At 72.9% G+C, this 89,223-nt stretch carries 89 protein-coding genes and 1 pseudogene; 57 read left to right on the top strand and 33 right to left on the bottom strand.

Going from position 1 to position 89,223, the window contains the following annotated elements; translation table 11 throughout:
• Positions 1-157 precede the first annotated feature (157 nt).
• Together ABZ312_RS16870 and ABZ312_RS16875 are read right to left on the bottom strand one after the other, a co-directional pair.
• A complete protein-coding gene (locus ABZ312_RS16870) occupies positions 158-1,057 on the bottom strand; it encodes a 2-hydroxy-3-oxopropionate reductase (protein WP_500321672.1) in 900 nt (299 codons plus the stop codon).
• A gap of 15 nt (positions 1,058-1,072) precedes the next feature.
• On the bottom strand, positions 1,073-1,903 hold the full coding sequence (locus ABZ312_RS16875) for a TIM barrel protein (RefSeq protein ID WP_500321671.1): 831 nt from the start codon (positions 1,901-1,903) through the stop codon (positions 1,073-1,075).
• Positions 1,904-2,021: 118 nt separating this feature from the next.
• Between ABZ312_RS16875 and ABZ312_RS16880 the strand changes: the two genes are divergently transcribed.
• The 6 genes from ABZ312_RS16880 (at position 2,022) to ABZ312_RS16905 (ending at position 5,932) form a co-directional block, all read left to right on the top strand.
• The gene (locus ABZ312_RS16880) at positions 2,022-2,273 is read left to right on the top strand and encodes a YkoF family thiamine-binding protein (RefSeq protein WP_499514719.1); all 252 of its coding nucleotides are present in this window, start codon (positions 2,022-2,024) and stop codon (positions 2,271-2,273) included.
• Positions 2,270-2,650: a helix-turn-helix domain-containing protein gene (locus ABZ312_RS16885; protein ID WP_500321670.1), complete on the top strand. Its 381-nt coding sequence runs from the start codon at positions 2,270-2,272 to the stop codon at positions 2,648-2,650. The genes ABZ312_RS16880 and ABZ312_RS16885 overlap by 4 nt, the downstream gene beginning before the upstream one ends.
• A gap of 88 nt (positions 2,651-2,738) precedes the next feature.
• On the top strand, positions 2,739-3,251 hold the full coding sequence (uraD, locus tag ABZ312_RS16890) for a 2-oxo-4-hydroxy-4-carboxy-5-ureidoimidazoline decarboxylase (protein WP_500321669.1): 513 nt from the start codon (positions 2,739-2,741) through the stop codon (positions 3,249-3,251).
• A complete protein-coding gene (uraH, locus tag ABZ312_RS16895; protein ID WP_500321668.1) occupies positions 3,248-3,640 on the top strand; it encodes a hydroxyisourate hydrolase in 393 nt (130 codons plus the stop codon). The genes uraD and uraH overlap by 4 nt, the downstream gene beginning before the upstream one ends.
• 7 nt (positions 3,641-3,647) lie before the next feature.
• Entirely contained in the window at positions 3,648-4,535 is an 888-nt protein-coding gene (gene pucL / locus ABZ312_RS16900; RefSeq protein ID WP_500321667.1) for a factor-independent urate hydroxylase, read from the top strand.
• Between the two features lie 11 nt (positions 4,536-4,546).
• Positions 4,547-5,932 (top strand): 8-oxoguanine deaminase, encoded by a 1,386-nt coding sequence (locus ABZ312_RS16905; protein ID WP_500438003.1) that lies wholly within the window; start codon positions 4,547-4,549, stop codon positions 5,930-5,932.
• A 134-nt stretch (positions 5,933-6,066) separates the two neighbouring features.
• Here ABZ312_RS16905 and ABZ312_RS16910 read toward each other — a convergent pair whose 3' ends face one another.
• Complete coding sequence (locus tag ABZ312_RS16910; RefSeq protein ID WP_500438004.1) at positions 6,067-7,056, bottom strand: hypothetical protein; 990 nt, start codon at positions 7,054-7,056, stop codon at positions 6,067-6,069.
• 104 nt (positions 7,057-7,160) lie between these two features.
• Positions 7,161-8,252, bottom strand: coding sequence for a PP2C family protein-serine/threonine phosphatase (locus tag ABZ312_RS16915; protein WP_500321664.1), 1,092 nt, complete (start codon positions 8,250-8,252; stop codon positions 7,161-7,163).
• A 187-nt stretch (positions 8,253-8,439) separates the two neighbouring features.
• Between ABZ312_RS16915 and ABZ312_RS16920 the strand changes: the two genes are divergently transcribed.
• Positions 8,440-8,760 carry a nuclear transport factor 2 family protein gene (locus tag ABZ312_RS16920; protein ID WP_500356800.1) on the top strand — a complete coding sequence of 107 codons (321 nt, stop codon included), beginning with the start codon at positions 8,440-8,442 and terminating at the stop codon, positions 8,758-8,760.
• 18 nt (positions 8,761-8,778) lie between these two features.
• Here ABZ312_RS16920 and ABZ312_RS16925 read toward each other — a convergent pair whose 3' ends face one another.
• From ABZ312_RS16925 to ABZ312_RS16940, 4 genes are all read right to left on the bottom strand, one after another.
• Complete coding sequence (locus tag ABZ312_RS16925) at positions 8,779-9,384, bottom strand: class I SAM-dependent methyltransferase (protein ID WP_500356799.1); 606 nt, start codon at positions 9,382-9,384, stop codon at positions 8,779-8,781.
• Positions 9,374-9,646: a hypothetical protein gene (locus ABZ312_RS16930; protein ID WP_500356797.1), complete on the bottom strand. Its 273-nt coding sequence runs from the start codon at positions 9,644-9,646 to the stop codon at positions 9,374-9,376. The genes ABZ312_RS16925 and ABZ312_RS16930 overlap by 11 nt, the downstream gene beginning before the upstream one ends.
• 121 nt (positions 9,647-9,767) lie before the next feature.
• A complete protein-coding gene (gene aceB / locus ABZ312_RS16935; protein WP_500438006.1) occupies positions 9,768-11,390 on the bottom strand; it encodes a malate synthase A in 1,623 nt (540 codons plus the stop codon).
• A 172-nt stretch (positions 11,391-11,562) separates the two neighbouring features.
• The gene (locus tag ABZ312_RS16940; protein ID WP_500321659.1) at positions 11,563-12,207 is read right to left on the bottom strand and encodes a nucleotidyltransferase family protein; all 645 of its coding nucleotides are present in this window, start codon (positions 12,205-12,207) and stop codon (positions 11,563-11,565) included.
• Positions 12,208-12,251: 44 nt separating this feature from the next.
• On the opposite strand from ABZ312_RS16940, the gene ABZ312_RS16945 reads away from it, so the two are divergent.
• Both ABZ312_RS16945 and ABZ312_RS16950 read left to right on the top strand, forming a co-directional pair.
• The gene (locus ABZ312_RS16945; RefSeq protein WP_500438008.1) at positions 12,252-12,905 is read left to right on the top strand and encodes a histidine phosphatase family protein; all 654 of its coding nucleotides are present in this window, start codon (positions 12,252-12,254) and stop codon (positions 12,903-12,905) included.
• 175 nt (positions 12,906-13,080) lie between these two features.
• Positions 13,081-13,389, top strand: a complete 309-nt coding sequence (locus ABZ312_RS16950) for a DUF5955 family protein (RefSeq protein ID WP_500321657.1) — start codon at positions 13,081-13,083, stop codon at positions 13,387-13,389.
• Between the two features lie 22 nt (positions 13,390-13,411).
• Here the strand turns inward: ABZ312_RS16950 and ABZ312_RS16955 are convergent, their stop codons facing one another.
• Positions 13,412-14,293 (bottom strand): LLM class F420-dependent oxidoreductase, encoded by an 882-nt coding sequence (locus ABZ312_RS16955; protein ID WP_500321656.1) that lies wholly within the window; start codon positions 14,291-14,293, stop codon positions 13,412-13,414.
• Between the two features lie 392 nt (positions 14,294-14,685).
• Complete coding sequence (locus tag ABZ312_RS16960) at positions 14,686-15,450, bottom strand: IclR family transcriptional regulator (RefSeq protein WP_500321655.1); 765 nt, start codon at positions 15,448-15,450, stop codon at positions 14,686-14,688.
• Positions 15,451-15,709: 259 nt separating this feature from the next.
• On the opposite strand from ABZ312_RS16960, the gene allB reads away from it, so the two are divergent.
• Entirely contained in the window at positions 15,710-17,071 is a 1,362-nt protein-coding gene (allB, locus tag ABZ312_RS16965) for an allantoinase AllB (protein ID WP_500438010.1), read from the top strand.
• Positions 17,068-18,177 (top strand): allantoicase, encoded by a 1,110-nt coding sequence (gene alc / locus ABZ312_RS16970; protein WP_500356792.1) that lies wholly within the window; start codon positions 17,068-17,070, stop codon positions 18,175-18,177. The genes allB and alc overlap by 4 nt, the downstream gene beginning before the upstream one ends.
• 6 nt (positions 18,178-18,183) lie before the next feature.
• Here alc and ABZ312_RS16975 read toward each other — a convergent pair whose 3' ends face one another.
• The 6 genes from ABZ312_RS16975 to ABZ312_RS17000 form a co-directional block, all read right to left on the bottom strand.
• The gene (locus ABZ312_RS16975) at positions 18,184-18,771 is read right to left on the bottom strand and encodes an Imm21 family immunity protein (protein ID WP_500321652.1); all 588 of its coding nucleotides are present in this window, start codon (positions 18,769-18,771) and stop codon (positions 18,184-18,186) included.
• Between the two features lie 122 nt (positions 18,772-18,893).
• Positions 18,894-20,849, bottom strand: a complete 1,956-nt coding sequence (locus tag ABZ312_RS16980) for an RICIN domain-containing protein (RefSeq protein WP_500321651.1) — start codon at positions 20,847-20,849, stop codon at positions 18,894-18,896.
• Between the two features lie 45 nt (positions 20,850-20,894).
• Positions 20,895-22,253: a GH1 family beta-glucosidase gene (locus ABZ312_RS16985; protein ID WP_500321650.1), complete on the bottom strand. Its 1,359-nt coding sequence runs from the start codon at positions 22,251-22,253 to the stop codon at positions 20,895-20,897.
• Between the two features lie 41 nt (positions 22,254-22,294).
• Complete coding sequence (locus ABZ312_RS16990) at positions 22,295-23,155, bottom strand: carbohydrate ABC transporter permease (protein WP_499514741.1); 861 nt, start codon at positions 23,153-23,155, stop codon at positions 22,295-22,297.
• On the bottom strand, positions 23,148-24,158 hold the full coding sequence (locus tag ABZ312_RS16995; RefSeq protein WP_499516975.1) for a carbohydrate ABC transporter permease: 1,011 nt from the start codon (positions 24,156-24,158) through the stop codon (positions 23,148-23,150). The genes ABZ312_RS16990 and ABZ312_RS16995 overlap by 8 nt, the downstream gene beginning before the upstream one ends.
• 14 nt (positions 24,159-24,172) lie before the next feature.
• Positions 24,173-25,489, bottom strand: coding sequence for an ABC transporter substrate-binding protein (locus tag ABZ312_RS17000; protein WP_500321649.1), 1,317 nt, complete (start codon positions 25,487-25,489; stop codon positions 24,173-24,175).
• A gap of 139 nt (positions 25,490-25,628) precedes the next feature.
• On the opposite strand from ABZ312_RS17000, the gene ABZ312_RS17005 reads away from it, so the two are divergent.
• Together ABZ312_RS17005 and ABZ312_RS17010 are read left to right on the top strand one after the other, a co-directional pair.
• Entirely contained in the window at positions 25,629-26,900 is a 1,272-nt protein-coding gene (locus ABZ312_RS17005; protein ID WP_500438012.1) for an ROK family transcriptional regulator, read from the top strand.
• A 34-nt stretch (positions 26,901-26,934) separates the two neighbouring features.
• A complete protein-coding gene (locus tag ABZ312_RS17010; RefSeq protein ID WP_500438013.1) occupies positions 26,935-27,750 on the top strand; it encodes an AIM24 family protein in 816 nt (271 codons plus the stop codon).
• A gap of 104 nt (positions 27,751-27,854) precedes the next feature.
• Here ABZ312_RS17010 and ABZ312_RS17015 read toward each other — a convergent pair whose 3' ends face one another.
• Positions 27,855-28,457 carry a TetR/AcrR family transcriptional regulator gene (locus tag ABZ312_RS17015; protein WP_500321646.1) on the bottom strand — a complete coding sequence of 201 codons (603 nt, stop codon included), beginning with the start codon at positions 28,455-28,457 and terminating at the stop codon, positions 27,855-27,857.
• 107 nt (positions 28,458-28,564) lie between these two features.
• On the opposite strand from ABZ312_RS17015, the gene ABZ312_RS17020 reads away from it, so the two are divergent.
• The 5 genes and pseudogenes from ABZ312_RS17020 to ABZ312_RS17040 all read left to right on the top strand — a co-directional run bounded on the left by ABZ312_RS17020 (position 28,565) and on the right by ABZ312_RS17040 (position 33,249).
• Positions 28,565-29,050 carry a peroxiredoxin gene (locus tag ABZ312_RS17020; protein ID WP_500321645.1) on the top strand — a complete coding sequence of 162 codons (486 nt, stop codon included), beginning with the start codon at positions 28,565-28,567 and terminating at the stop codon, positions 29,048-29,050.
• A gap of 246 nt (positions 29,051-29,296) precedes the next feature.
• Positions 29,297-30,325 (top strand): L-threonine 3-dehydrogenase, encoded by a 1,029-nt coding sequence (gene tdh, locus ABZ312_RS17025; protein WP_500321644.1) that lies wholly within the window; start codon positions 29,297-29,299, stop codon positions 30,323-30,325.
• Positions 30,326-30,387: 62 nt separating this feature from the next.
• Positions 30,388-31,581 carry a glycine C-acetyltransferase gene (locus ABZ312_RS17030; protein WP_500321643.1) on the top strand — a complete coding sequence of 398 codons (1,194 nt, stop codon included), beginning with the start codon at positions 30,388-30,390 and terminating at the stop codon, positions 31,579-31,581.
• 4 nt (positions 31,582-31,585) lie between these two features.
• Positions 31,586-32,524 (top strand): LysR family transcriptional regulator, encoded by a 939-nt coding sequence (locus ABZ312_RS17035; RefSeq protein ID WP_500321642.1) that lies wholly within the window; start codon positions 31,586-31,588, stop codon positions 32,522-32,524.
• A gap of 432 nt (positions 32,525-32,956) precedes the next feature.
• Positions 32,957-33,249: pseudogene (locus tag ABZ312_RS17040) on the top strand (ribonuclease domain-containing protein).
• A 77-nt stretch (positions 33,250-33,326) separates the two neighbouring features.
• Here ABZ312_RS17040 and ABZ312_RS17045 read toward each other — a convergent pair.
• Positions 33,327-34,148, bottom strand: a complete 822-nt coding sequence (locus ABZ312_RS17045; protein ID WP_500321640.1) for an HAD family hydrolase — start codon at positions 34,146-34,148, stop codon at positions 33,327-33,329.
• Between the two features lie 452 nt (positions 34,149-34,600).
• Here ABZ312_RS17045 and ABZ312_RS17050 point away from each other — a divergent pair, with 452 nt between their 5' ends.
• The 14 genes from ABZ312_RS17050 (at position 34,601) to ABZ312_RS17115 (ending at position 49,498) form a co-directional block, all read left to right on the top strand.
• A complete protein-coding gene (locus ABZ312_RS17050) occupies positions 34,601-35,893 on the top strand; it encodes an ABC transporter substrate-binding protein (protein WP_500321639.1) in 1,293 nt (430 codons plus the stop codon).
• A gap of 2 nt (positions 35,894-35,895) precedes the next feature.
• Positions 35,896-36,792 carry a carbohydrate ABC transporter permease gene (locus ABZ312_RS17055; RefSeq protein WP_500321989.1) on the top strand — a complete coding sequence of 299 codons (897 nt, stop codon included), beginning with the start codon at positions 35,896-35,898 and terminating at the stop codon, positions 36,790-36,792.
• Positions 36,792-37,715, top strand: coding sequence for a carbohydrate ABC transporter permease (locus ABZ312_RS17060; RefSeq protein WP_500438015.1), 924 nt, complete (start codon positions 36,792-36,794; stop codon positions 37,713-37,715). Before ABZ312_RS17055 ends, ABZ312_RS17060 begins: the two co-directional genes overlap by 1 nt.
• Entirely contained in the window at positions 37,712-39,823 is a 2,112-nt protein-coding gene (locus ABZ312_RS17065) for an alpha-galactosidase (protein ID WP_500438017.1), read from the top strand. The genes ABZ312_RS17060 and ABZ312_RS17065 overlap by 4 nt, the downstream gene beginning before the upstream one ends.
• Positions 39,824-39,851: 28 nt before the next feature.
• Positions 39,852-40,634: an SDR family NAD(P)-dependent oxidoreductase gene (locus ABZ312_RS17070; RefSeq protein ID WP_500438019.1), complete on the top strand. Its 783-nt coding sequence runs from the start codon at positions 39,852-39,854 to the stop codon at positions 40,632-40,634.
• Positions 40,635-40,703: 69 nt separating this feature from the next.
• Complete coding sequence (locus ABZ312_RS17075; RefSeq protein ID WP_500321636.1) at positions 40,704-41,465, top strand: FadR/GntR family transcriptional regulator; 762 nt, start codon at positions 40,704-40,706, stop codon at positions 41,463-41,465.
• Positions 41,462-42,607, top strand: coding sequence for a galactonate dehydratase (dgoD, locus tag ABZ312_RS17080; protein WP_500321635.1), 1,146 nt, complete (start codon positions 41,462-41,464; stop codon positions 42,605-42,607). The genes ABZ312_RS17075 and dgoD overlap by 4 nt, the downstream gene beginning before the upstream one ends.
• Positions 42,601-43,398, top strand: a complete 798-nt coding sequence (locus ABZ312_RS17085) for a hypothetical protein (RefSeq protein WP_500357032.1) — start codon at positions 42,601-42,603, stop codon at positions 43,396-43,398. Before dgoD ends, ABZ312_RS17085 begins: the two co-directional genes overlap by 7 nt.
• A gap of 26 nt (positions 43,399-43,424) precedes the next feature.
• Complete coding sequence (locus tag ABZ312_RS17090; protein ID WP_500321633.1) at positions 43,425-44,060, top strand: bifunctional 4-hydroxy-2-oxoglutarate aldolase/2-dehydro-3-deoxy-phosphogluconate aldolase; 636 nt, start codon at positions 43,425-43,427, stop codon at positions 44,058-44,060.
• Positions 44,057-44,947, top strand: a complete 891-nt coding sequence (locus tag ABZ312_RS17095; protein WP_500321632.1) for an SMP-30/gluconolactonase/LRE family protein — start codon at positions 44,057-44,059, stop codon at positions 44,945-44,947. The genes ABZ312_RS17090 and ABZ312_RS17095 overlap by 4 nt, the downstream gene beginning before the upstream one ends.
• A 9-nt stretch (positions 44,948-44,956) precedes the next feature.
• Complete coding sequence (locus ABZ312_RS17100) at positions 44,957-45,934, top strand: sugar kinase (protein ID WP_500357028.1); 978 nt, start codon at positions 44,957-44,959, stop codon at positions 45,932-45,934.
• A gap of 81 nt (positions 45,935-46,015) precedes the next feature.
• Positions 46,016-47,227 (top strand): cytochrome P450 family protein, encoded by a 1,212-nt coding sequence (locus ABZ312_RS17105; RefSeq protein ID WP_499514761.1) that lies wholly within the window; start codon positions 46,016-46,018, stop codon positions 47,225-47,227.
• 57 nt (positions 47,228-47,284) lie between these two features.
• On the top strand, positions 47,285-48,520 hold the full coding sequence (gene aroA / locus ABZ312_RS17110; RefSeq protein ID WP_500438021.1) for a 3-phosphoshikimate 1-carboxyvinyltransferase: 1,236 nt from the start codon (positions 47,285-47,287) through the stop codon (positions 48,518-48,520).
• A 240-nt stretch (positions 48,521-48,760) separates the two neighbouring features.
• The gene (locus ABZ312_RS17115) at positions 48,761-49,498 is read left to right on the top strand and encodes an SAM-dependent methyltransferase (RefSeq protein WP_500438023.1); all 738 of its coding nucleotides are present in this window, start codon (positions 48,761-48,763) and stop codon (positions 49,496-49,498) included.
• A 10-nt stretch (positions 49,499-49,508) separates the two neighbouring features.
• On the opposite strand, the gene ABZ312_RS17120 is transcribed toward ABZ312_RS17115, so the two are convergent.
• From ABZ312_RS17120 to ABZ312_RS17150, 7 genes are all read right to left on the bottom strand, one after another.
• The gene (locus ABZ312_RS17120; protein ID WP_500321627.1) at positions 49,509-50,177 is read right to left on the bottom strand and encodes a hypothetical protein; all 669 of its coding nucleotides are present in this window, start codon (positions 50,175-50,177) and stop codon (positions 49,509-49,511) included.
• A 117-nt stretch (positions 50,178-50,294) separates the two neighbouring features.
• A complete protein-coding gene (locus ABZ312_RS17125) occupies positions 50,295-51,332 on the bottom strand; it encodes a Gfo/Idh/MocA family protein (protein ID WP_500321626.1) in 1,038 nt (345 codons plus the stop codon).
• 105 nt (positions 51,333-51,437) lie between these two features.
• Positions 51,438-52,457 carry a Gfo/Idh/MocA family protein gene (locus tag ABZ312_RS17130; RefSeq protein WP_500438025.1) on the bottom strand — a complete coding sequence of 340 codons (1,020 nt, stop codon included), beginning with the start codon at positions 52,455-52,457 and terminating at the stop codon, positions 51,438-51,440.
• A 31-nt stretch (positions 52,458-52,488) separates the two neighbouring features.
• On the bottom strand, positions 52,489-53,400 hold the full coding sequence (locus ABZ312_RS17135) for a sugar phosphate isomerase/epimerase family protein (protein ID WP_500321624.1): 912 nt from the start codon (positions 53,398-53,400) through the stop codon (positions 52,489-52,491).
• 192 nt (positions 53,401-53,592) lie between these two features.
• Positions 53,593-54,474 (bottom strand): ATP-binding cassette domain-containing protein, encoded by an 882-nt coding sequence (locus ABZ312_RS17140; protein ID WP_500321623.1) that lies wholly within the window; start codon positions 54,472-54,474, stop codon positions 53,593-53,595.
• A 5-nt stretch (positions 54,475-54,479) separates the two neighbouring features.
• On the bottom strand, positions 54,480-55,562 hold the full coding sequence (locus ABZ312_RS17145) for an ABC transporter permease (RefSeq protein WP_500321622.1): 1,083 nt from the start codon (positions 55,560-55,562) through the stop codon (positions 54,480-54,482).
• On the bottom strand, positions 55,559-56,572 hold the full coding sequence (locus ABZ312_RS17150) for a sugar ABC transporter substrate-binding protein (RefSeq protein ID WP_499514770.1): 1,014 nt from the start codon (positions 56,570-56,572) through the stop codon (positions 55,559-55,561). Before ABZ312_RS17150 ends, ABZ312_RS17145 begins: the two co-directional genes overlap by 4 nt.
• Positions 56,573-56,846: 274 nt before the next feature.
• On the opposite strand from ABZ312_RS17150, the gene iolC reads away from it, so the two are divergent.
• The 13 genes from iolC (at position 56,847) to ABZ312_RS17215 (ending at position 70,153) form a co-directional block, all read left to right on the top strand.
• The gene (gene iolC, locus ABZ312_RS17155) at positions 56,847-57,794 is read left to right on the top strand and encodes a 5-dehydro-2-deoxygluconokinase (protein WP_500357024.1); all 948 of its coding nucleotides are present in this window, start codon (positions 56,847-56,849) and stop codon (positions 57,792-57,794) included.
• A gap of 32 nt (positions 57,795-57,826) precedes the next feature.
• Positions 57,827-58,705 carry a Cgl0159 family (beta/alpha)8-fold protein gene (locus tag ABZ312_RS17160; RefSeq protein WP_499514772.1) on the top strand — a complete coding sequence of 293 codons (879 nt, stop codon included), beginning with the start codon at positions 57,827-57,829 and terminating at the stop codon, positions 58,703-58,705.
• Between the two features lie 38 nt (positions 58,706-58,743).
• A complete protein-coding gene (gene iolB, locus ABZ312_RS17165; protein WP_500321619.1) occupies positions 58,744-59,649 on the top strand; it encodes a 5-deoxy-glucuronate isomerase in 906 nt (301 codons plus the stop codon).
• Positions 59,649-61,520 carry a 3D-(3,5/4)-trihydroxycyclohexane-1,2-dione acylhydrolase (decyclizing) gene (gene iolD / locus ABZ312_RS17170; RefSeq protein ID WP_500438026.1) on the top strand — a complete coding sequence of 624 codons (1,872 nt, stop codon included), beginning with the start codon at positions 59,649-59,651 and terminating at the stop codon, positions 61,518-61,520. The genes iolB and iolD overlap by 1 nt, the downstream gene beginning before the upstream one ends.
• Before the next feature lie 101 nt (positions 61,521-61,621).
• On the top strand, positions 61,622-62,422 hold the full coding sequence (locus ABZ312_RS17175; RefSeq protein ID WP_500438028.1) for a GntR family transcriptional regulator: 801 nt from the start codon (positions 61,622-61,624) through the stop codon (positions 62,420-62,422).
• 134 nt (positions 62,423-62,556) lie between these two features.
• Entirely contained in the window at positions 62,557-63,519 is a 963-nt protein-coding gene (locus ABZ312_RS17180) for a sugar ABC transporter substrate-binding protein (protein WP_500321616.1), read from the top strand.
• The gene (locus ABZ312_RS17185; protein ID WP_500321615.1) at positions 63,516-64,538 is read left to right on the top strand and encodes an ABC transporter permease; all 1,023 of its coding nucleotides are present in this window, start codon (positions 63,516-63,518) and stop codon (positions 64,536-64,538) included. Before ABZ312_RS17180 ends, ABZ312_RS17185 begins: the two co-directional genes overlap by 4 nt.
• The gene (locus ABZ312_RS17190) at positions 64,535-65,314 is read left to right on the top strand and encodes an ATP-binding cassette domain-containing protein (RefSeq protein WP_500321614.1); all 780 of its coding nucleotides are present in this window, start codon (positions 64,535-64,537) and stop codon (positions 65,312-65,314) included. The genes ABZ312_RS17185 and ABZ312_RS17190 overlap by 4 nt, the downstream gene beginning before the upstream one ends.
• Before the next feature lie 199 nt (positions 65,315-65,513).
• Entirely contained in the window at positions 65,514-66,632 is a 1,119-nt protein-coding gene (locus tag ABZ312_RS17195; RefSeq protein WP_499514778.1) for an ROK family glucokinase, read from the top strand.
• A 5-nt stretch (positions 66,633-66,637) separates the two neighbouring features.
• Positions 66,638-67,159: a hypothetical protein gene (locus ABZ312_RS17200; RefSeq protein WP_500321613.1), complete on the top strand. Its 522-nt coding sequence runs from the start codon at positions 66,638-66,640 to the stop codon at positions 67,157-67,159.
• A gap of 84 nt (positions 67,160-67,243) precedes the next feature.
• Positions 67,244-68,524 carry a bifunctional 3-oxoadipate enol-lactonase/4-carboxymuconolactone decarboxylase PcaDC gene (gene pcaDC / locus ABZ312_RS17205; protein WP_500438030.1) on the top strand — a complete coding sequence of 427 codons (1,281 nt, stop codon included), beginning with the start codon at positions 67,244-67,246 and terminating at the stop codon, positions 68,522-68,524.
• Positions 68,525-68,654: 130 nt separating this feature from the next.
• Complete coding sequence (locus ABZ312_RS17210) at positions 68,655-69,302, top strand: MBL fold metallo-hydrolase (RefSeq protein WP_500321611.1); 648 nt, start codon at positions 68,655-68,657, stop codon at positions 69,300-69,302.
• 71 nt (positions 69,303-69,373) lie between these two features.
• Positions 69,374-70,153, top strand: coding sequence for an exodeoxyribonuclease III (locus ABZ312_RS17215; RefSeq protein WP_500357017.1), 780 nt, complete (start codon positions 69,374-69,376; stop codon positions 70,151-70,153).
• Here the strand turns inward: ABZ312_RS17215 and ABZ312_RS17220 are convergent.
• Entirely contained in the window at positions 70,078-70,935 is an 858-nt protein-coding gene (locus ABZ312_RS17220) for an SMI1/KNR4 family protein (RefSeq protein ID WP_500321609.1), read from the bottom strand. The genes ABZ312_RS17215 and ABZ312_RS17220 overlap by 76 nt on opposite strands.
• Before the next feature lie 109 nt (positions 70,936-71,044).
• Here ABZ312_RS17220 and ABZ312_RS17225 point away from each other — a divergent pair, with 109 nt between their 5' ends.
• Positions 71,045-71,383: a cupin domain-containing protein gene (locus ABZ312_RS17225; RefSeq protein WP_499514784.1), complete on the top strand. Its 339-nt coding sequence runs from the start codon at positions 71,045-71,047 to the stop codon at positions 71,381-71,383.
• A gap of 5 nt (positions 71,384-71,388) precedes the next feature.
• A complete protein-coding gene (locus tag ABZ312_RS17230; protein ID WP_500438032.1) occupies positions 71,389-71,829 on the top strand; it encodes a DUF6278 family protein in 441 nt (146 codons plus the stop codon).
• Between the two features lie 16 nt (positions 71,830-71,845).
• On the opposite strand, the gene ABZ312_RS17235 is transcribed toward ABZ312_RS17230, so the two are convergent.
• A complete protein-coding gene (locus tag ABZ312_RS17235; RefSeq protein ID WP_500321607.1) occupies positions 71,846-72,706 on the bottom strand; it encodes a helix-turn-helix domain-containing protein in 861 nt (286 codons plus the stop codon).
• Positions 72,707-72,851: 145 nt separating this feature from the next.
• Between ABZ312_RS17235 and ABZ312_RS17240 the strand changes: the two genes are divergently transcribed.
• Positions 72,852-73,373, top strand: coding sequence for an ATP-binding protein (locus ABZ312_RS17240; RefSeq protein WP_500357012.1), 522 nt, complete (start codon positions 72,852-72,854; stop codon positions 73,371-73,373).
• A 29-nt stretch (positions 73,374-73,402) separates the two neighbouring features.
• On the top strand, positions 73,403-73,687 hold the full coding sequence (locus ABZ312_RS17245) for a TfoX/Sxy family DNA transformation protein (protein WP_326571765.1): 285 nt from the start codon (positions 73,403-73,405) through the stop codon (positions 73,685-73,687).
• A gap of 72 nt (positions 73,688-73,759) precedes the next feature.
• Here the strand turns inward: ABZ312_RS17245 and ABZ312_RS17250 are convergent, their stop codons facing one another.
• Together ABZ312_RS17250 and ABZ312_RS17255 are read right to left on the bottom strand one after the other, a co-directional pair.
• On the bottom strand, positions 73,760-74,506 hold the full coding sequence (locus tag ABZ312_RS17250; protein ID WP_500321605.1) for a GntR family transcriptional regulator: 747 nt from the start codon (positions 74,504-74,506) through the stop codon (positions 73,760-73,762).
• A gap of 74 nt (positions 74,507-74,580) precedes the next feature.
• Complete coding sequence (locus tag ABZ312_RS17255) at positions 74,581-76,209, bottom strand: CocE/NonD family hydrolase (protein WP_500357010.1); 1,629 nt, start codon at positions 76,207-76,209, stop codon at positions 74,581-74,583.
• Between the two features lie 209 nt (positions 76,210-76,418).
• On the opposite strand from ABZ312_RS17255, the gene ABZ312_RS17260 reads away from it, so the two are divergent.
• Positions 76,419-77,333 carry an SGNH/GDSL hydrolase family protein gene (locus tag ABZ312_RS17260; RefSeq protein ID WP_500321603.1) on the top strand — a complete coding sequence of 305 codons (915 nt, stop codon included), beginning with the start codon at positions 76,419-76,421 and terminating at the stop codon, positions 77,331-77,333.
• A 52-nt stretch (positions 77,334-77,385) separates the two neighbouring features.
• Here ABZ312_RS17260 and ABZ312_RS17265 read toward each other — a convergent pair whose 3' ends face one another.
• Positions 77,386-78,141, bottom strand: a complete 756-nt coding sequence (locus ABZ312_RS17265) for a hypothetical protein (RefSeq protein ID WP_500321602.1) — start codon at positions 78,139-78,141, stop codon at positions 77,386-77,388.
• Positions 78,142-78,229: 88 nt separating this feature from the next.
• Here ABZ312_RS17265 and ggt point away from each other — a divergent pair, with 88 nt between their 5' ends.
• Complete coding sequence (ggt, locus tag ABZ312_RS17270) at positions 78,230-80,044, top strand: gamma-glutamyltransferase (protein WP_500321601.1); 1,815 nt, start codon at positions 78,230-78,232, stop codon at positions 80,042-80,044.
• On the opposite strand, the gene ABZ312_RS17275 is transcribed toward ggt, so the two are convergent.
• Positions 80,026-80,775 (bottom strand): metallophosphoesterase, encoded by a 750-nt coding sequence (locus ABZ312_RS17275; RefSeq protein WP_500438034.1) that lies wholly within the window; start codon positions 80,773-80,775, stop codon positions 80,026-80,028. The two genes, ggt and ABZ312_RS17275, sit on opposite strands and share 19 nt — an antisense overlap.
• Positions 80,776-80,866: 91 nt before the next feature.
• Between ABZ312_RS17275 and ABZ312_RS17280 the strand changes: the two genes are divergently transcribed.
• The 4 genes from ABZ312_RS17280 to ABZ312_RS17295 all read left to right on the top strand — a co-directional run bounded on the left by ABZ312_RS17280 (position 80,867) and on the right by ABZ312_RS17295 (position 85,406).
• Complete coding sequence (locus tag ABZ312_RS17280; protein WP_500438036.1) at positions 80,867-81,460, top strand: CGNR zinc finger domain-containing protein; 594 nt, start codon at positions 80,867-80,869, stop codon at positions 81,458-81,460.
• Positions 81,461-81,653: 193 nt separating this feature from the next.
• Positions 81,654-83,114: a hypothetical protein gene (locus ABZ312_RS17285; protein ID WP_500438038.1), complete on the top strand. Its 1,461-nt coding sequence runs from the start codon at positions 81,654-81,656 to the stop codon at positions 83,112-83,114.
• Positions 83,115-83,244: 130 nt separating this feature from the next.
• Positions 83,245-84,090 (top strand): nitrilase-related carbon-nitrogen hydrolase, encoded by an 846-nt coding sequence (locus ABZ312_RS17290; protein ID WP_500438040.1) that lies wholly within the window; start codon positions 83,245-83,247, stop codon positions 84,088-84,090.
• Between the two features lie 8 nt (positions 84,091-84,098).
• A complete protein-coding gene (locus tag ABZ312_RS17295) occupies positions 84,099-85,406 on the top strand; it encodes an aspartate aminotransferase family protein (protein ID WP_500357006.1) in 1,308 nt (435 codons plus the stop codon).
• Positions 85,407-85,455: 49 nt separating this feature from the next.
• Here ABZ312_RS17295 and ABZ312_RS17300 read toward each other — a convergent pair whose 3' ends face one another.
• Together ABZ312_RS17300 and ABZ312_RS17305 are read right to left on the bottom strand one after the other, a co-directional pair.
• Positions 85,456-86,295, bottom strand: coding sequence for an endonuclease/exonuclease/phosphatase family protein (locus ABZ312_RS17300; protein WP_500321595.1), 840 nt, complete (start codon positions 86,293-86,295; stop codon positions 85,456-85,458).
• Positions 86,292-86,978: a hypothetical protein gene (locus ABZ312_RS17305; RefSeq protein WP_500438042.1), complete on the bottom strand. Its 687-nt coding sequence runs from the start codon at positions 86,976-86,978 to the stop codon at positions 86,292-86,294. Before ABZ312_RS17305 ends, ABZ312_RS17300 begins: the two co-directional genes overlap by 4 nt.
• 294 nt (positions 86,979-87,272) lie before the next feature.
• Between ABZ312_RS17305 and hydA the strand changes: the two genes are divergently transcribed.
• Both hydA and ABZ312_RS17315 read left to right on the top strand, forming a co-directional pair.
• Complete coding sequence (gene hydA / locus ABZ312_RS17310; RefSeq protein WP_500438044.1) at positions 87,273-88,679, top strand: dihydropyrimidinase; 1,407 nt, start codon at positions 87,273-87,275, stop codon at positions 88,677-88,679.
• Between the two features lie 17 nt (positions 88,680-88,696).
• Positions 88,697-89,223 (top strand): LLM class flavin-dependent oxidoreductase (locus ABZ312_RS17315; protein ID WP_500438045.1); only part of this gene is annotated, 527 nt, incomplete at its 3' end.

Consider the following 89,223-nt stretch of genomic DNA (forward strand, 5'->3'; position numbering starts at 1 on the left):
CCGGCCGCGGAACGGGTCCCCGGGCGGGGACCGGTCCGCGCCGCCTCGACCTACCCCTCAGAAGTTCTCGGCGGCGCGGACGTTCGTGGTTCCGGGCGGCGGCGCCCCATCGGGCGCGACAGGACAGGTCAGGGCGCCGCCGCCCGGAAGTCGGGGGTCAGCCGGTGACCGGGAGACCGGAAAGGCGCTCCACGCCGCGCAGCAGGGCGGAGTGGTCCAGGCCGCCGTCGCCCTGGGCCCGCAGTGAGGCGACGAGGTTCGCCACGACCGAGCCGACGGGCAGTGCGGCGCCGACGTTCCGGGCGGCGTCGGTGACGATGCCCATGTCCTTGTGGTGCAGGTCGATGCGGAAGCCCGGGGCGTACGCGCGGTCGAGGAAGTTGCGCTTCTTGCGGGTCAGCACCGTGGATCCGGCCAGGCCGCCGCCCAGCACCTCCAGGGCCGCGGTGAGGTCGACGCCGGACTTCTCCAGGAAGACCACGGCCTCCGCGCACGCCTGGATATTGACTGCGACGATCAGCTGGTTGGCCGCCTTCACGGTCTGGCCGGCGCCGTGCGGACCGCACAGGACGACGGTCTTGCCGAGGGCGTCGAAAAGGGGCCGCGCCTCGTCGAAGTCGGCCCGCGCCCCGCCGACCATGATCGACAGCACCGCCTCGACGGCTCCCGCCTCGCCTCCGGAGACGGGGGCGTCCAGGACCCGGATGTGCCTTTCGGCCGCGGCCTTCGCCAGGTCGACGGAGGTCTGCGGGGTGATCGACGACATGTCGATCAGGAGCGCGCCCGGCCGGGCGTTCGCCAGGATGCCATCCTCGCCGTAGGCGACGGCCTCCACCTGGGGGGAGGCGGGGACCATGGTGACGACCACGTCGGCGTCCTTCACGGCTTCCGCGACCGAGGCGGCGGGCGTGCCGCCGGCCGCGGCCAGGCGGTCGAGCTTGTCCTGCTCCAGGGTGTGGCCGGTGACGGAGTACCCGGCCTTGATGAGGTTCTCCGACATCGGGGAGCCCATGATGCCGAGGCCGATCCACGCGACCGCGGGAAGTGTGGTGGTCATGATGTCCTCTCCGGATTACTTGTCGGCGTCGGCGAGCCAGTCGAAGGAGGCGGCGCTGCCCTGCGCGCCCGGCTTGTACTCCAGCCCCACCCAGCCGTCGTAGCCCCGGTCGCGCAGCCGGTCCAGGAGGGCGGACAGCGGCAGGGAACCCGTGCCGGGCGCGCCGCGGCCGGGGTCGTCGGCGATCTGGACGTGGCCGGTGCGGTCCGCGTAGGCGTCGATGACGGCGGGCAGGTCCTCGCCGTTCATCGACAGGTGGTACAGGTCCAGCAGGAACCTTGCGTTGCCCAGGCCGGTCTCGGCGTTGACCTTGTCGACCACCTCGACCGCGGCGGCCGCGCTCACCAGCGGATAGCGCGGCGACTCGGGCTTGTTGAGGGCCTCGACCAGCAACACCGCGCCGACCCGGTCGGCCGCGTGCGCGGCCCGCACCAGGTTCTCCAGGGCGAGTTCGTCCTGCGCATCGGGACTCACGCCGTCCACCCGGTTGCCGTACAGCGCGTTGAGCGCCGTGCAGCCCACCGAGCGGGCGAAGTCGGCGGCGACGTCGATGTTGGCGCGGAAGCGCGCGGACTCCTCGCCCGGTACGGACAGGGCGCCGCGGTCGGGGCCGGGCAGTTCGCCCGCGTAGAAGTTCAGCCCCACCAACTGGGTGCCGGCCCCCTCCAGCGCGCCGCGCAGCGCGTCGAGTTCGGCCTGCGGAGGGGTCGGCATCCGGGTCCACGGCCACCACAGCTCGACCGCGGAGAAGCCGGCCGCGGCGGCCGCCGCGGGGCGCTCCAGGAGCGGGAGTTCGGTGAAGAGGATCGAGAGGTTCACATCGAAGCGCGTGGAGTCGAAGCCCATCACATGCGCCCTTCCGTATTGCGGAAAGTAGTTTCTACTTAACGGAAGACTCCACGAGCCGACGGGCGGCTGTCAAGGGGGATGTCCCGGAAAGCCCCTGACCAGCTAGGTTGTGGACGTGCGCCTGAAACTCGAATTCACCACCGAGCCGTTCGACCTGGACGAGCCCCCGCGGCACGCCGTGGTGGGGCGTGAGGTCCTGGAGGCGGCCGGGCTGGACGCCGTCGACGTCGGGCCCTTCGGCAACTCGGCCGAGGGCGGCACCGAGCAGGTGGTCGCCGTGGTCGGCGATCTGCTGCGGCGCACCCTGGAGGCCGGCGCGACCCGGGTGTCGCTGCAGGTCAACGTCGTGGGGGAGGCGGACCGGTGACCGGGCCGGTCGAGCATCCGCTCAGCGCGGCGATCAAGCCGCTCGCCGACGCCATGGGCGCCGAACTGGTGCCCCCGGGCGAGGCGCGCGGTGACGACGTCGTGCTCAGCTGGGAGGGCGCGCAGGTGGTCGCCGTACGGCTGCCGCACCTCGCGGACTCGCTCGACCACATCCTGGCCGACCTCGAGCGCCGGCACGGCAAGGCGCTGTCCGAGCTCGGGCGCAAGGAGAAGCAGACGGTCGTCCGCATTCTGGAGGAGCGTGGCGCCTTCTCGGTGCGGCACGGGGTGGAGACGGTCGCGTCGGCGCTCGGCGTGAGCCGCTTCACCGTCTACAACTACCTCAACAGGGAGAACGCGGCGAAGGAAGGCCGCTAGCCGTCCCGAGGCGTCCGTCCGGGCGTCATCGGCGCCATTTTTCAACAAACTGTTGACGTCACGTGGTGAGGGCTCCTAGCGTGCCGTTGTGACTTCCAGCCCATCCCCGGGCCTGGCCCGGCTCAACGCCGCCGGCGGACCGGAGGCGGTCGCGCTGCTGCACGAGGTCTGCGCGAGCCGCTCCTGGGGTGCCGCCGTCATGGCGGCCCGCCCGTACGACACCCTCGACGCGCTGCTCGCCGCCTCCGACACCGCGACGGCCGGCCTCACCGCCGGCGACCTGGCCGAGGCGATGGCGGGACACCCGCCGATCGGCCGCCCCCGGCCCGGCGACCCGGTCTCCGCCCGCGAACAGGGCGGGGTGCGGGACTCCGAACGCGAGGAACTGCTCGCACTGAACCTCGCCTACCAGGAGCGGCACGGCCACGTCTTCCTCATCTGCGCCACCGGCAGGACCGGGGAGCAGATGCTGGCCGCGCTCAAGGAGCGCACCGGCAACGACACCGGCACCGAACGCGAGATCGTCCGCACCGAACTGGGGAAGATCAACCGCATCAGGCTCACCCGGCTCGTCGAGACCGCCGCAGAGGACCCGTCATGACCTCCGTCTCCACGCACGTCCTGGACACCAGCGCCGGCCGCCCCGCACGGGGCGTCGCCGTCGCCCTGTCGGTGCGCACCGGGAGCGGGGCCCCCTGGGTGCCGCACGGGGCCTCGGCGACCGACGCCGACGGCCGCTGCAAGGACCTGCCCGACCCGCCGGAGGGCACGAGCCACGTACGGCTGGAGTTCGCCACCGAGCCCTACCTCTCCCGTGAGAGCACCGCCCACCGCAGTCGAGCCGAGGACCAGCAGGACGCCCCCCGCACCAGGGACAGCGGAGCCTTCTTCCCGGAGGTGGCGATCGTCTTCGCCGTCGAGCCGGGCGAGCACTACCACGTACCGCTGCTGCTCAACCCGTTCGGCTACTCCGTATACCGAGGGAGCTAGCACCGACATGTCGCCCACCCGACTCGGCCAGAACCAGTACGGCAAGGCGGAGACCCGCGTCGTCCGCGTCACCCGCGACGGCGGGACCCACCACGTCAGGGACCTCAACGTCTCGGTCGCCCTCTCCGGCGCCATGGACGACGTCCACTACTCCGGCAGCAACGCCGCCGTACTGCCCACCGACACCACCAAGAACACCGTCTTCGCCTTCGCCAAGCAGTACGGCATCGACTCCCCCGAGCAGTTCGGCATCCATCTCGCCCGGCACTTCGTCACGAGCCAGGGGTCCATCGAGCGGGCCAGGATCCGCATCGAGGAGTACGCCTGGGAGCGGATCACGCAGGAGCACTCCTTCGTCCGCGGCGGCCGGGAGACCCGCACCACCGAGGTCACCTTCGACGGCGGGCGGTGGCAGGTCGTCTCCGGACTGAAGGACCTCGTGGTCATGAACACCACCGACTCCGAGTTCTGGGGCTTCGTCAAGGACCGCTACACCACGCTGCCGGAGACCCGTGACCGCGTCCTCGCCACCGAGGTCAGCGCCCGCTGGCGGTTCGGCTGGACCCGCGACGAGGACCCCGCCCCGCCCTGGGAGGAGTCCTGGGCCGAGGTCCGCCGCCACCTCCTCGACGCCTTCGCAGGCACCTACTCGCTCTCCCTGCAGCAGACGCTGTACGCGATGGGCGACCGGGTCGTCGAGCACCGCCCCGAGATCGACGAGGTGCGGCTCTCGCTCCCCAACAAGCACCACTTCCTCGTCGACCTCGAGCCGTTCGGCCTGAAGAACGACACCCCCGACAGCGCGGTGTACTTCGCGGCCGACCGCCCCTACGGCCTCATCGAGGGCACGGTCCTGCGCGCCGGCACCGAGCCCCGCATCCCGGTGACGGACTGAGAGGCCCCGCCATGACCGCCGCAGCAGAGCGCATCGTCATCGAGAACTGCGCCGTCGCCACCGTCGACGCGCACGGCACGGAACACCCGGCCGGCCACGTCGTCGTCGCCGGCAACCGCATCGAGTCCGTCGGCGCGGGCCCCGCCCCCGCCGCACTCGACGGCGTCGTACGGAGGGTGGACGGCACCGGTCACCTGCTCACCCCCGGCCTGGTCAACACCCACCACCACTTCTACCAGTGGCTCACCCGGGGCCTGGCCACCGACCACAACCTCTTCGACTGGCTCGTCGCCCTCTACCCCGTCTGGGCCCGCATCGACGAGCGGATGACCCACGCGGCCGCCCAGGGCTCCCTGGCGATGATGGCCCGCGGCGGGGTCACCACCGCCATGGACCACCACTACGTCTTCCCGCGCGGCACCGGCGACCTGTCCGGCTCCATCATCCGGGCCGCCTCGGACATGGGCGTGCGCTTCACCCTCGCCCGCGGCTCGATGGACCGCGGCGAGTCCGACGGCGGCCTGCCCCCGGACTTCGCCGTCGAGAGCCTCGACGAGGCGCTCGTCGCCACCGAGGAGACGATCGACCGGCACCACGACGCCTCCCCCGACGCCATGACGCAGATCGCCGTCGCGCCGTGCTCGCCGTTCTCGGTCTCCACCGAACTGCTGCGCCAGGGCGCCGGACTCGCCCGGCGCAAGGGCGTGCGGCTGCACACCCACGGCAGCGAGACGGTGGAGGAGGAGCAGTTCTGCAAGGAGCTGTTCGGCATGGGGCCGACGGACTACTTCGAGTCCACCGGCTGGCTCGGCGAGGACGTGTGGATGGCGCACTGCGTCCACATGGGCGACTCGGACATCGCCGCCTTCGCCCGCACGCGGACCGGTGTCGCCCACTGCCCCTCCTCCAACGCACGCCTGGCCGCCGGCATCGCCCGCGTCCCCGACATGCTCGCCGCCGGCGTCCCGGTCGGCCTCGGCGTGGACGGCACCGCGTCCAACGAATCGGGCGAGCTGCACACCGAGCTGCGCAACGCGCTGCTCATCAACCGCCTCGGCGCCCACCGCGAGGCCGCACTGACCGCCCGTCAGGCACTGCGGCTGGGCACGTACGGCGGCGCCCAGGTACTCGGCCGGGCCGCGGAGATCGGTTCCCTGGAGCCGGGCAAGCTCGCCGACCTCGTCCTGTGGCGGATGGACACCCTCGCCCACTCCTCGATCGCCGACCCGGTCACCGCGCTGGTCCTCGGAGCGGCGGCCCCCGTCACCCTCTCCCTGGTGAACGGCCGGCCGGTGGTGGAGGACGGCCGGCTCGTCACCGCCGACGAGGAGGCCATCGCGCGCGCCACCCGTGACGAGGCCCGGCGGCTCGCGCGGATCGCGGGCCTGGCGGGATGACCGCCGCGGTCCTGCGCTGACCCCGGCCGGGGGAGGGACGGCCCCCCGGCCGGTGCCGGGCCCCGCCCTGCCCGGGCGGGGCCCGGCGTTCGGCGTTGCCCCGGCCGCCTGCGCCCGGGCCGCTTGTGCCCGGTCTAGCGGGCCGTGGGGCCGCGGCCCTGGGAGCGGCCCTGGGCCTCGCGCCGGACGGCGCCGCCGCGGGCGACGGTGTAGAGGTCCGTCGGCACCGGCCAGCCCTTCTGCCCGGCGTGGTCGCCGTTGAGCCTGCGGGCCCACTTGCTGTAGTCGGTCTCCAGACCGTTCCCGGTGATGCGGATGCCGGGCGGCACCATCCGGGCGGCGCCCGAGGCCGGCTCGGCCACGGTGTGCCGCAGGGTGACGAACAGGGCCTGGTTGGCGGGGTGGTCGGGTCCGGCGTCCAGGTGCAGGGCGACGACCTCCCGGCGCACCGGCAGCCAGAGCCGCAGCGCGGCCCGGGCCGACCGGGGAAGCGTGAACTCCTGCCGGGTCGCGGCGGTCCGGCCGGGCAGGTTCACGGTGAGCCGGATGCGGGACTCCTGCCCGGACAGGTCGGTGACGTCGGCGGCCACCAGGCCCTCGCGGGGCACCGCCGTCGCCCACAACACCTCCAGCGCCGCCAGCAGCCGCAGCCGGTACGGCTCGCGGCGCGGCTCCACGGGGGTGCTCAGCGCCCGGCGCAGCACGATGTGCCCGGTGAAGTCCAGGGGCTCCTTGGTGTGCTTGGACCACGGGCGCATCCCGCGGGCCTGCCACCCGAACGGGGGGCGCCCGGCCGCCCGGTTGAGGTCGGCGATGCCGTCCATGATGTCGCGCTGGCTCGCCGGGGTGAGCTCCCTGCCGACCTGCCCGGCCCGGGTGCGGTACAGGCCTGCCGCGATGCGGCCGAGCACGGTCTCCGGCCGGCCGGGGTGGCCGAGGACTGCGTCGTCGAACAGGTCGTCGAGGCTGCGCAGCGCCTGCGACGGTACGTCGGCGGCCGCCCGTTCCAGCACGGCGGTGGCCTTTCTCAGCCGTTCCTCCCGGGAACGGGACGTGGCGATGTGCGGGTCGGCCAGGGCACGTTCCAGGACGGCGCGGAGCTGGCGGAGGGCGGGCGCGTTCACGGCAGCAGGGTAGGGGCCGACGCTGACAGACGGGTGGAGAAAAGTAATGCGAGGGTCGAGAACACCGCGCGCCGCGGGCGCCCCAGGCCATGGAGCCGGGCGGTTCAGTCCCGGCAGACCGCCAGGAGCGCCATGTCGTCGCTGCGGGGGCCGCCGGTGTGCGCGTGGACGTCGTCCAGGAGGGCGTCGAGCAGTTCGGCGGGGCCGGTGAACGGCACCCCGGCCAGCCGGGTGACGGGGTCGTAGAAGGTGCCGTCGGCGTCGCGCGCCTCGGTCACGCCGTCGGTGTGCATCAGCAGGGCCGAGCCGGGCGGGAAGGGGACCGTGTCGGCCTCGTCGGTCACGTCGCCGAGGCCCATGCCCAGGGGCAGGGCGTGACCGGCGGGTTCGGCGTAGCGCACGGTGCCGTCGTGCAGGACCAGCGGGGGCGGGTGGCCGCGGTTGACCAGGCGCAGTGCGGTGCCGCCGGGCGGGAACTCGGCGAGGACGGCGGTGGCGAACCACTCCAGGCGGTCCATGCCCTCGCGGCGTTCGGCCTCGCGCCACAGCGCCCGGTCCATCCGTGTCGCCACCCCGGCGAGGGTGGGTTCCTCGTCGGCGGCCATGCGGAACGCGCCGAGCACCACGGTGGCCGCCTCCACGGCCGCCATGCCCTTGCCGCGCACGTCGCCCATGATGCAGCGCAGCCCGTAGGGCGTTTCCTGGACGGCGTAGAGGTCGCCGCCGATCTCCGCCTCGGCCTCCGCGGTCTCGTAGCGGGCGGCGATGCGGTACGGCCCGACGCGCCGCGGTGGTTCGGGCAGCACGGCCCGTTGCACGGCGGCGGCGACGCTGCGTGCGGAGCGCAGCCGGACGTCCCGGATGTGGAGCAGGCGGTTGATGAACACGGCGACGACGGCGACCGCGCTGATCGACAGCAGTTCGCTGATGCCGCCGGGGCCGCTGATGTAGCCGAAGTGGCTGAGGATGCCCGCGTCGGCGGCGACGGCGCCGAGCCCGACCAGCACGGTGCCGGTCAGGGACATCAGGGGGGCCGCGAGCATGGGGGCCACGGAGTAGAAGGCGGTGGCGCTGAACTGGGCGGGGGTCAGGTAGTCGACCAGGAAGCCGCCGACGAGCAGCACGACGGGGAGCAGCCGGACGTACCGCAGTACGTCGCGTCCTTCGTCGGTGAGGTCCTCGCCCCCACTCGCCACGCGTGTGCTCCTGCCGTCGCTCTCGGGTCGCCGGACTGGGTCCAAGGGTCCCCGTGGTCCCGTCGCCGGGCCAGCCATGGCGGTCCCCGCGGGTGAACGGCGGGGTGGCCGCCGGGCTCCGGGTAGCGCGCCGCGGCCGCTCGGGCGAGGCTGGGGGCACGACCCGTGAGCACAGGGAGCAGCAGCGATGATCCGCACCGACGCCCTCAACGAGCCGGCCGTCCGCGCCTTCGTCTCGGCGGTGAACGCCGGGGACCGCGAGGCCTTCGAGGCCGCGCTCGCCGAGAACGCGACGATGTCCGACGACGGCTCCGACCGCAATCTGAAGGAGTGGGCGGACCGCGAGATCTTCGAGTCCCACGGTCACATGGACGTGCAGTCCCAGGACTCGGCGGGGCTCACCCTGATCGCCGACTACCGCAACGACGCGTGGGGCGAGATGCGTACCAAGTGGCGCTTCACCGTGGACGACGGCAAGGTCAGCCGTTTCGACACCGGCCAGGCCTGAGCGGGCCGGCCGGACGGTTCAGCCGCCCGTCCCTTCGCGGTACGCCAGCAGGTAGCGCCAGAACAGCAGGCGTCGGATGCGGCTGCCCGGCAGCAGTTGTGCCGCTTCGGTGCGGATCTGCGGCAGGGGTGTGCCCGGTGGGTGTACGGGTGCCCGGACCGGTTGCGGGTGGTGGCCGCGGATCCGGTCGGCGGTGGCGACGGCGAGCCGGGCGGCGGCGTTGACGGGGACGGCGGCCAGGCTGACCGCCCAGTCGGCGGGGGTGCGCTCGGGGTAGCAGCCCAGGACGAGCAGGGTCCCGCCGGGGGCGAGCGCGGCGCGCAGCGCGGTGACCGTGTCGAACGGTACGTGGTGCAGGCTGGCCAGGCTGGTGATGAGGTCGTAGTGGGCCGTGGGGAGGTCCACGCGGGTGATGTCGGCGACGCGGAAGGTGACCCCGGGCGCGGTCCCGGCCGCGGCCACGGCTTCCGGGGAGGCGTCGATCGCGTCGACCCGCAGTCCGCGGGCGGCCAGGCGGCGGGCGAAGCGGCCGGTGCCGCATCCGACGTCCAGGGCGGTGAGGGCGCCGGGCGGGACCTTGCGCAGGAGCAGCCGGTGGTAGTGGTCGTTGTGGTCAAAGGGCATGTGGCGTGCCCCTCCAGGCCATGCGGTCGGGGAAGAGTTCGGCCGTGCCCTTGGCGACGGCGCGCAGCGGGACGCCGGCCTCGGCCGCGTACCGCGTCTTCATGTCGAGGCGGCCGGAGTCGGCCGTCGCTGCGGCCGGTTCGCTGCCCTCGGCGGCCCCGAGGCTGAGCATGGGGTACGGGCCGGGGATGGGCCCGTCCGCCTCGAAGTCCACCGGGATGTGCAGGCTGGGCCGCACGGCGCGCGGTCGTGGTGCTGGCATGCCGACGATCATGCCAGCGCCCCCTGGACCGGTGCGTGTGTTTTCCCGGGACGGCCGGCACGTGCGGCGGGGGTGACGCGCGGGGCCCCGACGGGTGCGGCCGGGGTCCCGCGCGGGAGGGTCAGTCGAGCAGTTCGTACGCGGGCAGGGTGAGGAAGTCGACGTAGGTCTCGTCGAGCGCCGTCTTCAGCAGCAGGTCGTGGGCCTGCTGCCAGCGGCCCGCGGCGAAGGCCTGTTCGCCGATGTCCTCGCGGATGGCGGCGAGTTCCCGGCCGGCCAGGGAGCGTACGAGGTCGGCGGTGGCCTTCTCGCCGTTGTCGGCGAAGACGACGCCCGCGTTGACCCACTGCCAGATCTGGGAGCGGGAGATCTCGGCGGTGGCGGCGTCCTCCATGAGGTTGAAGATGGCGACGGCGCCCATGCCCCGCAGCCATGCCTCGATGTAGCGGGTGCCGACCTGGACGGCGTTGCGCAGTCCCTCGTAGGTGGGCTTCGCCTCCAGGGAGTCGACGGCCAGCAGGTCGGCGGCGGTGACGTGGACGTCCTCGCGCAGCCGGTCCTTCTGGTTCGGCCGGTCGCCGAGGACGGCGTCGAAACAGGCGCGGGCGATCGGCACCAGGTCGGGGTGGGCGACCCAGGAGCCGTCGAAGCCGTCGTGGGCCTCGCGGTCCTTGTCGGCCTTGACCTTCTCGAAGGCGACCGCGTTGACCTCGGCGTCGCGCCGGGAGGGGATGAAGGCGGCCATGCCGCCGATGGCGTGGGCGCCGCGCTTGTGGCAGGTGCGGACCAGTAGTTCGGTGTAGGCGCGCATGAAGGGCGCGGTCATCGTCACGGCGTTGCGGTCGGGCAGGACGAAGCGCTCGCCGGCGTCGCGGAAGTTCTTGACGATGGAGAACAGGTAGTCCCAGCGGCCCGCGTTGAGGCCGGAGGCGTGGTCGCGCAGCTCGTGGAGGATCTCGTCCATCTCGAAGGCCGCGGTGATCGTCTCGATGAGGACGGTGGCGCGGATGGTGCCCTGTGCGATGCCCAGGTGGTCCTGGGCGAAGACGAACACGTCGTTCCACAGGCGGGCTTCGAGGTGGGACTCGGTCTTGGGGAGGTAGAAGTAGGGGCCCTTGCCCTTGGCGAGCAGGCGCCGTGCGTTGTGGAAGAAGTACAGGCCGAAGTCGACGAGGGCGCCGGGGACGGGCTCGCCGTCGACGGTCAGGTGGCGCTCGTCGAGGTGCCAGCCGCGGGGGCGGGTGACGACGGTGGCGAGTTCCGTATCGTCCCGCAGGGCGTAGGTCTTGCCCTCGGGGGAGGTGAAGTCGATGCGGCGTTCGTAGGCGTCGATGAGGTTGACCTGGCCCCCGATGACGTTCTCCCAGGTGGGGGCGGAGGCGTCCTCGAAGTCGGCGAGCCAGATCCGCGCGCCGGAGTTGAGGGCGTTGATGGTCATCTTGCGGTCGGTGGGGCCGGTGATCTCCACCCGGCGGTCGTCGAGCGCGGCGGGGGCGTCGGCGACGCGCCAGTCGCCCTCGCGGATGTGGGCGGTCTCCGGGAGGAAGTCCAGGGTGCCGTTGCGGGCGATCTCGGCGCGGCGGTCCTTGCGCTTGGCGAGGAGTTCGGCGCGGCGGGGCGCGAACCGGTGGTGCAGTTCGGCGAGGAAGGCGAGCGCCGCGTCGGTGAGCACCTCCTCCGCGCGCTCGGCGGGGGGTGCGGTGTCGGCGACGACGGCGTGCGGTGCGGTCCCTGGTGCGGACATGAACCTGACTCTCCTCTTGCCGATGAGGGGTGCCGTGCGGCCGGGGGAGCCGGGCGGCCACCGCGCTCCGGCCCTGGCACGGGGTGCCGGACGGGGCGGTTTTCGGCTGCGAGGCGCGCCGACCGTACGGGCGCTTCTGCTGGGTGGAGCATAGTTTTTGCATGGTGGAAGTTCAACGTTTTGTGGCACCCGGTGCAGGGGGCTCCGGCGGGTGCGCCAGCAGCCACAGGTCGTCGGGGGTGTCGATGTCGGCGGGGACCGCGACGTCCCCGCACTCGACGCGTGCGATCGCCTCCTCGTGCCGCCTCAGGTAGGAGCGTGCCCCCTGGTCCCCGGCCGCACTCGCGGCGATCGCCGCCCAGTGGGCCGCGCCCAGCAGGATCGGGTGGCCCCGCCTGCCGCCGTACGTGGCGCAGGCGAGGGTGCGCGGCGAGGCGTAGGCGGCCACCACCCGGGCCACCGCCGCGGCGCCGATCCCGGGCTGGTCCACCAGTGCCACGACCACGGCCGGCGCGCCGGTGCCCGCCAGTGCCTCCAGGCCGGCGCGCAGCGAGGAGCCCATGCCCTGCTCCCAGTGCGGGTTCACGGTGACGGCGTAGTCGTCCAGGGCGGCCTGTCGGCGCACCTGCGCGGCGGCCGCGCCCAGCACGATGTGCACCGGGTCGCAGCCGCCGGCGCGCAGGGCCCGCGCCGCGTGCTCGACCAGCGGCCGGCCGTCGTACTCCAGCAGTGCTTTCGGGCAGCCGCCCAGCCGCCTGCCCCCGCCGGCCGCCAGCAGCAGCCCGGCGATGGCGCCCGTGCCCGCGTCGCGTTCCATGCCCCCTGGATACCGTGGACGGGGAGCGGGGGAAAGGACCGGCCATGACGCGCTGGATCATCGCCGTACGTCACGGCGAGAGCGAGGCGAACGCGGCCTTCGCCCGCGGCAGGTCCCTGGACGGGGTCAGGGACGCCGACGTGGCGCTGACCGCGCTCGGGCGGGAGCAGTCGGCCCGGCTCGGCCGCGACCTGCTGGCCCTGCCGGGCGCCGAGGCGCCCGGCCGCGTGCGCTGCTCACCCTTCGAGCGGGCCCGGCAGACCCTGCGCGCCGTCGAGGAGGCCGGTACGGCCGCGGGCCGCGAACGCCCGCCCGTCACCTACGACGAACGCCTCCGGGACCGCGGCATGGGCCTGCTGGAACTGCTCACCCCGCAGGGGGTCCGCGAGCGCTTCCCCGAGGAGGCGCGGCGGCGCGAGCGCGAGGGCGAGGCGGCCTACCGCCCGCCGGGCGGGGAGTCGCCGCGGGATGTCGAGGCCCGCGTCGGGGACTTCCTTGCGGACGCCGTCGCCCGTCCGGGGCCGCCCCTGCTGCTCGTCACGCACGACACGGTGGTGCTGGCGCTGCGCCGGCTGCTCGGGCCCCCGCCGCCGGGTGACGCGCGCGTGGTCAACGCCTCGATGGCCCGGTGGCGGCGTGACGGCGCGGGGCACTGGGAACTCGTTGACTGGAACCGAACCGCGGCCCCCGGACGTTAATGTCGGCAAGTCGTCACGTGAGGCAGGAAGTTACGGCGGATTTCGCTCTCCGTATAGCGGGGGAAGCGCTCCGTCGCGTTTACTGTCCTCCCCGATACGGCGGACCGGATGGGGCCGGCCGTCCATGGGAATCACCGGGGGCCTACCTGTGGGGGACGTATCTGTGGTGAAGGACATGGCCGCCCGCGCGGCGGTCGACGACGAGGGGACCCTCGATCCGAGGGTGACCGCCCTGCGGGCCGCGGTCGCCCGGTGTCGCCGTGAACTCGCCGGGTACCGCGCCAACTTACCGGACCGGCACATCGCCGAGGACGAGCTCTCCGCGCTGGCCGCCGCCGCGACCGCCGGCGTCCCGGACGTCCTGCGGCTGCGTCGCGGCCTGCTCGTGATCGCCGGGGCGCTCGGCTCCGTCAGCGCCCTGGCCGGTGCCCTCACCGAGGTCCGGCGGGCGATCGAGCTGTTCGGCACCCCGCGTCCCGAGTGACGCGGGGTGCCCGCGGGGCCGGTCAGCCGAGCTCGGCCAGCCGGGGGACGGCCGGCGCGCAGTGGCTGTCGATCCAGCCGGCCGGTTCGGCGTCCGGCGGGACCACGATGACCGTGTCGATGCCGAGTTCGGCGTAACCGGCCATCTCGGCGACGAAGGCGTCGGTGTCGCCGGCGCGGAGGGAGTCGCCGACGAAGAGCATGGTCTTGCGGATCCGCGCGTAGTCGCGTCCGGCCTCGTCGCAGTGCGCGCGCAGCACGTCCAGCTTGTGCGCGACGTCGGCGGTCGAGGAGGCGAAGAGGTTGCAGGCGTCCGCGTACCGGGCGACCAGGCGGAGCGTCTTCCGCTCGCCGCCGCCCCCGATCATGATCTCGGGGCGGGGGGTGCTCACCGGGGGCGGCGTGCAGCGGGTCTCGGCCAGTGAGTAGTGCGTGCCCTTGAAGGGGCCGTCGTCGTCCTGGTCCCACATCTGCAGGCAGATCCGCAGCGTCTCCTCCAGCCGCTCGAAGCGCTCCGCGAGCGGCGGGAAGGGCACGCCCAGGCCCAGGTGCTCACGCTCGTACCAGGCCGCGCCGAGGCCCAGGGTCGCCCGGCCGCCCGACAGTACGTCGAGGGTGGTCGCGATCTTCGCCAGCAGGCCGGGATGGCGGTAGGTGATCCCCGTGACGAGGACGCCCAGCCGTACGGAGGAGGTGCGGGCGGCGAGGAAGCCCAGCGTCGTGTAGGCCTCCAGCATCGCCGCCTCGGCGCCCCCGTTGTTCTCCATCTGGAAGTAGTGGTCCATCACCGACAGCCAGCCCGCGCCGGCCGACTCGGCGGCCTCGCCGGCCGCCGCGAGCGCGGGCGCGAGCCCGGCGGGTCCCTGGGGATGGTCGAATTTCGTGAGGTGCAGGCCCAGTTGCATGGTTCTCCCCGTCCGGGGTCGTGGTCGCTACGGTAGGACCGTAGGCCTTGGAGTGCGCTCGAGGTCAAGCCGCCGTGGGACCGCCGTGAGGTGCCCCGAGCCGCCCTGGGCGGGCCCTCGCACCGGTTCCGCGCCGGCCGGGCCGGCGCATCCGCGTCGGCTCGACGTCGCGCGCGAGGGCCTGGGCGAGCGGCATCCGCAGCGCGAGCGCGATGGGTGCGACCCCGATGGCCGCGACGCCGGCCCCGCCGCTCGGCGGCACCGTGTCCGGCGGCGCGGCCTCACGCGGTGCCGGCGGCGCCCCGGCGCGAGCACCAGGAGGGCGGCCAACGCGGGCACCGTCACCGCCCGCACGGCACCGGACCCGAGGGGTGGAATCGTGACGCCCCGCCTTAGGCGGCGCCGTTGCTGGCGAGCGCGGACGACAGTTGCCGTGCCACACCGTGCAGCACCGGCACGATCTTCTCCGTGGCCGCCTCGGTCAACCGTCCGGCGGGTCCGGAGATGGAGATGGCGGCGGCCGTGGGGGAGTCGGGGACGGTGACCGCCAGGCAGCGGACCCCGACCTCCTGCTCGTTGTCGTCCACGGCGTAGCCCTGGCCGCGGATGTGCTCCAGTTCCGCGAGGAAGGCGTCCGGGTCGACGATGGTCCGCTCGGTGGCCGCCGGCATCCCGGTGCGGGCCAGCAGGGCACGTACCTCCTCCGGCGGGACGTGCGCCAGCAGGGCCTTGCCGACGCCGGTGGAGTGCGGCAGGACGCGCCGTCCGACCTCGGTGAACATCCGCATCGAGTGCCGCGAGGGGACCTGGGCGACGTAGACGACCTCGTCCCCGTCCAGGAGCGCCATGTTGGCGGTCTCGCCGGTCGCCTCGACCAGTTCCGCCAGGTAGGGGCGGGCCCAGGTGCCCAGGAGGCGGGCCGAGCTCTCGCCGAGGCGGATCAGCCGGGGTCCCAGCGCGTAGCGGCGGTTGGGCTGCTGGCGCACGTAGCCGCAGTCGACCAGGGTGCGCATCAGACGGTGGATCGTGGGCAGGGGCAGCCCGCTGCTCGCGGACAGTTCGCTGAGGCCCACCTCCCCGCCCGCGTCGGCCATCCGCTCCAGCAGGTCGAAGGCGCGTTCGAGGGACTGCACGCCCCCGGCGCGGTCTGACGCCACGTTTCCTCCCCAGGCGGACGGTGTAGTAGTGCAGCCTACCGACCCTGACCAGGCATGCCGATCGCCGTTCGGGGCGGTCGTGGGCGCGGCGGTGGCCGGTGGGCGTGGAAAACGCATTCCATTGGGTGGAATTCTCCAACTGTACTGCCGGAGCCTCCCGTGGTGCCCGGGCAGGGGTTGACGCGGGCTCGCGCGCGAGCGGAGGATGCATTTCAACAGAACGTTGAATTTCTGTGGGACGCCGGTGGAAGGGGAACGCGTGTCCGAGGCCGCTGACGGGATCGAACTGGTGCTGCGTTCACCACGGGTGGTCACACCGCAGGGCGAGCGCCCCGCCGACGTGGCCGTCGCCGGCGGCCGGATCGCCGCCGTCCTGCCGTACGGGACCGAGCCCCCTCCCGGCGCCCGCCTGGTCGACCTCGGCGCGGACGCCCTGCTCCCCGGCCTGGTCGACACCCACGTGCACGTCAACGACCCCGGCCGCACCGAGTGGGAGGGCTTCGAGACCGCCACCCGGGCCGCCGCCGCCGGCGGCGTCACGACGCTGGTCGACATGCCGCTCAACAGCGTCCCCCCGACCACCACCACCGCCCACCTGGAGGTCAAGCGCGCGACCGCCCGCGGCCGGATCCACACCGACGTCGGCTTCTGGGGCGGCGCCGTCCCCGGCAACACCAAGGACCTGCGCCCGCTCCACGACGCCGGGGTCTTCGGCTTCAAGTGCTTTCTGCTGCCCTCCGGCGTCGAGGAGTTCCCGCAGCTCGCCCCGGCCGAACTGGAGGAGGCGATGCGCGAGATCGCCCGCTTCGACGGGCTGCTGATCGTCCACGCCGAGGACCCCCGGCTCATCGACGGCGCCCCGCAGCCCTCCGGGCCCGCGTACGCCGGCTTCCTCGCCTCCCGCCCCCGCGCCGCCGAGAACGCCGCCGTCGAGTCGCTGATCGCCCTCGCCCGCCGCCTGGACTGCCGGGTGCACGTCCTGCACCTGTCCTCCGCCGAGGCCCTGCCCCTGATCGCCGCCGCCCGCCGCGACGGCGTACGCCTGACGGCCGAGACCTGCCCGCACTACCTGACGCTCACCGCCGAGGAGGTCCCGGACGGCGCGACCCAGTTCAAGTGCTGCCCGCCGATCCGCGAGGCGGGCAACCGGGAGGCCCTGTGGCAGGGCCTGCTCGACGGCACCCTCGACTGCGTCGTCTCCGACCACTCGCCCTCCACCGTCGACCTCAAGCACCTCGACACCGGCGACTTCGGCGCCGCCTGGGGCGGGATCTCCTCCCTCCAGCTCGGCCTGCCCGCGATCTGGACCGAGGCCCGCCGGCGTGGCGCCACGCTCGCCGACGTGGTCCGCTGGATGGCGCGGGGCCCGGCGCGCCTGGCCGGACTCACCACCAAGGGCGCCGTCGCGCCCGGCCACGACGCCGACTTCGCCGTCCTGGCGCCCGACGAGAGCTTCACCGTGGACCCGTCGGCGCTGCACCACCGCAACCGGGTCACCGCCTACGCGGGCCGCACCCTCCAGGGGGTCGTACGGAGCACCTGGCTGCGCGGCGAGCGGATCGCCGACCACGGCACCCCGGCCCACCCCTCCGGCCGCCTCATCGCAAGGGAGAACGCGTGACCGCCACACCCCGGTACACCGGCGCCGCCCAGCCGTACCCCGGAGGGGACCCCTACGCCGACTACCGCGGCGCCGACCTGCCCTTCACGGGCCTCGTCGACCTCGCCGACCGGCGCCTGGGCGCCGGGGTGATCGCCGCCAACGACGAGTTCTTCGCCGAGCGGGAGAACCTGCTCGTCCCCGGACGCCCCGAGTTCCGCGCCGAGCACTTCGGCCACAAGGGCCAGGTCATGGACGGCTGGGAGACCCGCCGCCGCCGCGGCACCGACGCCGCCGACCCGCACCCCGCCGACGCCGACCACGACTGGGCACTGATCCGCCTGGCCGCCCCCGGGGTCGTGCGCGGCCTGGTCGTGGACACCGCCCACTTCCGCGGCAACCACCCCCAGCAGATCGCCGTCGAGGCCACCTGCGCGCCCCTGGCCGCCGCGCCCGCGGACCTCCTCGCCGACGGCGTGCGGTGGACGGAACTCGTGCCCCGCACGGCCGTCGGCGGCCACGCCGCCAACGGCTTCGAGGTGGCCGTGGAGCGCCGCTTCACCCACCTGCGGCTCAAGCAGTTCCCCGACGGCGGCATCGCCCGGCTCCGCGTCCACGGCGAGGTCGTCCCCGACCCGGCGTGGCTGACCGCGCTCGGCACCTTCGACCTGGTCGCGCTGGAGAACGGCGGCACCGCCGAGGACGTCTCCGACCGCTTCTACTCCTCCCCGCTCAACCCGATCCTGCCGGGCACGTCCCGCCGCATGGGCGACGGCTGGGAGACCCGCCGCCGCCGCGACAAGGGCCACGACTGGGCGCGCTACCGCCTCGCCGGGCAGGGCGTCGTCCGCGCCGCCGAGATCGACACCGGCTACTACAAGGGCAACGCCCCCGGCTGGGCCGCCCTGCTCGGCCGCGACGGCGAGGACGGCGAGTGGTTCGAGATCCTGCCCCGCACCCCCCTGCAGCCCGACACCGTCCACCGCTTCCTGGTCGACGTCCCGCCCGCCACCCACGTACGCCTGGAGACCTACCCCGACGGCGGCATCGCCCGGCTGCGCCTGTGGGGCTCGCTGACCGACGCGGGCGCCGACCGCCTCACCCGGCGGTGGGACACCCTGGCCTGACGGGCTTCACGAGGCGGCGGGCACGAGCCGCACCAGACCGAGCGAGGTGCGGTCGCCGGCCCTCGTCTGGAAGGCGCGTACCGCCCAGTGCCCGGGAGGCAGCGGGACGGGGGCCTGTTCGGGCCTGCCTCCGCCGGGGTATTCCACGCCCAGCAGGCCCCCCGCCTCGGCGGAGTCCATGAGCACCGCGGGCCCGTCGGTCCGCCACGTCCCGGACGCCTCCCACTCGACGGCGGGATCGGCGAGAACCGCCTCGGCCGCCGCGACCAGTTCGGCCTCGGAGTCGGCGCCGCCCCAGCGCAGGAAGGCCCGGTGCGCCGGGAGGTAGCACGTCCTGGCGGGCATGTCCCCGAGGACCAGCCCCTGTCCGCCGTCACGGCCGACGGGGATCACCCCCGCGAGGTCGTCCACGGCGCAGGCCCGGTCGTAGTCGTCGGGGACGTCCCCGTCACCGACGACCATCCCCTGCTCCGTGCAGCCGCCCCAGGCGGACAGGGCGGAGACGGGAACGACGATCAGCGGGCCGCCCATCGACTCCACCCACGCGGGGGCAGGCCGGGGCGCCGCGGAGACGTCGGGCGTGAAGGCGTCCATGGCGTGAGTATGGCGCGCGGCGCCGACAGTGCGCCCCCTCCGGGGCCCCGGTGCCCCGGAGGGGGCGCTGGTGCCGCGCGGCACCGGCGTCTGCCTCGTACGCCGGCGCCGCGCGGGGTCGGTCAGCCCGCCGGTGTCAGCCGGAAGGACTGCGCGGCGGTGCCGTTGCAGGTGTACTGCTGCAGCAGGGCGCCGTCGGCCGTCGAGGCCGCCGTGACGTCCAGGCACTTGCCGCTGTGCCGGGCCGTGAGGACGTACGACCCGTCCGCCTGGAGCACCGGCTTCCACTGCTGGTTGGCGCCCGAGGACCACTGCCAGGTCTGCACCGGCACGGAGTCAGCCGTCGCCGACGCCCCGCCGGTGACGTCCCAGACCTGCTCGGTGGCGGTCGCGTTGCGGTTCGCCACCCGGTAGTAGCCGCCGTCGGTCGGGCGGAACTGCCACTGCTGGTTGGCCTGCCCGGCGACGCAGCTCCACTGCTGCACCGCGGTGCCGTTGGCGGTGCCCCGGTCCTTGGCGTCCACGCACTTGCCGGAGCCGGCGCCGGCCACCTGGTACCAGGCGGAGGTGCTGATGCCGTCCCCGTCGCCGCCCCCGCCGCCGGTCGGCGCACCGGACCAGGTGAACGTGGTCGTGGCGCGGGCGGGCAGGCTGTACGAGAAGTGCTGCCCGGCCTCGCGGACCGTGACCTGCTGGGCGGACGACGAGGAGTTGTGGGTGACCAGCACCCGCTGCCCGTCGGTGTTGACGAAGGCCGTGTTCCACACCGGGTCGGTGGCGTTGCTGCCGATCCGCACCGCGCCCGCGCGGGCGAACTTCGTCAGCTGGCCCATCGTGTAGTACTCGACGGTGTAGTCGACCTGCCCGCTGCGCGCGTCGCCGTTGTGCACCGTGATCAGGCCGGTGCAGGTGCCGCAGCCGCCCGCGTGCGGGCCCATCGCCTGGTCCAGTGCCAGCGACCACTTCACGTAGGAGCGGGCCCAGTTGCGGGTGAAGCCGGTGATGTCGCGCAGGTCCTCCAGCTGCTGGTCGGTGACCCAGGTGCCGCCGGAGTGCTCGGTCTCGTACTGTGCCACGCCCGGGTACTGGCTCTGGACGGTGCTGCCCAGCGCGTAGTTCGGCGGGGTGGGCGCGTAGCCGTGCCAGGCGACACCGCCGAAGAGCGGGTCGCCGCGCAGGGCGGCGTCGGCGAGCTGGCCGGCGCCGGTGGTGTTCCAGTCGCCGTGGTTCCAGTCGTGGATCAGCGCCTTGGTGGTGATCCCGGCCGAACGGAACGCCGGGAAGAGGTGGTTCTTGGTGAAGTCCAGCAGCGTGGCCGCCGTCCACTCCATCGTGGGGTAGCCGCTGTTCGCGCCGCAGCACTGCGGCTCGTTCTGCACCGAGACGTAGTCGACGTGGACGCCGCGCTGCTCGTACGCCTGCAGGTACTTCACGAAGTACTGCGCGTAGGTGTCGTAGAACTCCGGCTTCAGCTTGCCCATCTGGGTCAGCTTGCCGTTGTCCTTCATCCACGCCGGCGCCGACCACGGCACCGCCATGATCTTCAGTGCCGGGTTGAGCTGCCGCGCCTGCTGGGTCAGCGGCAGGACGTCGGCCAGGTCCCGGGAGATGGAGAAGTCCGACAGGTCGCAGCAGGTGTCGTCGTACGTGTAGTGGCTGCGCGCGATGTCGGACGCGCCCATCGGGTTGCGCAGGAAGCCCAGGCCGATGCCCTCCGTGGGGGAGAACAGCTTGCGCATGGTGGCGTCACGGGTGGCCGCCGGCAGGGCGCCGGAGGAGTTCATCAGCCAGGCGGCGCTGTCGGTGAAGGACGCCCCGCCGCCCTCGAAGGGCTGGTAGCGGGCGGCGGGGTCCACCGTGATGACCGTGCCGCCGCTGCCGCTGCCCGCCTCGAAGGCGGCCGGGGTCTGCGCCTGCAGGCCCTTGACGACGGTCCTGCCGTCGGAGGTGATGGTCATGGTGACCTGGACGGCCGTGGCGGCGGCCGCTCCCGGTCCGGCGAGCACCAACCCGGCTAACGCCGCGGCGACCGCCGCGAGCACGGCGACCAGGCGTCTGACGTGGGAGGAGTGTGGCATCGCGGATCTCCTGTGTGGGGGGTGGAGACGGGATGGCGAGGGAGGTCAGGCCGCGCTGCGGGCGCGGCGCCGGTGGGCGGCGATGATGTCGGCGTAGCGGCGGCCGCTGCCCTTCACGGTCCGGCGCTGGGTCTCGTAGTCGACGTGGACGAGGCCGAAGCGCTTGGCGTAGCCGTACGCCCACTCGAAGTTGTCCAGCAGCGACCAGGCGAAGTAGCCGGCGAGCGGGGCGCCGCCGCGCACGGCACGGGCGCAGGCCGCCAGGTGCTCCTCCAGGTAGGCGGTGCGCTCGGGGTCGTGGACCTGGCCGTCGGGGCCGACGTGGTCCTCGTACGCCGAGCCGTTCTCGGTGACGTAGATCTTGCGGGCGCCGTACTCCTCGGTCAGCCGCAGCAGCAGCCGCTCCAGACCGCCGGCGTGCACCTCCCAGTCCATCGCGGTGCGGCGGACGTCCGGGACGCGTACGGCACGGGTGTGGGGGACCGGCCCCGACGGGTCGTCGGCAACGATGTCACGGAAGTAGTAGTTGAGGCCCAGCCAGTCCAGCGGCGCGGCGATGGTCTCCATGTCGCCCGTCTGCACGGGCAGTTCCACCCCGTACAGCTCCAGCATGTCCTGCGGGTAGCCGCGGCCGTGGATCGGGTCCAGCCACCAGCGGTTGGTGTGGCCGTCGGAGCGCAGCGCCGCGGCGACGTCCTCGGGGCGGTCGGAGGCCGGCTCGCAGGGGCTGAGGTTGTTGACGATGCCGATCTGCGCGTGCGGGACCGCGGCCCGCAGCGCCTGCACCGCCAGGCCGTGGCCCAGGTGCAGGTGGTACGAGGCGCGGACGGCGGCCGTCAGGTCGGTGAGGCCGGGGGCCATCACGCCCTGCAGGTGGCCGATCCAGGCCGAGCACAGCGGCTCGTTGAGCGTCGCCCAGTGGGTGACCCGGTCCCCGAGCCGCTCGGCCACCACGGCCGCGTAGTCGGCGAAGCGCAGCGCGGTCTCGCGCTCCGGCCAGCCGCCGCGGTCCTGCTGTGCCTGCGGCAGGTCCCAGTGGTACAGGGTGGGGAAGGGGGTGATGCCCGCCTCCAGCAGGCCGTCGACCAGCCGGTCGTAGAAGGCCAGGCCGGCGGGGTTGACCGGCCCGCCGCCCTGCGGCATCACACGCGGCCAGGCGAGGGAGAAGCGGTACGCGTCCAGACCGAGCCGGCCCATCAGGCCGATGTCCTCCGGCACGCGGTGGTAGTGGTCGCAGGCGACGTCACCGGTGTCGCCGTTCGCGACCTTCCCCGGCGTTCGGGAGAAGGTGTCCCAGATGGATGGTGCACGGCCGTCCTCGGCCACGGCTCCTTCGATCTGGTAAGCGGCCGTCGCGGCGCCCCACACGAATCCGTCGGGGAGGGCGCTGAGGTCGAGGGTCACGGACTGCCTTTCGTTCGGGGGACGCTGAGGGGCGGTGGGGCTCACTTGACGGCGCCGGCGGTCAGCCCGGCGACGAGGTAGCGCTGCAGGAGCAGGAACCCGGCGACCACGGGCACGCTCACCACGAGCGAGGCGGCCATGACCTGGTTCCAGTACACGTCGGTCTGCGTGGCGTAGCCCTGCAGGCCGACGGCGAGCGTGCGGGTGGTGTCGTTGGTCATGACGGAGGCGAAGAGGACCTCGCCCCAGGCCGTCATGAAGGCGTACACGCAGACCGCGACGATGCCGGGCACGGCGGCCGGGACGACCACCCGGAACAGCGCGCCCAGCGGCCCGCAGCCGTCGACCATGGCGGCCTCGTCCAGGTCCCGGGGGATCGAGTCGAAGTAGCCCGCCAGCATCCAGATGGAGAAGGGGAGCGAGAAGGTGAGGTAGGTCAGGATCAGGCCGCCGCGGCTGCCGTACAGGGCGATGCCCGTCGCGTTCCCGAGGTTGACGAAGATCAGGAAGAGCGGCAGCAGGAAGAGGATGCCGGGGAACATCTGGGTGGACAGGATCGTCACCGAGAAGAAGCGGCGCCCCTTGAAGTCGTAGCGGCTCACCGCGTACGCCGCGAAGATCGCCACCGCGACCGAGCACAGCGTCGCCCCGCCCGCCACGAGCAGCGAGTTCACGAAGTACCGGGCGAGCGGCACGGTGTGCCAGATGTCGGCGTACGGGCGCAGGGTGAAGCCGCTGGGGAACCAGCGGAACGGGCCCTGCACGTCCTGCAGCGGCTTCAGCGACGAGACGACCATGACGAACACCGGCGCCAGCGCGAAGGCCGTCAGCACGGTCAGCACGATCCGGCGGGTCCACACGAAGGAGCGCGGCGCGGCCATGGGGCTGCGGACGTCAGGCATCCTTCCTCCTCAGGGAGGTCGCGAGCAGGTAGAGCACCGTCACGACGAGCAGGAACAGCAGCAGGAGCACGGACATCGCCGAGCCGGAGCCGAAGTTCCAGGTCACGAAGGACGACTGGTAGATGTGGATCGAGATCAGGTCCGCGGCGTCCGGCGCCGCCCGCCCGAACAGCACGTAGGGCGTGTTGAAGTCGTTGAACGTCCACAGGAACAGCACCAGCACCAGCACCTGGTTGACCGGGCGCAGCGACGGCAGGGTGATCCTGCGGATCTGCTGCCAGATCCCGGCGCCGTCCATCGCCGCCGCCTCGTACAGCTCGCGCGGGATGTTCTGCAGACCGGCCATCAGGCACAGGAAGGCAAACGGCCACTGCCGCCACACCGACACCGTCACCAGCGCGTAGAAGCTGTTGTCGCCGATCAGCCAGAAGGGCCGGCCGTCGGTGAGGTGCAGCTGGTCGTGGATGACGTGGTTGATCATGCCGGTGTCCCGCTGGAACATGAACGACCAGGTGATCACCGCCGCGTAGACCGGCAGCGCGTACGGCACCAGGAAGACCGCGCGCAGCAGTCCCCGGCCGCGGAAGGCGTCCTGCATGAGGATCGCGGCGGCGGTGCCGAACAGCCAGGACAGTCCGACCGCCAGCACCGTGAACTCGCAGGTGACGAGGAACGACTTGAGCAGGTCCTCGCCGACCGGGGCGTTGAAGTCCACCGCCACGCGGTAGTTGTCCAGGCCCTTCCAGGGGGCGGCGGACCAGTCGCTGATGAAGAACTGCGTGAGCTCCTTGAAGCTCATCACGACGCCGACGACCATCGGCACCAGGTGGATCAGCAGTTCCAGCGCGAGGGCCGGCAGCAGCAGGACGTACGGGAGCGACGCGCGCCGCAGCCGCGCCGGAAGGCGCAGCCGCGACAGCGGGGCCCTCCCCCCGGCGGCCCGCCGGCCGCCGGGGGAAGGCGTCTTGGAGCTGTGCCGGACGGGCGGCACGGTGGCGGTCATCGGTTCCTTCACGCTCACGACGCCGGCATCTGCTGCTGGGCCTTTTCGAGGGCGGCCTTGACGCTCTCGGTGGTGACCGGCTTGCCGGCGGCGGCGTCGGCGAAAAGGTCCTTCATCGCGGTGCCGACGGCGGTCTCGAACTGGCTCTCGTTGGCGACCTGCGGCAGCGGCGCCGCGCTGTTGGCGAGCGCGTCCGCGAGGACCTTCAGGTCCGGGGTGGCGAAGGCCGGGTCGGACTGGGCGGCCTTGACCGGCGGGAGCGAGCCGTAGGTGCCGTTGAGGAGCTTCTGCTCGTCGTCGCTGGTCATGAACTTCACGAACTTCAGCGCGCCGTCGACGTTGTCGGTCTTCTTGAAGACGGCCAGGTTGATGCCCGCGACCATCGAGTTCACGGCGGTGTCGCCGGAGGCGCCCGCGGCCTGGAACGGCACCTGGGCGACGCCGTAGTCCTCGGGCTTCATGCCGTGGGACTTCAGCGAGGAGCCGGCGGCCTGCCACAGCAGCATGGCGGCCTTGCCGGTGGCGAAGTCGGCGACGGACTGGTTGGCGGCGTACTCGGCGTTGCCGGGGGCCGCGATCTTGTCCTTGGCGATGAAGTCGATGTACTGCTTGACGGCCGCGACCGCCTCGGGGGTGGTGAACGTCGGCTTGCCCGAGGCGTCGAAGAAGTCGGCGCCGTGCTGCTTGCCGAAGACGAAGGCGTGGTGGACGTTCTCGGAGAGGTTGCCGCCCTCGACGGCGAGGCCGTACTTGCCGCCCTTGGTGAGCTTCTTGCCGTCGGCGACGAGCTCGTCCCAGGTGGCGGGCGGGTTGGCTATGCCCGCGTCGGCGAACATCTTCTTGTTGTAGTACAGGCCGTACGCCAGCGAGTACAGCGGGACCGCGGCCGGGTCCTTGCCCTCGGCGCCCGTCGCGCCCAGGGCCGAGGAGACGAAGCGGTCCTTGCCGCCGATGGCGTCGAAGGCCTTGGCGTCGAAGGGGCGCAGCGCGCCGGTGGCCTGCAGCGAGGCGGACCAGGTGTTGCCGATGTTGAGCACGTCGGGGCCCTGGCCGGAGGTGGCCGCGGCGAGGATCCGGTTCAGCAGGTCGGACCACGGGATGACCTCGAGCTTGACCTTGATCCCGGTCTGCTTCTCGAACTTCTTGAGCTCGGGCGTCAGGGTCGCCTTGTCCGCCTCGAGGCTGGCGCCCTGGTTGCTGGCCCAGTAGGTGAGCTCCTTGGGGCTGCCGTTGCCGCTGCCGTCGGTCGAGGAGCCGCCGCCGCACGCGGTGGCGGAGGCGATGAGCGCGGCCGCGAGCGTCACGGCGGCCGTGGTACGGGTGATGTGCATGACCGGGGATCCCTCTCCAGGGTGGGTGCCTTCGGGAAGTGAAGAACGTCACGCCTTAATTCAAGGCGTGATTTAACGTCTGAGAAAACCTGGCGTCAAGACTTGGCGCAGCGATAGATTCAGCCGGGGAGGGAGCACCATGGCAGACCGAGGCAAGCGGACCGTACGCGACCTGCGGCGGGGCAACCGTTCGGCGCTCTTGCGTCACCTGTACTTCGAAGGACCCCTCAGCCGTCAGGAGTTGGCCAGGGACACCGGACTGAGCACAGGTTCCATCAGCAACGTCGTGGCCGAGCTCATCGCCGACGGCGTCGTCGAGGAGGCCGGCTCCGTCGAGTCCGACGGCGGACGCCCCCGCGTGATGCTCAAGGTCGCCCCCCGCCACGGCTTCCTCATCGGCGTCGACGTCGGCGAGACCCGGGTCCGCGTCACCCTCTTCGACCTCGCCCTCACCGAACTCTCCTCCACCGACCGCCCGCTGGCCGACAGCGGTCACGACGTCGCCCTGGTCGTCCAGCTCATCCTCGACGGCCTGTCCGTCGTCCTGGAGGACAGCCGCGTCGATCCCGCCCTCGTGCTCGGCGTGGGCATCGGCGTGCCCGGCATCGTCGAGCAGGGCACCGGCGGCGCGGGCGCGGTCGTGCACGGCCAGACCATCGACTGGGACGCCGTCCCCCTCGGCGCGCTGCTCGCCGAGGGCACCGCCCTGCCGCTCCACATCGACAACGGCGCCAAGACCCTCGGCCAGGCCGAGATGTGGTTCGGCGCCGGGCGTGGCGCCCGCAACGCCGTGATCGCGCTGCTCGGCTCCGGGGTCGGCGCCTGCGTGGTCGCCGACGGCAAGCCGTACCGCGGCGCCAGCAGCAGCGCGGGGGAGTGGGGCCACACCACCCTCCAGGTCGGCGGGCGGCGCTGCCGATGCGGCGCCCGCGGCTGCCTGGAGGCCTACGTCGGCGCCGAGGCGCTCATCGAACGCTGGGACGCGCCCACCGGGGTGAGCGAGGAGGCCGCGATCGCCGCCCTCCTCGACGCCGCCGAGGCCGGCGACGCGGCGGCCGTCGCGCTGCTCGACGAGACCGCCGAGTACCTCGGTGCGGGCATCGCCGACCTCGTCAACCTCTTCAACCCCGAGCGCATCGTGCTGTCCGGCTGGACCGGCCTGATGATCGGCCCACGGCTGCTCGACGCGGTCCGCGAGGCCACCGCCGCCTACGCGCTGCACCACCCCTGCGCGCAGACCTCCATCGAGCTGGGCCGGCTCGGGACGGACGCGGTGACGGTCGGCGCCGCCACCCTGCCGCTCGCCCGCTTCCTCGACGCCGGCGGCCGCCCGCCCGCCCCCGCCGCACGCCCGGAGGAGCAAGCGGAACCGAATCGTCCGGGTCGTTCGTTGTCGGGTACATCCGTCTGAACGAGGACGTCCCGAGACCACCCGGAGCACCGCAGTGACCCTGAAGCAGCAGATCGTCGGCAACGCCATGCAGATGGCCGTGTGCACCCTCCAGCCCGGCCAGACCGTCTACTGCGAGGCGGGGAAGTTCCTGTTCAAGACCGCGAACGTGAGCATGGACACCCGACTGGCCGGTCCCGGCGCCCAGCGCGACGCCCAGGGCGGCGCGGCGGGCGGCGGCATGGGCGGCATGCTCCGCCAGGCGATGGGCACGGCGATGCAGGTCGGCCAGCGGATGCTGGCGGGCGAGAGCATCGCCTTCCAGTACTTCACCGCGAGCGGCGGCGAGGGCACCGTCGGCTTCGCGGGCGTCCTGCCCGGGGAGATGCGCGCCCTGGAACTGGACGGGTCGCGCGCCTGGTACGCGGAGAAGGACGCCTTCGTGGCCGCCGAATCGACCGTCGACTTCGGCATCGCCTTCCAGGGCGGCCGCACCGGCACCAGCGGCGGCGAGGGCTTCGTCCTGGAGAAGTTCACCGGCCGCGGCACGGTGATCATCGCGGGCGCGGGCAACTTCATCGACCTCAACCCCGCCGACTTCGGCGGCCGCATCGAGGTCGACACCGGCTGCATCGTCGCCTTCGAGGACGGGGTCCGCTACGGCGTGCAGCGCATCGGCGGGCTCAACCGGCAGGGGATCATGAACGCCGTCTTCGGCGGCGAGGGGCTGTCGCTGGCGACCCTGGAGGGCAACGGGCGCGTCATCCTGCAGTCCATGACCATCGAGGGCCTGGCCAACGCGCTCAAGAAGGCCCAGGGCGGCGACAAGCAGGGCCCCACCGGCGGCCTCTTCTCCACCCACGCCGGCTGACGCCGTCCCGCGGGCTCACGTGCGAGGCGTGCGCGCGGCAGCGGCGGGACGCAGGCCGGGGCGCGGGCCGAGCGTCGGGTGCCTGAGGGCGTGGCAGGCCCCCCTCACGCCACCCCGGCGGCCTCCAGCACGCGCCGCACCGCCCGGTCCAGCGAGGCCCGCACCGCATCCGCGTCACCGAGCGCGGCGGTCATCACGGCGCCGTCGCGCAGCATCATCAGCGTCGCCGCGTCCTCGGCGGGCTCGGGGGCGCCCGCCTCCGCGAGCAGCCGGGCGACCAGCTCCCGCAGCCAGTCCCGGTGGGCCACGATCGCGCGCGAGACGGGGTCGGCCGGGTCCGGGTACTCCGCGGCCGCGTTGAGGAAGGGGCAGCCGCGGAAGCCCGGTGAGCAGAGCTGGTCGCCGAGCGCTCCGGCGACCCCCGCCAGGGCCTCCCGTGCGGCCAGGCCCTCCAGCGCGGCCTCGGTGAAGGTACGGATCTGCTCGTCGGTGGCCTGGATGTAGCTCAGGACGAGCTGCTCCTTTCCCAGGAAGTGCCGGTAGAGCGTCGCCCTGGTGGTGGACGCCTCCGTGACGATCCGGTCCATGCCCACCGCGTGGATCCCCTCGGCGTAGAACAGCCGGGCCGCGGTGGCCAGGATGCGGTCACGCGGCGGCGCGTCAGCGGCGGCGTACGTGACCAGGGGAACGGCGGGAGGGGCACTCATGTCCTTGACGGTAGCGGACGGCACCGCGTAGCGTCCCCGCAAGAAAGAACGTTCTGTATCGTCACTCCTCGACGACCTGAGCCCGCCCCCTGTGAGAGGACCCCGCCATGCCCGTGCCCGAGACCGGCGCCCCCGCCCCCGACTTCACCCTCCCGGGAGTCCTGCTCACCGGATCGGGCGACGCCGAGCGCGGCGAGTACTCCCTGTCCGCGCACCGCGGCGCCCCCGTCGTGCTCGCCTTCTACCCTGGGGACGACTCGGCGGTGTGCACCAAGCAGCTCTGCTCCTACACCTCCGACCTGGACCGCTTCCGCGACCTCGGGGCGACGGTGTGGGGCGTCAACTTCAGCGACCTCGACAGCCACGAGCACTTCGCCCGCAAGCGCGACCTGCGCTTCCCGCTGCTCGCCGACACCGAGCGCACGGTGGCGAAGGCCTACGGCATCACCATGCCCGGCCTCGGCCTGAAGCGCTCGGTCTTCATCGTGGACGCGGAGGGCATCGTGCGCTGGAAGCACGTCGCCCGCATCGGGCTGACCTTCCAGGACACCGACACCATCACCGCGCAGCTGGCCGCGCTCGCCCCGCGCTGAGCCGCGGCGACGCCGGGCCGGAGCGGCCCGCGCCACCCTTCCGGCCGAGCGTGAAGCTGCGCTGTTGCCGAGCTTAAGAAAAGATCGATGGACTGAACGCTCGAAGCCGGGCAGATTGCTGTGTGCCCGGCGCATCGCGCGAGCCGGCGCCGACGGGCGCCACCGCTCCGCCCGGGCTCCCTCGTGCCCGGTCCGCGTCCCCCCGCGCGGGCCGGGCCACATCGTCTGCCGGCAGGAGTCGCAAGAGTGAAGGCACTGGTGAAGGAGAAGGCCGAGCCCGGCCTGTGGCTGCGGGACGTCCCGGAGCCGGAGATCGGTCCCGGGGACGTCCTCATCAAGGTGCTGCGGACCGGCATCTGCGGCACCGACCTGCACATCCGTGCCTGGGACGGCTGGGCCCAGCAGGCCGTGGGCACCCCCCTGGTGCTCGGCCACGAGTTCGTCGGCGAGGTCGCCGCCGTGGGCTCGGACGTCGACGAGATCAAGCCCGGTGACCGCGTCAGCGGCGAGGGCCACCTCGTCTGCGGCAAGTGCCGCAACTGCCTGGCCGGCCGCCGCCACCTGTGCCGCAACACGATCGGCCTCGGAGTCGGCCGTGACGGCGCCTTCGCCGAGTACGTCGCGCTGCCAGCCTCCAACGTGTGGGTGCACCGGGTGCCCGTCGACCTCGACATCGCCGCGATCTTCGACCCCTTCGGCAACGCCGTCCACACCGCGCTGTCCTTCCCCCTGGTCGGCGAGGACGTGCTGATCACCGGTGCCGGCCCGATCGGCATCATGGCCGCCGCCGTCGCCAAGCACGCCGGCGCGCGCAACGTGGTCATCACCGACGTCAGCGAGTACCGCCTGGAGCTCGCCCGCAAGGTCGGCGTCAGCCTCGCCCTCAACGTCGCCGAGACCACCATCGCCGACGGCCAGCGCGAGCTCGGCCTGCGCGAGGGCTTCGACGTCGGCCTGGAGATGTCCGGCCGCCCCGAGGCCATGCGCGACATGATCGCCAACATGACGAACGGCGGCCGCATCGCGATGCTCGGCCTGCCCGCGGAGGACTTCTCCGTGGACTTCGCCAAGATCGTCACGTCGATGCTCACCATCAAGGGCATCTACGGCCGCGAGATGTTCGAGACCTGGTACGCCATGTCCGTGCTGCTGGAGGGCGGTCTCGACATCGCCCCCGTGGTCACCGGCCGCTACTCCTACCGCGACTTCGACGCCGCCTTCGACGACGCCGCGAGCGGCCGCTGCGGCAAGGTCGTCCTCGACTGGACCGCCTGACCCCTCCCGGCCCCCGAGGCACGGCCCACCGCACCACCCGCAGCTTCCCAGGGAGAACCCCGATGTTCGACTCCGTCCGCGACGACCTGCGCGGCACCCTCGACGAGATCCGCGAGGCCGGGCTCTTCAAGCCCGAGCGCGTGATCGGCACCCCGCAGAGCGCCTCCGTCTCCGTCACCGCCGGCGGCGTCCCCGGCGACGTCCTCAACTTCTGCGCCAACAACTATCTCGGCCTCGCCGACCACCCCGAGGTCACCGCCGCCGCCAAGGAGGCCCTGGACCGCTGGGGCTACGGCATGGCGTCCGTCCGCTTCATCTGCGGCACCCAGGAGGTCCACAAGGAGCTCGAGGCCCGGCTGTCCGCCTTCCTCGGCACCGAGGACACGGTCCTCTACAGCTCCTGCTTCGACGCCAACGGCGGCGTCTTCGAGACCCTCCTCGACGAGAACGACGCCGTCATCTCCGACGCGCTCAACCACGCCAGCATCATCGACGGCATCCGGCTGTCCAAGGCCCGCCGCCTGCGCTACGCCAACCGCGACATGGCCGAGCTGGAGGCCCGCCTCAAGGAGGCGTCCGACGCCCGCCGCCGCCTCATCGTCACCGACGGCGTCTTCTCGATGGACGGCTACATCGCGCCGCTGGACGAGATCTGCGACCTCGCCGACCGCTACGACGCGATGGTCATGGTCGACGACTCCCACGCCGTCGGCTTCACCGGCCCCGGCGGCCGCGGCACCCACGCCCTGCACGGGGTGATGGACCGGGTCGACATCATCACCGGCACCCTCGGCAAGGCCCTCGGCGGCGCCTCCGGCGGCTACGTCGCGGCCCGCGCGGAGATCGTCGCGCTGCTGCGCCAGCGCTCGCGCCCGTACCTGTTCTCCAACTCCCTCGCGCCGGTCATCGCCGCGGCCTCCCTCAAGGTCCTGGACCTGATCGAGGACTCCGAGGACCTGCGCACCCGCCTCGCGGAGAACACCGCCCTCTTCCGCTCCCGGATGACCGAGGCCGGCTTCGAGATCCTGCCCGGCGAGCACCCCATCGCCCCGGTCATGATCGGCGACGCCTCGGAGGCGGGCCGCATGGCGGAGCTGCTGCTGGAGCGCGGCGTCTACGTCATCGGCTTCTCGTACCCCGTCGTGCCGCACGGCAAGGCCCGCATCCGGGTCCAGCTGTCGGCCGCCCACTCCACCGCGGACGTCGACAAGGCGGTGGACGCATTCATCGCCGCGCGCGCGGCCCTGGCAGGATGAATGGGTGATTGACGCACGACGGCTGCGGACCCTGCGGGCCGTGGCGGACCACCGTACGGTGACCGCCGCGGCCGCCGCGCTGTACCTGACCCCCTCCGCGGTCTCCCAGCAGCTCGCCGCCCTGGAGAACGAGACCGGCCACCGGCTGCTGGAACGCGGCGGCCGCGGCGTCCAGCTCACCCCCGTCGGCGAGATCCTGCTCGCCCACGCCAACACGGTCCTCGCCCAGCTCGAACGCGCCGAGGCCGAGCTGGCCGCCTACACCTCCGGCGCCGCCGGCCAGGTGACCGTGGCCTCCTTCGCGACCGGCATCGCGCTCGTGCTCGCCCCGGCCATCGCCGCGCTCGGCGGCACCGCCCCGGGCATCCACATCCGCGTCCGGGACGCCGAGGGCGACGAGTCGCTGCCCATGGTGCTCGACGGCCGCGCCGACATCGCCGTCGCCGTCGAGTACCGCGGCGCCCCCCGAGCCGACGACCAGCGGCTCTCCCGCGTCCCCCTGTACGCCGAGCCCTTCGACGCGGTCCTCCCGGCCGGCCACCCCCTCGCCGACGCCGGGACCGGCACCGTGCGCGTCGCGGGACTCGCCGACGAGACCTGGATCGGCCCCTACCCGGGCAACCCCTGCCACGACGTGGTCGTCCTCGCCTGCGAGTACGCCGGTTTCCAGCCCCGCCTGGAGCACTCCTCCGACGACTTCCGCGCCGTGGTCGCCCTCGCCGCCGCGGGCGCGGGCGTGGCCCTCGTCCCGCGCAGCGCCCTGCGCGACATGGACCTGTCCGGCGTCGCCGTCCGCGCCGTCGACGACGTCGTCGCCACCCGCCGCGTCTTCGCCGCCGTCCGCCGCGGCGCCGAGGACCACCCCCTGCTCCGCCCGGTCCTCGACGCCCTGCGCGACGCGGCCGAGGGCGCGGGCGACGCCGACGGCGCCGCGGGGTCCTGATTCACCGTATTCCCTGGGGAGCCGGTCCCCGAATTCGGCCCTTTGCGGGAAAGTGCTCCGCCATCGCGTGTTCGGCCTCCTCCGTCAACTCCGGGGCCCGCCCCGTGGGGGAGTTGGGGCGCGGCCGCGGCGCAGGTCAGCGCCTCACCCGACCCTCTCGCGGAGTCACCCCCGAGGCCGATCGCAAGGGGACGGCGGAGGAAATTCCCCTCCGGCCGAGAAGTTCGAGCGACGGATGCGCCGGTGCCCATTCGTCCGCAGGCTGCCACCGGCTTTCCGGATTCGGCCTCGGACATTGCCCGCGGCTCCCACGTCCACGGTCGCGTCGGGGCGCGGCGCCGTCCGGTGGGGTGACCGGAAGGTGTGAACTCCCGGGGAACATCCCGTGATTGTCGTTTACATGACAGGCTCTACGCGCGTCATCCTGGAGCCATGAGAATCCCCCCACGGATCCTTCGCCTCGGCGCCCTGGGCGCCCTCGCCTCCTCGTCGGCGGCCCGGCCGTCGCGACCGCCGTACCGGCGCCCGCCGGCGCCGCGGCCGCGGCTGACCGCGAGGGTGTGCTGCCCGCCCACGCGAACGGCTACTACCACGAGTACACGGTCAAGACGCCCGGCTCCTCGACCCGGGGCGCCCGGCGGATCGTCACCGGCCAGGGAGCCGACGAGGACTACTACACCGGCGACCACTACGTGACCTTCGACCTGATCGACCACGGCTGCTGACGCGACCCGTCCACCGTCCTCGGGGCGGCGCCCGGTCGGTCCCACCGGGCGCCGCCCTTCGGTGCGTCAGCGTCCCGTCAGCGTTCCCGTGCGCGCGTCCCGTAGAGCCGCTCCAGGACGCGGGCCACGCCGTCGTCCTCGTTGGAGGCCGTGCGGTGGGCGACCGAGGCGAGCACGGCCGGGTGCGCGTTGGCGACGGCGCAGCACGTGCCCGCCCAGCTCAGGACCGGCAGGTCGTTGGGCATGTCGCCGAAGGCGATGACCTCCTCGGCGGCGATGCCGCGGGAGGCGCACAGGGCCGCGAGGGCGGCCGCCTTGGTGACGCCCCGGGTGCTGACCTCCAGCAGCCCGTGGCCGCCGGAGTGGGTGAACTGGGCCCGGCCGCCCGCCGCGTGCTCGGCCACGGCGAGCAGGGCGTCCGCGTCGAGCGCGGGTGACCAGACGAGCAGCTTCACGACCGGGCCCGGGCTCGCCCACAGTTGCGCGAGCGAGGGCACGGGGACCTCGGCGCCGGAGTCCTCGGGCAGGTGGTGCCCGTACCCCGGGGCCCAGTGCAGCCGGTGGCCCGTCTCGAGGGCGAAGCCGACGCCGGGCGCCGCGTCCCGCAGGGCGGCGGCCACCCGACGTGCGACGGGGACGGGGAGCGGGGTGGACCTCGTGACCGTGCGGCTGCCGATGTCGTACACGATCGCGCCGTTGGCGCACACCGCGGTCCCGGTGAGGCCGGTGGCGGCGGCGAGCGCGTCGAGGTAGCGGGGCGGCCGGGCGGTCACGAGGACGACCTCCGCGCCCGCGCCGGCCGTGGCGCGCAGGGCGTCCAGCGTGCGGGCGGAAAGCGTGCCGTCGTTCCGCAGGAGCGTGCCGTCGAGATCGGTGGCGACCAGGCGGGGGTGGGGCATCGCCGCATCCTACGGAAGCCGGTGCCGCGACGCCGTCCAGGTCACCGGAAGATCGCGTTTTTAAGTTAATTAGCAATTAATATTGACAGGCTTCGGGGGCCCGGCCACAGTTTCCGCCGTGGCACCGGCGCCCGGCACGTCGCCCTCCGTGGGGTGGGCGGCCGCGTCCGTCAGGCCGCGCTCCGAGCCCTGTGCGCGACCCGTCCGCTGCGTCTGGCAGCGCATCGCTCCACCCCGTTCCATCCCGCTCCACCTGCGTCAACCGATGCCATCCGGCGCCAACAGGGGTGCCCCCGGGCCTTGTTCGGCCGAGGGCACATCCCTCTCGAAAATAAATTACTAATTAATCTTGACGGGACGCTGACCCCTGCGACAGGCTGTGCCTGCCGCACCCAGAGCCGGGCCGTCAGGGGGCCTCAGCTCCGTTCCGTGGGCACTAAGGGAGTTCACAGATGACCGCCTTCAACGCCAGCCGCCGCCGGTTCCTCGCCGTGTCCGGCGCCGTCGGCGCCGGCGCGCTGCTCAGCAGCTGCGTCACCCAGAGCCCGTCCGCCTCCGGAGGAAAGTCCGGCGGCCCGGTGACCCTGCAGTCCAACCTCTCCTCCCCGCAGGCGAAGACCTCGATGCAGCAGCTCGTGGCCGCCTTCAACAAGCGCGGCGGCGCCGAGGCGGAGCTCAACACCGTCGCGTCGGAGACCTTCCGCACGCAGCTGCCGACGTACCTCACCTCGGCCACCCCGCCGGACATCTACACCTGGTACCCGGGCTCCGTCGCCGAGTCGTACGCCAAGAAGGACCTGCTCCTCGACCTGGACGACATCTGGGGCAAGCCCGAGCTGTCCGGCTACACCGACGCCCTGAAGAAGCTGTGCACCTCGGCCTCCAGCGGCAAGAAGGTCTTCGTGCCCACCAGCTACTACTGGTGGGGCATGTTCTACCGGAAGTCCAACTTCGCCAAGTGGGGCGTCCAGGAGCCGAAGAACTGGGACGAGTTCCTCGACCTGTGCGACAAACTCAAGAGCAAGGGCGTCGCCCCGATCGGCCTCGGCGCCGGCGGCGACACCCCGTGGGTCGCCTCGGCCTGGTTCGACTACCTCAACATCCGCGTCAACGGTGCCACGTACCACCGCGAACTGCTTGCGGGCCAGCACCGCTTCGACGACCCCGAGGTCCGCAAGGTCTTCGACACGTGGGACCAGGCCCGGCCGTTCTTCGACCCCAACGGCACGGCGATACCGTTCCAGGACGCCACCACCGCCCTCCTCCAGGGCCGTACCGGCATGATGCTCATCGGCACCTTCTTCGCCGACGCCGCGCCGAAGGACGCCCTGGGCGACATCGACTTCTTCCAGTTCCCCATCATCGACCCCAAGGTGCCGGTCGCCGAGGAGGCGCCCACCGACGGCTACTTCGCCAGCGCCCGCAGCAAGCACACCGACGGTGTCAAGGAGCTGCTGAGCTACCTGGCGACCGCCGAGGCGCAGGAGCTCTACCTCAAGAACTCCTCCGGCACCGCGCTGCCCACCCACCCGGACGCCAAGGACGCCGGCACCCCGCTGGTGGTCAAGGGCCGCAAGCTCATCGAGAGCGCCGCCGACGTGACGCAGTTCTTCAACCGGGACTCCAGCGACGCGCTCCAGCCGACCGCCGACACGGCGCTGGTGCACTACCTGGCCAAGCCCAAGGAGATCGGCTCCATCCTCACCACGTGGCAGCGCAGCGCACAGAAGATCTGGAGCCAGTGACGATGGCGCTGATCGGCTCCACACGACGGTCCAGGGCCACTCGGGTGCCCCCGGTGGTCCTGGCCTTCGTCCTCATCCCGCTGCTCGCCGAGGCCTTCTGGGTCTTCTGGCCGGCCCTCCAGGGCTTCTACCTCTCCCTGACGTCGTGGGACGGTCTGGGAGCCCCGAAGTTCGTGGGCCTCGGCAACTTCAGCGAGATGCTGCACGACGAGGTCTTCCGCACCGCCGCGATCAACACGGTGCTGTGGCTTCTGCTCTTCGGCGGGCTGTCGGCCGCCCTGGGCCTCGGTGCCGCGCTGCTGCTCCAGCAGGAGCGGCGCGGCATCGGGTTCTACCGGGCGGCGCTCTTCCTGCCAGTGGTCTTCTCGCTGGTCGCCACCGCCCTGGTGTGGCAGGCCATGTACCAGCCGGACGGCCTGATCAACAACGTGCTGGACGGCGTCGGCCTCGGCAGCTTGAAGCACGCCTGGCTGGCCGACCAGGACACCGCCTTCTACGCGGTCATCGTGCCCGCGCTGTGGCGCCAGGTCGGCTACGTGATGGTGCTGTACCTGGCCGGCCTCAAGGGCATCGACCCCGCCCTCTACGAGGCCGGCAAGGTCGACGGCGCCACCCGCTGGCAGCAGTTCCGGCACATCACGCTGCCGCAGCTGCGCAGCGTCAACGCGGTCGTCCTGTCGGTGATCGTCATCGACTCGCTGCGCTCGTTCGACGTGGTGTGGGCGCTCACCCGCGGCGGCCCGTACCACTCCTCCGAACTGCTGAGCACCTACATGTACTCCACCGCGTTCCAGTCCCTGCGCCTGGGATACGGCTCCGCGCTCGCCGTCGTCATCTTCGTGCTGGCGTTCGGCGTCATCGTGGGATACCTCGTGCGCGCCTTCCGGGAGGCCGACTGATGACCGCCACCCAAGCCTCCGCGCGCGTCGAGGACCCGGCCGGCCGCGACGGCGGGACCGCCAAGGTCTCGGCCGCGGCGCCCCGCAGGCCCGCGCTGCGCGGCCGCGCCCTGCGCACCACCGGCTTCCACCTCACCGCGGGTCTGCTGTCCGCGCTGTGGCTGCTGCCGATCGCCCTCGTCCTGGTCACCAGCACCCGGACCTTCGACGACATCGCCGCGCACGGCGTCGGAAGCTGGCCGCACTCCTTCACCTTCGACAGCTTCCGTCAGGCGTGGGTGGACGGCGGCCAGCAGCGCGCGCTCATCAACAGCATGCTGGTCACCATCCCCACCGTGGCGCTCTCGCTCGGCCTCGCCTCCATGGCGGCCTTCGCGCTCAGCCGCTACGACCTGCCCTTCCGGCGCGTCCTGCTGCTGCTCATGCTCGGCGGCAATCTGCTGCCCCCGCAGATCCTGCTGATCCCCGTGTCCAAGCTGAGCGAAGTGCTCGGCATCTACGACCAGCTGTACGCCCTGATCGGGGTGCAGGTCGGCTTCGGTGTCGGCTTCTACGTCTTCGTGCTGCACGGCTTCATGCGGTCGATCCCCGGCGAGATCCAGCAGGCCGCCGTCATCGACGGCGCGGGCCCCTGGCAGATCTACTGGCGGATCATCCTGCCGCTGGCCCGGCCGGCGCTGGCCGCACTGACCGCCCTGTCGTTCACCTGGATCTTCAACGACCTGCTGTGGGCCATCACGGTGCTGCGCACCGACAGCCAGATGCCCATCACCGCGTCCCTCATCGGCCTGCAGGGCCAGTACGTCTCCATGTGGAACGTCATCGCGGCCGGTTCGGTGATCGCCGCCGCCCCGACGGTGGCCGTCTTCCTCCGCTTCCAGCGCCACTTCGTGGCGGGACTCAACCTCGGAGCCGTCAAGTGACCACGCACGACCGGTGGCTGCTGCGCACCGACGCCACCACCTACGCCGTCACCCTGGGCGGCGACCGCCGCTGGGCCGAACTCGCCGCCTGGGGGCCGCATGGCGCCGAGGACGGCCCGTCGCCCATGGAGTGGTCGCGCCGCACCCACTTCATCACCCCCGCCGACGCCGCCCCGGCCGAGTACATCCCGTACGGGCTGCGGCCGTTCACCGGCGCCGACCTGGTCGCCTCCCGCCCCGGCGGCGACCGCGGGAGCTGGTGGCGGTTCGACGGCGCCACCCAGGACGGCGACCGGGCCCTGCGCCTGGACTTCGCCGACGACCTCCTCGGGCTGCGCACCACGCTGTGCTACGAGACGGTGCCCGGCACCGACGTCGTCCTGCGCTGGACGGAGCTGACCTGCACCGGCGAGGACGAGGTGCGGCTGGAGCGCTTCGACTCCGCCGCCGTCAACGTGCCCGTCCAGGGCGGCGCACGGCTGACCTACCTGGCCGGCCAGTGGTCCCAGGAGTTCCAGCTCAAGGAGGTGGCACTGGAACGCGGGCGCTTCGAGATGGAGAGCACCCAGGGCTCCGCCGGGCACGCGTACCACCCGTGGCTCGCCGTCCAGGACGCCGCCGCCCCCGCCGAGGGCGCCACCCCCACCTACGGCATCGCCCTGGAGTGGTCCGGCAACTGGCGGATCACCGCCGACGCCGAGCCCGGCGGCGCGGTGCGCGTCCGGGCCGGCCGGGTGCCCCACGAGGGCGCGGTCCGCCTCGCCCCCGGCGCCACCCTCGTCACGCCGCGGCTGGCCTGCGCGTTCAGCCCGGACGGGCTCGACGGCCTGGCCCGCGTCTGGCACCGCTACGAGCGGCACCTGACCGGCGAGCGCATCGAGCGGCCCCGCAAGGTCCTCTACAACTCGTGGGAGGCCACCGGCTTCGACGTCGACGCCGGGAACCAGCTGGAGCTCGCCAAGGTCGCCGCCGAACTCGGCGCCGAACTCTTCGTCGTCGACGACGGCTGGTTCACCGGGCGGCCGGACGACACCGGCGGCCTCGGCGACTGGGACCCGGACCCGGCCGAATTCCCCGGCGGGTTCGACCGGTTCGTCGAGGACGTGCGCGCCCTCGGCCTGGACTTCGGCCTGTGGGTCGAACCCGAGGGCATCAGCCCCCGCTCGAAGCTCTACGCCGAGCACCCCGATTGGGTGTACCGGATCGACGGCCGGCCCGCGACGCTCGTGCGCAACCAGCTGCTGCTCGACCTCGGCCGCGAGGACGTCCAGGAATTCGTCATCGGCACCCTGGACCGGTTGCTCGGCTCCCACGCCATCAGCTATCTCAAGTGGGACATGAACCGTCCGCCCACCGAGCGCGGCCGCCCCGGCCACCTGGCGGGCGCCGACCCCGAGCGCCAGGACCTCGACGCCGCGCACGTCGCCGGCTACCTCCGCGTTCTGGACCACCTGCGCGCCGTGCACCCGCACGTCACCGTCGAGGGCTGCGCGGGCGGCGGCGGCCGCGTCGAGCACGCCACCATCGCCCGCACCGACGTGGTGTGGCCCAGCGACAACACCGCGCCCATGGACCGGCTGCGCATCCAGTACGGCTACCTCCACGCGCACGCCCCGCACACCATGAGCTCCTGGGTCACCGACGCCCCCGGCGTCTTCGACCCTCGGCCCCGCTCGCTGGCCTTCCGCTTCGTCAACTCCATGGCGGGCGTGCTCGGGATCGGTGCCGACATCCGCCACTGGACGCCGGAACAGCGGGCCGAGGCCGCGCGGTGGATCGCCCGCTACAAGGAGGTCCGCGACGTCGTCCACCACGGCGAGGTCCACCTGCTGGGCGGCCCCGCCGACCAGACGTGCGGGATCCAGTACGAGGAACCGGGCGGCGACCGCATGGTGGTGACGGCCTGGAACACCGGCCCCCTCGACGGGGCGCCGCTGGTGCCCGGCCGCGCCGCCCGGCTCCGCCTGCGCGGTCTGCGAGCGGACGCCGTCTACACCGACACCGCCACCGGCACCCGCTACAGCGGCGCCCATCTGACCCACTCCGGGCTGCCGTTCGCGTGGACGGCGGAGTACGACGCGGAACTCGTCGTCCTGGCCCGGCAGTGACGGCACGGCGAGAATCAGCACAGCAGCGATGAAACAGGAGACGACCAGCACCATGAACCCAGCGGCCCGCTTCACCAACCGCGTCGCCGTCGTCACCGGCGCCGCCTCGGGCATCGGCGCCGCCACCGCGGCGCGCCTGGCCGCCGAGGGAGCGGCCGTCGTGCTCGTCGACATCGCCGCCGACCGGGGCGAGGAGACCGCCGCGCGGCTGCGCAAGGACGGCGCGCGCGCCGTCTTCGTCGCCGCCGACGTCGCGAGCGAGGACGACTGGCGGCGGGTCACGGACGCCGCCCACGGCTTCGGGCCCGTGGGTGTCCTGGTCAGCAACGCGTACACGGTGCAGGTCGCCCCCGCGCACGAGACGAGCCTCGCCTCCTGGGAACGGCAGTTGTCGGTCAACCTCACCGGCGCCTTCCTGGGCTTCAAGGCGGCGCTGCCCGACCTGCGCGAGCAGAGCGGCGCCGTGGTGCTCACCTCCTCCGTCCACGCCCACCGGGGCATCCCCGGTCACCCGGCCTACGCGGCCAGCAAGGGCGCGCTGCTGTCGCTGTGCGGCCAGCTCGCCGTCGAGTACGGACCGGAGGTCCGCGTCAACGCGGTGATCCCCGGGCCGATCCTGACCGCCGCCTGGGACCGGGTGCCGCAGGCCGAACGCGAACAGAGCGTCGCCGAGACCGCGGCCGGCCGCTTCGGCACCCCCGAGGAGGTCGCCGCCGCCGTCGCCTTCCTCACCGCCGAAGAAGCCTCGTACATCACCGGATCGAGCCTGCTCGTCGACGGTGGCTGGAGCGTCGTCAAAGCCTCCGCCTGACGGGTACGCCCCGACGGAGACGGCCGAGACGACGGTCCAGCCCCACCGACCAGCAAGAAAGGCATACACATGACGCCATACGCGCGCCGCGGAGTGCACGGCCAGACCGTGGAGACCCTCGCCCGCCGAGTGCTCAGCGGCGAGATCCCCGAGGGAGCGACGCTCGACATGGCGGCCCTGCAGAGCGAGTTGGACGTCAGTCTGACGGCCCTGCGCGAATCGCTGAAGGTCCTCGCGGCCAAGGGCATGGTCGATGCCCGGCAGAAGCGCGGCACCTTCGTACGGCCCCGCTCGGACTGGAACCTGCTCGACGCCGATGTGCTGCGCTGGCAGTTCTCCGAGGGCAGCGACACCGGCGCCGACCTGGCGCTGCTGCGCAACCTCGGCGAGGTCCGCGGCATCATCGAACCCGCCGCCGTACGGCTGGCCGCGGCCCGCCGCACCGACGCGGATCTGGAGCTGCTGGAGACGGCACTGACGGCCATGGGCGAGGAGGGCGGCGCGAACCACGCCGTCGAGGCCGACCTCGCCTTCCACCGGGCGCTGCTCGCGGCCACCCACAACGAACTGCTGGAACGCATGGAGATGGTCATCGAGTCGGGCCTGGCCCAGCGCGACCAGCTCGTGCACAGCGCCCCGCACAGCGAGGACCCGGTGCCCAGTCACCGTGCCGTCCTCGACGCCGTGCGCGACCGGGACCCGGACGCCGCGGAACACGCCATGCGCGCCCTGCTCGACCAGGCGACGCGCGACCTCGACAAGGTCAGCGGCCCGCAGGCGCCCGAGGGCGCGGACGGCTCCACCGAACAGAAGGACGGCCAGGCACAGTGAAGATCGCGCGCGTCGAGACCTTCCTCGTCCCGCCCCGCTGGCTGTTCTGCCGCATCGAGACCGACGACGGCGTCGTCGGCTGGGGCGAGCCGGTGGTGGAGGGCCGGGCCGAGGTGGTGCGGGCCGCCGTGGAGGTGCTCGCCGAACACCTCGTGGGCCAGGACCCCCTGCGGATCCAGGACCACTGGCAGGTGCTCACCAAGGGCGGCTTCTACCGGGGCGGGCCCGTGCTCTCCAGCGCCGTGGCCGGCATCGACCAGGCCCTGTGGGACATCGCCGGCCAGGCCCTCGGGGTACCGGTGCACACCCTGCTCGGCGGCCCCGTCCGCGACTCGGTCCGGGTGTACGCCTGGGTCGGCGGCGACGAGCCGGACCGGCTCAAGGAGGAGGTCACCGCTCAGGTGGAGGCGGGGTTCACGGCCGTCAAGATGAACGCCGCCGGGCGCACCCCGCCGCTCGGCAGCCCCGCCGAGACGGCCGCCGTCGTGGAGCGCGTCGCCGCCGCCCGGGAGGCCCTCGGCCCGCACCGGGACGTCGCGGTGGACTTCCACGGACGGTTCAGCGCCGCCAACGCGCGGCGCGTGCTGCACGAGATAGCCCCGCTGCACCCGCTGTTCGTCGAGGAACCCGTCCTGCCCGAGCAGGCGCACCTGCTCCCGGGCCTGGTCGCGGCCTCGTCCGTGCCGCTCGCCACCGGTGAACGGCTCTACGGGCGGGCCGACTTCCTCCCGGTGCTGACGGCCGGCATCGCCGTGGCCCAGCCGGACCTGTCGCACGCCGGCGGGATATCGGAGGTCACCCGGATCGCCTCGCTCGCCGAGACGTTCGGCGCGCACCTGGCACCGCACTGCCCGCTCGGACCGATCGCGCTGGCCGCGAGCCTGCAGGTCGCCTTCGCCACCCCGAACTTCCTGATCCAGGAGCAGAGCCGGGGCATCCACTACAACAAGGACGCCGACCTGTTGTCCTACCTGGTCGACACCGAGCCCTTCCGGTTCGTCGACGGTCAGGCGCGCCGCACCGACCTGCCGGGACTCGGCGTCGCCGTGGACGAGGACGCGGTCCGCGCCGCGGACCGTTCCGGCCACGCCTGGCGCAACCCGGTGTGGCGGCACGCCGACGGCTCCTTCGCCGAATGGTGACCGGGAACCGGATCCCGGTCTCCGTGGTCACCGACCTGGACCACGGCGGCCGGTGGACCTCGCTGACCGCCGGCGGCCGTGAATGGCTCTGGCACCGCGACGAGCCCCGCCGCCTCCAGGTCCGGCCCGGCGACCCCTTCGCCGACGCCGGCGGCCTGGAGGAGTGCGTACCCACCGTGCGCGGGCTGCCCGACCACGGGGACGCCTGGTCACGGCCCTGGCGCCGGGAGGCGGAGGCGGAGGTCGTGGACTGCCCCGACTTCCGGCTGACCCGGCGCCTGAGTACGGAGGCGGGAGCCGCCGTCGTCGACTACACGCTCACCGCCGAGCCCGGCTACCGCTTCGTGTGGGCCGCCCACGCCCTGCTGGAACTCTCCCCGGGCGCGTGGCTCGGCATCGACACGGCAGCGGAGACCCGGCTCTACCCGGACGAGGGCGCGGGGTGGATCACCGGTCGATGGCCGCACGTCGAGGGCATCCCCCTCGACCGGCTCGGCCCGGACGACGGGACCGCCGTCGGGGCCGTCGTCCTCACCCCGCGGGTGACCGTGCACGACGGCACCGACGCGCTGCACCTGGCGGTCGAGGCCGGCGGCCGGCCCGTCGCGGTCGCGCTGTGGCGCAACCTCGGCGGCTTCCCGCAGGACGCGCCGTACCGCTCGATCGGCGTCGAGCCGATGCTCGGCCGCGTCTTCGACCGCACCGGGGCGGACGACGACGACACGGTCGTCGTCCCGCCCTCCGGCGAGGTCGCCTGGCGGCTCACCGTCACCGCGACCCGCCGCCCCTGAACACCCATCACCAGAAGGGATGTCGGATGGACCTGCTCGCCGCGCTGCGTGCCCACCGGCTGCTCGCCATCGTCCGCGGCAGCGACCCGGACGCCGCGCTGACCACCGTGCTCACCCTCGCCGAGGAGGGGATCACCCTCATCGAGGTGTCCCTCAGCGGACGTGACGCGCTCGACGTCATCGCCCGGGCGCGCGCAGCGCTCGGCCCGGATGCGACCCTCGGGGCCGGAACCGTGCTCAGCGCCGAGGACGCACGGGACGCCCACAAGGCCGGCGCCGCCTTCCTCGTCACCCCTGCGGTCAGCGAGGGCATCGCCACCGGCCGGGAGCTCGGACTCCCGGTCCTCGCCGGGGTGATGACCCCCACCGACATCCTCCAGGCACTGCGGCTCGGCGCCGACGCCCTCAAGCTCTTCCCGGCCGGCAGCGCCGGCGGCCCCGGGTACCTGAAGGACCTGCGCGGCCCCTTCCCCGACCTGCCCTTCGTGCCCGTCGGGGGAGTGGACGCGCAGGCCGCCGCGGTGTACCTGCGGGGCGGCGCCCTCGCCGTCGGCGTCGGATCGCCCCTGATCGGCGACGCCGCCGAGGGCGGCAGCGTCACCGCGCTGCGCGAACGGGCCCGCACCTTCCTGGACGTCGTCCGCGCGGAGGACCGCCCGTGACCGCCACCGCGTCCCCGGCGGTCCTCGGGACCGACCGCCTCGAACTCGGCGAGGGCATCCGCTGGACGGACGGCCGCGCCGTGCTCACCGACATCCTCAGCGGCCGGCTGCTGGCCGCTTCCGACGGCCCCGCCGCCCCGCACACGTTGATCGCCCAACTGCCGTACCCGCTGGGTGCGGTGGCACCGGTCCAGGGCCGCCCCGGCCACTGGGTCGCGGCCGCGGGCACCGGCATCTGCCGCATCGACCCCGCGGGCCGGGCCGAGTGGATCGCCCGCCCCGAAGACGACGCCCCGGTGCCGATGCGGATGAACGACGGCGTCGCCGACCCGCACGGCCGCTTCTGGGCGGGCAGCATGGCCTACGACACCACCGAGGACGCCGGCTCGCTCTACCGCCTGGACCGCGACGGACGTGTCACCCGTGTGCTGCGGGACATCACGATCCCCAACGGGCCGGCCTTCACCGCCGACGGCACCGTCATGTACCTCGCCGACAGCGCCCGGGGCGTCATCCGTCGCTATCCGGTCGACCCCGCCAGCGGCGACCCCGGCACGCCGGACACCTTCGTCACCCTCGCCGACGGCAGCCCCGACGGCATGACCACCGACAGCGAGGGCGGGCTGTGGACCGCCGTCTGGGGCACCGGACAGGTCCACCGCTACCTCCCGGACGGCAACCTCGACCGGATCGTCGACCTGCCCGCCGGACAGCCCGCCGGACTCTGCCTCGGCGGCCCCGACGGCCGGACCCTCCTCGTCACCAGCGCGCACATCGGCCTGGCCGCCCCGGGACCGCTCGACGGCGCCGTGTTCGCCGTCCGGGTGGACGTCCCCGGCACACCGGCCGCGCCGTACCGCCCGGCGGACCGCGCCGACACCCCCTAGGAAGCCCCCATGAGCACCCCCCGGCCGCTGCGACCCGGACCCGTGGTCTGCGTCGGCGAGACCATGGCCGCCCTCGCCCCCGACCCCCTCGGGCCGCTCGACGACGCGGACCTGCTGCGCGTCGACATCGCGGGCGCCGAGTCCAACGTCGCGCTGTACCTCGCCGACCACGGAATCCCCGCCCGATGGGTCTCCGCGCTCGGCGACGACCCCTTCGGCCGGCGGGTCCGCGCGCGGATCGCCGCGGGCGGCGTCGACGTCACCGGGGTGCGCACCGACCCCGCACGGCCCACCGGGCTCCTGCTCAAGGACCCGGGAGCGCACGGCACCCGCGTCCACTACCACCGCGCGGGGTCCGCCGCCTCGGCGCTCACCCCCGACGTGCTCGACGACCCGGCCCTGGACGGAGCCGCGCTCGTCCACCTCAGCGGCATCACGCCCGCCCTCTCGCCCGGCTGCCACGCCCTCGTCGAACGGGCGCTGAGCCCCGACCGCCCGTGGCCCGTCAGCTTCGACGTCAACCACCGTCCCGCGCTGTGGACCGACCGCTCCGCCGCGGACGTCCTGCGGCCGCTCGCCGACCGGGCCGACATCGTCCTCGTGGGTCTCGACGAGGCCCAGGCCCTGTGGGGCGGGGGGATCACCGACGCGCGCTCGGTCCGCGAGCTGCTGCCCGGGCCCGGTGTCCTCGTCGTCAAGGACGGGTCCCGTGCGGCCACGGCCTTCACCGGGACAGACGCGCACCGCGTGCCCGCCCTCACCGTCCGGGTGGCCGAGCCGGTCGGCGCCGGGGACGCCTTCGCCGCGGGCTTCCTCAGCGGTTTGCTGCGGGACCTGCCCGTGGAGCGGGCCCTTCGGCTCGGCCATCTGACCGCGGCCTCGGCCCTGCGTGTCCCGGCTGACCACGGGCCGCTGCCGGACCCCGCCGTCCTGGCCGCGCTGCTGGAGGCGGACGAGGAGACCTGGCGCACCGCCACGATCGGCTGAACCCTTCGGATGAGACCGTCCGGGGTGTCTCGTCCCGCAGGGTGACGTGTCGCGGCGGGCCCCCGGGTTACCGTGCGGCACATGGACACGGTCGATCTCACGGTCTACGGCGAGGAGTTCACCGCCGATCCCTATCCCGTCTACGCCAGGCTCCGCGAGAAGGGGCCCGTGCACCGCGTGCGCACCGCCGACGTCGGGGAGCTGTGGCTGATCGTCGGCCACGACCAGGCCCGGGCCGCGCTCGCCGACACCCGGTTCGCCAAGGACTCCCGCGCACTCGGGTGGACCTCCTACGACGAGGAACTCCTCGGCCGCCACATGCTCGTCTCCGACCCGCCGGAGCACACCCGGCTGCGCAAACTGGTGGCCCGGGAGTTCACCGGGCGCCGGGTCGAGGAGCTGGCGCCGCGCGTGGAGGAGATCACGGCAGCCCTGCTCGACGCGATGCTGGCCCGTCCGGACGGCACCGCCGACCTCGTCGAGGCGCTCGCCTACCCGCTGCCCATCACGGTCATCTGCGAGCTGCTCGGGGTGCCCGACCTGGACCGTGCGGCCTTCCGCGCCTGGTCGAACGAGGTCGTCGCACCGACCGGGCCGGAGGCCGAGCGCAGGGCCTTCGAGGAACTCGCCGCCTACCTGCACGAGCTGATCGAGGACAAGCGCTGCGCGCCCGGCGACGACCTGATGAGCGCGCTCATCCGCACCACCTCCGAGGACGGCGACCGGCTCTCGCGCTCCGAACTCGGCGGCATGGCCTTCCTGCTGCTGATCGCGGGACACGAGACGACGGTCAACCTGGTCTCCAACGGCGTCCGCGCGCTGCTCACCCATCCGGACCAACTGGCCCTCCTGCGGGCCGACATGAGCCTCATCGACGGCGCGGTGGAGGAGATGCTCCGCTACGACGGCCCGGTCGAGACCGCCACCTTCCGCTTCACGACCGAACCGGTCGACGTCGCCGGCACCGTCATCCCGGCCCGCGAACCCGTTCTCGTCGCCCTGGCCTCCGCCGACCGCGATCCGGACCGCTTCACCGAGGCCGACCGCTTCGACATCCGCCGGGACACCCGGGGCCACGTCGCGTTCGGGCACGGCCTGCACTACTGCCTCGGCGCCCCGCTCGCCCGCCTCGAAGGACGCATCGCCGTCCGCGCCCTCCTGGAGCGCTGCCCCGACCTCGCGCTCGACGCCGATCCGGAGAAGCTGGACTGGCTGCCCGGCATGCTCATGCGCGGTGTGCGCCGGCTCCCCGTGCGCTTCACGCCCACGGTCCCCGGCTCGCCCGGCGCCTAGAATGCCGGTGCCCCTCACCAGGGCGTCCCCGCACGTCAGGCAGCACAGGAGAACACCGTGACCGTCGTCGCCGTCCCCGGTTCGAAGTCCGTCACCGCCCGGGCGCTGTTCCTGGCGGCGGCGGCCGAGGGGACGACCACACTGCGGCGGCCGCTGCTCTCCGACGACACCGACGGCTTCGCGGAGGGGCTGCTCCGGCTCGGCTACCGTGTGGACCGCGGCCCGGACGTATGGCGCGTCGAAGGACGCCCGACCGGACCCGCGGTCCCCGAGGCCGACGTTTACTGCCGCGACGCCGCCACCGCGGCCCGGTTCCTGCCGGCGCTCGCCGCGGCCGGGCGTGGCACCTACCGTTTCGACGCCTCCGCCCAGATGCGCCGCCGTCCCGTCGCCCCGCTCACCACCGCCCTGCGGACGCTCGGTGTCGACCTGCGCCACGAGGAGGCGGAGGGCCACCTGCCGCTGACCGTCGCCGCCGGCGGCATCGAGGGCGGCGCGCTTGACCTCGACGCGAGCCTGTCCTCGCAGTTCCTCACCGCGCTGCTCCTCGCCGGCCCGCTCATGCGCGAGGGTCTGCGCGTCAACATCACCGGGCTGGTCTCCGTCCCCTACGTCGAGATCACCATCGCCATGATGCGATCCTTCGGCGTCGAGGTCGGCCGAGAGGGCAGCGTGCTCGTCGTCCCACCCGGCGGCTACCGTGCCGTGGACTACGCCGTCGAGCCCGACGCCTCCACCGCGAGCTACTTCTTCGCCGCGGCCGCCCTGACCGGCCGTGAGGTCACCGTTCCCGGCCTGGGCACAGGAGCGCTCCAGGGCGACCTGGGCTTCGTCGACGTCCTGCGCCGCATGGGGGCCCGCGTCGAGACCGACGCCGGCGCCACCACCGTCTCCGGCACCGGCACCCTGCGCGGGATCACCACGACCATGCGGGACATCTCCGACACGATGCCGACGCTCGCCGCGATCGCGCCGTTCGCCGACGGCCCGGTCCGCATCGAGCACGTCTACAACACCCGGGTGAAGGAGTGCGACCGCCTGGAGGTCTGCGCGGCCAACCTGCGCCGTCAGGGCATCCGGGTGGAGACCGGCCGCGACTGGATCGAGATCCACCCCGGCACCCCCGCCCCGGTCGAGATCGCCTGCCACGGCGACCACCGCATCGCGATGAGCTTCGCCGTCGCCGCGCTCCGCACGGAAGGGGTGACCTTCGACGAACCCGGCTGCGTGAAGAAGACCTTCCCCGAGTTCCACGAGGTGTTCGGCGCGCTGCGCGAGGAGTGGGGCCTGTAGCCGCGGACCGCGCCGGCCCGCCGCCGTGAGGATCTTCCCGTCCGTCTTCCCGTCCGTCTTCGTGTCCCTCTTCCTGTCCATCTCGGTCGTCCTCTCCCCGTGACGGCCCTGACGGCCGCGATGGCCGTGCTCCCGTGACGGCCCTTCGAACCGGGAAACCGCCACCGCCGCGGATCGCGTTGCACGGCCACGCGGAATTAACCGGATGCGGTGAAGGGCCCGCCCTGCGAAGCTGCGCCGATGGACCGACGCCGCATCTCGCGCATCGCGCACACCCACCACCCCATCGCCGCACCGCTGGACGACGCGACCGTGCGCAGTCTGCTCGGCAGGGCGCTGCGCCGCGGCGACGAACGCGTCCTCGACCTCGGCTGCGGGGAGGGCGCCTGGCTGCTGCGGGCCCTCGACGGCCGCCCGGGTGTCACCGCGGAGGGCGTCGACCTGGACACCGGGGCACTGCGGAAGGCGGTCCGCGAGGCGGCCGCGCTCGGCGTCGGCGACCGGCTGACCCTCCACGAACAGGACGCGGGCGACTTCACCTCGCCGCACCCCTTCGACGTCGTGCTCAGCGTCGGCGCCGCACACGCCTTCGGCGGCCTCCTGCCGACCCTCGACGCGGCCCGCGCCCACCTCGCCCCGGGGGGCACCGTGATCGTCGGCGACGTCTTCTGGCAGCGCGAACCCACCCCGGAACTCGTCGAGACGCTGGGGGAGTACGAGGACCTGGCGAGCACCGTGGACCGGATCGTCGCGGACGGCTGGACCCCGGTCCTCGCCCACGTCAGCACCGTCCGCGAGTGGGACGACTACGAGTGGTCCTGGACCGGTTCCCTCGCCGAGTGGGCCCTGGACCACCCCGCCGATCCCGACAGCGGCGCCGCCCTCGAAGCCGCCGCCGTCCACCGCGCCGAGTGGCTGCACGGCTACCGGGGCACGCTCGGCTTCGTCACGCTGCTGCTGCGCCGCACGACCTCCTGAGCGGCACCGCTCAGAAGGCCTGCGCTTCGGCCGGCCGGGCACGGAAGCTGGCCACCACGATGTGGAGGCTGACGACCAGTGCCCACAGGGGGAAGACCAGTTCGGCCAACCGCACGTTCGGCACGACGAACAGCAGCGTGACGCCGACGAGGTACCCCAGCAGCACCAGCCAGCGCGGGAACGTCCCCAGCCGCAGCGCGACGGTGGAGGCCGACAGCACGAACACCGCGGCCATCCGCATCGAGTACGTCGTCAGCAGGCTGTAGGTGAGGTGCTGCCCGAAGTACGACAACTCGGCCCGCGGGGGGCCGGGCGAGGCCACCTCCGTGGTGGCCAGCAGGCTGCCGGCCGCTGCGGCGGCGCCGAAGAGCGTCGCGACGAACACCAGGCCGCTGCCGAGGAACACCGTCGAGAGGAACTTGTCCTCGCCCGGGCCGACGTGCGCGCGCACCGCGCCCATGAACCAGAGGAAGAAGATGCCGGCGAAGGGGATGAGGGCCAGCGCCGTCTTGACCCCGCTGCGCGAGGAGAGGGTGAGGGGCGAGCTGGTCAGCGCGCCCTCACCGCTGGGGATGGAGGCCCGGACCAGGACGATGGCGGCGCCGATCAGCACCGCGAACGCGATCCCCACCAGCCCCGCCGCTCGAGGCGTGCGCAGCACCTGGACCTTCATCGCCATGAAAGGTTCTTCCCTCGTGGACAGCCGGGACCGACTCATCCCAGGAAGCACCGGCGTACGTGATCACGCCACCCGGGGCGGACCGCGGGGGTGACGTGCCCGGGGCGCCCCGTGCGGTCACCCCGCGCGCTTGCGGGCGCGCTCCGCGACCTCGGTCATCTCGGCGATCGTGACCGGCCGCCGCTCCCTGCGCGAGACCTCGCACGCCTCCGCCACGAGCAGCGCATCGAGCGCCTCGCGCCCCTCGCAGGGGTTCTCCGACCGGCCCGCCACCACCTGCACGAAGGCGTCGATCTCCGCCCGGTACGCGTCCCCGAAGCGGTCCACGAACCCCGTCCACGGATCCGGCACGCCCGGCGCCGCGCCCGGTTCCACCGACGTGACCGGCGTACGGGGGCCGACGCCGACCGCGATCTGGTCCAGTGAACCGGCGAGTTCCATGCGGATGTCGTAGCCGGCGCCGTTGTAGCGGGTGGAGGTGGCGGTCGCGAGGGTGCCGTCGTCGAGGGTGAGGAGCGCCGCCGCGGTGTCCACGTCGCCCGCCTCACGGAAGAAGCCGGCCCCGCCGTTGGCGCCCATGGCGTACACCTCGACGACCTCACGGCCGGTCACCCACCGCACCGCGTCGAAGTCGTGGATCAGGCAGTCCCGGTAGAGCCCGCCGGACAGCGGCACGAACTCCGGCGGCGGGGGCGCCATGTCGGAGGTCAGGGCCCGTACGGTGTGCAGCCTTCCGAGGCGGCCGGCCCGGACCGCCTCGCGGGCGGCGCGGTAGCCGGGGTCGAAGCGGCGCTGGAATCCCATCTGGAGGACGGAGCCGGCCTCCTCGACCTCACGCAGGGCGGTGACCGTGGACTCCAGGTCGAGGGCGACCGGCTTCTCGCAGTACGCGGGGAGCCCGGCCCGCACGGCGCGGGAGATCAGCCCGGCGTGGGCGGAGGTCGCCGAGGCGATGACGACCGCGTCCGCGCCGCCCGCGAACGCCGCGTCGACCGAGGCCGCCGCCCGCGCACCGGCACCGAGCCGCGCGGCGGCCTCGGCGGCCCGCGCGGCGTCGGCGTCCGCGAGGACCAGTTCGGAGACCTCGGGGTGGGCGTGGAGGGTGGCCGCGTGGAAGGAACCGAGGCGCCCGACACCGAAGAGGACGACGCGCATGTACGGGGTGCCTTTCTCACGGGTGCGGTGGAGGCGCGGGCAGGGCGGCCAGGGAGTAACCGCCCCACCCGCGCCGGATCCGGGGTGACCGGGGACGTGCGTCCCTCAGCGGTAGAACGCCGGTCGGTCGACCAGCTCGACCTCGACGCGTCCGCCCGTGCTCTGCGAGCGGACACCGGCCTCGCAGATCGCCGCCGCGGCGTAGCCGTCCCACACGCTCGGGCCGGTGACCTCACCGCGCCGGGTGGCGTCTACCCACGCCTGGACCTCGCGGTCGTAGGCGTCGGCGAAGCGCTCCACGAAGTCCTCGGCGATCGTGCCGCCCCAGCGGCCCGCGGTGTTGACGAGCAGGTCGTGCGCGTCGCCGATCCGGGCGCTGCCGCGCTCGCAGACCGCCTCGGCCTGCACCTGGTATCCGAAGCCGCAGTTGAGGAAGACCTCGACGTCGACGACGGCCCCGCCGTCGGTCTCGAAGACCACGAACTGCGGGTCGTCCAGGTCCTCGGGCGCGTTCGAGGACGGGCGCGGGCGCAGCACCGTCACGGCGGTGATCTCCTGGCCGAGCAACCAGCGGGTCACGTCCATCTCGTGCACGAGCGAGTCGTTGACGAGGTTGGCGTTGGTGAAGCCGGGAGGGATGCTCGCGTTGCGGTGCCGGTTGTGCAGCATCAGCGTCCGGCCCAGCTCACGGCTGTCCAGCAGGGCCTTGAGCTTCGTGTACTCCGCGTCGTAGCGCCGCATGAAGCCGACCTGCACCCGCCGGTGCCCCAGCCTCTGCTCGGCATCCATCACGCGCAGCGCCGACGCGGCGTCGGGAGTGAGCGGCTTCTCGCACAGCACCGGCAGGTCGTGCTCGAAGGCGGCGAGCAGCGCCGCCTCGTGGGCGGGGCCGGGGGAGGCGATGAGGACGGCGTCCACGTCGGCCGCGGCCATCGCCGCGGCGGGGTCGGTGTAGGCCGTGCAGCCCTCGATGCCGTCGGCGACCGCCTTCACCCGCTCGGCGTCGACGTCGACGACGGCGGTCACCCGGGCGCCGCTCACGACGTCGTTGATGCGGCGTACGTGGTCGGCACCCATCTTGCCGGTGCCGATGACGGCGACCCCGAGCGGTCCGTGCTGCGTCATGATGCGTGTCTTCCCTTTCGTGGGCGGTGCGTCAGGCACCGCAGGAGCGCAGGAACTTCCGGGTGCGCTGCGCGATGGGCAGCGGCCGCTCCGGCTCGCAGGGGTACATGTCCTGCTCGACGATGGCGAAGAGGTCCACGCCCAGGCCCTGCGCGGCGGCCAGCACGGGCTCCAGGGCGGGCACCCCGGCCGGCGGCTCGCACATGACCCCGCGCTGCACGGCCGGGCCGAAGGGGATCCCGTTCTTGACGACGTCGGCGAGGATCTCCGGGTCGACCTGCTTCAGGTGCAGGTAGCCGATCCGCTCGCCGTAGGTCTCGATGAGCTTGACGCTGTCGCCGCCGCAGTAGGCGTAGTGGCCGGTGTCCAGGCAGAGGCTGACCAGACCGGGGTCGGTGGCGTCGAGGAAGCGCTCGACGTGCTCCTCGGTGTCGATGTGCGTGTCGGCGTGCGGGTGGACCACGATGTCCAGGCCGTACGTGTCGCGGACCTGGCGGCCCAGGCGCTCCATGCCGGTCGCGAGGTGTCCCCACTGCTCGGCGGTGAGCTCGCGCGGCTCGATGACCTCGGCGGTCTTGTCGTCGCGCCAGAAGGACGGGATGACCACCAGGTGACCGGCGTCCATGGCCTGGGCGAGGGCGGCGACCTGGCCGACGTGCTCCCACGTGGCGTCCCACACCGAGGGCCCGCGGTGCAGGGAGGTGAAGACGGTGCCCGCGGAGACCTTCAGGCCCCGGCGCGCGGTCTCCTCGGTGAGCCGGGCGGGGTCGGTCGGCAGGTAGCCGTACGGGCCGAGCTCGATCCACTCGTAGCCCGACTCGGAGACCTCGTCCAGGAAGCGCTGCCAGGGCACCTGCTGCGGGTCGTCGGGGAACCAGACGCCCCACGAGTCGGGCGCGGAGCCGATCCGGATCCGGTCCAGAACGGGGGAGGGGGCAGTCATGAGGAGGGCTCCTCTCACCGGTCGCCGCGGACCGGTCGTGGTTCGGTAGGGCGGCCCGTCAGGGCGGTGGTACGGATGCCCGCGAAGCTCCGTGGTCCCGCTGGAAGCTTCGCCGTCCGGCCGGGCAGCCGTCAAGAGTTAGTCCTGACATACGGACGTCATGTCAGAGTGGAACCGGGGTCGGGCGGGCCCTCACGGGGAGGGACGGCCTTCGCCCAGGTCCTCCGGTTCGGGCAGTTCCTCCACGTCGACACCGCGGACCTGGGCGAGTTCGTGCTTGAGCGCGGCCAGCTCGGCGCCGCCGGCCATGTGGTGGGTCAGCTCCTCCAGGGAGACCTCGTCGCGGCCCGCGCTCAGCTCCAGGGTGCCCAGCCGCAGCACCGAGAAGTGGTCGCCCACCATGAAGGCGTGGTGCGGATTGTGGGTGATGAAGATGACGCCCAGACCCCGGTCGCGTGCGGCCGCGATGTACTTCAGGACGACACCCGACTGCTTGACGCCCAGCGCCGCGGTCGGCTCGTCCAGGATCAGCACCCGCGCGCCGAAGTGGACCGCGCGGGCGATGGCCACGGACTGCCGCTGGCCGCCGGAGAGGGTGCCGATGGGCTGTTCCAGGTCGTCCAGGACGATGCCCATCGCCCGCAGTTCCTCGTCCGCGGTCCGTTTCATCCGGGCGATGTCCAGGCGCCGTACGGGCCGGGGGCCGCGGGTCAGTTCGGAGCCGAGGAAGAAGTTCCGCCAGACCGGCATCAGTGGGACGGTCGCCAGGTCCTGGTAGACGGCGGCGATGCCGCGGTCCAGGGCCTCGCGCGGGGTGTTCAGCCGTACGGGTGCGCCGTCGATGCGGAACTCGCCCTCGGTGTGCTGGTGCAGCCCGGAGACGATCTTGATCAGGGTGGACTTGCCCGCGCCGTTGTCGCCGAGGACGCAGGTGACCTGCCCCGGCCGGACGGCCAGGTCGACCCCGTGCAGGGCGCGGACGTTGCCGTAGCTCTTGCCCACCCGGTCCAGTTCGACGACGGGCCCGGGGACGGCGGCGGTGCCGTCGGGGTCGGTGGTGGTGGCGGTGGTCATCGGGCTCACCTCCGGGTCGCCGTGCGGCGGACCCACAGATTGACGAGGGTCGCGATCAGGAGCATCACGCCGAGGAAGAACTTGAACCAGTCGGGGTTCCAGTTGGCGTACACGATGCCCTGGGAGACCATCCCGAAGATGAAGGCGCCGATCACCGAGCCGATCGCCGAACCGTAGCCGCCGGTGAGCAGGCAGCCGCCGATGACCGCCGCGATGATGTACAGGAACTCGTTGCCGACGCCTTCGCCCGACTGCACCGCGTTGAACGAGAACAGCAGGTGCATGCCGGTGAACCAGGCCCCGAAGCCCACGGCCATGAACAGCGCGATCTTGGTGAAGGCCACCGGTACGCCGACCGCCCGCGCGCTGTCCTTGTTGCCGCCGACCGCGAAGGTCCAGTTGCCGAACCTGGTGCGCAGCAGCACCCAGGTGGCCAGCGCCGCGAAGCCGAGCCACCACAGCACCGTCACCTTGAGCTGGACCCCGCCGATGCCGATCTCCGAGGCGAACAGCGCGCGCGCCTGGCCGAAGCCGTCCATGTCGCTGATGGAGTCGGTGGCGACGTTGCCGGTGAAGATCTTGGTGACCGCCAGGTTGAGGCCCTGCAGCATCAGGAAGGTGGCCAGGGTGATGAGGAAGCTGGGCAGCCCGGTCTTCACCAGCATGTAGCCGTTGAGCGCCCCGATGCCCAGGGACACCACCAGGGCGACGGCCACCCCGGTCCACACGTTCATGCTCAGCTGGAAGCTGAACATGCTCGCGGTCAGCGCCGACGCGGTGACCGCGACGCCGGCCGAGAGGTCGAACTCGCCGCCGATCATCAGCAGGGCCACGGGCAGCGCCATGATGCCCATGACCGACGCCTGGTAGAGCACGGTGGCCAGCGAGCCCGCCTCGCGGAAGGACGGCGCCACCGCGAAGAAGAAGAGGTAGACCGCGACGGCGGCGATCAGCGCGCCGATCTCCGGGCGGGCCAGCGTCCTGCGCAGCAGCGAGCGTTCGGCGGTGCGGCCGTCCGTCTTGGAGGCGGGTGCCGCGGGTGGTGAGGGGGACGCCGCTGGGGCGGCTGCCTGGGACACAGGGATCACCGGGTGCCCTTCGCGGCGAACGAGGCCACGGACTCGACGTTGTCCTTGTCGACGAAGGCCGGGCCGGTCAGCACCGGGGCGACGCCTCCACCGCTGACGTTGCCGTTGGTCTTGTACAGCCACAGGGAGTCGACGGAGAGATAGCCCTGCAGGTACGGCTGCTGGTCGACGGCGAACTGCACGCCACCGTCCTGGACGGCCTTGACCAGGTCCTTGTTGAGGTCGAACGTGCCGACCTTGGCCTTGCTCCCGGCGTCCGCGACCGACTGGACGGCCGTGAGGGCGAAGGGCGCGCCCAGGGTGACGACGTAGTCGATGCCGGAGTCCTGCTTGAGCTTCGCCGTGATCGTGGACTTCACCGACGGCATGTCCGTGCCGTTGACGTAGAGGTTCTCGGTCTTCCCCTTGAAGGTCTTCTTCACGCCGGCGCAGCGGGCCTCCAGGGCGACGTGGCCCTGTTCGTGGATCACGCAGATGTTGTGCTGCGCTCCGAGGTCGTTGAGCTTGTTGCCCAGCGCCTCACCGGCGACGCTCTCGTCCTGCCCGAAGTACTCCAGCAGTCCCTGGTCCTTCCAGTCGTCCAGACCCGCGTTGAAGCCGACCACCGGGATGCCCGCGGCCTCGGCCTTGGCGACGACGTCCTTCATGGCGTCGGGCTTGGCCAGGGTGACGGCTATCCCGTCGACCTTCTGGTCGATCGCGTTCTGGATCAGGTTGGCCTGGGTCGCCGCGTTGGGGTCGTTGGAGTAGATGAGCTCCACGTTGTCCTTGGCGGCGGCGGCCTGGGCGCCCTTGCGGATCAGGTCCCAGAAGGTGTCACCGGGGGCGGCGTGGGTGACCATCGCGATCTTCATCCGCGGGGTGCCGGCCTTGCCCGCGGCGGGGGCGTCCGCCGACTCCTCGGCCTTCTTCCCGCCTGAGCTGCTGGAACAGCCCGCTGCGAGGAGGACCGCCGCGGCGGAGAGGGCCGCGACGGCGGAGATCCGACGGTTTCTGCGAGAGCGTTCCATGTTCCTGCACCTCACTGCGGTGGGAGGGAGAAGGGGACGGACGTGTTCACATGGCCGGGTGCTGCACGGGAGCAAACCCCTCCCCGGGGCGCCTGTCAAGACTTTGTCAAGACATCAATTCATCTCGACGTAACGACAAGATAACGACCCGGACTTCCGGCGGGCGGTACGTTCGTATGTAAGGACATAGTGTTGACATCGCGCGACCGGGCGGGCTAGACCTGACAGGGCCGCAGAGCGACCCCCCGGTGACGCACGACGAGGAGTCACGCCCATGACCGAGCCGTACGACCTGATCACGATGGGCCGGATCGGGGTGGACCTCTACCCCCTGCAGACCGGTGTGCCGCTGCCCCAGGTCGAGACGTTCGGCAAGTTCCTCGGCGGCTCCGCCACCAACGTCGCGGTCGCCGCGGCCCGCCTCGGCCGCAGCACCGCCGTCATCACCCGCACCGGCGACGACCCCTTCGGCGCCTACTGCCACCAGGCCCTCAAGGAGTTCGGGGTCGACGACCGCTACGTCACCCCCGTCGCCGCGTACCCGACGCCGGTCACCTTCTGCGAGATCTTCCCGCCGGACGACTTCCCGCTCTACTTCTACCGGCTCCCCAAGGCCCCCGACCTCGAGATCCACGCCGCCGAACTGGACCTCGACGCCGTCCGGACCGCCCGCATCTTCTGGATGACCGGGACCGGCCTGTGCGCGGAGCCCAGCCGCACCGCCACCCTCGCCGCCCTCGAAGCCAGGGCGCGGCGCGGCACCACCGTCTTCGACCTCGACTGGCGCCCCATGTTCTGGAAGGACCCGGACGAGGCCCGTCCCTACTACGCACGGGCGCTGGCCTCGGCCACCGTCGCCGTCGGCAACCTCGACGAGTGCGAGGTCGCCACGGGGGTGCGCGAACCACGCGCCGCGGCCGAGGCGCTGCTCGCCGCCGGTGTCGAACTGGCCGTCGTCAAGCAGGGCCCGAAGGGCGTCCTGGCCGTCCACCGCGACGGCAGCACCGCAGAGGTCCCGCCGGTGCCCGTCGAAGTCGTCAACGGGCTCGGCGCGGGCGACGCCTTCGGCGGCTCCCTCTGCCACGGGCTGCTCGCCGGCTGGGACCTGGAGCGGATCATGCGCCACGCCAACGCCGCCGGCGCGATCGTGGCGTCGCGCCTGGCCTGCTCCTCCGCGATGCCCACCGCGTCGGAGGTCCAGGACCTCCTCGACCGCGGCTGACGGTCCGTCCTCTGCCCGAAAGTGAGCTCCTCTTGAGCATCAGCATCTCCGACCTGGTGAAGGTGCGGACCCACCATCCCGAGGCGATCGCCGAAGCCGCCGCCCGCCGCGTCCGCCGCCCGCTCGTCGGCGACAGCGGCCGGTTGATGATCGTGGCCGCGGACCACCCCGCGCGGGGCGCGTTCGCCGTGGGCGACCGGGAGTTCGCCATGGCCAACCGCGTCGACCTGCTGGAGCGGCTGTGCACCGCGCTCTCCCGCCCCGGCGTGGACGGGGTCCTCGGCACCGCGGACATCCTGGAGGACCTGCTGCTGCTCGGCGCGCTCGAGGGCAAGGTCGTCATGGGGTCGATGAACCGCGGGGGCCTCGCCGGTGCCTCCTTCGAGCTCGACGACCGCTTCACCGGCCACCGCGCCCAGGACATAGCCCGGCTCGGCTTCGACGCGGGCAAGCTGCTCCTGCGCATCAGCTACGAGGACAGCGGCTCGCTGAGCACCATGGTCGCCACCGCCCGCGCCATCGACGACATGGCCGAGCACCGGCTCCCGGTCTTCGTCGAGCCCTTCATATCCCGCCGCGTCGACGGCAGGGTGCGCAATGACCTGAGCGCGGAGGCCGTCACCAAGTCCATCGCCATCGCCTCCGGGCTCGCCGGGACCTCCGCCTACACCTGGCTCAAGGTGCCCGTCACCGATGACGTCGACGACATGGCCACCGTCATGGAGACCTCCACCCTCCCCGCCGTCCTGCTCGGGGGAGAGGTGGGCAGGGAACAGGACGCGGTCTACGAGAAGTGGCGCAAGGCGCTGCGCCTGCCCACCGTCCAGGGCCTGGTCGTCGGCCGCACGCTGCTCTACCCGGCGGAGGGCGGTGTGGAGACCGCCGTCGACACCGCCGTCGGCCTGCTGTGACGTCCCGGTCGAACCGCGAGAAGTGCGAGGCTCACGCCATGACCAGCACCGAGAACCACCTGGCCGCAGGGAAGGCCGCCGCCGGCCCGTACGCCGTCGACGTCGACCCCCGACGGGCCGGCTGGGACCACTCCTCGCTGCGGATCCTGGAACTCGCGCCCGGCGGGCGGCACGAGTTCGCCACGGGTGACAGCGAGTGGATCGTGCTGCCGCTCTCCGGAGGCTGCGAGGTCTCCACCGGAGAAGGGACGTCCCGGCTCACCGGGCGCGAGAGCGTCTTCGCCGGCGTCAGCGACTTCGCGTACGTGCCGCGCGACGAGACGGTCACCGTCACCACCGCCTCCGGCGGCCGCTTCGCCCTGACCGGTGCCCGCTGCGACCGCCGGCTGCCCGCCCGCTACGGACCGGCCTCCGCCGTCCCCGTCGAGCTGCGGGGCAGCGGCAGCTGCAGCCGCCAGGTCAACAACTTCGGCGCCGCCGGGGTCTTCGAGTGCGACCGGCTGATCGCGGTCGAGGTGCTCACCCCGGCGGGCAACTGGTCGTCCTTCCCGCCGCACAAGCACGACGAGGACCGCGAGGGCGAATCGCGCCTGGAGGAGATCTACTACTTCGAGATCGCCCCGGCGCACGGGAAGGAGGGCATCGGCTACCAACGGGTGTCACCCTCCGGCAACGGCCGCAACACCGACGTCCTCGCCGAGGTCCGGCACGGCGACGTCGTCCTCATCCCCGACGGCTGGCACGGCCCCTCGATGGCCGTCCCCGGCCACGACATGTACTACCTCAACGTCATGGCGGGCCCGGGGGAGGAGCGCGCCTGGCTGATCTGCGACCACCCCGACCACGCCTGGGTCAGGGCCACCTGGCCGGACCAGCCCGTCGACCCGCGCCTTCCGCTGTACACCGCCCCCGCCGTCACCGACGAAGCCCCCGAGAGGTCCTGATGAGCAGCCAGTCCGTACGACGCCTCACGGTCGCCCAGGCGCTGGTGCGGTTCCTGTCCGCGCAGTACACCGAGCGCGACGGGGTCCGCCGCCGGCTCGTCGCCGGCACGTGGGGCATCTTCGGCCACGGCAACGTCGCCGGCATCGGCCAGGCCCTGGTGGAGTACCGCCAGGAGATGCCCTACCACCAGGGCCGCAACGAGCAGGCCATGGTGCACGCCGCCGTCGGCTACGCCCGTCAGCTCAACCGGCTGTCCGCGCAGGCCGTCACCACCTCCATCGGCCCCGGGGCCACCAACCTCGTCACCGGCGCCGCGCTCGCCACCGTCAACCGGCTGCCGGTGCTCCTGCTCCCCGGCGACTCCTTCGCCAACCGCCTCCCCGACCCGGTGCTGCAGCAGCTGGAGCACACCCAGTACGGCGACGTCTCCGTCAACGACGCGCTGCGCCCGGTCTCCCGCTGGTTCGACCGGGTCACCCGGCCCGAGGCCCTGATCCCGTCCGCGCTCCAGGCGATGCGGGTGCTCGCCGACCCGGCCGAGACCGGCGCCGTCACGCTCGCACTCCCGCAGGACGTCCAGGCCGAGGCGTACGACTGGCCGGAGGAGTTCTTCGCCGAGCGCGTCTGGCACGTACGCCGCCCGGTCCCCGAGGCCGCCGAACTCGCCGCGGCCGCCGAGGCGGTGCGCGCCGCGCGGCGCCCGCTGATCATCGCGGGTGGCGGTGTCCACCACAGCGAGGCCGAGCCCGCCCTGCAGGCGCTGGCCGACGCCACCGGAATCCCGGTGGCGTCCACCCAGGCCGGCAAGGGCTCGCTGCGCCACGACCACCCGGCCGACCTCGGCGGCGTCGGGCACACCGGCACCGCCGTGGCCGACGACATCGCGCGCACCGCCGACCTGGTCATCGGCGTGGGCACCCGCTACACCGACTTCACCACCGCCTCCTCCACCCTCTTCGCCGCCTCCGGGGTGCGGTTCCTCAACCTCAACGTCACCGGCTTCGACGCCCACAAGCTCGGTGCCCGCACCCTGGTCGGCGACGCCCGCGCGAGCCTCGAAGCCCTTGCCGGGGCCGTGGCGGGACACCGCGTCGACCCGGCGTACGAGGCCGAGTACCGAGCGGGCAAGGAGAGCTGGGAGCGCGTGGTCGACGGCGCGTACGCCGCGGACGACACGGACCGCCCCACCCAGACCCAGGTGCTCGGCGCGCTCGACTCGGTGGTCGGCGACGACGACGTGGTCATCAACGCCGCCGGCTCCCTCCCCGGTGACCTGCACAAGCTGTGGCGCGCCCGCTCACCGCGGCAGTACCACCTGGAGTACGGATACTCCTGCATGGGCTACGAGATCCCCGCCTCGATCGGCGTGCGGATGGCTGCGCCCGACCGGCCGGTGTGGGCGCTCGTGGGGGACGGCACCTACCTGATGATGCCGACGGAGATCGTGACCGCCGTCCAGGAGGGCGTGAACGTCAACCTCCTCCTCATCCAGAACCACGGCTACGCCTCCATCGGCGGACTGTCCTCCGAGGTCGGCGGCGAGCGCTTCGGCACCGCCTACCGCTACCGGGTCGCCGACGGCTCCTTCACCGGCGACCCGCTCCCGGTGGACCTCGCCGCCAACGCCGCCAGCCTCGGGATGGACGTGCTGCGCGCGCGGACGGTGCGCGAGCTGCGCGAGGCGCTGGCCGCCGCCCGTGCCTCCGACCGCCCGACCTGCGTGTACGTCGAGACCGACCCCACTCCGACGGCCCCCGCCGCCCAGGCCTGGTGGGACGTGCCGGTCGCCGAGACCGCCTCGCGGGAGGCGGCCGTCGAGGCCCGCAAGTCCTACGAACGGCACCTGGGCGACCGCCGCCGCCACCTGTGAGGCGGCTCCAGGAACCCGGCACCACCGGCCGCGCCACCGACCGCACCGGCCCGCCCGCGGGCTCTTCGAGAAGGGGTGGACCCAAATGTTCGGACAATGTGATGTCAGAGTTTCCTGAGTTCGAGACCGGCGGATACGCTCCCCCTGTGTCCAAAGCAGAGTCCGCGCCGCTCGAGTTCGAGGTGGACCGCTCCAGCCCGGTGCCGCTGTACTACCAGCTCGCCCAGCAGCTGGAGGGCGCCATCGAGCACGGCAGGCTCGCCCCGGGCAGCCTCCTGGGCAACGAGATCGAACTCGCGGGACGGCTCGGCCTCTCCCGGCCGACCGTCCGGCAGGCCATCCAGTCCCTCGTGGACAAGGGACTGCTGGTGCGCCGTCGCGGCGTGGGCACCCAAGTCGTGCACAGCCAGGTCAAGCGGCCCCTGGAGCTGAGCAGCCTCTTCGACGACCTCCAGGCGGCCGGGCAGAGCCCTGCGACCCAGGTGCTGCGCAACGAGACCGAGCCGGCCTCCGCCCTGGTCGCCGCCGCGCTCGGCCTCGCCGAGGGCAGCGACGTCGTCGTCCTGCAACGGCTGCGCTTCACCCACGGTGAGCCAATGGCCCACATGTGCAACTACCTGCCGCCGGGACTGCTGTCCCTGGACAACGCCAGGCTGGAGTCCACCGGCCTGTACCGCATGATGCGCGCCGCCGGGATCACCCTGCACAGCGCCCGTCAGTCGGTCGGCGCCCGGTGCGCCACCGAGGCGGAGGGCGAGCTGCTCGCCGAGGACCCCGGGGCCGCGCTGCTCACCATGAGCCGGACGACGTACGACGACACGGGAAGGGCCGTCGAATACGGCACGCACATCTACCGCGCCTCCCGCTACGCCTTCGAGTTCCAGCTCCTCGTACGGGCCTGAACGACCGCGGAACCCCCCCTTCCGCAAGCATCGCACCCTGTGACGGATACTTGGTCGGTTCCAAGACCTGCAGGGAAAGGCACGACGTGGAGAGCGCGAACAGGGGAAAGCGTGCGCTCGGTGCGCTACTGACAGTGGTCATCGGTGTGGCGCTGGCGGGTTGCAGCAGCACCGGGGGCCTGCGCGCGGAGCAGCGGGCCAAGGAGGCCCAGGCCAACGGATCGGCCGTCGACACACCGAAGTGGACGGTCGCCATGGTCACCCACGCCGGTGCCGGGGACAGCTTCTGGGACATCGTCCAGAAGGGCGCCCGGCAGGCCGCGGCCAAGGACAACATCAAATTCCTGTACTCCAACAGCGACCAGGGCAAGGACCAGGCGCAGCTGGTGCAGACCGCCATCGACCAGAAGGTCGACGGCCTCGTCGTCACGCTCGCCAAGCCCGAGGCCATGAAGGACGTCGTCCTGAAGGCGGAGAAGGCCGGCATCCCGGTCGTCACCATCAACTCCGGGTCCGCCCAGTCCAAGGAGTACGGCGCCCTGGCGCACATCGGCCAGGACGAGACCGTCGCCGGCGAGGCCGTCGGCGACGAGCTCACGGCGCGCGGCAGGAAGCACGTCCTGTGCGTGCTCCACGAGCAGGGCAACGTCGGCCACGAGCAGCGCTGCGCGGGCGTGAAGAACACCTTCGCGGGCACGACGGAGAACCTCTACGTCAACGGCACCAACATGCCGGACGTCCAGTCCGCCCTCCAGGCCAAGCTGGCGGCCGACCGTTCCATCGACGCCGTCGTGACCCTGGGCGCGCCCTACGCCGCCACCGCCGCCAAGGCGAAGGACCAGGCGGGCAGCCAGGCCGAGGTCGACACCTTCGACCTCAACGGCCAGGTCGCGGGCGCGCTGGAGGACGGCACCATCGGCTTCGCCGTCGACCAGCAGCCGTACCTGCAGGGCTACGAGGCCGTCGACCTGCTGTGGCTCTACCGGTACAACGCCGACGTGCTCGGCGGTGGCAGGCCCGTGCTCACCGGCCCGCAGATCGTCACCAAGGACGACGCGGCCGCGCTGAAGGACTACGCGAAGCGGGGCACCCGATGACCGCGGACAGCCTCGCGCCCCCGAGACGGCTCGGGCACCGCCTGCTCAGCCGCCCCGAGCTCGGGGCGGTCGTCGGCGCCGTGGCCGTCTTCGTCTTCTTCTCCGTGGCGGCCGACTCCTTCCTGCGGCCGGCGAGCCTGGGGACCGTCCTCTACGCGGCGTCCACCATCGGGATCATGGCGGTGCCAGTGGCGCTGCTGATGATCGGCGGCGAGTTCGACCTGTCGGCGGGCGTGCTGGTCACGTCCTCCGCCCTGGTGTCGTCGATGTTCAGCTACCAGATGACGGCGAACGTCTGGGTGGGCGTCGGCGTCTCGCTGCTCGTCACCCTCGCCATCGGCTTCTTCAACGGCATCATGCTGGCCCGCACGAAGCTGCCGAGCTTCATCATCACGCTGGGCACCTTCCTGATGCTCACCGGCCTCAACCTGGGCTTCACCAAGCTCATCGACGGCACGGTCAGCACCAAGTCCATCTCCGACATGGAGGGCTTCGCGTCGGCGCGGGCGCTGTTCGCCTCGCACCTGAGGATCGGCGACGTCGACCTCCAGGTGACCATCCTGTGGTGGATCGCGCTGGTCGCCGTCGCCACGTGGGTCCTGCTGCGCACCCGCGCCGGCAACTGGATCTTCGCCTCCGGCGGCGGCCCCGACGCGGCCCGCGCGGTCGGCGTCCCCGTCACCCGTACGAAGACGGGCCTGTACATGGCCGTCGCCTTCTGCGCGTGGATCTCCGGGCAGCACCTGCTGTTCTCCTTCGACGTCGTGCAGTCGGGAGAGGGCATCGGCAACGAGTTCCTGTACATCATCGCCGCCGTGATCGGCGGCTGTCTGATGACCGGCGGCTACGGCTCCGCCGTCGGCTCGGCGGTCGGCGCGTTCATCTTCGGCATGACCAGCAAGGGCATCGTCTACGCCGAGTGGAACCCAGACTGGTTCAAGTTCTTCCTGGGCGCCATGCTGCTGCTGGCGACGCTGCTCAACGCCTGGGTGCGCAAGCGGGCGGAGGCGGCGAAGTGACGGTCCTGGTGAAGCTGACCGACGTCAGCAAGGCGTACGGGCACGTGCGCGCCCTGGAGGGCGTCTCCCTGGAGGTGCACGCGGGGGAGATCACCTGCGTCCTCGGTGACAACGGTGCGGGCAAGTCCACCCTGATCAAGATCATCGCCGGGCTGCACCAGCACGACGGGGGCACTTACGAGGTCGAGGGCGTGCCCGTACGCCACGCCTCCCCCCGCGAGGCCCTCGACCGAGGCATCGCCACGGTCTACCAGGACCTGGCCGTCGTCCCGCTGATGCCGGTGTGGCGGAACTTCTTCCTCGGCTCCGAGCCGAGGAAGGGCCGCGGCCCCTTCAAGCGCCTGGACGTCGCCATGATGCGGGAGACCACGCGCACGGCACTGCGCGACATGGGGATCGACCTGCGCGACGTGGACCAGCCCATCGGCACCCTGTCGGGCGGGCAGCGGCAGAGCGTCGCCATCGCCCGGGCCGTGCACTTCGGGGCCAAGGTGCTCATCCTCGACGAGCCCACGGCGGCACTCGGCGTCCGGCAGTCCGGCGTCGTCCTGAAGTACGTCGCCGCGGCCCGGGACGCCGGGCTGGGTGTGGTCCTCATCACGCACAACCCCCACCACGCCCACCTCGTCGGCGACCGCTTCGTCCTGCTGCGCCGCGGCACGATGACCGGCTCCTACACCAGGGACGGGATCACGGTGGACGAGCTCACGCGGGAGATGGCCGGCGGCTCGGACCTCGAGGCGCTCGCGCACGAACTGCGCCGCCCGGCGCCGTGAGGGCGGGTGGGCGGCCCCCGGTCGTCCACCCGGGCACCCGCTCCGCCGGCGCCCGGGGCAGCGGGCCACGCCCCCGCCGGCCCCGGCACTTAGAATCACTCGGAGAAACGCCCCCGACCCCGGAGAGACGAGCCTTGCGAGCGACGACCGAGCAGCAGTTCGGGACCGAGTCCGGGATCGGATCCACGGGGGTGAACCGATGAGCATGTACCGAGGTGCCGCCCGCTCCTCCAGCAGTTCCACACTCCTGAGCACGGTGGGCCGCCGCGAGCGCCGCTCGCACCTCACCGCGCCCCGGGTCCCCACCGTCGGCATCGACATCGGCGGCACCAAGGTGATGGCCGGCGTCGTCGACGCGGACGGCACCATCCTGGAGAAGCTGCGCACCGAGACCCCGGACAAGAGCAAGAGCCCGAAGGTGGTCGAGGACACCATCACCGAGCTCGTCCTCGACCTGTCCGAGCGGCACGACGTGCACGCCGTGGGCATCGGCGCGGCCGGGTGGGTCGACGCGGACCGCTCCCGGGTGCTCTTCGCCCCCCACCTGTCCTGGCGCGACGAGCCGCTGAAGGCCCGCCTCACCGAGCGCCTGCGGGTCCCCGTCATGGTGGACAACGACGCGAACACCGCCGCATGGGCGGAGTGGCGCTTCGGCGCCGGCCGCGGTGAGAACGACCTCGTCATGATCACGCTAGGCACCGGGATCGGCGGCGCCATCCTGGAGGACGGCCAGGTCAAGCGGGGCCGCTACGGCGTCGCGGGCGAGTTCGGCCACATGCAGGTCGTGCCCGGCGGCCACCGCTGCGCCTGCGGCAACCGCGGCTGCTGGGAGCAGTACAGCTCGGGCAACGCCCTGGTGCGCGAGGCCCGCGAACTCGCGGCGGCGGAGTCCCCTGTCGCGTACGGGATCATCGACCGGGTCGACGGCCAGGTCCGGGAGATCACCGGACCGCTCATCACGGAGCTCGCCCGTGAGGGTGATCCGATGTGCGTCGAGCTCTTCCAGGACATCGGCCAGTGGCTGGGCGTCGGCATCGCCAACCTCGCCGCCGCCCTGGATCCTTCCTGCTTCGTCATCGGCGGCGGCGTCAGCGCGGCCGACGACCTGCTGATCGCCCCGGCCCGCGACGCCTTCCGGCGCCATCTGACCGGCCGCGGCTACCGGCCGGAGGCGCGTATCGTCAAGGCCCAGCTCGGCCCAGAGGCCGGGATGGTCGGCGCCGCGGACCTGGCGCGGCTGGTCGCGCGCCGCTTCCGGCGGGCCAACCGGCGGCGGGTCGAGCGGTACGAGCGCTACGCGAAGGTCGTCGGCAAGTGAGTGCCATGCCCGCGAGGAAGCCGCCGCGCTGGGTGCAGTGGACGGTCGTCCCGCTGCTGATCCTGGTGCCGATCGGCTACGTGATCATCTCCGCCGAGCAGAGCCGGGACAGCGGCGAGGAGAAGCAGCAGCAGGCCGCCGCCACCACGCTCACCTACCTGTGGCCCACCAAGGTGCAGCGGCGCATCTACGAGGTGCCGATCCCGTCCGGGTCGACGCCGGTGGCGTACCTGGAGACCAACAACTGGGCCTCCAGCTCTTTCTACGTGCAGTTCCGCACCAACCAGGGCGGCCTGGACACCTTCCTCGCCCAGGTCGGCACGAGCCGCTCCGCCCTGAGGGACGGCGACGTGACCGTGAGCCCGAAGCAGGCCCGCACGGTGCGCTGGACCTTCGGCACGGACCGCCGGTGGGCCGGTCTCAAGCTCAAGCAGCACGGCGACAAGCCGGACCACAACATCACGGTCGACCTCTCCAACACGGACCACCCCGTGGTCTATGTCGTGTCCACGATAAACTTCCGCTGACCGGCGCCCAGGCGCCGCAAGGGTCCCGCGCCGTCACGGGGCCCGGGCGTCCGTGCCCGCGAACGCCTCGATAGCGTGGAGCGAGTGACCGACGAGCAGACCCCCAAGACCCTCCAGCACCGCATCGACGGCCCGCAGGACGCCCCGGTCCTGGTCCTCGGCCCCTCACTGGGCACGACGTGGCACATGTGGGACCGGCAGATACCCGAGCTGACCCGGCAGTGGAGGGTTCTGCGGTACGACCTCCCGGGGCACGGCGGTGCCCCCGCCGACCCCTCTGCCTCCACCGCCGACCTCGCCGACCGCCTGCTGGGCACCCTGGACGAGGCCGGCGTCGAGCGCTTCGGCTACGCGGGCTGCGCTTTCGGCGGCGCCATCGGCACCCAGCTCGCGCTGCGCGCCCCGCAGCGCGTGGCCTCGCTCGCGCTGGTCTCCTCGGCCGCCCGTTTCGGAACCCCTGACGCATGGCGGCAGCTCGGCGTCGTCGTCCGTGCGAACGGCCTGGAGCAGATCGCCCTGAGCACCCCCGAGCGCTGGTTCGCCCCCGCCTTCCGTGCCGCCCAGGCCGCCATCGTGGACTGGTCCGTGCAGATGGCCCGCGCCGTCGACCCCGAGTGCTACATCGCCGCCTGCGAGGCGCTGGCCGCCCATGACGTGCGCGCCGAGCTGGGCCTGATCACCGTGCCGACGCTGGTCCTGGGCGGCGCCGAGGACCAGGTGACGCCGCCCGCCGACGCCCGGGCCCTGGTCGCCGGGATACCGGACGCGCGGCTCGCGGTCGTCCCCGGGGCCTCGCACCTGGTGCCGGTCGAGCAGCCCGCCGCCGTGGGCGAACTCCTCGTACGCCACTTCGAGGCCACCTGGACCGAGCAGCCCGCCGCCGTGACCCTCCCCGCGCAGCCCGCACATGCGGCCCCCGAGCCCGCTGCGGCGGCCCCCGTACGGCCCGCGCCGCAGCACCGGGGCGGTACCGCGGGCGAACGCCCGGACGCGTACGCGCAGGGCGACCGCACCCGGCGCGAGCTCCTGGGCGACGCCCACGTCGACCGGGCGGCGGGGGAGGCCGAGGAGTCCGCCGGGGACTTCGAGGAGTTCGTCACCCGCTACGCCTGGGGGGAGGTCTGGAACCGGCCCGGGCTCGACCGGCGCACCCGCAGCGTCGTCACCCTGACCGCGCTCGTCGCCGGCGGCCACCACACGGAACTGGCCGGGCACACCCGGGCCGCGCTGCGCGGCGGCCTCACCCCGGCCGAGATCGAGGAGGTGCTGCTGCACACCGCCGTCTACTGCGGGGTGCCCGCCGCCACCTCCGCCTTCGCGGTGGCGCGGCGTGTCATCCGGGAGGAGACTCGGCCACGGGAGTGAGCCCGCGCGCACGGCGGCAGCCCGGTCGCCCCGTCAGCCCCTTGCCATCCCCACCTGGATGCGGCGTGTGCGGTGCGCACGGCCCCGGCCATGATGGCCATGCAAAAGATCACCGCTCCGGAGGAGAGCCATGAAGCTGACGAAGAGGGGCCATGCCTGCGTCCGCCTGGAGAAGGACGGGCGCACGCTCGTCATCGACCCCGGAGCCTTCACCGAACCGGAGGCGGCGACGGGGGCGGAGGCGGTGCTCATCACGCACGAGCACGCGGACCACTTCAGCGAACAGCAATTGCGCGCCGCCCTGGAGGCCGACCCCGCCGCCGAGATCTGGACGTTGAAGAGCGTCGCCGACCAGGTGTCGGCCGCCTTCCCGGGCCGGGTCCACACCGTCGGCGAGGGCGACACCTTCAGTGCGGCCGGCTTCGACATCGAGGTGCACGGTCAGATGCACGCCGTGATCCACCCCGACATCCCGCGCATCACCAATGTGGGCTTCCTCGTCGACGGCTCCGTCTTCCACCCCGGCGACGCGCTCACCGTGCCCGGCCGGTCCGTCGAGACGCTGCTGCTGCCGGTGCACGCCCCCTGGAGCAAGGTCTCCGAGGTCATCGACTACCTCCGCGAGGTCAAGCCGGCCCGCGCCATCGACGTGCACGACGGGCTGCTCAGCGACATCGCGCGTACCGTCTACGACCGGCTGCTCGGCCCCGACGGGCCCGGTGTCGGCGGCGCGGAGCACGGCAGGCTGGCCCCCGGCGACAGCGCCGACCTGGGCTGACGACCTGCCGCGGACGGCCCCGGGGAACGCCGCGGGGCCGGTTGTCGGAGGCGGGCGGTACATTCGGGTCCATGCGCATCGCCACCTGGAACGTCAACTCGATCACCGCCCGCCTGCCGCGGCTGCTGCCCTGGCTGGAGAAGAACAGCCCGGACGTGCTGTGCATCCAGGAGACCAAGTGCGCCGAGGCGCAGTTCCCGTTCGACGAGCTGCGCGCCCTCGGCTACGAGACCGCCGTCAACGCCACCGGCCGGTGGAACGGCGTCGCCCTGCTGTCCAAGGTGGGTCTCGAGGACGTCGTCGTCGGCCTGCCCGGCGGCCCGCTGTACGAGGAGGTCGACGAGCCCCGCGCGGTCTCGGCGACCTGCGGCCCGGTCCGGGTCTGGTCGGTGTACGTGCCCAATGGCCGTGAGGTCGGCCACGAGCACTACGCCTACAAGCTGCGCTGGTTCGAGGCGCTGCGCGCGGCGGTCGCGCAGGACGCTGCCGGCGGGCGCCCCTTCGCCGTCCTCGGCGACTACAACGTGGCGCCCACCGACGAGGATGTGTGGGACCCCTCGGTCTTCGAGGGGCTGACCCACGTCACCCCCGCGGAGCGGGAGGCGCTGGCGCACCTGCGCGAGGCCGGGCTCAACGACGTGGTGCCCCGCCCGCTGAAGTACGACCGTCCCTACACCTACTGGGACTACCGCCAGCTGGCCTTCCCCAAGAACCGCGGCATGCGGATCGACCTGGTCTACGCGAACCAGGCCTTCGGCAAGGCGGTCTCCGACGCCTACGTCGACCGTGAGGAGCGCAAGGGCAAGGGCGCCTCCGACCACGCCCCCGTCGTGGTCGACCTCGACGTCTGACCGCTCCGGGGCAGGCCCACCGCGAAGCGCCCGCCGGCCCTGCGCTGGAACTCGACGTAGCCGCGCAGGCCGGGCGGGCAGGGCAGGTGCAAGGTGGCCGGATGCGCCACGTCGCGCAGGTCCACCACCAGGGCGTCGTCCGGCAGCCCGGTCAGCGCGCCCGCCAGCTCCGGGTCGGCGTCGGGCCGGGCCTGCCCCACGGGCGTGCCCCGCAGGTCGGGCCGGTAGGAGAAGACGTGCGAGGTCTCGGCGAGCCGCTCCAGCACGGCGGTGTGGTCCGGAGCCGTGCCGTCCGCCCGTTCGGGATCCGGATCCGGCTCGGGCACCGTGCGCTCCAGGGCCGTGAGCCCGGCCCGGGCCAGCAGGGTGACCCAGTCGACCAGTGACGGCGCGACGTACGCCCAGGTGTCGAGGAAGACGCCGGTCGCGGCGAACACCCGGCCCCAGGCGCCGGTGCCCTCGTCCACGTCGACGAAGAGCGTGTCCCCGCCCGACTCGTGCAGCAGGTGCGCGGAGCCGGGCGGCCCCACCGCCCAGCCACCGGGGTGCAGCCCGCGCTCCGGGGCCAGCCGGTACTCCTCCAGCCCCCCGATGCGGATCGACCGCACCCTGCCGACCAGGTGCCGCACCTCGTCGGGCAGCGGCACGCCCCACGCCGCGATCTCGGCGTCGTCCGCGCCGGGTGCCAGCCGCACCGTCCCCGGTGCCCGCGCCGCCAGTTCCTCCAGCAGCCGCCAGGCGCGGTCCGCCGCCCGTGCCGCGGCTTCCCGTTCATCCCGCATTGCATGGCCCTTCTCGCGCGGGGCAGCCTTACGTTACGTATTGTGCGGCAACGGAACGTATACAACGTGTCGTTACCGTTGGCATACGCCCGCGCGTACGCTCCCGGCCATGAAGAGCTTCTCCGTCGACATCGCCGCCGCCGTGCTCGAACCCGACCCCCTGGACCCGGAGCAGATCGTCTCCGGCTCCCCGGAGGTCACCGGAACGGTGCTGTGGCAGTCGCCCGACGGCACCCGTTCGAGGGGGATCTGGCAGATCACCCCGGGCGTGGTGACCGACACCGAGGCGGACGAGATGTTCGTGGTCGTCAGCGGGCGGGCCACCGTCGAGGTGGAGGGCGGACCGACCCTGGAGCTCGGCCCGGGTGACGTCTGCGTCCTCCGCGAAGGAGACCGCACGACATGGACCGTCCACGAGACACTCCGCAAGGCCTACGCCATAGGCTGATGCCCATGGACATCTCCTTCCTGGACAGATGGCGCAAACGGTACGGCGAGGTCCGCGGCGCGGCCGTACCGGAGTCCCTCGCCGAGGACCCGGAAGGAGTCGCGGAACTGCTCTCCGAGTGCCAACTGCTGCGCGCCAGGGCCGAGGCCGAGGGCGTGGAACTGGACGACACGGCCGCCTCTTTGGAGCGCCTGGACCAACTGGTGCCGCGCTGGCGCGACGATCCGGACGAGCTGTCCTGGCTCGGCAACGACGCCGGGCTCTACCTCGGCACGGTCGTCGTGCGCACCGTGCCGGGCGCGAGCTGGCAGATCTGGCCCAACGGCCGGCCCGTCATCCTGCTGGCCTCCGGCCGTGAACTCGACGTCGTCGAGGCCGGCCACGAGTGGGCGGAGAGCGGCACCCCGGAGCTGTCCCAGGTCCACGCCGAGGCGTCCGAGGCCTGAGCGCCGCCCGGCGCTCCTAGATGACGCGCTCGGCCTCGCCGAGCATGGCCTCGAACCAGCGGTCGAAGCCATAGAGCACCGAGCCGGGCGGCGTGGCGGAGAGCCGGTAGACCAGCGAGCCCCGCGGGTCCGCCGGCGGTCCGATGACGGAGACGAAGGCGGCACCGTCGAGGCGCACCAACCGCCACACCGGCGCGGTGCGGTAGCGGTAGACCTCCAGCTGAATCGTTCCTTCATCGGCGAGGGCGGCGAGCATGTCCTCCGCGAAGCGCAGGCTCGACGCGAAGAAGCGCGGTGTCTCGCCGACCTCCTCCGCGATCCGGGCGACCGCGGGGCTCTCCGGGTGCAGCAACAGCAGCCGCATGCGGGGAGGAGACCCGGTCCGGCCGTCGCGGGTCAGGGGCCCCCGCAGCAGCGAGTCGCCGAGCGCCACCAGGCCCAGGGCGCGCACGCCCACCACGTCCACCGCGTCGGCGCTCGCGGCCGCCTCGCGGATCTCCGCGGCCGCCTCGGGCTTGGTCAGCGCGACCGCCGCGACCTGCGGATGGTCCATCAGGTCGCGGACGCCGTACGAGCGCAGGCGGCGCGGCGCGAGCCCCATGAGCATCCGTGCGTGGTCCGGCATGCGCAGGCCCTGCGCGATGCGCTCGAACACGTCGAACCGCACCACCGAGCGGCGCCCCCGCACGATCTCGTTGACCCGGCCCTGCAGCAGCCCCGTTGCGGCGGCGATGCGCGACTGGCTCGCGCCGCCGTACTGCTGCGCGAACCGCAGGATCGCCCCGGCGTCGCGGGCCCGCAGGGCCTCCCGTATCTCCTCGCGCTCCCAGGCCCACGCGGGGATCTCGACGGCAGCGCCGGCAACCGGTCCCGACATCCACGACTCCCGTCCGTACCGGCGCCGGTTCCTTCCACCGGCGTTACCAGCGGGTATGTCGTGGTGAGAATAGCGCGGGGGTATCGCGTGCACGTGTGCTTCACGGAATGCTCGGCGCCACCTACGACACCTGTGAGGTGGTCACATGGGGGACAACTTGGCCGCACAGCCCCCGTTCCGGCGCGTCGCCCCCGGCGCCGACCGCGGTGCCGGAGACGAGTCCCCTCCGGATACCCTCCATACCCACGGTCCGGCGGCCGAACCCGTCCCGGCCCCACCCGCCACCGTCCTGCTGGGCGAGGTCTTCCTGCCCGCCGACGACCTGGCGCCCGCCCAGGCGCGCCGCATCCTGGCGGCGACCCTGGACGCGTGGGACCTCGGGTACCTGATGGACCCCGCGAGCATCGTCCTCGCCGAGCTCGTCTCCAACGCCGTGCGGCACGCCGGGGGCCGGCGTGTGGGCGTCACGCTGTCGCGGCGGCTGACGCTGGTGCACATGTCGGTCCGCGACGGCTCCCGCACTCCGCCCTGCCTGGTGCTGACCGGGCGGGTCCCCGACACGACGGGGAGCGCCCGCGGTCTTCAGGTGGTTTCCGCCCTCACCTACCGCTGGGGGACAGACCTCCTGCCGGGCGGCAAGCGTGTCTGGGCCGAGATCGCCGTCTGACGGGGCGTCGGGAGGTGCATGATGGGGTCATGGACTCCCTGCAGCAGATGCCCAACATCGGCGCGGTCCTGGCCGAGCGCCTTCGCAGCGCCGGTGTGCCGGACGCCGACGAGCTGCGCCGCCTCGGATCCGGAGGGGCCTTCGCGATGATCCGCGAAGGGCTTCCCGAGGACGCCTGCACCCACACCCTGCTCGCCCTCGAGGGCGCGATCCGCGGTACCCGCTGGACCGCCATCCCCAAGGCCGACCGCGACGCGCTGGTCGGCCGGGTGCTCGGCGAGGGCCACGCGGGCGCCGCAGCCGGAGGCCGTTAGCGATCGCACGCCACCACCGGGCCGAGGGGCGCGGCCTCGCCGGGTCCGGCCACGCGCCCGCCCGGCAGCCGGTCAGGACGAGAAGTCGATGCTGTACGCCACACGCCAGCGGTCGGCGCGGATCACCGTGTCCGAGGTCTCCACGGCGCGGTCGTCGGCGTCGAAGTACGTCCGCTGGACCGCCGTCACGCACTGGCCGTGCGCACAGCCGAGGGTCTGCGCCTCCCAGCCGGTGGCGGGCCGTGATTCCAGGACCTCGCGGGCCCGCACCACGCGGACCCCGATCGCGGCCAGCCGTCCCCGCACACCACGGCGGGCGTAGGGGCCGCGTTCGGGGTGCGCGACGTCCGTGCCGTCGGTGATGGCCAGCGGTTCCCAACTGGTCGCGAGCTGCACGGGCCGGCGGTTCGCCAGGTACTCGTAACGGGTCATCACCACCGGGTCGCCGGTGGCGATGCAGAGCCGCTCGGCGATGGCCGGCGGGGCGGTCGTGGTGACCGTCGAGGACTCCCAGTCCACCATTGCGGCGTCACCGGCGACCCGTGTGGCGAAGGGTGAGTCGACGGCGCCGGTGCCGCGGTCGAGCGTCCCCCGGGCCGAACGGTCGATCACGAACACCCCGCGGCCGAACTGCCCTTCGACGTAGCCCGCCGCCTTCAGCACGCGCACTGCCCGGTCGACGGTCTGGTCGCTCGCCCGGTAGGCCTCCTTCAGCCGGGAACGGGAGGGGATGCGGGACTCGGGCTTGAGGAGTCCCTCGTCGATCCGCCGCATGAGGTCGTCGGCGATCCACTGGTACACCGGCGCCGGCTCGGCCATCCCCGCTGTCCTCTCTCCCGCTCCTGGCACGACGTTAGGTACGCAGGCCACAGCTGCGTACCGAGGTACGCACGCTACGGGAGTGACGGTCGGCGAAGCGGCAGGGAGAGCCGGGACGGGTCCGCCGCCGGGGAGGAGAAGGCCAGCCCGGAGAAGGCCGGGTTGTGCTCGATGTAGAGGGGGTCGACGGTGTCCACGACCACGGTCAGGCGGTGGCCGGCCGGGACGTCGTAGGCGGTGGAGTACAGCTCCAGGTCCACCGCGAAGGGGCTTCCCGGGGTGCGGTCGGTGAAGGTGTAGGGGGCGTGCGTGATCAGCTTGCCGATGCCGAGGGAGTTCACGTCGTACAGGTAGGCCACGAAGGTGCCCCGGGAGGCCGAGGGCGTCACCGTGGTGTGCAGCACGGGGGTGCCGCGGACCTGCTGCACGGTCTCGTCGCGGGGACTCTGCCAGACCGCGGCGAAGGTGCGCGGCAACAGCGGTACGGAGACGACGGGCGGCGCCTGCGCGAGCTGGTCGGCGAGCGAGGAGAGGAAGATGATGCCGCCGTCCGCGCCCGAGTCGACGTTCGCGGCGATGCGGCGGGTGCCGTCCAGCGGCAGCTCGCGGGTGGCCGAGGGTACGGCCGACCAGCTGCCGTACCCCTCGTAGCCGCCACCGCTGCGGGAGGCCAGGCGGACCGGCTGCTCCTTGTCGATGCCGTTGTCCACGCCCTTGAGGTGGTGGTCCAGCCAGCGCCGCGTGTCGGACCAGACGTCGTTGGGCAGCCCGAACAGCCCCGTGATCTCCGGTGTCGCGTGGTCGCCCGGGCGGAACTCCAGGCGCTTGGGGACGGTCAGCCGGTCGTAGAACGAGGCGAGCTGGTTGGGCGAGAAGATCGTGTCGCCCCAGGCGTTGGCGAGCATCACGGCGGTGCCGTTGGCGTTGATCCGGTCGAGGTAGGTGCCGGGGGAGCGCAGCCGGCTCCAGGCGATCAGCTCGTCCTCCTGGTCGTAGTCGGAGGCCAGGAAGTCGGTGAGCACCCGCTGGAACTCGGCGCTGGGCCGGCCCGTGAGGTATCCGGCGGCGCCGAGCAGCAGGGAGGACTGCAGGTGCTGGGTGCGGCCGCCGTAGATGGACTCGGTCAGGTCCGCCCAGCCGCTGAGCGCCGCCACCGCCTTGACGCGGGGGTCGTGCGCGGCGCCCATGAGGGTCAGTCCGGCACCGTAGGAGACGCCGGCCATGCCGATCCGGCCGGGGTCCGCGGGGGTGTTGGCGAGCGTCCAGTCGATGACCCTCGAGATGTCCGCGACGTCGAGCGGCCCGGCGACGTCGATCGTCCCGCCGGAGAGGTAGAAGCCACGAGCGGTGTAACTCACCACGACGTAGCCGGAGTCGGCGAGCTTCTGCGCCTGGGCCAGGTACTGCAGGTCGTTCAGGCCCCAGCTGCTGGGGAGGACGACGGCGGGATAGCGCGCACTTGCGTCGCGACCGCCGTTGCCCGAAGGGGTGAAGACGTTCCCCTTGAGGGTGATCCCGCCGGCTCCCGGGATGTCGACGAAGCGGACGGAAGGGGCGGCGGTGCCCGCCACGCGGGCCGTGCCGGCCGCGGTGCCCGGGCCTGCGAGCGGGGTCGCGTGCGCGGCGGGGGCCGCGATGCCCAGTGCCGCGGTGGCGAGCAGGACGGCGGAAAACGTTCCCGCGGTGGTACGAAGCGCTCTCATGGCGGCTCCAGATGTCCCCGTGACAAAGTGACTGGAGAGTAACCAGAGCCGCTTACCGTTGGTAATACCTCTGCATGTTACGCGCCAGTAACGATTGCCCTGAGCTGAGGGAACGTCAGTCCATCGAGCGAACTTGCGACGCATCCATTGACTTCGGCCACGCGGGACGCCGAATCTGAACCCGTCAGCGTCGACAGGGGGAGGGCCCGATGGGTGTCGGACGTGCATCGATCCTGGGAGCGGCCGCGGCGGCGGCCGCGCTCGTGCTCGCCGCGGTGAGCACGGTTCCGGCCACCGCGCACTCGCGCGACGGCCACCATCAAGGCAACGGTCACGGCAACGGCCACCGGGACGCGTACGTCGCGCTCGGGGACTCGTACACGTCGGGACCGCTCATCCCCGACCAGGTGGACGCCAATTGCGCCCGGTCGAACCGGAACTACCCCTCGTTGGTGGCGGGGCGGCTGAGAGGCACCAGCCTGACCGACGTGAGCTGCGGCGGGGCCACCACCGCCGAGATGTGGAAGGCGCAGGGCAGCAACCCGCCGCAGCTGGACGCCCTGAGCCGGCGGACCTCCCTGGTCACCCTGCAGATCGGCGGCAACGACGTCGGCTTCGGGAGCATCATCCGCACCTGCGCCGGCGCCGCGGTCTCCGACCCGACCGGCAATCCCTGCGAGAAGTACTACACGGCGGGTGGAACCGACCGGTTGCGGGCCGCCGTGGAGCAGACGGCACCGAAGATCGACGCCGTGCTGGACGCCATCCACCACCGCGCGCCGCGGGCCCGCGTCGTGGTCGTCGGCTACCCGGCGCTGCTCCCCGACAGCGGGGTCGGCTGCCGCCCGGCCGTGCCCTTCGCCGACAAGGACTTCGCCTACCTCCGGGACACCGAGAAGCGGCTCAACGCCATGCTGGCCCGTCGTGCCAAGGCCGCCCACGCGACCTACGTCGACACCTACACCCCGACCGTCGGCCACGACATGTGCACGGCCCCCGGCGTCCGCTGGATCGAGCCGCTCACGCCCGCCGCTCCGGCCGCGCCCGCCCATCCCAACGCGCTGGGCGAGAAGGCCATGGCCGCTGCCGTCCTGGACCGGATCTGCGTGCGCGGCCGCATATGACGGGGCCGCGGGGGCCCGTGCCCCCGCGGCCGTCCCGCCCGGTCCCGGGCCGTCACTCCGCGGCGACGGCCACCGGCGGGCTGGCGGGGGTCTTGGCCTCGCGGGTGACGTCGGCGACGACCTCCACCACGTCGGGTCCGTAGGCGTCGGAGTTGACGACCTTCAGCAGCAGGCAGAAGGTGCCGTCCACCCCGTACTTGCGGGACAGTCGCTGGTAGTGGCGGGCGAGGTAGCGCACGGCGGCCTGGTTGGTCACCCCGCGCTGGCCGGAGGCGAGGAAGACCGGGCGGTTGTTCCCGGTGTTCTCGTTGGCAGCCAGCCGGGCCAGGAAGACGTACTCCACCTTGCCCTTCTCCATACGGTAGGTCTCGCCGCCCACGGTCAGCGCGCCCTGGTCCTCGACGGGCCCGGTGAAGTCGTTGACCTGGAAACCGGGCAGCATGGAGCGCAGGTGCGCCGCCATGCGGTGGTTGGATATCGGACCGCCGACGCAGAACTCGGTGCGCGCGCCGAAGCCCTGCCAGGCGGTGTCGTGGGGCAGGATCTCGGCGTGCGCTCCGCACTCCTTGATCAGCGCGGACAGTTCGATCAGCGCGAAGACGTCATGGCGCGCCACGCTCCATCCCCGTGTCGAGCCCGGATCGCGGTTGATCACCAGCAGGCACTCCGAGCCGGTGGGCAGCCCGAAGAAGCGCTGTTTGCGCCGCAGCTTGCGCCGCCACAGGTACGTGCGGACGAACCAGCCCAGCGCGGCGCTGATACCGCTCGCGGCGAGTCCCAGGACGAAGTTGCGCACGTCGTCGCTCATGGGCCGGGATCGTAGTTGAGGCGTTCCTGACGAGGAAGGCAGGGTGGGGTTAGGCTGCCCGGACGGTCGCCCCAGTGGAGGTCCACGTATGCGTCGTCACGCTGTACGGAGTCTGTCGCTGCTCGCCGTAACCGCCACCGCCGCGCTGTCGGTGGCCGCGGCCCCGCCGGGGGCGGACGCCCGGGCCCGGGACGCCACACCCGCCAAGGTCCCGCTCGCCGTCGGCTACGGGGGCGCGGTCTCCAGCGTCGACGCCGACGCCTCCGCCGCCGGCATCGAGGTGCTGCGGCGCGGAGGGAACGCCGTGGACGCCGCGGTCGCCACCGCGGCCGCCCTGGGCGTCACCGAGCCGTACTCCTCGGGCATCGGCGGCGGCGGTTACTTCGTGTACTACGACGCGAGGCAGCGCAAGGTCCACACCATCGACGGCCGCGAGACGGCCCCCAAGAGCGCCACCGACAAGCTCTTCGTCGAGAACGGCCAGCCGCTGCCGTTCAACGACGCCGTCACCAGCGGTCTGAGCGTCGGCGTCCCCGGTACTCCCGCGACCTGGGACACCGCCCTGAGATCCTGGGGCAGCCGCAGCCTGGGTGACGTGCTGCGACCCGCCGAGCGCCTCGCGCACGACGGGTTCACGGTGGACGCCACCTTCCGCAGCCAGACGGAAGCCAACCAGGCGCGCTTCAAGGACTTCCCGGCCACCGCCGCGCTCTTCCTGCCCGGCGGGCAGCTGCCCGCGGTGGGTTCCACGCTCAAGAACCCCGACCTCGCCCGCACCTACGACGAGCTGGGCCGCAAAGGCGTCTCCGCCGTCTACAGCGGCGGCATAGGCGCCGACATCGTGAACACCGTGCGCAAGCCGCCCGTGGACCCGGCCGCGACGCGGGTCGTCCGCCCCGGCGACCTCACGACGGCGGACCTGAAGGCCTACAAGGCCAAGCCGCAGGACCCGACCCGGGTCTCCTACCGCGGCCTGGACGTCTACGGCATGGCGCCCTCCTCCTCCGGCGGCACCACCGTCGGTGAGGCGCTGAACATCCTGGAGCGGACCGGCAGACTCTCCCGGCTCTCCGACGCCCAGTACCTGCACCGCTTCCTCGAGGCGAGCAGGATCTCCTTCGCCGACCGCGGACGCTGGGTCGGCGACCCGGCCTTCGAGAAGGTCCCGACCGCGGGGCTGCTGTCGCAGTCGTTCGCGGACTCCCGGGCCTGCCTGATCAAGGACGACGCGGTGCTGACCAGCCCGGTCGCCCCGGGCGACCCGTACCACCCGGCGCGCTGCGGCAGTGGCGGCAAGGCCGCCCCGACGACGTACGAGGGCGAGAACACCACGCACCTCACGGTCGCCGACAAGTGGGGCAACGTCGTCGCGTACACGCTGACCATCGAGCAGACCGGTGGCAGCGCCATCACCGTCCCCGGGCGCGGTTTCCTGCTCAACAACGAGCTGACCGACTTCTCGTTCGTCCCTGCGAGCGCCTCGGTGCACGACCCCAACCTGCCGGGCCCCGGGAAGCGGCCGCGCTCCTCGATGTCGCCGACGATCGTGCTGAAGGACGGCCGCGTCGACTTCGCGCTCGGCTCGCCCGGCGGCGCCACGATCATCACCACCGTGCTGCAGGTGCTGACCGAGCACGTCGACCGCGGGCTGCCGCTGGTGGACGCGATCGCCGCGCCGCGCGCGAGCCAGCGCAACGCCGCGACCACGCAGGTCGAGCCGGCCTTCCTCGCGAGCGACGTGGCGGCGGAGCTGAAGGACATCGGGCACAGCTTCGCCGACGCGGGTGAGATCGGTGCGACGACGGGCGTCCAGCGACTGCCGGACGGCCGCTGGCTCGCCGCCGCCGAGACGGTGCGCCGCGGCGGCGGCTCGGCGATGGTGGTTCAGAGCACCACGCGGTAGTGGGTCGTCAGGCGCCGCTCGTCGTCCAGCACGTGGAAGGCGACGCCGGGCGGCGCCGAACGGTCGGCGACCGAGCCGTCCTGTGCGCCCTCCCACGGCATGCGCAGCGTCCACGTCACCCCGGGCGCGGCGATCAGGGGCCGCCCGGCGAAGGTGGTGGCGGCGGGCGTGTGCGCGTGCCCGGTCAGGACGGCGATCACCTCGGGGTGCGCGGCCAGCAGTTCCTCCAGGGGCCCGGGCCCGCCCAGCCGGTAGCCGTCGGGCAGCGGATGGTGGAGCGCGACGGGCGGGTGGTGGAAGGCCACCAGCGCGGGCGTGCCGGGGGCCAGCCCGTCCAGCGTCGAGGACAGCCACCGCAGGGTCTCCTCGTCCAGGAGGCCGTCGTCCTCCTCCGGGATCGTCGAGTCGCACATCAGCACCGCGGTCCCGGCGAGGAGGTGCGCGCGGTTCACCGGTTCCGCCGCCTCGGCCTCGCCCAGCAGCGCCTTGCGGTAGGCGGCCCGCCGGTCGTGGTTGCCCGGGCAGGGGAGCACCGGGAAGGGCGCTTCCAGGATCCGGGCCGCCTCCTCGTACTCGGCGGGGGCGCCGTGGTCGGCGATGTCCCCGGTGACCAGCAGCGCGTCCGGCGGCCGGGGAAGCCCGCGCAGGTACGCCATGACGCGGGTGGCGCGCTCCGTCGAGCGTTCGGTGCCGTCGAGATGCAGGTCGCTGATGTGAGCCAGCAGCAGCATGGGCCGCTCCCCTCTAGGCTTAATGCTTAATTCGAGTCCTAACATTAGAACGGTAGGGTGCGGCGGGCGGACGATCAAGAGGAGGGGCGCCGTGGAGCGCTACCTGGCCCTGGAACTGGTGAGCACCATCCGGCACGACGGCGACGGAGGGGTCGCCGACGACCTCGGCGACCCTTCCGCGCTGACGGCGTGGGTCCGCGAACACCTTCGCGGGTCCGGCGGCTTCACCGCCGACGATGCCGCCCTCGCCGACGTCCTCGCACTCCGCCGTGCCGTCCGGGCCCTGTTCGCCCGCGCCGTGGCGCCCGGGCCGTCCAGCTCCGCCGACGCCCGGCGTCTGATGCCCGCGGAGGAGGCCCTCGCCCACCTCAACGCCGCCGCGGCTCGGGTCCCCGTCGTCCCCCGGCTCGTGTGGGAGGCGGAGCAGGCTCCCGTGGCCCGTCTCGTGCCCGGGGCGGAGCGCGACGACCCCGCCGCCCGGATCGTCGCCGAACTGGCCCGCGCGGCCGTCGACTTCCTGGCCGGACCCGAGCGGGAACGGCTGCGTGCCTGCACCGCGCCCCGGTGCGTCCGGTACTTCGTCAAGTCCCACGGCCGTCAGGAGTGGTGCAAGCCGTCCTGCGGCAACCGGGCCCGTGTCGCCCGGCATTACCGTCGTCACCACCCGGAGGCGGCCGGGTCCTGAGGGCCGGGGGACGCCTCCGGCGGCGGCCCCGGCCGGGGGCGCGCCGCCGTGCCTCCGCGCGGGGCCCGGGCGCCCGTGCAGCCTCTGCCCCTTCCGTGAAAACTCTCCGTAGCACCGCCGTAACACAGCGGGTGTCGAATGCCGTGCGGACCACACGCTTCCGCCGCCAGGCGGCGGACAGGGAGGAGCGACAGTGGAGCGCGGGGCGCACAGCCAGGCCATCGAGCAGGTAGGCGAGTTCGCCGGGTACCTCCGGGGGCTCGTCGGCGCGGCGGGCGACACGCCCGGCTGGTACGCGGTCTTCGCCGAACGTGATCCCGACGGCGTACGGGCCTGGCTCGACGGCACCGACGTCCCGCCGTGGGACGTCGTCCTCGCCCTCCTCCAGGACGTCGCCACCGCCCGTGGCACCCATCCGGCGCAGGAGGCGGCCCAGCGCGCCCGCAGGCTGCATTCTGCCGCCGTCGCCGCCCACGACGCCGTACCGGGCGGGGAGGCGGCGCTGAGTTCACGGCTGGACGTCTTACTCCGGGAACGCCAGTACGCGGTGCTGCACGAGCGTGACGTCGCCGCCGCGCTGCGCGGCGCCCCCACCCCCGCGGAGGCGGAGCGTCTGGGCAACGAGCTTGCCTGGGCCCGCGACGACCGCGAACGGGCCGTCGCGCGCTGCGCGGAGGTGCAGGCGCGCCTCGACGCGGTCCGCTCCCGCCCCGCCGTGCCCGACGGGTGGTTCCGCCCGGAGGCGGACCGGATCCCCCGGGTGCCGACGCCCCGCGCCCCGGCCACGCCCCCGTACCCGCCCGACGCCGGCCAGGCCGCCGCACCCGCACCCGCACCCGCGCCCGGCGACGGCACCCCCGCGCAGGCCCGGACGGACCACCGGCCCTCCGGGCGTGCGCGCAAGGAACGCCCGCGCGGCGGAGCACGGTACGGCGGGGCCCGCTTCGCCGGGGCGCCCGAGGCCGAGGTGGTCGTGCCGCCGGTCGTGCCGCCCGTGGCGGCACCGGAGGACGGCGCCGCCCCTGGCCCCCGCGGGGCGCGCTTCGCCGGCGCGGCGGGCCAGGACACCCCCCACGCCCGCGAGGCCGCGCACGGGCACACCGACGTCCGGGAGGCGCACGTCCGCAGGGAGGCCGCGCGGGCGACCGCGGCACGCATGGCGGAGCTGCGCCGCACCGGCCGCACCGGCGAGGCGTACTTGCTGATGAGCGAGGCCGTCGCAGGCCCGCCCGAGGACGCTCCTGAGCTCGCGGCCGCGCTGGAGCGCTCGGGACTGGCCGCCGACGTGGCCACCCTGCTGTGGGAGCTGGCCGCGCAGCCCCCGCACCGTCTCGCGGCCGCCGCGATTGCCCTGGACTCGGCCGGCCGCGGTGACGACTGCAGGACCCTGCTGCACCAGGCGGCCGCCCGGCCCGCCGCCGAGATCGCCGCGACCGCCGGGGCCCTCCTCGACGCCGGCCACCGGGACGCGGCGCTGAGCCTGCTGGTCGCCCTCGTGCGCGCCCGCAGCCCGGAGACGGCCGCCGGCATCGCCCACGAGGGCGCCGGGCTCGTCGGCCCGCTCCTGGACGCGGCGGGTCTGGTGTCGGTGTCCAAGCGCCGCGACGTGGCCGCCGCACTGCGCCGAGCGGGTCTGCCCGGCCGCGAAATCTGATCGGCTTCGTTGAGTAACGGCGCCGGTATTGCCACAGTGGGCTGTGGGCTCTTACGTTCGTCCCAGCGCCGGATCTACGTGCGTAGACCAGCCCGCCGTTCCGGCGTGACCTCGCGTCAAAGGAGCTGTCATGCCCAATGTCGTACGCGCCGCGCTCGTCCAGGCGACGTGGACCGGTGACACCGAGTCGATGATCGCTAAGCACGAGGAGCACGCCCGCGAGGCGGCCGCGCGGGGAGCCCAGGTGATCGGCTTCCAGGAGGTGTTCAACTCCCCGTACTTCTGCCAGGTGCAGGAGGCCGAGAACTACCGGTGGGCCGAGCGGGTGCCGGACGGCCCGACCGTGCAGCGCATGCAGGCGCTCGCCCGGGAGACGGGCATGGTGATGGTGGTGCCGGTCTACGAGATCGAGCAGGACGGCTTCTACTACAACACCGCCGCCGTGATCGACGCCGACGGCAGCTACCTCGGCAAGTACCGCAAGCACCACATCCCGCAGGTCAAGGGCTTCTGGGAGAAGTACTACTTCAAGCCCGGCAACCTGGGCTGGCCGGTCTTCGACACGGCCGTCGGCAAGGTCGGCGTCTACATCTGCTACGACCGCCACTTCCCCGAGGGCTGGCGGGCACTCGGCCTCGCCGGCGCGCAACTGGTCTACAACCCCTCGGCGACGCACCGCGGGCTCTCCTCGTACCTGTGGCAGCTGGAGCAGCCGGCCGCGGCCGTCGCCAACGAGTACTTCGTCGCCGCCATCAACCGGGTCGGCCAGGAACTGGACTACGGCGACAACGACTTCTACGGCACGTCCTACTTCGTCGACCCGCGCGGCCAGTTCGTGGGCGACGTCGCCTCCGACAAGGAGGAGCAACTGATCGTGCGCGACCTGGACCTCGACCTGATCCCCGCGGTGCGCCAGCAGTGGGCCTTCTACCGGGACCGCCGCCCTGACGCCTACGGCACCCTGACGGAGGCGTGAACACGTCCATGACCATCACCGAGAACCCGCACGCCGCGCTCCACTCCCGCCACCAGGCCGTGATGCCGCAGTGGCTGGCGACGTACTACCGGGAGCCGATCGAGATCACCCACGGCGAGGGCCGCCACGTCTGGGACGCCGAAGGCCGGCAGTACCTGGACTTCTTCGGCGGCATCCTCACCACCATGACCGCGCACGCCCTGCCCGAGGTCACCGCCGCGGTCCGCGAGCAGGCCGGGAGGATCCTGCACTCCTCCACGCTCTACCTGAGCTCCCAGGCGGTCGACCTCGCCGAGCGCATCGCCCGTCTGTCGGGCATCCCGGACGCCCGGGTCTTCTTCACCACCTCCGGCACGGAGGCGAACGACACCGCGCTGCTGCTCGCCACCACGTACCGCAGGTCCAACCAGATCCTGGCGCTGCGCAACAGCTACCACGGCCGCTCCTTCTCGGCGATCGGCATCACCGGCAACACCTCCTGGTCGCCGACGAGCCTGTCGCCGCTGCAGACGCTGTACGTGCACGGGGGCGTCCGGCACCGCGGCCCGTACGCGCACCTGTCCGACGCCGAGTTCACGGCCGCGTGCGTGACGGACCTGGAGGACATGCTCGGCCAGGCCAACGGCCAGGTCGCCGCCCTGATCGCCGAGCCGATCCAGGGCGTCGGGGGCTTCACCTCGGGCCCGGACGGGCTGCTGGCGGCCTTCAAGGAGGTCCTCGACCGGCACGGCATCCTGTGGATCACCGACGAGGTGCAGACCGGCTGGGGCCGCACCGGTGAGCACTTCTGGGGCTGGCAGGCGCACGAGGGCTCCGGCCCGCCGGACGTCCTGACCTTCGCCAAGGGCGTCGGCAACGGCCTGTCCATGGGAGGAGTCGTCGCCCGCGCCGAGGTGATGAACTGCCTCACCGCCAACTCCATCTCCACGTTCGGCGGCAGCCCCATCACCACGGCCGGCGCGCTGGCCAACCTCCAGTACCTCCTCGACCACGACCTGCAGGGCAACGCACGGCGCGTGGGCGGCCTGCTCAAGTCGCGGCTTGAGGCCATCTCCGCCGGGCTCCCGGTGGTCCGGGAGGTGCGCGGCCGCGGACTGATGCTCGGCGTCGAGCTGGCCTCGCCGGCCGCGGCGGGCGTGGTCCTCGAAGCGGCCCGCGAGGGGGGCCTGCTGATCGGCAAGGGCGGGCGGGCCGGCGACGCGCTGCGCATCGCGCCGCCGCTCTCGCTGACCGTCGCCGAAGCGGAGGAAGGCGCCTCGATCCTGGAGTCCGCGCTCAAGCAGGCGCAGAGCGAGCTGGGCGACGGCCCGGCCTGACGGTACGCCACAAGGCCGGGGCCGCGGGCCCCGGCCCGCGCCGCCGCGGTCAGAGCTTCAGGTCGACGACGAGCGGCCGGTGGTCGGAGACCGGCACGGCCGGCGCCCACGCCGAGCGCACGGCGGCCCGCCCGACCCCCGCCGCCAGCACGTGGTCGAACTGCACCACGGGACGGTGCGAGGGGTAGGTGCGCGTACGGGCCAGCGCCCGCCAGGCCCCGCCCAGCGCCAGTGAGGGCACCGGGCCCACCAGGTTGAGGTCGCCCAGCAGCAGATGGGGCCGGGGCAGACCGGCGATCCAGCGGCGGACCGCGGTCAACTGGCCCACGTTCCAGCCGGGGACGAACGACAGGTGCACGGCGACCACCGTGAACGGGCCGCGGGCGCCCTCCAGGACGGCGGCCAGCGCGCAGCGCGGCTGGTCGGCCGTCATCCGGAGCCCGGCGAGCCCGGGCACCCGCAGGGGCATGCCCACGGGCGAGGGGGACAGCCGCCGGGCCCGCCATTCCCGTACGGGGAGCCGGGTCGCCAGGGCGATCCCGTGCGACGGCGGGCCCTCGCCCCGGTCCGTGTCCTTGGGCCCGGACACCCGCATCCCGGGTACGGCCGGATCGGGCACCCACCCGGTGCCGGGCACCGAGCGGCCGTGGACCGCCGACGCGTAGCGCCAGTCCCGGGCGCCCGACGCCGCGGCGGCGGCCGCGGCCTGGTCGACCCGGCCGGACCGCTCCTGGAAGCGGTCGAGCTCCTGCAGCGCGAGGACGTCGGCGTTCAGGGACGCGACGGCGCGGGCGAGCGGCTCCCCGGCGGCAGCACCGCCGGGGAAGGGGGCCGGTCCGCCGTCCCTGATCGGCAGGCCGTGCAGCACGTTGAACGTCGCGAGCCTCATGGGCGCCCCACCCGCGGTGCGGCGGCGGGCGAGGGTGACGGGGCGTCGGCCCGGCGTCGCGGACGGCCCGGTCTGCGGAAGTGGGCGCACGGCGGGTACGCCTCGAAGGCGACGTCGAGCTCGGGCCCGCGTCGCCGGCCTCCGGGCTCCAGCGCCGGGGTGAACTGCTCGACCAGGGCCATGTGCCCCTTCACCACGCCCTTCTGACGTGGCCCCTGACCGGCCGCCCACGCCAACTGCGTGGCGGCGAAGGAGAACGTGCCGCGGCCGCCGACGAGGAACAGCGTCCACGCGTGGCCGACCGGCCGCAGCCGGTCGCGGGAGTCCGCGTGACGAAACGGCCGCCACCATGCGTCGGCGTCGCGCGCCGTGCGCGCCTCGTCCGTGCGGACCGTCAGCGGCACCCCGCCCGTCAGCCGGTGGCGCAGCCGGGGCCACCGGCTCACCCGCAGGCCCGCCGAGTGGTGGACCAGGACGAGGTCGCCGCGGCCGTCGCGCAGCGGGACGTGGACCGCGAGGGAGAACAGTCCGGCCGGCGTCGAGAGCCCTGCGTGGTCGCCGACCGGGAAGCCGTGCGCGGCGGGGTCGGTGAGCGCCGTGTGACGCGGGGGATGCCAGGTCTGCACGACGCGGGGCTCCACCGGGCCGGTACGCGGGCGGAAGTGACGCAGCCTCAGCCGCATGCGGGGTCCTCCATCCTGCCATGGTCGCCGTGCCGCCGCGGCCGGGGCAACGCGATTTCGCACCTCGTCGCCTACAGACCCGCACGCCCGGTTCATGGCATATTGTGAGCGTTCGCCGTACGGGGGTGCGGAGGAGGAGCGAGCGCCCCCGCCGATGGGGAGCAGCGGTATTGCCACCGTGGGTGACCGGTCATACGTTTTCCACCATGGCGGGGTCTACGTGCGTAGAGCCTTTCCGACATGGCATCGAGGTTTCCGGGGACCCCGCCCTCAGCCAGTGGAAGGAGTGGGAGCATGAGCCGCATCGTCATCCGGGGCGGACTGGTCGTCACCGCCGCGGAGGAGGTCCACGCCGACGTCCTCGTCGAGGGGGGCAGGGTCGCCGCCCTCGCGTCGCACGACTCCGACGCGGCGCAGGGCTGGACCGCGTCCGCCGACCGCGTCATCGACGCGACCGGGACGTACGTCATCCCGGGCGGTGTCGACGCCCACACCCACATGGAGCTGCCCTTCGGCGGTACCCACGCCTCGGACACCTTCGAGACCGGCACCCGGGCCGCCGCCTGGGGCGGTACGACGACGATCGTGGACTTCGCCGTCCAGTCGGTGGGCGAGTCGCTGCGTGCCGGACTCGACACCTGGCACGCCAAGGCCGACGCCCAGTGCGCCGTCGACTACGGCTTCCACATGATCCTCTCCGACGTGAACGAGGACACCCTCAAGGAGATGGACATCCTCGTCGAGGAGGGCGTCACCAGCTTCAAGCTGTTCATGGCCTACCCCGGTGTCTTCTACAGCGACGACGGCAAGATCCTGCGGGCCATGCAGCGCGGTGCCGACAACGGCGGCCTGATCATGATGCACGCGGAGAACGGCATCGCCATCGACGTGCTCGTCGAGCAGGCGCTGGCCGCGGGCAAGACCGACCCCCGCTACCACGGCGAGGTGCGCCACGCCCTCCTCGAGGCCGAGGCGACCCACCGCGCGATCCGGCTGGCCCAGGTCGCGGGCTCCCCGCTCTACGTCGTCCACGTCTCCGCGCAGCAGGCCGTCGAGCAGATCGCCCTCGCCAGGGACGAGGGGCTGAACGTCTTCGGGGAGACGTGCCCGCAGTACCTGTTCCTGTCCACGGACAACCTGGCGGAGCCGGACTTCGAGGGCGCCAAGTACGTCTGCTCGACGCCGTTGCGCCCGAAGGAGCACCAGGCGGTGCTCTGGCGGGCCCTGCGGACCAACGACCTGCAGGTGGTGTCCACGGACCACTGCCCGTTCTGCTTCGTGGGGCAGAAGGAACTGGGCCGGGGTGACTTCTCGAAGATCCCCAACGGTCTGCCGGGGGTGGAGAACCGGATGGACCTGCTCCATCAGGCGGTGGTGGACGGGCACATCAGCCGGCGCCGGTGGATCGAGATCGCCTGCGCGACCCCGGCGCGGATGTTCGGGCTGTACCCGCGCAAGGGCACCATCGCGCCGGGCGCGGACGCCGACATCGTCATCTACGACCCCGACGCGGAGCAGGTCATGTCCGCCTCCACCCACCACATGAACGTCGACTACTCGGCCTACGAGGGCCGGCGGATCACCGGCCGGGTCGACACCGTGCTCTCCCGCGGCGAGCCCGTCATCGACGGCCGGGAGTACGTCGGACGGGCGGGCCACGGCCAGTACACCCCGCGCGGAACCTGCCAGTACCTCATCTGAGAAAGGCGCGTGGACCCATGGACTTCGGACTCGTCCTGCAGACGGACCCGCCCGCCTCGGGGGTCGTGGAGCTGATGCGGCGCGCCGAGCGCAACGGCTTCACCCACGGCTGGACCTTCGACTCCACGGTGCTGTGGCAGGAGCCGTTCGTCATCTACAGCCAGATCCTCGCGCGGACGGAGCGGATGGTCGTCGGCTCCATGGTCACCAATCCGGGCACCCGTACCTGGGAGGTGACCGCGTCCACCTTCGCCACGCTGAACGAGATGTTCGGCAACCGGACGATCTGCGGCATCGGCCGGGGCGACTCGGCGATGCGTGTGGCGGGCCGCAAGCCCAACACCCTCGCCCGCATCGAGGAGGCGATGCACGTCATCCGCGATCTCGCCGAGGGCCGCGAGGCCGACCTCGGCGGCACCGTCATCCGCATCCCCTGGATCAAGGAGGGGGCGCAACTGCCGGTGTGGATGGCGGCGTACGGGCCGAAGGCGCTGGCGATCGCCGGGGCGAAGGCGGACGGGTTCATCCTGCAGCTCGCCGACGT

Origin of the sequence: Streptomyces sp. NPDC006207 (assembly GCF_040613835.1) — a bacterium.
Classification (GTDB): Bacteria; Actinomycetota; Actinomycetes; order Streptomycetales; family Streptomycetaceae; genus Actinacidiphila.

Bases quoted from the DNA above. Each gene is read 5' to 3' on its own strand.
- iolD (WP_500438026.1), top strand. From the start codon at position 59,649: ATGAGCAGCCAGTCCGTACGACGCCTCACGGTCGCCCAGGCGCTGGTG.
- ABZ312_RS16980 (WP_500321651.1), bottom strand. From the start codon at position 20,849: ATGCCACACTCCTCCCACGTCAGACGCCTGGTCGCCGTGCTCGCGGCG.
- ABZ312_RS17230 (WP_500438032.1), top strand. From the start codon at position 71,389: ATGGACATCTCCTTCCTGGACAGATGGCGCAAACGGTACGGCGAGGTC.
- ABZ312_RS16875 (WP_500321671.1), bottom strand. From the start codon at position 1,903: ATGGGCTTCGACTCCACGCGCTTCGATGTGAACCTCTCGATCCTCTTC.
- ABZ312_RS16955 (WP_500321656.1), bottom strand. From the start codon at position 14,293: ATGCAACTGGGCCTGCACCTCACGAAATTCGACCATCCCCAGGGACCC.
- ABZ312_RS17305 (WP_500438042.1), bottom strand. From the start codon at position 86,978: ATGCGGCTGAGGCTGCGTCACTTCCGCCCGCGTACCGGCCCGGTGGAG.
- ABZ312_RS17235 (WP_500321607.1), bottom strand. From the start codon at position 72,706: ATGTCGGGACCGGTTGCCGGCGCTGCCGTCGAGATCCCCGCGTGGGCC.
- hydA (WP_500438044.1), top strand. From the start codon at position 87,273: ATGAGCCGCATCGTCATCCGGGGCGGACTGGTCGTCACCGCCGCGGAG.
- ABZ312_RS17070 (WP_500438019.1), top strand. From the start codon at position 39,852: ATGAAACAGGAGACGACCAGCACCATGAACCCAGCGGCCCGCTTCACC.
- ABZ312_RS17210 (WP_500321611.1), top strand. From the start codon at position 68,655: ATGAAGCTGACGAAGAGGGGCCATGCCTGCGTCCGCCTGGAGAAGGAC.
- ABZ312_RS17000 (WP_500321649.1), bottom strand. From the start codon at position 25,489: ATGCACATCACCCGTACCACGGCCGCCGTGACGCTCGCGGCCGCGCTC.
- ABZ312_RS17150 (WP_499514770.1), bottom strand. From the start codon at position 56,572: ATGGAACGCTCTCGCAGAAACCGTCGGATCTCCGCCGTCGCGGCCCTC.
- iolB (WP_500321619.1), top strand. From the start codon at position 58,744: ATGACCAGCACCGAGAACCACCTGGCCGCAGGGAAGGCCGCCGCCGGC.
- ABZ312_RS17075 (WP_500321636.1), top strand. From the start codon at position 40,704: ATGACGCCATACGCGCGCCGCGGAGTGCACGGCCAGACCGTGGAGACC.
- ABZ312_RS17245 (WP_326571765.1), top strand. From the start codon at position 73,403: ATGGACTCCCTGCAGCAGATGCCCAACATCGGCGCGGTCCTGGCCGAG.
- ABZ312_RS16945 (WP_500438008.1), top strand. From the start codon at position 12,252: ATGACGCGCTGGATCATCGCCGTACGTCACGGCGAGAGCGAGGCGAAC.
- ABZ312_RS17255 (WP_500357010.1), bottom strand. From the start codon at position 76,209: ATGAGAGCGCTTCGTACCACCGCGGGAACGTTTTCCGCCGTCCTGCTC.
- pucL (WP_500321667.1), top strand. From the start codon at position 3,648: ATGTCGCCCACCCGACTCGGCCAGAACCAGTACGGCAAGGCGGAGACC.
- uraH (WP_500321668.1), top strand. From the start codon at position 3,248: ATGACCTCCGTCTCCACGCACGTCCTGGACACCAGCGCCGGCCGCCCC.
- ABZ312_RS17055 (WP_500321989.1), top strand. From the start codon at position 35,896: ATGGCGCTGATCGGCTCCACACGACGGTCCAGGGCCACTCGGGTGCCC.
- ABZ312_RS17185 (WP_500321615.1), top strand. From the start codon at position 63,516: ATGACCGCGGACAGCCTCGCGCCCCCGAGACGGCTCGGGCACCGCCTG.
- ABZ312_RS17265 (WP_500321602.1), bottom strand. From the start codon at position 78,141: ATGAGCGACGACGTGCGCAACTTCGTCCTGGGACTCGCCGCGAGCGGT.
- ABZ312_RS17100 (WP_500357028.1), top strand. From the start codon at position 44,957: ATGAGCACCCCCCGGCCGCTGCGACCCGGACCCGTGGTCTGCGTCGGC.
- ABZ312_RS16925 (WP_500356799.1), bottom strand. From the start codon at position 9,384: ATGCCCTTTGACCACAACGACCACTACCACCGGCTGCTCCTGCGCAAG.
- ABZ312_RS17130 (WP_500438025.1), bottom strand. From the start codon at position 52,457: ATGACGCAGCACGGACCGCTCGGGGTCGCCGTCATCGGCACCGGCAAG.
- ABZ312_RS17175 (WP_500438028.1), top strand. From the start codon at position 61,622: ATGTCAGAGTTTCCTGAGTTCGAGACCGGCGGATACGCTCCCCCTGTG.
- ABZ312_RS17005 (WP_500438012.1), top strand. From the start codon at position 25,629: ATGGCAGACCGAGGCAAGCGGACCGTACGCGACCTGCGGCGGGGCAAC.
- ABZ312_RS17220 (WP_500321609.1), bottom strand. From the start codon at position 70,935: ATGCGGGATGAACGGGAAGCCGCGGCACGGGCGGCGGACCGCGCCTGG.
- ABZ312_RS17090 (WP_500321633.1), top strand. From the start codon at position 43,425: ATGGACCTGCTCGCCGCGCTGCGTGCCCACCGGCTGCTCGCCATCGTC.
- ABZ312_RS17060 (WP_500438015.1), top strand. From the start codon at position 36,792: ATGACCGCCACCCAAGCCTCCGCGCGCGTCGAGGACCCGGCCGGCCGC.
- ABZ312_RS16905 (WP_500438003.1), top strand. From the start codon at position 4,547: ATGACCGCCGCAGCAGAGCGCATCGTCATCGAGAACTGCGCCGTCGCC.
- ABZ312_RS17200 (WP_500321613.1), top strand. From the start codon at position 66,638: ATGCCCGCGAGGAAGCCGCCGCGCTGGGTGCAGTGGACGGTCGTCCCG.
- ABZ312_RS17085 (WP_500357032.1), top strand. From the start codon at position 42,601: ATGGTGACCGGGAACCGGATCCCGGTCTCCGTGGTCACCGACCTGGAC.
- ABZ312_RS17250 (WP_500321605.1), bottom strand. From the start codon at position 74,506: ATGGCCGAGCCGGCGCCGGTGTACCAGTGGATCGCCGACGACCTCATG.
- ABZ312_RS17050 (WP_500321639.1), top strand. From the start codon at position 34,601: ATGACCGCCTTCAACGCCAGCCGCCGCCGGTTCCTCGCCGTGTCCGGC.
- ABZ312_RS17240 (WP_500357012.1), top strand. From the start codon at position 72,852: ATGGGGGACAACTTGGCCGCACAGCCCCCGTTCCGGCGCGTCGCCCCC.
- ABZ312_RS17135 (WP_500321624.1), bottom strand. From the start codon at position 53,400: ATGACTGCCCCCTCCCCCGTTCTGGACCGGATCCGGATCGGCTCCGCG.
- ABZ312_RS17275 (WP_500438034.1), bottom strand. From the start codon at position 80,775: ATGCTGCTGCTGGCTCACATCAGCGACCTGCATCTCGACGGCACCGAA.
- ggt (WP_500321601.1), top strand. From the start codon at position 78,230: ATGCGTCGTCACGCTGTACGGAGTCTGTCGCTGCTCGCCGTAACCGCC.
- aceB (WP_500438006.1), bottom strand. From the start codon at position 11,390: ATGTCCGCACCAGGGACCGCACCGCACGCCGTCGTCGCCGACACCGCA.
- ABZ312_RS17225 (WP_499514784.1), top strand. From the start codon at position 71,045: ATGAAGAGCTTCTCCGTCGACATCGCCGCCGCCGTGCTCGAACCCGAC.
- ABZ312_RS17030 (WP_500321643.1), top strand. From the start codon at position 30,388: ATGTTCGACTCCGTCCGCGACGACCTGCGCGGCACCCTCGACGAGATC.
- ABZ312_RS16990 (WP_499514741.1), bottom strand. From the start codon at position 23,155: ATGCCTGACGTCCGCAGCCCCATGGCCGCGCCGCGCTCCTTCGTGTGG.
- ABZ312_RS16940 (WP_500321659.1), bottom strand. From the start codon at position 12,207: ATGGAACGCGACGCGGGCACGGGCGCCATCGCCGGGCTGCTGCTGGCG.
- ABZ312_RS17195 (WP_499514778.1), top strand. From the start codon at position 65,514: ATGAGCATGTACCGAGGTGCCGCCCGCTCCTCCAGCAGTTCCACACTC.
- ABZ312_RS17015 (WP_500321646.1), bottom strand. From the start codon at position 28,457: ATGAGTGCCCCTCCCGCCGTTCCCCTGGTCACGTACGCCGCCGCTGAC.
- ABZ312_RS17140 (WP_500321623.1), bottom strand. From the start codon at position 54,474: ATGACCACCGCCACCACCACCGACCCCGACGGCACCGCCGCCGTCCCC.
- ABZ312_RS17115 (WP_500438023.1), top strand. From the start codon at position 48,761: ATGGACCGACGCCGCATCTCGCGCATCGCGCACACCCACCACCCCATC.
- ABZ312_RS16930 (WP_500356797.1), bottom strand. From the start codon at position 9,646: ATGCCAGCACCACGACCGCGCGCCGTGCGGCCCAGCCTGCACATCCCG.
- ABZ312_RS16975 (WP_500321652.1), bottom strand. From the start codon at position 18,771: ATGGACGCCTTCACGCCCGACGTCTCCGCGGCGCCCCGGCCTGCCCCC.
- ABZ312_RS16920 (WP_500356800.1), top strand. From the start codon at position 8,440: ATGATCCGCACCGACGCCCTCAACGAGCCGGCCGTCCGCGCCTTCGTC.
- ABZ312_RS16995 (WP_499516975.1), bottom strand. From the start codon at position 24,158: ATGACCGCCACCGTGCCGCCCGTCCGGCACAGCTCCAAGACGCCTTCC.
- ABZ312_RS17120 (WP_500321627.1), bottom strand. From the start codon at position 50,177: ATGGCGATGAAGGTCCAGGTGCTGCGCACGCCTCGAGCGGCGGGGCTG.
- ABZ312_RS17300 (WP_500321595.1), bottom strand. From the start codon at position 86,295: ATGAGGCTCGCGACGTTCAACGTGCTGCACGGCCTGCCGATCAGGGAC.
- iolC (WP_500357024.1), top strand. From the start codon at position 56,847: ATGACCGAGCCGTACGACCTGATCACGATGGGCCGGATCGGGGTGGAC.
- ABZ312_RS16950 (WP_500321657.1), top strand. From the start codon at position 13,081: ATGGCCGCCCGCGCGGCGGTCGACGACGAGGGGACCCTCGATCCGAGG.
- ABZ312_RS17260 (WP_500321603.1), top strand. From the start codon at position 76,419: ATGGGTGTCGGACGTGCATCGATCCTGGGAGCGGCCGCGGCGGCGGCC.
- ABZ312_RS17125 (WP_500321626.1), bottom strand. From the start codon at position 51,332: ATGCGCGTCGTCCTCTTCGGTGTCGGGCGCCTCGGTTCCTTCCACGCG.
- ABZ312_RS17295 (WP_500357006.1), top strand. From the start codon at position 84,099: ATGACCATCACCGAGAACCCGCACGCCGCGCTCCACTCCCGCCACCAG.
- ABZ312_RS17045 (WP_500321640.1), bottom strand. From the start codon at position 34,148: ATGCCCCACCCCCGCCTGGTCGCCACCGATCTCGACGGCACGCTCCTG.
- ABZ312_RS17215 (WP_500357017.1), top strand. From the start codon at position 69,374: ATGCGCATCGCCACCTGGAACGTCAACTCGATCACCGCCCGCCTGCCG.
- ABZ312_RS17290 (WP_500438040.1), top strand. From the start codon at position 83,245: ATGCCCAATGTCGTACGCGCCGCGCTCGTCCAGGCGACGTGGACCGGT.
- ABZ312_RS16870 (WP_500321672.1), bottom strand. From the start codon at position 1,057: ATGACCACCACACTTCCCGCGGTCGCGTGGATCGGCCTCGGCATCATG.
- ABZ312_RS17020 (WP_500321645.1), top strand. From the start codon at position 28,565: ATGCCCGTGCCCGAGACCGGCGCCCCCGCCCCCGACTTCACCCTCCCG.
- ABZ312_RS17105 (WP_499514761.1), top strand. From the start codon at position 46,016: ATGGACACGGTCGATCTCACGGTCTACGGCGAGGAGTTCACCGCCGAT.